The sequence below is a fragment of the Streptomyces sp. NPDC048650 genome (assembly GCF_043199095.1).
Classification (GTDB): domain Bacteria; phylum Actinomycetota; class Actinomycetes; order Streptomycetales; family Streptomycetaceae; genus Streptomyces.
This window is the reverse complement of sequence record NZ_JBICVM010000011.1, coordinates 57,672-140,319: the sequence shown is the minus strand read 5'-3', so window position 1 is coordinate 140,319 and position 82,648 is coordinate 57,672. Positions and strand designations below refer to the sequence as shown.

Below are 82,648 nucleotides of genomic sequence, written 5' to 3'. Positions count from 1 at the left end.
CGCCGGAACCGCCGGAACCGCCGGAACCGCCGGAACCGCCGGAACCGCCGGAACCGCCGGAACCGCCGGAACCGCCGGAACCGCCGGAACCGCCGGAACCGCCGGACCTCGCCTGGCAGGCGGCCTGGCGCGCCGGCTCGCGGCGCCGCTCGGCACCGTCACGGCCCTCGCCGCGGCCTTCGCCGCCGTCGGTGCGGTGGATCCCAACGAGGCCGGCCACTATCCCGTCTGCCCGCTGCTGCACCTCACCGGCATCTACTGCCCGGCCTGCGGCGGGCTGCGCAGCGCCCACGCCGTCGCCCTCGGTGACCTCGGCGCCGCACTCACCGCGAACGCCGTCGCGGTCGCCGCCTACGCGGCCGTCGCCGCCTTCTGTGCGCGCTGGCTCGTCCGCGCGGCCCGCGGGCGCCCCACGGCAGGTCCGCGGCCGCGGCCCGCCCACTGGTGGGCGCTGGGCGGCCTCCTGCTGGTTTTCACGGCCGTCCGGAACCTTCCCTTCGGCGCGGGCCTGGTCCCGTGACCGGCCGGCTGTCCGGGGCCGCCGACCCGGCATATGTCCAGGTGGTGGGATCGGCGTCCACCGGATGCGGGACCTTCGCCCTGTGGCGGATACCATCGGAGTGCCTGATGGGACGGCGCCCTCTACCGAGGGACACCGTCCGCCCCCACCGCTCTAGAAGGAGGCCGCTCGCGTGAGTGTGCTCGACGAGATCATCGACGGAGTCCGCGCCGACCTCGCAGAGCGGCAGGCACGCGTCAGCCTCGACGAGCTCAAGGAGCGGGCCCGCAAGGTGCGGCCGGCCAAGGACGGCGTGGCGGCCCTCAAGGGCGAAAGCGTCACGGTGATCTGCGAGGTCAAGCGCTCCAGCCCCTCCAAGGGCGCGCTCGCCGCGATCGCCGACCCGGCCGGGCTGGCGGCCGACTACGAAGCGGGCGGCGCGGCGGTCATCTCCGTCCTCACCGAGCAGCGCCGGTTCGGCGGCTCGCTGGCCGACCTGGAGGCCGTCCGGGCCAAGGTCGACATCCCCGTGCTGCGCAAGGACTTCATCGTCTCCGCCTACCAGCTGTGGGAGGCCCGCGCCTACGGCGCCGACCTCGTGCTGCTCATCGTCTCCGCGCTGGAGCAGGAGGCGCTGGTCTCGCTCATCGAGCGGGCCGAGTCGATCGGTCTCACGCCGCTGGTCGAGGTGCACAACGAAGAAGAGGTCGCCCGCGCGGTGGACGCCGGCGCCAAGATCATCGGTGTCAACGCCCGTGACCTGAAGACCCTGGAGGTCGACCGCGGCAACTTCGCCCGGGTCGCCCCCGAGATCCCCGACCACATCGTCAAGATCGCCGAGTCCGGTGTGCGCGGCCCCCACGACCTGATCGCCTACGCCAACGAAGGCGCGGACGCGGTCCTGGTCGGCGAGTCCCTGGTCACCGGCAAGGACCCCAGGACCGCGGTCGCCGATCTGGTCGCCGCGGGTTCGCACCCGGCGATCCGCCACGGGCGCGCCTGAGCGGCCCGGACGGAACGACAGACATGACCACCACCGTCGCAGGCATCCGCCGCCCGGCCCGGGGCACGCACCCGGGCCCGGCCGGCGCGCGCGCCGCGGCGGGGGCCGCCCGCACCCCGTACCCGGCGCTCTGCCGCGGCTGTCGCCCGCGCGGCTGCCGGGCGCCCGCGCGACGGGTGCACGGACGGCGCGTCAGGTACCACATCGGCTCGGAGCCGGGACAGATCAACGGCATGCGATGGCGACCGGGGCCCGCGCGCTGACGTGTCGCCCCACCCCGCGGAACGGCTCTGCCGCGTTCCGCGGCGGCAGCGACCTCGGTCGTGCGCGCCGCCCGCCGTGATGTCCCTGTCGCGCAGCCCGCGACACCACCGGATCACCGGGGCCGTCGCCCCGGCCTAGGAGTGCGTCAGATGTCCTCCGAGTTCTTCATTCCCGACCCCGAGGGTCACGTCCCCACCGCCACGGGCTATTTCGGCGCCTTCGGCGGCAAGTTCATCCCCGAGGCGCTGGTCGCCGCCGTCGACGAGGTCGCCGCCGAGTACGAGAAGGCCAAGGCGGACCCCGCCTTCGCGGCCGAGCTCGACGACCTGCTGGTCAACTACACCGGCCGGCCCAGTGCGCTCACCGAGGTGCCGCGGTTCGCCGAACACGCGGGCGGGGCCCGGGTGTTCCTCAAGCGCGAGGACCTCAACCACACCGGCTCTCACAAGATCAACAACGTGCTGGGCCAGGCGCTGCTCACCCGGCGGATGGGCAAGACCCGGGTCATCGCCGAGACCGGCGCCGGTCAGCACGGCGTCGCCACCGCCACCGCCTGTGCGCTCTTCGGCCTGGAGTGCACCATCTACATGGGCGAGGTCGACACCCAGCGGCAGGCCCTCAACGTCGCCCGGATGCGGATGCTCGGCGCCGAGGTCATCGCCGTGAAGTCCGGCAGCCGCACCCTCAAGGACGCCATCAACGAGGCGTTCCGCGACTGGGTGGCCAACGTCGACCGCACCCACTACCTCTTCGGTACGGTCGCCGGCCCGCACCCCTTCCCGGCGCTGGTCCGCGACTTCCACCGCGTCATCGGCGTCGAGGCCCGCCGGCAGATCCTCGAGCGCGCCGGTCGCCTGCCGGATGCGGCCGTGGCCTGCGTCGGCGGCGGCTCCAACGCCATCGGCCTCTTCCACGCCTTCCTCCCCGACGCGGACGTCCGGCTGATCGGCTGTGAGCCGGGCGGCCACGGCGTGGCGAGCGGCGAGCACGCGGCCACCCTCACCGAGGGCACCCCCGGCATCCTGCACGGCTCGCGCAGCTACGTCCTGCAGGACGAGGACGGCCAGATCACCGAGCCGTACTCGATCTCGGCCGGCCTGGACTACCCCGGCATCGGCCCCGAGCACGCCTACCTCAAGGACATCGGCCGCGCCGAGTACCGCGCGGTCACCGACGACGAGGCGATGCGCGCACTGCGGCTGCTGTCGCAGACCGAGGGCATCATCCCGGCCATCGAGAGCGCCCACGCACTGGCCGGCGCCCTGGACGTCGGCCGCGCGCTGGGCCCCGAGGGCCTGCTGCTGATCAACCTCTCCGGCCGCGGGGACAAGGACATGGACACCGCCGCCCGCTACTTCGGGCTGTACGACGACAAGGGCGGGGCCGACGTGAACGGCGCGGTCCAGCCCACGGGCGAGGGGGAGAAGTGATGGCGGGCAACGTGGAACTGCTGAACTCGGTACTGGCGCAGGCCCGCGCCGAGCAGCGCGCGGCGTTGGTCGGCTACCTCCCCGCCGGCTTCCCGACCGTGGACGGCGGCATCCGGGCGATGACCGAGATGCTCGACGGCGGCTGCGACATCGTCGAGGTCGGCCTGCCGCACAGCGACCCGGTCCTGGACGGCCCGGTCATCCAGACCGCCGACGACATCGCGCTGCGCGGCGGCATCAAGATCGTCGACGTCATCCGTACGGTCCGTGAGGTGCACGCCGCCACCGGGGCGCCGGTGCTGTGCATGACGTACTGGAACCCGGTCGACGCCTACGGCCCCGAGCGGTTCGCCGCCGACCTGGCCGCGGCGGGCGGCGCTGGCTGCATCCTGCCGGACCTGCCGGTCGAGGAGTCCGAGGTGTGGCGCAAGGCCGCCGAGCAGCACGGGCTGGCCACCGTCTTCGTGGTCGCGCCGAGCAGCCGGGACGAGCGGCTCGCCAAGATCACCGCGGCCGGCAGCGGCTTCGTCTACGCCGCCTCCCTGATGGGCGTCACCGGCACCCGCCAGTCGGTCGGCCGCGAGGCCCAGGAGCTGGTGGAGCGCACCCGCGCCACCACCGACCTGCCGGTCTGCGTCGGACTCGGCGTCTCCAACGCCGTACAGGCGGCCGAGGTGGCCCAGTTCGCGGACGGAGTGATCGTCGGATCGGCGTTCGTCAAGCGGCTGCTGTCGGCGGACGGTGATCTCGACGCCGGCCTCACCGGGGTCCGGGACCTCGCGGGCGAGCTGGCCGAGGGCGTACGCAAGCGCGGATAGGGCGATCCCGCCCGGGGCCTTGTCCCCCGATAGGGCGAACATCGGTGCGGAGGGGTGCGCGGCACCTCTCCGCTTCGTTGTCCAGGGGCGTGAACCAGAAGAATCATGACGCAACGCGCAGCGCTCGCGAGCGGCTGCAGGCCCAGCGGACGAAGGAAGAGGCCCGCGCCCGGCGCGGCCGCCAGGCGATCGTCGCCGGCTCGGTGGTGGCGGTGCTGGCCATCGCCGGCGGCATCGCCACCTGGGCCTCGACCTCCAGCGGCGGCGGGGCCGGCACCGACAACGAAACGGCCCGTCCCAAGCTGGCCAGCGGCGGCGACAGGCCGGCCGTGCCGGTAGGCGCTCCGGACGCCCCCTCCACGCTCACGGTGTGGGAGGACTTCCGCTGCCCCGCCTGCCAGCAGTTCGAAACCGGCTTCCGCCCGGTGATCCATCAACTCGAGGACTCCGGCCGGCTCAAGGCCGAGTACCACCTCGCGACGATCATCGACGGCAACGCCGGCGGCAAGGGCTCCCTCACCGCGGGCAACGCCGCGCTCTGCGCCCAGGACGCCGGCCGCTTCCGCGAGTACCACGATGTTCTGTACTCCCACCAACCGCCCGAGCCGCAGGACAGGTTCGCCGACAAGAAGTACCTCATCCAGCTCGCCGGCAAGGTCAAGGGACTGCCGTCCGCCGCGTTCACCAAGTGTGTCGACGACGGCCGCTACGACGACTTCGTCCGGAAGTCCAACCAGGCCTTCACCGGCTCCGGTTACGGCGGCACGCCCACCGTCCTGCTCAACGGCAAGGACCTCTCGAAGGAGAAGGGCGGCCGCTTCACCCCGGCGGACTTCAAGAAGATGGTGCTGGACGCCAACAAGGGCAAGCAGCCCGGAAAGCCGCAGAAGAGCGCCTCGCCGTCGTAGCGAGGGCGTCCGGGCGGGCCGGGCACTCGGCGTCGTCGCGTGATACGCCAGGGTCGTTACGGAGCCGTAGCCGGGTGAGGTTGTCGTCGACCCCGCCCGGCGCGGTAGCGTCGACCCTGCCATGGACCTCGCATTCATTCCCAGCCCGTCGACCGGTGTCGTACATCTCGGCCCGATTCCGCTGCGCGGCTACGCATTCTGCATCATCATCGGCGTCTTCGTCGGCGTCTGGCTCGGCAACAAGCGCTGGGTTCAGCGCGGCGGCCGTTCCGGAACCGTCGCGGACATCGCGGTCTGGGCCGTGCCCTTCGGGCTGGTCGGCGGACGCCTCTACCACGTCATCACGACGTACGAGCCGTACTTCGGCGCGGGCGGCCACCCACTGGACGCCTTCAAGGTGTGGCAGGGCGGCCTCGGTATCTGGGGCGCGGTCGCGCTCGGAGCGGTGGGCGCCTGGATCGGCTGCCGCCGCCGCGGCATCCCGCTCCCCGCGTACGCCGACGCGCTCGCACCGGGCCTTGCCATCGGGCAGGCGATCGGCCGCTGGGGCAACTGGTTCAACCAGGAGCTCTACGGCAAGCAGACCGACGTGCCCTGGGCGCTGAAGATCAGCTCCGACCCCGCCATCGGCCGCATCGGCGGCACCTACCACCCGACCTTCCTGTACGAGTGCCTGTGGTGCCTGGGCGTCGCGGCGCTGGTGATCTGGGCCGACAAGCGCTTCCGGCTCGGCCACGGACGGGCCTTCGCCCTGTACGTCGCCGCCTACTGCGCCGGCCGCGCCTGGATCGAGTACATGCGGGTCGACGAGGCGCACCACATCCTGGGCCTGCGCCTGAACGTCTGGACCGCGCTGATCGTCTTCGTCCTGGCCGTCGCCTACCTGGTGGTCTCGGCGAGGCTGCGGCCCGGCCGGGAAGAGGTCGTGGAGCCCGCGGCGCAGCTCGCCGTGGGCGAGAGCGCGGACGGCGCGGGCGCCGAGGACTCCGCCGATGCCGCGGCCGAGGCCGCCGACAAGGGCGACGACGAGGGCAAGGTCCCGGTGGCGAAGAAGCCGGCGGACGGCAAGCCCGCCGACGCCACCGAGCCCGCCGACGCCACCGAGCGCGCCGACGCCACCGAGCGCGCCGAGGCCGAGACGGCCGATGTCGAGGCCGCGGCGGACACCGACACGGACGGGGAGCCCTCCGCGGCCGACCGGGCCGGCGACGCGGCGGAGCCCGCGGCCGACGCCGGTGGGGACGCCGGGACGGGCGGCAAGGACCCGGCCGGGAACGAGGCGTCCGCCGGGGAGACGGACACCAAGCCCGCCGGAAGCGGCAGCGGCAAGAAGTAGGCCCCGAGGCGGCCGGCGGCCGCCACAGCGCCGGGCGGGTCCGTGACACCACGAGTGTCACGGACCCGCCCGGCGCTTTTGCCGTACCGGGACACCTCAGCGGCCGCGCCCGGCCAGCGCCAGCACCCGCCGGGCCCCGGCCACCACCGCCGCGTCCACGAACCGCCCGTCCGGCAGGGCCAGCGCCCCCGCCTCCGTGGCGGCGGCCCCCACCACCTCCTGTGCCGCCTCGATCTCCGCGGCCGAGGGACGGTAGGCCGCCTCGATGACCGGCAGCTGCCGGGGATGGATCGCCGCGCGGCCCAGGAACCCCAGATCCCTGCCCTGTGCGCAGGAACGGGCCAGCCCGTCGGTGTCGCGCACATCGGGATGGACCGACTGCGGGGGCGGCGCCAGCCCGGCCGCGCGGGCGGCGACCACGGTCCGGCTGCGCGGCCAGGCCAGCCCCGCCTCGTCCCGTACCCCCAGTTCGGCGCGGAGATCGGCCTCACCGAGCGCGATGCCGCGCAGCGCGGGGTGGGCGGTGGCGATGGCGAAGGCGTGCTCGATGCCGAGGGCGGATTCGAGCAGCGCGTGCAGGGCGGGGAGCGGCGCGGGCCGGGGGGCCAGGGCGGTGGTGGCGCCGGCGGCGGGGCCGGTTCGCACCGCGACGCGGGGGCGCACGGTCGCCCAGGCGGCGGCGCGGTGCACATCGGCCGCCCGCTGCACTTTGGGCAGCCGCAGCCCGGCCAGGCCCGGCAGCCCGGCCAGGGTGCGGATCTCCCGCTCGGCGAGCGGGCCGTCGAGCGCGTTGACGCGGACGTGGACGGGGGAGGGGCCCGGCGCGGGGTCGGCCAGCAGCTCGGAGGTGGCGCGCAGCGCGTAGTCCTTGCGGTCGGCGGCGACCGCGTCCTCCAGATCGACGAGGAGGACGTCGGCGCCGCAGCGCAGCGCCTTGGCGACCGTCTCCGGCCGGTCGCCGGGCACATACAGCCAGGTCAGGGGTGGGGTGGCGGGCTCCGGCGTCACAGCGCGCCCGCTTCCCGCAGTCCGGCGATCTCGGGTCCGGTCATGCCGAACCCGGCCAGCACGTCGTCGGTGTCGGCGCCGTGCGGACGGCCCGCCCAGCGGATGGCGCCGGGCGTCTCCGAGAGCCGGAAGAGCACGTTCTGCATCCGTACGGTGCCGAGCTCGTCGTCCGGGACCTCGGTGATCGATTCCAGGGCCCGGTACTGCGGGTCCGCCACGACGTCGCGGATGTCGTAGACCGGTGCGACGGCCGCCTCGGCCTCCTCGAAGGCGGCGAGCACCTCGGCCCGGTCGCGCCGGGCGATCCAGCCGCCGACCGCCGCGTCGAGCTCGTCGGCGTGCCGGGCGCGACCCTCGCCGGACGCGAACCAGGGCTCGTCGATCAGCTCCGGGCGGCCGACCAGCCGCAGCACCCGTTCGGCGATCGACTGGGCCGAGGTGGAGACCGCGACCCAGGAGCCGTCGGCGGTGCGGTAGGCGTTGCGGGGCGCGTTGTTGGTGGAGCGGTTGCCGGTGCGCGGCTGCACATGGCCGAGCTGGTCGTACCAGACGGGGTGCGGCCCGATCACGGTCAGCATCGGCTCGATGATCGCCATGTCGACGACCTGGCCCCGGCCGGTGGTGTCCCGGCCGCGCAGTGCCGCCATCACGGCGTAGGCGGTGGTGAGCGCGGCGACGGAGTCGGCGAGCCCGAACGGTGGCAGCGTCGGCGGGCCGTCCGGCTCCCCGGTGAGCGCGGCGAAACCGCTCATCGCCTCGGCCAGGGTGCCGAATCCGGGGCGCCGGGCGTACGGGCCGAACTGGCCGAAGCCGGTGACCCGGGTGAGCACCAGGCGGGGATTGGCGGCGGCGAGCTCCGGCCAGCCCAGGCCCCACTTCTCCAGGGTGCCGGGGCGGAAGTTCTCGATGATGACGTCCGTGTCCGCGGCCATCCGCAGCAGCACGTCGCGGCCGCCCGGCCGGGACAGATCGAGGGTCATCGTCTTCTTGTTCCGGCCGAGCAGCTTCCACCACAGGCCCACGCCGTCCTTGGCCGGCCCGTGGCCGCGCGCGGGATCGGGCCGCCGCGGATGCTCCACCTTGATCACCTCGGCGCCGAAGTCGCCGAGCATGGTGGCGGCGAGCGGCCCCGCGAAGAGTGTGGCGAGGTCCAGGACGCGCAGTCCGGCGAGCGGGCCGGGTGGAGCGGGCCGTGGGGCGGCGTGCGCGTACAGCGGGCTGAGGGACGGGTCGGTCATGGCGCGGGTGCCTCCGGTCGGTGGGGCGCGGGCACGGCCAGCGCGGCGGTGCGCCGGGCGAGGGCGTCGAAGCCGATGCCGTCCAGTCGGCCGATGCTCGTGGCTAGCCGGTTGCGCAGTGGCGCGGTCCAGCGCTCGGGGAGGGCGGCGGGGCGGCCGGCGAGCAGTCCGGCGAGCGAGCCGGCCGTCGCGCCGTTGGAGTCGGTGTCCCAACCGCCGGACACCGCGCGGCAGATGGAGCCGGTGAAGTCGCCGTCGGCATGGGTGAGTGCGGCGGCCAGCAGGGCGGCGTTCGGCACGGCGTGCACCCAGTGGTGGTGTCCGTATCGGTGGTGCAGCCGATCGACGACGACGGAGAATCCGTCCGCCGTCCCGGTCGGCTCCGCCCGGGACGCCGCGATCCCGAAGCGGACGGCCCGCGCGAGCCGGGACCGCCCGGGGATCACGCCGAGCCCGGCCCGCAGCGCGCCGTGCACATCGGTGCCGCCGCCGGCGGCCGCCGCCAGGGCGGCCGCCGCGAACATCGCCCCGTACACCCCGTTCGCGGTGTGGCTGAGGGTGGCGTCCCGCCAGGCTTCCGCCGCCGCGGCCGCCGGGTCGCCCGGGTGGGTCCAGCCGTACACGTCCGCGCGGATCTGGGCGCCGATCCACTCCCGGAACGGATTGCGGTACCGCGCGGTGGCCGGCGGTTCGATGCCGTCCAGGAGATTGCGGTAGGCGATGCGCTCGGCGGTGAAGGTACGGCCGGCGGGCAGTTCGTCCAGCCACAGCCGTGCCACGTCGGAGGTGGTGAAGCCGTGCCCGTGGCGTTCGAGCAGCAGCAGCCCGAGAAGGGGGTAGTTGAGGTCGTCGTCCTCGGGCATCTGGCAGATGTTCTCGGCGAGCGAGGTGGTGCGGCTGCGGTGGTTCCAGGGGTACCGGGCGGCCACCGACGGGTGAAGGCCGGTCGCGGTGAACCACGAGTCCAGCGGCCAGTTCCCGGTGGCGCGGGCGAGCGCCCGGACACCGTCGAGGGGCAGCTTCTCGACGGGCTTGCCGAGCAGGCATCCGGCCGCCCGGCCGAGCCAGGCGGCCTCCAGGCGGGCGGCGAGGGAAGCGAAGTGACGTGGCGTCAAGTCCGGGCGCGGCAGGGGGCTCTGCCGGTCCTGAATCGCCGTCAGGTCGGTGGGCTCGTCCTCCTGCGACGGGCACTCCAGCAGGGCGAGTTCATCGAGCAGGGAGGCGGCGAGCGGGCGCAGCGCAGCATTCGGCGACGCGACGGAGGCCCCCGCCCGGTCGGGTGCCGGCGCGCCGCCCGCCGCCCGCCAGCGCCGTTCGATCCCGGCCGCCGCCCGCCCGTCCTCGGCGGCCTGCCGCAGCTCGTGCCCCACCAGGTCCTCGGGCTGGACCCAGGTCACCCGGAGCGGCGGCGCGGCGGTCGCCGCCGGCGCGCTCATCCTTCGGCGAGGGCCGCGAAGGCCCGCTCGTGCGCACGGCGGCGGATCCGGTCGCGGGCGAAGACCTCGCGGGTGACGGTGGCCAGCGCCGCCGCCGGGGCGTGCAGATCGAGGCGGCTGGCGCGGGCGACCTCCGCGCTCCACTCGGCCGGTACGGCGGCGGTCCCGTGCAGCGCGCCGGCGAGTGCCCCGCTCATCGTGGCGATGGAGTCGCAGTCCCGGCCGTAGTTGACCGAGCCCAGGACCGCTCCGCGGAAGTCACCGCCGCAGGCGAGCAGCATGCCCAGTGCGACGGGGAGTTCCTCGATGGCGTGCAGCCGGGAGGGGCGGCGGGCGCCCAGGGAGGGGTTGCGGTAGTCCGGGCCCACGGTGTCGAAGGGGGTGACGGCCGCGCGCAGCGGCGCCAGCGCCGCCTCGTAGCCGGAGTGCGGTGCGACGGCCTCGCAGGCGGCCTCGATCGCGGCGCGGGTGCCGTCCTTGGCGAGCCGGAGCGCGTGGTCGATGACGGAGGTCACGGTGGCGCCGGGGACGAAGGCCGCGGCCACGGAGGCGGCGAAGACGCCCGCCGCCTCCCTGCCGTAGGAGGACTGATGGGCGCCGGCGATGTCCAGCGCCTCGGCGTAGGCCCGGTCCGGATGCCCGGCGTTGACGACGCCGACCGGCGCCATGTACATCGCCGCACCGCAGTTGACGATGTTGCCGACGCCCGCCTCCCGCGGGTCGACGTGCCCGTAGTGCAGCCGCGCCACGATCCACTTCTCGGCGAGGAAGATGCGCTGCAGCGGCAGTGCCTCGTCCTCCAGCTCGGGGATCCAGCGCGGGGTGCCGATCAGGTCCGGTACGAGGTGGTCGGCGATGTCGTAGGCGTCGAGATGGTCGCGGACCTTTTCGTAGACCCGGACCAGCGCATGGGTCATGAGGGTGTCGTCGGTGACGTGGCCGTCGCCCTTGTGGTACGGCGCGATCGGGCGTGCGGTGCGCCAGTCCTCGTGGAACGGGCCGACGATGCCCTCGACCCGGCCGCCGTGCCGCGCCACGATCTGCTCCGGCGTCCAGCCCTCGACGGGGCCGCCGAGCGCGTCGCCGACGGCCGCGCCGACCAGAGTGCCGGCCGCCCGGTTCTCCAGCGGGGCGGCGTCGCTCCCGGTGGCCGGGAGCGGTTCCGGGACGGTCTGCAGGGTGTGCGTCATGTGCGGGTGAGTCCTTCCACGGTGGGCGCGGCGGGTGGGTGCGGCGGGGCGTGCAGGGTGGTGGTGCGGACGGCTTCGGGGAGGGTGGTCAGTTCCGTACCGGCGAGCAGGCTCGCGAGTTCGACGAGGTCGGTGCCGGCCAGCCGGGGCAGCGCGCAGCCGGAGAGCACCCGGCAGGCGTCGCGCCAGGCGCGGGGCAGTGCGCCGGCGCCGCCGAGCGCGCCGGTCAGCGCCCCGGCGAGGGCGGGCGCGGAGTCGGCGACCCGGGAGAGGCAGGCGGCGGCCGGTACCGCCTCGGCGACCCGCCCGCCGCCCGCGATGGTCAGCGCGAGCGCGACGGGGACGGTTTCGGCGGCGGCGATGCCGTAGCTGTAGACGTGGTCGACGATCTCGTGCTCCAGGACCGGGACCAGGGCGAAGGCGCTGCCGGGGCGGTCGGCCGCCGCGGCGCGGGCGAGGGCGACCGCGTGCAGTGCGTTGCGGCGGATCTCGGTGCCTTCGGGCAGCTGGTCGAGGGCCGCGTCCACGCAGGCGTCCACCGGTGCGCCGCCGAGTGCGGACGCGACCGCGGCGGCCATCGCGCGGGCGCCGTGCACCCCGTCGCCGTCCTGGGTGTAGCGGGCGTCGTACTCGGCCAGTCCGGCCGCCGACGAGGGCGCACCGGGGTGGACGACGGCCAGCACGGTGGCCCTGACACAGGCCGCGTCGTCGAAGTAGTGCGGGTTGTCGTGGCCGGTGGCGGGCGGCCGCAGTCCGGCGGCGAGATTGCCGAGCCCGGCCCGTACCGAGATCCGGGCGCGCAGCGGCAGCACCGCGGACTCCACCTCGGGCGCGCGGTCGGCGGCCGCGGCGATCTCGCCGGCCAGCGCGTTCCAGGCCAGGTCGATGGCGGCCCGCATCCGGTGGTCCCGGCCCAGGTCGCTGAGCAGTGCCCCGGCGGCGGTGAGGACCGACCCGGCGGTGAAGGCCGCCCACTCGGCGTCGTCGGACGGGCCCAGCCGCAGCGGCTCGGGCGGCTGGTTGAGGGCGATGGGCACGGGCAGGGTGGTGGTGGCGTTCTGCTCGGCGAAGGTGTCCAGCTCGCGGGTCAGCCGCCGGGTCCACTCGGGCATCCGGGCGGCCCGGTGCCGGGCGGCGGGCCAACCGGCGGCGTCCCCGGCGGCCAGGCCGAGCAGCAGCCCCTCGATCCGGCTGCGGGAGGCGGGGTCGCTCATACGGCGGCCGCCTCGGCGCCCATGTCCGAGGGTGCCAGCAGATCCGCGATGTCCAGGACGTGGTAGCCGGCCATCGAGGGCAGGCAGCTGCCGCGGGCCGGGCCGATGGCGGCGGCCCAGTGCTCGGGGATCGCGGCCGCGCCGCCCAGGGCCCCGGCCAGTGCGCCGGCCACCGCCGCCGTGGTGTCCGCGTCGCGGCCCATGTTCACCGCGGTCAGCACCGACCCGGTGAAGTCGCCGTGGGCCGCCGCGAACGCCCCGAAGGCCAGCCCGACGGCCTCGGGGGCCAGGTCCGTCCAGGGGTAGCCGCCGACGACGACGGCGGAGCGCACCGCGCGCTCGGTGCCCAGCCGGGTGATACCGGGGTCGTGCCGGGAGCGCTGGGCGGCACCGACCGCGCGGCGCAGCGAGCGTGCGGTCCAGGAGTCCTCCGGGACGACGGAGAGCGCGGCGGCGATCACCGCGTCGGTGACGGAGGTCCCCGCGGGGCGGGAGGCCGCCGAAGGTCCTTGGGGGAGGGCGACCATGGCGGTGGCGACCCCGGCGGCCACCGCACGGCCGCCGTAGATCCCCTCGCCGTCGTGGCTGACCGTGCCGTCGATGGCCACCAGCCGGGCGGCCTCGGCCGGCCGGCCGGCGGCGAACACCCCGAACGGCGCGGCGCGCATCGCCAGTCCGTCGCTCCAGGCGTGCCGGTGCTGGGCCGAGATGGGTGCGGCGAGGCCGCGGCGCAGGTTCTCCAGGGTGCCGCGCTCGCTGAAGCCGGCGCCGCGGAACGGGCCCTCGTCGCGGTCGGCGATCCACTGGTGCCAGGCGGCCTCGACGTGGGCGACGGTCAGTGCCGATCCGTGCGCGGACAGCAGGAGCCCGGAGAAGATCGCGTACTCGGTGTCGTCGGTGCCGGCCGGATCGTCCTCGACGAAGCCCTCGATACGGCCCCAGCGGCGGCGGATCTGCGAGGGCTTCATGTTCTCCGCGGGCGCCCCCAGGGCATCGCCGACCGCCAGCCCGAGCATCGCCCCGCGGGCGCGGTCACGCAGCGCACCGGGCAGGCCGGCCGCCGGGGGCAGGGGATCCGGTGCGCTCATGGCGTGACCTTTCGTCTGCGGGTCGGGGTGTATCCGTCCCACGCGGCGGCCCGCCTCTCCTGCCGCGGGCTGTGAGGTCACCCGGTCGACGGCGCCGCCTGACGGAGCGTCAATAATTGGTTTTCCGTAAAGCCGCAGGTCAGGGCGGTAAGTTCGGCCTTCCTTGCTAGCGGCGAGGAGTGATCCGCGCGTAACTTCGAGGTGTTGCAGGGGGAAGCGCCGCCATCGGCCCACACCTCGTGGAAGGGAGAGGGTCCCTTTATGTCGGTCATGGAGATCATGGACAGCGCGGCGCCGACGCATATCGCGCACCGGGACAATCACACGCACCGTGACGTCAACGGCGGCTGGCTGCGCCCCGCGGTCTTCGGGGCGATGGACGGGCTGGTCTCGAACCTGGCCCTGATGACCGGCGTCGCCGGCGGCTCGGTGTCGCAGCAGACGATCATCATCACGGGCCTCGCGGGGCTGGCCGCCGGCGCCTTCTCGATGGCCGCGGGGGAGTACACCTCGGTCGCCTCGCAGCGCGAGCTGGTGCTGGCCGAGCTGGACATCGAGCGCACCGAGCTGCGCAAGCACCCGAAGGACGAGCTCGACGAGCTGGCCGCGCTGTACGAGTCCCGCGGGGTCGAGCCGGAGCTCGCGCGGCAGGTCGCCGAACAGCTGTCCAGGGATCCCGAGCAGGCGCTGGAAATTCACGCCCGCGAAGAATTGGGAATAGACCCGTCCGACCTTCCGTCGCCCACTGTCGCTGCCGTTTCTTCCTTCGGATCCTTTGCCTTGGGCGCGCTTTTGCCTGTTCTTCCTTATCTTTTGGGGGCTTCGGCTTTGTGGCCCGCCGTGGCGCTGGCGCTGCTCGGGCTGTTCGGCTGCGGAGCGGTCGTGGCGCGTGTGACGGCGCGCTCGTGGTGGTTCAGCGGATTCCGCCAATTGGCCCTGGGGGGCGCCGCCGCAGGTGTGACGTACGTCCTGGGATCGTTGTTCGGAACCGTCGTAGGCTGACGCACCGTGCGGGGCTCCGCATAATGAACGCGTTACTCAGCGGTTTCGATTTGTTGACGACGGGGCATAAGGCCCAGGCGTCGCGGGCAATGTCGCTCGCCGGACGCCGCTCACGGGATGGCGGAGTGTCCGCCCGTGTCCTTGATCCACCGGAACGCACGGTGTCCGTATGTTGGAAGGCACTATCCGCTTTTCGAGAAGCGGGCCATCCTGTAACCTGCACGAAATTTCGCGGAGGGCCAACGTCGTCCCTCGGCAATGCCTATGCCACGACGACGTTGGGAGAGCCGATGCGTTCCGCGTCCACGCACTCCGCGACCACCGGCAGCGCCAGCGCCGCTTGGTCGCCCATGGACGGGCGCCCCGCCCAGCAGGGGATGTACGACCCGCGCAACGAGCACGACGCATGCGGCGTCGGCTTTGTGGCCACCCTCACCGGCGAGGCCAGCCACGCGTTGGTCGAGCAGGCGCTCACCGTCCTGACGAACCTCGAGCACCGCGGTGCCACCGGATCGGAGCCCGACTCCGGTGACGGTGCCGGCATCCTGCTCCAGGTCCCGGACGCGTTCCTCCGTGAGGAAGCCACCTTCGAGCTCCCCGAGGCCGGCGCCTACGCCGTCGGCATCGCCTTCCTGCCCTCCGAGGCCCGCGATGCGGCCGCCGCCGTCTCGCAGATCGAGACGATCGCCGCCGAAGAGGGCCTCACCGTCCTGGGCTGGCGCATCGTTCCGGTCGCCCCCCAGCTGCTCGGCAACGGCGCCCGCGCCACCATGCCGGCCTTCTCCCAGCTCTTCGTCGCCGACGGGGAGAACACCGGCCTGGCGCTGGACCGCAAGGCGTTCGCGCTGCGCAAGCGCGCCGAGCGCGAGGCGGGCGTCTACTTCCCCTCGCTGTCCGCGCGGACGATCGTCTACAAGGGCATGCTGACCACCGGCCAGCTCGAGCCCTTCTTCCCGGACCTCTCCGACCGCCGATTCGCCACCGCCATCGCGCTGGTCCACTCGCGCTTCTCCACCAACACCTTCCCGAGCTGGCCGCTGGCCCACCCGTACCGCTTCGTCGCGCACAACGGCGAGATCAACACGGTCAAGGGCAACCGCAACTGGATGCGGGCCCGCGAGTCCCAGCTCGCCTCCGAGCTCTTCGGCGCCGAGAACGCCGAGAAGCTGGAGCGGCTGTTCCCGGTCTGCACCCCGGACGCCTCCGACTCCGCCTCCTTCGACGAGGTCCTGGAGCTGCTCCACCTCGGCGGCCGCTCGCTGCCGCACTCGGTGCTGATGATGGTCCCCGAGGCGTGGGAGAACTCCCCCGCCATGGACCCGGCCCGGCGCGCCTTCTACCAGTACCACTCCACGATGATGGAGCCCTGGGACGGCCCGGCCTGCGTCACCTTCACCGACGGCAACCAGGTCGGCGCGGTCCTCGACCGCAACGGCCTGCGCCCCGGCCGCTACTGGGTCACCGACGACGGCCTGGTGGTCCTCTCCTCCGAGGTCGGCGTCCTCGACATCGACCCGGCCAAGGTCGTCCGCAAGGGCCGCCTCCAGCCCGGCCGGATGTTCCTCGTCGACACCTCCGAGCACCGCATCATCGAGGACGACGAGATCAAGGCGCAGCTCGCCGCCGAGCACCCGTACCAGGAGTGGCTGGAGTCCGGCCTGATCGACCTGGCGGACCTGCCCGAGCGCGAGCACATCGTGCACACGCACGCCTCGGTCACCCGCCGCCAGCAGACCTTCGGCTACACCGAGGAAGAGCTGCGCGTCATCCTCGCCCCGATGGCCAAGGCCGGCGCCGAGCCGATCGGCTCGATGGGCACCGACTCGCCGATCGCCGCGCTCTCCGAGCGCCCCCGGCTGCTCTTCGACTACTTCACCCAGCTCTTCGCGCAGGTCACCAACCCGCCGCTGGACGCCATCCGCGAGGAACTGGTCACCTCGCTGATCTCCTCGCTCGGCCCCCAGGGCAACCTCCTGGAGCCCACCGCGGCGTCCTGTCGCAGCGTGACCCTGCCGTTCCCGGTGATCGACAACGACGAGCTGGCCAAGCTCGTGCACATCAACGCCGACGGCGACATGCCCGGCATGAAGGCCGTGACCCTCTCCGGCCTCTACCGCGTGAGCGGCGGCGGCGAGTCGCTGGCCGCCCGGATCGAGGAGATCTGCGCCGAGGCGGACGCCGCCATCGACGACGGCGCCCGGCTCATCGTGCTCTCCGACCGGCACTCCGACGCCGAGCACGCGCCGATCCCGTCGCTGCTGCTGACCGCCGCGGTCCACCACCACCTCATCGGCACCAAGGAGCGCACCCAGGTCGGCCTGCTCGTCGAGGCCGGCGACGTGCGCGAGGTGCACCATGTCGCGCTGCTCATCGGCTTCGGTGCCGCGGCCGTCAACCCGTACCTGGCGATGGAGTCCGTCGAGGACCTGGTCCGGGCGGGCACCTTCCTGCCCGGCGTCGAGACCGAGACGGCCCTCAAGAACCTCATCAAGGCGCTCGGCAAGGGCGTCCTGAAGGTGATGTCCAAGATGGGCATCTCCACCGTCGCCTCCTACCGCGGCGCGCAGGTCTTCGAGGCCGTCGGCCTGGACGAGGAGTTCGTCGCCAAGTACTTCCACGGCACCGCCACCAAGATCGGTGGCGCCGGCCTGGACGTCATCGCCAAGGAGGTCGCGGCCCGGCACGCCAAGGCGTACCCGGCCTCCGGCATCGCCGCCACGCACCGCGCGCTGGACATCGGCGGCGAGTACCAGTGGCGCCGCGAGGGCGAGCCGCACCTCTTCGACCCGGACACCGTCTTCCGGCTCCAGCACTCCACCCGCTCGCGCCGCTACGACATCTTCAAGCAGTACACCGAGCGGGTGAACGAGCAGTCCGAGCGGCTGATGACGCTGCGCGGCCTGTTCGGCCTCAAGAGCGGCCGCGAGCCGATCTCGATCGACGAGGTCGAGTCCGCTTCCGAGATCGTCAAGCGCTTCTCCACCGGCGCGATGTCGTACGGCTCCATCTCCCAGGAGGCGCACGAGACCCTCGCCATCGCCATGAACCAGCTGGGCGGCAAGTCCAACACCGGTGAGGGCGGCGAGGACCCGGAGCGCCTGTACGACCCGGCGCGCCGTTCCTCCATCAAGCAGGTGGCCTCCGGCCGCTTCGGTGTGACCAGCGAATACCTGGTCAACTCCGACGACATCCAGATCAAGATGGCGCAGGGCGCCAAGCCCGGCGAGGGCGGCCAGCTGCCCGGCCACAAGGTCTACCCGTGGGTGGCCAAGACCCGGCACTCGACGCCGGGCGTGGGACTCATCTCCCCGCCGCCGCACCACGACATCTACTCCATCGAGGACCTGGCTCAGCTGATCCACGACCTCAAGAACGCCAACCCGGTGGCCCGCATCCACGTGAAGCTGGTCTCCGAGGTCGGCGTCGGCACCGTCGCCGCAGGCGTCTCCAAGGCGCACGCGGACGTGGTCCTCATCTCCGGCCACGACGGCGGAACGGGCGCCTCCCCGCTCACCTCGCTCAAGCACGCGGGCGGTCCCTGGGAGCTGGGCCTGGCCGAGACCCAGCAGACGCTGCTGCTCAACGGCCTGCGCGACCGCATCGTCGTGCAGACCGACGGCCAGCTCAAGACCGGCCGCGACGTGGTCATCGCCGCCCTGCTGGGCGCCGAGGAGTACGGCTTCGCGACCGCCCCGCTGGTCGTCTCCGGCTGCGTCATGATGCGCGTCTGCCACCTGGACACCTGCCCGGTCGGCATCGCCACGCAGAACCCGACGCTGCGCGAGCGCTTCAGCGGCAAGGCCGAGTACATCGTCAACTTCTTCCAGTTCATCGCCGAAGAGGTCCGCGAGATCCTCGCCGAGCTGGGCTTCCGCAGCCTGGAGGAGGCCGTCGGCCACGCCGAGCTGCTGGACACCACCAAGGCCGTGGACCACTGGAAGGCGCAGGGCCTGGACCTGGCCCCGCTGCTGCACGTCCCCGAGCTGGCCGAGGGCGCGGTCCGCCACCAGAGCACCGTCCAGGACCACGGTCTGGAGAAGGCGCTCGACAACGAGCTGATCAAGCTCGCCGCCGACGCGCTGTCCGCGGACACCGCCGAGGCCGCGCAGCCGGTCCGTGCCCAGATCGCCGTACGGAACATCAACCGCACGGTCGGCACCATGCTCGGCCACGAGGTGACCAAGAAGTTCGGTGGCGCGGGCCTGCCCGACGACACCATCGACATCACCTTCACCGGCTCGGCCGGCCAGTCCTTCGGCGCGTTCCTGCCGCGCGGCATCACGCTGCGTCTGGAGGGCGACGCCAACGACTACGTCGGCAAGGGCCTGTCGGGCGGCCGGGTCGTCGTCCGCCCGGACCGCGGCGCCGACCACCTGGCCGAGTACTCCACCATCGCGGGCAACACCCTCGCCTACGGCGCCACCGGCGGCGAGCTGTTCCTGCGCGGCCGGGTCGGCGAGCGGTTCTGCGTCCGCAACTCCGGTGCCACGGTGGTCTCCGAGGGCGTCGGCGACCACGGCTGCGAATACATGACCGGTGGCCATGCCGTCGTCCTGGGCGAGACCGGCCGCAACTTCGCGGCGGGCATGTCCGGTGGCATCGCGTACGTCATCGACCTCGACCCGGACAACGTCAACCGTGAACTGTCCGCCGCGGTCACCACGCTGGACGACACCGACAAGCAGTGGCTGCACGACGCCGTGCGTCGCCACCAGGAGGAGACCGGCTCCACCGTCGCCGCGAAGCTCCTCGCCGACTGGGACGCGGCCGCCGCCCGCTTCAGCAAGGTCGTCCCGGCCACTTTCCAGGCAGTGCTCGCCGCCAAGGACGCCGCCGAGCGAGCCGGACTCTCCGAGTCCGAGACCCACGAGAAGATGATGGAGGCGGCGACCAATGGCTGACCCCAAGGGCTTCCTGACCACCGACCGCGAGGTCGCCGAGACCCGCCCCGTCGAGGAGCGCGTCCAGGACTGGAACGAGGTCTACAAGCCTGGTTCCCTGCTGCCGATCATCAGCAAGCAGGCGTCGCGCTGCATGGACTGCGGCATCCCGTTCTGCCACAACGGCTGTCCGCTGGGGAACCTCATCCCCGAGTGGAACGACTACGCCTACCGCGAGGACTGGACCGAGGCCAGCGAGCGGCTGCACGCGACCAACAACTTCCCGGAGTTCACCGGTCGCCTCTGCCCCGCGCCCTGTGAGGCCGCCTGCGTGCTGGGCATCAACCAGCCGCCGGTGACCATCAAGAACGTCGAGGTCTCCATCATCGACAAGGCGTGGGACAACGGCGATGTCACCCCGCAGCCGCCCGAGCGCCTCTCCGGCAAGACCGTGGCCGTCATCGGCTCGGGCCCGGCCGGTCTGGCCGCCGCCCAGCAGCTGACCCGGGCCGGCCACACCGTCGCCGTCTACGAGCGCGCGGACCGTATCGGTGGTCTCCTGCGCTACGGCATCCCCGAGTTCAAGATGGAAAAGCGCCACATCAACCGCCGCATCGAGCAGATGCGCGCGGAGGGCACCAAGTTCCGTACGGAGGTGGAGATCGGCCGCGACATCGACGCCAAGAAGCTGCGCAAGCGCTACGACGCCGTCGTCATCGCCGCGGGCTCCACCACCTCCCGCGACCTGCCGGTCCCCGGCCGGGAGCTGAACGGCATCCACTTCGCGATGGAGTACCTGCCGCTTGCCAACAAGGTGCAGGAGGGTGACCTGACCGTCGCCCCGATCAGCGCCGAGGGCAAGCACGTCGTCGTCATCGGCGGCGGCGACACCGGCGCCGACTGCGTCGGCACCGCCCACCGCCAGGGTGCGGCCTCCGTGACCCAGCTGGAGATCATGGGCAAGCCCGGCGACGAGCGGAACCCGGGCCAGCCCTGGCCGACGTTCCCCATGCTCTACAAGGTCACCTCCGCGCACGAGGAGGGCGGCGAGCGGCTCTACTCCGTCTCCACCACCCACTTCGAGGGCGACGAGGACGGCAACGTCCAGTGGCTGCACCTGACCGAGGTGGAGTTCAAGGACGGCAAGCCCGAGCCGAAGCCCGGCACCGAGCGCAGGATCCCGGCCCAGCTGGTCACCCTCGCGATGGGCTTCACCGGCACCGACCAGGACAACGGCCTGGTCGGGCAGTTCGGCCTGGAGCTGGACGCCCGCGGCAACATCGCCCGCGACGCCGACTTCGCCACCAACGTCCCCGGCGTGTACGTCGCCGGTGACGCGGGCCGCGGTCAGTCGTTGATCGTCTGGGCCATCGCCGAGGGCCGTTCCGCGGCCAAGGGCGTGGACCACTTCCTTACCGGAGTCAGCGCCCTGCCGGCTCCCATCAAGCCGACGGACCGCGCACTGACCGTGTAACGCCCGTCCCCAGATGTCCCGTACAACGTCGTACGGAACAACGGCGGCGCCTGTCCCCTCCCCCCGACCGGAGGGCAGGCGCCGTCGGCTTTTCTCCGCCGATCGCCGCTACCAGCCGTCCCGTTCGTCGGGGAAGCGCCGGCCCAGCTGCCGTGCCAACTCCCGTGCCGGCGCCGGCACGGCCCGCGGCGACGGGGCGGGAGCGGGGCGGAAGTCGTGCACCGGCGGGCGCCAGGCCGACAGGTCGATCCGCTGGTCGCCCAGCGGCAGCACCCACCGGGGGTCGGCGTGCACCCGCAGCACCTGGGCCTCCATCTGCGTCCAGGCCCCCTCGAGCACGGTCGGTTCACCGACCCGGCGCGCCTCCAGCTGGACCGGGCAGTTCAGCAGCCGCGGCGGGCGGACCAGCTCCGACGGCTCGGTCCAGGGCGCGTCCGGTGAACCCGGGCCGGGGCAGGTCTCCTCCTCGGCCGGGCCCGGGGCCTGGGGGAGGTTGAAGACCACATCCGGGCGCACCGCGAGATTGCGGGCGGTACGGCCGCGCGCGGGCAGCGATACGCACACCACCGGGCCGAGTTCCCATCGGATCCGCAACGTCACCAGCGCAAACGTCCCGTCGTCATTCTCCGTGGACAGCACCGCCGGCGCGCTGGAACTGTTCTTCTCCCACACGCCTTCCATGCCTTGAGGATAGAAGCCGGACGATTCGGTGCTCACCGAAGTGCAACAAGAGATTACTCTCTGCACATGAACCGATGGGATGTCGACCAGGAAAGCACAGTGGAAAGCCCTGACGTTGCGGCCCTGGCGCAACTGCTCGCGGACCGCACCCGTGTTGCCATCTGCATGGCCCTGCTGGACGGCGGCACCTGGACGGCGGGTGAGCTGGCCGAGTACGCCGCCGTGGCGCCCTCCACCGCCACCGAGCACCTCAACCTGCTGGTGGCGGGCGGCCTGTTGGCCGAGGAACGGCAGGGCCGCCGTCGCTACGTCCGGCTCGCCGGACCGGACACCGCCGAAGCGCTGGAGAACCTCGCGGGCCTCGCGCCCTACCGGCGGGTCCCGGTCCGCTCGCTGGTCGAGGCCAACCACCGCAAGGCCCTGCACCACGCCCGGACCTGCTACGACCACATCGCGGGCGGGCTCGGCGTGGCGATCGCCGACGCGATGGCCCGGCGCGGCCTGCTGGCCCGGGACTACGGCCTCGTCCTCACCGCCGCCGGCACCCGCTGGCTGACCGCCCTCGGCGTCCCCGACACCTGCCCCTCCGTGGCCCACCGGGCCCACGTCCGCACCTGCCTCGACTGGACGGTGCGCCGCCAGCACCTCTCCGGTGCGGTCGGCGCCGCCCTCTACCGCCACGCGCTGGACCACGAATGGGTCGTCAAGGCGCCCACCACCCGCATCCTCACCGTCACCGAAGCGGGCCGCGCGGCCTTCCGCGACCACCTCGCCCTGCCCGACGGAGCGCTGACGCCGTCCCTGACGCTCCCGGCGCCCCGCTCCTGACCGCAGCGCCGGCTCGGCGCGGACCGTCAACGGCGGGGCGGGCCGGGCCCGTTGGCGCCGCGCGCCCGGCCCGGCTACGCGTCGTCGGCCGGCCGGGCCGGGAAGCCGCCCGTGGCGACCGGCCCCCACCGCAGCGGGGTGACGCGGATCAGCGACTTGCCCTGCTTGCGCATGGCGGCCCGGTACTCGTCCCAGTCCGGGTGCTCACCGGCGATGTTGCGGTAGTACTCCACCAGCGGTTCGACCGAGTCCGGCGCGTCGATCACCTCGGCCTCGCCGTCGATCTGCACCCACGGGCCGTTCCAGTCGTCCGACAGGACGATCACGCTGACCGACGCCACCCGCCGGGCGTTGCGGACCTTGGCGCGCTCGGGATACGTCGACATCACCAGACGCCCGGAGTCGTCCACGCCGCAGGTCAGCGGCGAGCCCTGCGAGGTGCCGTCGGAGCGGCGGGTCAGCAGGATCGCACGGTGACGGGGGCGGACGAACTCCAGGAGTTCGGGCAGCTCGACACGGGTGTTGCGGGCAACGGAAGGACTCATACCGCGAGCCTAGATGAGCGAGTCCGAAGTCCCGCCTTCCCTCGGGCGGGCGACGGGACTTCGGACTCACTCGTCCGGGCCGTGTCGCGCGCTCCGGGGCCGAGGCCGGCCCCGGGCATCGGGCTCTCACCCGGCCGACAACTGCTTGCCGGTGGCCGCGTCCACCACCTTGCGCCCGTCCAGGGCCTTGTCCAGCGTCAGCTTCACCTTGTCCGTGGCCAGCTGCTCGGTGCACATGCCCTTGGCGCTCTTCTTCTTGCCCCAGCCGGAGACCACCACGATCCCCTTCGCCTCGTGCTTGCGCGCGCCGAAGTGGGCGTCACAGGCGCTGTGCCCGACCGTCACGGTGATCTCCCGTGCCCCGTCGGCCTTGGGGCGCTCCGCCGAGACCAGCGGCAGCACCGCCTCGTGCCGGCCCTTGACCGGCGAGACCTTCGGCCAGTCCCGCACTATCTGGTCCGCCCGCTTCTCGAAGGCGTCCGCCTTCTTCGCCGGCGGATCGGCCGCCACCCGCTGGGTGTCCTTGGCGCAACCGGTCAGCGCGACGGTACCGGCCGTCGCCATCGCGAGCACGGTGGCGAGCGTACGGTGGGGGGTGAGCGTTCCTCGCATGACATGCCTCCTCGGGTCACGGATGTGACGTGGCGGCGGGCGGCCGGGTTCCCCCCTTCTGAGCGAGCGGTCCGCCGTACGTCCCCGGGCACGGCGGCGGCCTCCCGTGTACGGCCGTCCGCCGTCGGCGCAATCCCGGCCCGGTGCATCGGGCGACGGCTAGCGTCCGGGGCATGGAACCACGCGACGCACTCGTCGAGATCGCCCCGGGCGCCTGGCAACTCCCGTTCGCCGTGGGACACGTGTATGTCGTCGCCCTCCCCGAGGACGGCTACGCACTGGTCGACACCGGTGTCCCCGGGTCCGCCCCCGCCGTCCTCGACGCCCTGGCCCGTCTCGGCGGCCGACCGCAGGCGCTGCGGCAGATCCTGCTGACCCACTCCCACCTGGACCACATCGGCTCGGCGGCCGACCTGGTCGCCGCCACCGGCGCCCGCGTCCTGGCCGGCGCCCTGGACGCCCCGGTCATCCGCGGCACCGCCGCCGAGCCCCCGCCCCGGCTGACCGAGCGGGAACGTCCGCTGCACGAGGGGATCATGGCGGAGTTCGCCGCCGCCCGGGTCCCGCCCGCGGCGCCGGTCGGGGTGGACACCGAGCTCCACGACGGCGACACCCTGCCCGGCTGGCCGGAGCCGGTCCGGGTGCTCCACGTCCCCGGCCACACCCCCGGTGGCATCGCCCTGCACCTCCCCGAGAGCCGCCTGCTCTTCCCCGGGGACGTCATCGGCGCCGACCCCGACGGCCGGCAGGCGGTTCTCGGCCCGTTCAACGTCGACCGGGAGGCGGCCGTCGCGTCGTTCCGTCGGCTGGCGGCCCTGCCGGACGTCGACACGGTGTGCGTCCCGCACGGCGGACCGATCCGCGACGACGCGCGAGCGGTGCTGGCGGCGGCGGTGCCGGAGCGGGACTGGCGCTGAGGTACGGCGTCAGCCCGACTCGCGGGCCTCGAGGTGGAAGGTGCCCAGCCGGTGGACCGCGGGCGCGGTGCCCGGCTCGCGGATCAGTCGGCCGACCAGCCCGGCGACCCTTTCCGGCGGGATGATCTCCGCGCGGACCGTGGTCAGCCGGGGCCGCAGCAGCCGCCCCAGCAGCAGGTCGTCGGCCCCCACCACGGCGATGTCCCCGGGTCCGCCGCCGATGGTGTGGCCCGCGTCCTGGAGGGCGCGCACCAGCAGCATGGCGTACTCGTCGTTGTACGCGAACACCGCGTCCAACCCCAGACCGGGCCATCTCCCGGCGAGCCGGGAGGCGGACTCCTCGGTGAGGGCCAGGTCGAGGGGGCGCACCTCGGCGCCGGGGCAGTCCCGGGCCGCGGTGCGTACGCCCGCCAGACGGGGTTCGGCGAAGGGCGCGAGGCCGGGTTCGGCGGGGCGGACCACGCCGATCCGGCGGCGGCCGCGGCCGAGCAGGTGGCCGCCGGCCCGCACCCCCGCCTCGTGCTGGTCGAGCAGGAGGGTGTGGGCGCCGGGGGTGCCGGGCGGGCCGTGGGTGAGGACGGCGGCGGTACCGGAGCGGCGCAGGAGCGCTACGGCGTCGGCGTCCAGGGGCGGTCCGTGCAGGGTCATCACGGCGGCCGGGCGCAGTTCGGCCCAGGCGCGGACGGCCTCCAGCGGTCGGGCGGCGGGCGCGCCGTGCAGGACGCCGGTGTAGCCGAGCGCGTGCAGCGCACTCTGGAAGCCGGCCAGGAACGAGCTGAAGAGGGGGCCGAAGGCGGGGACCGCGTCGGCGGGGGCGGCCAGGAGGACGATGCTGCCCCGTCCGGCCCGCAGGCTGCGGGCCGCGGCGTGCGGGACGTACCCCAGTTCCTCCGCGGCGGCCCGGACCTTGGCCTGGGTCCGGGCGCCGACACGCCCGGCGGCCTGGCCGTTGAGGACGTAGGAGACCGTCGCGCGCGACACCCCGGCGCGGCGCGCAACGGCCGCGCTGGTCGGGGGTGTTGGGAGGGCCTGCGGCCCGGCTGCGTCAGTCATGCTGCCGGGCATCCTCGCACAGGGGTTTGTGCGCCGCGCGGTGGGCCCGGGGCACCGTCGCGACACGGTTGACACGTGTAACCTCGGCGCATGCAGTTGCATACCCATGAGTGGGGCACCGGGGGCCGGATCGCGTTGCTGGTCCACGGGATCATGTCGGACCACCGCACCTGGCACCGGGTCGGCCCGGCCCTCGCCGACCGGGGGTACCGCGTCATCGGCGTCGATCTGCGCGGCCACGGCCGCAGTCCGCGCGGGGAATACGGCGTCGAGATGTACGCCGAGGACCTGGTGGACACGCTCCCGGCCGACGCGGAACTGGCCCTGGGGCATTCGCTGGGCGGTCTCGCGCTGTCCCTCGCCGTGGCGCGACTGCGGCCGCGGCGCGCGGTCTACAGCGACCCGGCGTGGGCGCTCGGCGGCTCGGGCCAGGTGGTGGACCCGGCCGTCTTCCTGTCGTTCAAGAGGGCCGGGCGCGAGATGATCCGGGGCTTCAACCCCCGCTGGGACGAGGCCGATATCGACCTCGAACTGGCCACCGTCGCCGACTGGGACACCGGCACCGCCCTCGCCCTCTCCGGCGCGCACCTGGTGGACCGTACGCCGGAGCGGCCCCTCGTCCCGTCCCTGGTGCAGATCGCGGGGGAGGGGTTCCTCTTCACCCGGGAGGCGGCCAAGGAGCTGCGCACCCGCGGCTTCGAGGTGCGCACGGTGGCGGGCGCGGGCCACACCATTCACCGCGACGACTTCGAGGGGTTCATGACGGGGCTGGAGGGCTGGGTCTGACCGGTGCCCGGCGGCGCCGGCCGGTCACCCCACCCCGGGCTCCGGCCCCGCCGGTGCCTCAGGTGTCGCAGTCCAACACCGTCCGGCACAGCCCGCAGCGCGCCCGGAGCCGGCCGCGGACGGGCACGCGGATCCGCTGGTGGCAGACCGGGCAGGGGAAGGACACCCGCAGCGGTGCGGAGCCCTCGAAGCGGTAGCCGTCGGCGGAGGTGCGGGAGGGGCCGGTGCGGTCGGCGCTCCGGGCCAGGCGGCGGTCCTTGGCATAGCGCAGGCGGGCGGCCCAGCCGGCCGCGGCCAGCGGCGGGCGGCGGGCGTCCTCGCGGGCCCGTGCCGCGCCCTTCGTGTACGCGTCGTACGCCTGCGGGCTGGTGAACCACGGTGCGGGGTCCTCACCGAAGAACTCCGCGCGCCGGGCGAGGACATAGCCGAACTCCTCCGGCGTGAGATAGCCCAGCTTCTGGGAGAACGGGCCGTGCTCGCGGTAGGCGTCCAGCAGCAGCCAGCCCGCGCCGAGGTAGGTGGCGGCGGTGTCGGTGAGGATCTCGTTGTCGCGGGTGCCGGGGAACTCCAGGTCCAGACGGTGCAGACAGACGTGTGTCACCTCGTGGGCGAGCGCGGCGCCGATGTCCTTGCGGTGGGTGACGAAGCGCTCGTTGAGTTCGATGAAGTACTCGGGTCCCGCGGTCAGTTCGACGTTCGCGGCGTGTTCCATCTCGCGGAAGGAGACGATGACGCGGGCGTCCGGCAGATGGAGGTGGCGCACCATGGTGTGGGCCACCCGCTGGGCTCCCAGGTGGATGTCCTCGGTGTCGTCGAAGGCGACGTCGACGGGCAGCACGCTGGTGTCGAAGGTGCTCACCGTGTCGTACGACAGCCGTGTGAAGAGCGCCGTGAGGGCCGAACGCACCGTGTCGAGATGCGGAAAACCGTGCGCGATCGCCCTGTCGTCCGTTGCCACCCGGCCACTGTACGGGCGGTGGGGTTCGTCCGGTATGGGCTGTACGTGGTGTGAGTGGCGCAAGGGGCAAGGCAGTTGGCCGGATGCGCACTCTTGTTCTCTGAACGCTCGCTCCACATAATCACAGGGCGCTTTACGGACTCATCCCCCACTGGGTTCGGACGCCTCGCGGCGTGCTGCCTTCTTCCGCGTCATCTCTGCGGCGGCCACGTCCGGCTCCGGTGTTGGCATGGGCTCGTCATCAACGTGCAACCCCCCACGAAAGGAAGCCCGTTGCGCCCCCACCTGAAGCACCTCAAGAGAGCCACCGCCGTCGGCGCCGTCGCCCTCGCCGCCTTCAGCCTCCAGGCCGTCTCCGCCTCCGCCCACCCCGCACCGGACAACGGTGGCAGCCACACCAAGGTCGTCGGCGGCACCAAGGCCGACCAGGGGGAATTCCCCTTCATGGTGCGCCTGTCGATGGGCTGCGGCGGCGCGCTCTACGCCAAGAACATCGTGCTCACCGCCGCTCACTGCGTCGACGGCAGCGGCCCGAACACCTCCATCACCGCCACCGCCGGCGTGGTCGACCTGGAGGACTCGAAGGCCGTCACCGCCAAGTCGACCGAGGTCCTCCAGGCGCCCGGCTACAACGGCAAGGGCAAGGACTGGGCCCTGATCAAGCTCGACAAGGCGATAGACCTGCCCACCCTGAAGATCGCCGAGGACGACAAGCTGAACAGCGGCGACTTCACCATCGCCGGCTGGGGGGCCGACAAGGAAGGCGGCGACCAGCAGCGCTACCTCCTCAAGGCCACCGTCCCGTTCGTCGACGACGCCGCCTGCCAGAAGGCGTACGGCGACCAGCTGACGCCGGGCGACGAGATCTGCGCCGGCAAGCTGGACACCGGCGGCATCGACACCTGCCAGGGTGACTCCGGCGGCCCGATGTTCCGCAAGGACGACGCCGGGGCCTGGCTCCAGGTCGGCATCGTCTCCTGGGGCGAGGGCTGCGCACGGCCCGGCAAGCCCGGTGTCTACAGCGAGGTGAGCACCTTCGCCAAGGACATCAAGGCGGGCGCCGACAAGCTGGGCGGCTGACCGCGACCACCTGTGCGGGGTCCGGGGCGCGCGCCCCGGACCCCGCGCCGTCGCGCCGTGGGACCGTCAGCTCGCGGGGACCTGCCCGGGCTCGGTGGGTACGGACGGCCCGGTGTCCTGGGCCGGAGTGCGGCGGGGCCGGGTTGTGCCGCGTCCCTCGGTGCCGGCGTCGGGCCTCGGGGCGACCGCTCGCGGCCGGCGTGCCTTCCGCGGCGGCGTGGAGAGTACGACGAGAGCGCCGACGACGAGGGCGATGCCGGCCCATCCCGGCAGCGGCAGACGTTCGCCGACAACCAGCACGGCCAGCACGGCGGCGACGGCGGGTTCCAGCAGGGAGAGCGTGGTCGCGGTGCTCGCCGGGACGTGCACCAGGCCCCGGCCGAACAGGACGTAGCCGATGAACATGGGCACCAGGGCCAGGTAGGCGCCGACGGCCGCGTTCGACCAGGAGCTGAGGAGCGGGGCGCCGGTGGCCAGCAGCACGGGCACGAGCAGTACCCCGCCCAGCCCGAAGACGCTGCCCATCGCCGCGCCGGAGGAGACACCGCGGCCGATCAGCCGGTGTGCCGCCCAGGAGTACAGGGCATAGGTCAGCCCGGCCACCAGGCCCAGCCCCACGCCGAGCACGGCCGACCGCGCGGAAGCCGCCCCGGCGGAGTGCGACGTGGCCGCTTCGGCCGCGCACAGCAGCACCGTCCCGGACAGGCCCAGGGCGGCGCCGAGCATCCAGCGGCGCGTCAGGCGGCGCCCGTCCACGGCGCGTTCGATCAGCGCCGAGGCGAGTGGGGCCGAGCCGATCGAGACCACCGTCCCGGCGGCGACCCCGGCCAGGTGCATCGAGCCGTAGAACGCCGCCGGGTAGACCGCCACCGCCACCGAGCCGAGCAGCACCACGCCGCGCTGCGCACGCAGCCCGGACGCTTCCCGGGCGATACGGGGGGCGGCGATCAGGGCCTGCAGCAGTCCGCCCAGGCCCATGGCGACGGCGCCGATCGCGAGGGGCCCCACCGCCGGGGCGAAGGTCGCCGCGGTGCCTGTGGTGCCCCACAGCACCGACGCCACGAGCACGTACAGCGACCCCACGGCCGCCGGGCCGACCGCCCGTCCGGGGGGCCGCATCACAGTCGGTCCATCAGATCCGCCGCCATCGTCCGCGCATGCTCCAGACGGGTACCCGCGCCCTCCAGCCCGGCGCGTGCCACCGCGCCCTCCAGCAGGAACGCCAGATGCTCCGCCACCGCGCGCGCGTCCTCGGGCCGTCCGGGCAGCACGTCCTCGAGGTGCCCGGCGAGCAGGGACTCGACGTCCTCCTTGTGCCGGCGCACCACGGCCCGCCCCTCGTCGCCGGCGGGCAGCTCGGCAGCCGCGTTCAGCAGACCGCACCCACGGAAGCCGTGCTCATAGGCGAAGGCCGCGTGATCGGCGTACGCGTCGAAGACGGCGAGCACCCCGCCGCGCCCGTCCTCGACCCCCTCCAGTCGCCGCCGGTACAGGCCCAGCCACTCCTCGTGCCGCGCGTCGAGGTAGGCCATCACCAGATCGGCCTTGGAGGAGAAGTTGTTGTACAGGCTCATCTTCGCCACGCCCGCCTCGGCGGTGATCGTGTCGATCCCCGTCGCCGCCACGCCGTCCGCATAGAAGCGGCGCGCCGCGGCGACGAGCAGCCGCTCGCGTGCGCTCCCGCGCCGCCTCCTGGGTGGTGTGGCCGCAGCACCGGTATCGCTCATCACGCTCCCTTTCCGATATTAGGTAGGTCAGTCTACCTAATATCCGGTCGTCCGCACTCCGGGCGGAGCTTCGGCCCGACGGCGAGCGCGTCTGCCGAGCGACCGGAGAGCTAGGGGCCGTACGACCGGGACCGGGGCTCGACGGGCCGGGTCGGTGAGTCGGGTGGGGTTTCGCGGATCCCGGTCGGGTCCAGGACCCCTGCGCGGGGTGTGACCTCCGGTGAACTCCGCCGGTCGGATCCACGGGTACACCGGGCGCGATGCCTCTTGTGCGGCATCGGACCGGCGACCGGAGGTCGGGGCCGGGCGCGCCCGCCGCCCGTTAGTCCAAGTCCTGTCCCTCCTTTGTCCATAGGCGCCCGCCCGGCCCGCACCGCACGCTGTCCGGCGACAGGCAGTGCAGGTGCGAAGGAGGACAGTGCGCGTGAACGAACAGTCAGGGCCCAGCCGCAGAAAGGTCGTCGCCGCCACCGCGCTCGCCGGGGCCGCCACGGCGCTCCCGCTCGGCGCGCACCCCGCCGCTGCCGCGCCCCGCGCCGCCGAGGCCGTGCTGCGCTCCGACGCACTGGAGGTCCGGGTCGACACGGCCTTCCCGCGCATCGTCTCCTACACCGACCGCGGCACCGGCCACGTCCTGCACGGTCAGGAGACCGCCGTCACCCAGGTCCTCATCGACGGCACCGCCCGCACCCCGAAGGTCACCCACCGGGCCCGCGCCGACCGCGCCGCCTACACCCTCGCCTTCGACGGCGGCACCCGGATCACCGTCGAGATAGCCGTCGAGGACCGGCAGGTCACCTGGCGGGTCACCGGTATCGCGGACACCGCCGCGCTGCGGGTCGGCACCCTCCAGATTCCCGACCTCGCGCTGCTGAGCGTCCGCAGCGACCAGCCCGGCGCCACGCTGCTGGCCGCCCGGATCGACCTGGACCGGGCCAAGAGCGGCGACACCCTGATCGAGGTCACCGACGACACACCCGTCGAGGCCGCGCCCACCGGATGCGCCTACGCCGTCGTCGCCACCGGAGCGCTGGCCGCCGGCCTCGAGACCAACACCGTCTACGACAAGCCCGCCGGAGCCACGACCTGGGAGAACGGGCGACTGTGGCGCCAGACCGTCCGCGGCGACGGCTTCGTCAAGGCACAGCTGTCCTGCGGTCAGTGGACCCACCGGGCGGCCGGCCAGCCCCTGGACGCGACCGACCCGCTGCCGTACGCGACCGTCGTCGTCACCCGGGACCGCAACGGCGACGGCACGGCCGACTGGCAGGACGGCGCCATCGCGCTGCGCGACGTCATGGTCGTGCCGCTGGGCGCCGACGAGCAGCATCTGCGGGTCGTCCCGCACATCCCGTACAACTTCGCCAGCCAGGCCACCACCCCCTTCCTGGCCGCGCTCGACAACGTCAAGCGGATCGCCCTGGCCACCGACGGCCTGCGGCAGTTCACGCTGGTCAAGGGCTACCAGTCCGAAGGGCACGACTCCGCGCACCCGGACTACGGCGGCAACTACAACAAGCGGGCCGGCGGCCTCGCCGACCTCAACGCCCTGGTCCGGGCGGGAAAGAAGTGGAACAGCGACTTCGCCGTCCACGTCAACGCCACCGAGTCCTACCCGGTGGCGCATGCCTTCTCCGACACGCTGGTCGACAAGGACGACGAGCAGTGGGACTGGCTCGACCAGTCCTACCGCATCGACGCCCGCCGCGACCTGGTCTCCGGCGACATCGCCCGCCGCTTCGCGCAGCTGCGCAAGGAGACCGACCCGGCGCTGAACACCGTCTACCTCGACGTCTTCCGCGAATCCGGCTGGAACTCCGACCGTCTCCAGCGGCATCTGCGCGACCAGGGATGGCAGGTCGCCAGCGAATGGGGACACGGCCTGGAGCGCTCCTCGCTGTGGTCGCACTGGGCCAACGAGACCGACTACGGCCCGGACACCTCCCGCGGCATCAACTCCCGGCTGATCCGCTTCCTGCGCAACCACCACAAGGACGTCTTCGCCGACAAGTGGCCCACGCTGCTGGGCTGCGGGCGGATGGGCAACTTCGAGGGCTGGGTCGGCAAGACCGACTGGCACGCCTTCCACAAGATCATCTGGACCGATGCGCTGCCCGCCAAATACCTCCAGGCGTACCCGATCAGCACCTGGGGCGCGCACGAGATCACCTTCGAGGGCCCCACCAGGACCTCCGTGACCGACGCGGACGGCACCCGGAAGATCACCACGGACGGGCGCCTCGTCTACGACGACGGCGCCTACCTCCTGCCCTGGGAACCCCGGCGGGCCACCGACCCGGACAAGCTCTACCACTACAACCCCCGTGGCGGGAAGACGAGTTGGCAGCTCCCGCGCGACTGGTCCGGCGGCGGCGCGGTGTACGCCTACCGGCTCACCGACCAGGGCCGCACCCAGGAGACCCGGATCCCGGTCAGCGGCGGACGGATCACCCTGACCGCCGAGGCCGGCACCGCGTACGTCGTCCACCGCACCAAGGCCCCCGCACAGGGCGGCCCCGGCTGGGGCGAGGGCACACCCGTGACCGACCCCGGCTTCCACGCGGCCGCCCTCGACGGCTGGCAGGTGACCGGGCCGGCCTCGGTCGAACTCAGCGGTCCGGGCGACTACGAACTGGTCGTCCCGGCGGGCGCCGCGGCCACCGTCGCCCAGCGACTCGCCCGGCTCGCCCCCGGCGGCTACGCCGCCTCCGTACAGGTCGAGGTCGGGGCCGAGGCGGGGGAGCGGCGGCGCGCCGGACTGGAGGTGACGACCGCCGACGGCGTCCGGGCCGCCAACTGGACCGAGACCTCCACCGCCGTCAACTACGTCGCCGCCGACCGCAAGTCCACGACCCGCTTCCAGCGTCTGTTCACCTTCTTCACCGTCCCCGAGGGCGGCGGCCCGGTCACCCTCGCCCTGACGGCGGCGGCGGGCAAGGCGCGTGTGCGGTTCGACAACGTACGGGTCGTCCCCGCCGTGCGCAGCGTCCGTGAGGGCACCGTGTGCTACGAGGACTTCGCGCAGGTGCCGCAGGGCTGGGGCGCGTTCGTCAAGGGCGATGCGGGCGACGTCAACGACCCCCGCACCCATATCGCCCAGCGGCACGCGCCGTTCACCCAGCGCGGCTGGAACGGCAAGGCGATCGACGACGTCATCGAGGGCACCGAATCGCTCAAGTCGCGCGGCGAGAACAGCGGTCTGGTCTACCGCACGGTCGCCCACACCGTCCGCTTCGCCGCGGGCCGCCGCTACCGCGTCACCCTCCGCTACGAGAACGAGAAGGCCGGCCAGTACGCCTGGGTCACCGCCGTCGACGAGCCCGGGGCCCGCGAGCTGAGCCGCACCCCGCTGCCCGTCGCCACCCGGCCGGCCGGCCACACCTACGACTTCACCGCACCGGCGGGCGGCGAGGCATGGGTGGGACTGCGCAAGGTCGGGGACGACGGGAAGGCGGAGTTCGTGCTGGACTCCTTCGAGGTGCGGGAGCTCTAGGGGGTGTCCGTGATCCCTGGGCGCGGCCTCACCCCTGCGGGTGCGGCGGTGCGCAGGGATACAGTCCGGGCGTCCCCTCCGCCGTCCCCACCAGGGGCGGGGCGCCCTCCAGTTCCCAGACCAGGAGGTCGTTGTCACCCTCGCGCAGCACCGGGCCCGGCACGAACAGGGTGCGTTGCGGGCCCACGTCCCAGTAGCGGCCCAGGCAGAAGCCGTTGACCCAGGCGAAGCCGCGGGTCCAGCCCGGGAGCGCGAGCTCGGCGTCGCCGGGGCGGGCCCCGAGGGGCAGGGTGCCGCGGTAGAGGCCCGGCCGCCCGTCCCCGTCCACCGGCCCGAAGGGCACCTCGGCCGTCGCCACGTCGGCCAGCCGCAGCCCGCGTGCCCGGACCCCGTGCAGATACTGCCGCTCGTGCAGCAGGCCCCCGGTGACGCCCTTGGGCTCGCCCAGCCGCGGACCGTAGTTGACCCGGCCCAGCGACTCCACCCACAGTTCCACCGAAGCGGGCCCGCACACCTCCCCGACCAGGGCGTCCTCGGTGTCCAGGGCGGCCACCCGCACCCCGTCGACATACGCCACCGCCCGGTCCCGCAGCCCGCGCACCCGCAGCGGGTACGGGCCGCGCGGGCCGGGTACCTCGACGCGGTAGCGGACCACGCCCCGGTCCACGCCCAGCTCCTCGAACGTCGCCGGGCCGCCCGCCGTGACCTCCGGCCCGCCCAGTGCGTCCATCACCTCGGCGGCCGGCGCCCATTCCCCGACCACCGCGCGCACCGGCGCGGCCAGTACCGGCGGCGGCTGCGGGACCGCCGGCAGCGGGCCGTCCGCGTACGGGGCCAGCACCTCCCGGAACCGCCAGAACTTCTCCGTCGGGCGGCCCCGCTCGTCGATCGGCGCCTCGTAGTCGTAGGAGGTGGCCGTGGGCAGCAGCGCCCCGTCGTGCAGGTCACCCGCGCGGTTCGCACCCGCCCAGCCGCCGAAACTGGTGCCGCCGTGGGCCATGTAGAGGTTGACCGAGCCGCCGCCCTCCAGGATCTCGCGCAGCGCCGCCGCGGCGTCCTGCGGCGCACGCGGCTCGGCCCGCCGCCCCCAGTGCGCGAACCAGCCGCACCAGAACTCCATGCACATCAACGGTCCCTGCGGCCGGTGCCGGCGCAGCGTGGCGAACGCCTCCCGGGCCCCGGAGCCGAAGTTGACGGTGGCCAGCACGCCGGGGATCGAGCCGCCGGTGAGCATGTGGTCCTCGGGCCCGTCCGAGGTGAACAGCGGGACCCGGACGCCCAGCGACCGCAACCGGTCGGCGAGGTGCGCCAGATACACGTGGTCGCTGCCGTACGACCCGTACTCGTTCTCCGCCTGCACCATGATCACCGGGCCGCCGCCCGGTCCGCCGGGCCCCGAGGTCTCGGTGCACTGCCGCGCCACGACCTGCGGCAGCAGCCGCGCGAACCAGGCGTCCACGGCCCGGAGATACGCCGGGTCCCGGGTCCGCACCCGCCGCCCCAGCGACCCCGTCAGCCACTGAGGCAGCCCGCCGTTCTCCCACTCCGCGCAGATGTACGGCCCCGGGCGGACGATCGCCCACAGCCCCGCCGCCTGCGCCGCGTCCAGGAAGCGCCCCAGCGCCTCGGGGTCGTGGAAGCGGCCGGGCCGCGGCTCGTGCAGATTCCACGGCACATACGTCTCGACGCAGTTCAGGCCCATCGCCCGCAGCATCGCCAGCCGGTGGCCCCACTGCGCCTCGTGCACCCGGAAGTAGTGCAGTGCTCCGGACAGCAGCCGCACCGGCCGCCCGTCCCGCACGAAGTCCCGCTCGCCCACCTCGAACTGCGCCACGTCTCCCCGCCCTCGCCGCCACCCCTGGTGTGTCCGGTCACCGGTCACCCTCGCCCTCTGGCGGCGCGGCGGTCCATGGACAAAGATCGGCGTTGATTGGACGGAGCGGCGGCGGCAGCACGCAGGCGACGGGAGGCACGGCGTGTACCACACCTGGATGCGGTACTTCACCCCGAGCCCGGTCCACCACCGGCTGGGACTGGTGTGCCTGGGCGTCGGGCTCCAGCACGGCACCCTGCCGACGGTCGGGCCCCGCACCCTCGACCACCACGTCGCCATCGTGATCAGTGCCGGCCGCGGCTGGTTCACCGGCCCGGACGGCCGCCGCCGGACGGTGACCGCGCCCGCACTGCTGTGGATCATCCCGGGCGTGCCGCACCACTACGGCGCCGATCCGGAAACCGGCTGGGACGAGAGTTTCGTCGACTTCGCCGGGGCCGCCGCCACCACCTACACCGAGCTCGGCTACATCGAGCCGGACCGCCCGCTGGTACCGCTCGCCGACACCGCCCAGGCCCGCGCCGCGGTCGGCCGGATCGCGCGGGCGGCCCGGCGCGGCAATCCCCTGCTGGAGGTCGAGACCTCCGCCGCCGTCCACGAACTCCTCGTGGTGCTGCGCCGCGCGCGGGCCGATACGGACGCCGACGGCGATCCGGTCCTGCAGGCCCTGGCCCGCGACGCCTTCCTGCCGCTGTCGGTCGCCGAACACGCCGCCCGGCACGGCATGACCCCGGCCGAACTGCGCACCGCGGTGCGCCGGGGCGCCGGCTGCAGCCCCAAGGACTACCTCCTGGGCATCCGGCTCGGTCGGGCCAAGGAGCTCCTGGTCGCCACCGAACTGCCGGTCGCCGCGGTGGCCCGCCGGGTCGGCTATGACGATCCCGCCTATTTCAGCCGCCTGTTCGCCCGCCGGGTGGGCACGGCGCCGGTGCGCTTCCGCGACCGGCAGTCCCGCAGCGTCCCGGGCGGCTGGTCCACGCAGATCCCCGACCCGGACAACCCGCCGCTGGTCGGCGGGTGAGGGACGCCGGGGCGGGTGCGCGCGCCGGCGGACCTCAGGGCGAGACCTCCTCCAGCGTCCGTCCCGCCGTCTCCTCGCAGAACCCGGCGGCCACCAGCGCCCCCAGCAGCGCGACCCCGCCGAGCATCGCGAAGACGCCCGGCAGCCCGGCGGCGGTGGCGTGGACCGCACCGACCACGATCGGCCCGAGGATCACGCCGACCCGGTTGAGGGCGCCGCCGACACTGCAGCCCAGGGCTCGGATCCGCGTCGGGTACAGCTCCGGTGTGTAGAGGTAGAGACAGATGTTGGAGCCGAAGAAGCACACCGCGGCCAGCGAGGTCCACACCAGCACCTGGAGGGGGGTTCGGGCCCCGAGCGCGGCGAGGACGAGGAGGACCGCGGCCGCGCCGCCCAGGAAGAGGGCGAAGACGCGGCGCCGGCCGATCCGGTCGACGGTGAGCGCGGCCAGCAGACAGCCCAGCAGTCCGGCGACCGAGGTGACGGTCGAACACAGCAGCGCGTTCGGCAGCGAGAGGCCGAAGCGGGTGCCGTAGATCGTCGGGAGCCAGGACGTGATGCCGTAGTTCACGAAGTAGCCGGTGAACCACAAGGTGCCCACGACGAGGGTGCGGCGGCGACAGCGGCCGGTGAACAGTGCGCGCAGGCCGGAGGCGGCGGTCGGGGAGGGCGGGGGAGGGGCAGCCGCCGCGGGGGCCGGCGCGGGTGGCAGCGGCCGCCCCGTCGCGGCCGCCACCTTCGCCTCGATCAGGTCCATCGTCGCCGCCGCCTCCGCCGTCCGTCCGCGATCGGCCAGCCAGCGCGGCGACTCCGGCACCGTCCGCCGCACCAGGAAGCACAGCGCTCCGGGCGCCGCGGCCAGCGCGTACATCCAGCGCCAGCCGAGCAGGGGCACGACCCACGCGGCGCACAGCGCGCCGACGGTGAGCCCGGCGGGGAAGACCAGTTCGTAGAGGAGCACGAAGCGGCCGCGCCCGTGGCTGCGGGTGATCTCGCTGATGAAGGTGGCCGCCACCGGCACCTCGCCGCCGATGGCCAGTCCCTGCACGAACCGCAGCAGCATGAAGGTGCCGGGCGCGGGGCTGGCGGCCAGGGCGAGCGAGGCCACGCCGGAGGCGCCGATGCACAGGGCGATGACCTTGACCCGGCCGATGCGGTCCGCCGCCCGCCCGGAGAACAGCGCGCCGATCAGCATGCCGGCCGAGCCGATGGTCAGGACCAGGGTGGACTCCGCCGTCGACAGGCTCCATTCCTGGCGCAGCTGGGGCATCGCGTAGGCGATCAGTAGTTGGTCGAAGGCTTCGAAGAAGGTCACCACGCCGATGACGACGCGGACGGTGACGTGCCAGCGCGACAGCGGGAGGCGTTCGAAGCGGGCCGCGATGGCGGCGCGGGTGGCGCCGGCGTCGCGGTCCGGGGAGGTGTCGAGGCTCATCCGGGATTCCTCCAGACCCGCGCGAGCGGCGGGTGAGGGACGGGGGGAGGGGCGCGGGGGGTGCGGGGCCAGGCCGTCGGAAGTTCGCTCGGTGTCCCGTCCATAAGCGCAAAGTTTCTAAGGGCTTAAGTTCTACCGACCCGAGGGGTGTGGTCGTCAAGGGTTTGACCAACCGAACTTTTTCCGTGTCCGGCTCTTGTCAGAAAATAATTAAGTGCTTAGATTCTTGGCGCTGAAGCAATTAGGGCGGCTTCCGGCACCGGCGGGCACCGCCGCCCGGCCCGTGTGCCCACTCGCCCCGCCCGATCGACCCACCGTCAGGAGGCCGCCGATGACCGTCGAGCAGCCGGTGCAGGCTCCGGTGCCCGCACCGGAATCCACCCCGGACCGGATACTCGTCGCGGGGGAATGGCGGCGCGGCGGCGGCGATCCGTTCGAGACCACCGACCCCGCCACCGGCCGCACCCTCGCCGTCCTGACCGCCGCGGACACCGCCGACGTCGACGAGGCCGCCCGCCGCGCCGCCCGGGCGGCCGCCGACCCCGCCTGGCGCGCACTGCCCGCCCACCACCGCGCCCGGCTCCTGCACCGCATCGCCGACGCGATCGACGCCCGGGCCGCGGACCTCGCGGCCCTCCAGACCGCGGACACCGGCAAGGCGCTCACCGAGACCCGCGCCCTCGTCGCCAGCGCCGCCGGCACCTTCCGCTACACCGCCGCCGCGCTGGAGACCGCCGAGGAGGCGCTCACGCCCTCGCGCGGCCCCTACGTGACGATGAGCGTGTACGAGCCGATCGGCGTCGTCGGCGCGATCAACCCGTGGAACTCACCGCTCGCCGGCGACGCCCAGAAGCTCGCCCCGGCCCTCGCGGGCGGCAACGCCGTCCTGCTCAAGCCCGCCGAGTGGACCCCCCTCGTCTCCCTCGCGCTCGGCCGCCTCGTCACCACCGCGCTGACCGAACTCGGCCTGCCCACCGCCCTGTTGTCGGTCCTGCCCGGCCGCGGAAGCCTGATCGGCGACGCGATCGTGCGCGACCCGCGCGTCGGCAAGGTCACCTTCACCGGCGGCACGGCGACCGGCCGGACCCTGGCGCACGCCGCCGCCGAGAAGCTCATGCCCCTCTCGCTCGAACTCGGCGGCAAGTCGCCGACGGTCGTGCTCGCGGACGCCGACGTCGAACAGGCCCTGGCCGGGGTGATGTTCGGGGTGTTCTCCTCCAGCGGGCAGTCCTGCATCGCGGGGTCACGGCTGTTCGTGGCCCGCGCGCTGTACGACGAGTTCCTGGCGGAGCTCGTCGCACGCGTCAAGGCGTTGCGGGTCGGCCCGGGCACCGCCTCCGACACACAGGTCGCCCCGCTCGTCCACCACGAGCACCGGGACTCGGTCGCCGCGTACGTCGACCTGGCGCGCGAGGAGGGCGCGCGGGTGCTGTGCGGCGGCGCCGCGCCCCAGGGCCCCGAGTACGCGGCCGGCGCGTACTACCTGCCCACCGTCCTCGACGGCCTGCCCAACTCCGCACGCACCTGCCAGGAGGAGATCTTCGGCCCGGTCCTGGTCGCCCTGCCCTTCGACGACGAGGACGACCTCGTACGCCAGGCCAACGCCTCGGTCTACGGCCTGGCCTGCGGCATCTGGACCCGTGACCACCGGGCCGCGTGGCGGATCGCGCGCCGCGTCGACGCGGGCACCGTCTGGATCAACACGTACAAGCAGTTCAGCATCTCCACGCCCTTCGGCGGCATGAAGGACAGCGGCCTGGGCCGGGAGAAGGGCCCGGTCGGCTTCCGCTCCTACCAGCGCCAGAAGTCCCTGTACTGGGGCACCTCCCACGCCCCGCTGCCCTGGGCCCACTGACACCCCCGGAGAACCCGATGCACCGTCCCCCGATCGCCCGGCTGCGCGCCCTGCGCTCCGTCGAGCTGCTCACCCCCTCCTTCGCCCGGGCCACCGACTTCTACGCGGACGCCTGGGGCCTGGAGGTCGTCGAGTCCGAGCACGGCGCGAGCTGGCTGCGCGGCACCGGCCCCGAGCACCACGCCCTCCACCTCACCCGCTCCGACCGGACCGGCCTCGGCCGGCTCTCGTTCGCCGTCGCCACCCCGGCGGAGGTCGACGAGGCCGCCCGGCGCCTCGAAGCCCGCGGCATCGCCCCGGTCACCGGACCGGGGCCGCTCGACCAGGTCGGCGGCGGCTACGGCCTCCGCTTCACCGACCACGAGGGCCGGCTCATCGAACTGTCCGCGCACACCTGGGCGGTCGAGCCCCGTGGCCGCGACGGCGCCGTCCCCGTGGGCGTCACGCACGCCGTCCTCAACACCACCGACATCGACGCGTCGGTCGCCTTCTACCGCGACGTGCTCGGCCTGCGCGTCTCCGACTGGTCCGAGCACCAGATGGCGTTCCTGCGCTGCAACGCCGACCACCACTGCATCGCCTTCCACCAGGCCGCGTGGGTCTCCCTCAACCACGTCGCGTACGAGATGAGTTCGGTCGACCACTTCATGCGCGGCCTCGGGCGCCTTCGCCACCACGGGGTCGTCCCGCAGTGGGGCCCGGGGCGGCACGGCCCCGGCAACAACACCTTCTCCTACTTCACCGACCCGACCGGCCTCGTCTGCGAGTACACCTCCGAGGTCGCGCAGGTCGAGGAGGACCGGTGGATCGCCAGGGTGTGGCGGCGGGTCCCGGAGCTGTCCGACCTGTGGGGCACCGCGGGCGCGCCGTCACCTCTCATCCGCCGCCACATGGCGGGCACCGCGGACGGCAGTCCGGTGCAGGCCCCCGCCGACGCCGAAGGAGTCCCCGCATGAGCACGCTGAAGGTGGGACTCGTCGGCTGGGGCGCCATCGGCCGGGTCGTCGGCACCGCGCTGAGCGAACGGAACGTCCCCGGCGCCGAACTGACGTGCATCGTCGACAACCGGCCGCTCGGCGAGGCCGCCCCCGCACCGCAGGTCCCCTTCGAGGACGCCCTCGACCGCTGCGACCTGATCGTGGAGGCCGCGGGGCAGGGCGTCGTACGGGAATGGGGCGAGCGCGTCCTCACCTCCGGGACCGATCTGCTGATCGCCTCGACCGGTGCACTGACCGACCCGGAGCTGGCCGAGCGGCTCCTTTCGGCCGGCCCCGGCCGGGTGTACTTCACGGGCGGCGCGGTCGGCGGCCTCGACCTGCTCCAGGCCGTACGGTCCCTGGGCCCCCTGGACGACGTACGCCTGACCACCACCAAACTGCCCGGCACGCTCGAACAACCCTGGATGGACCAGGAGTTGCTGACACGGCTGCGGGCGGCGCGCGGCCCCGTCGAGGTCATGGCCGGCACCGCGCGCGACGTGCCCGCGAAGTTCCCCAGGTCGACCAATGTCGCGGCCTCGGTCGCGCTCGCCGTCGGCGACCTGGACGCCGTGCGGGTGCGGGTCGTCGCCGATCCGGGCGCCGGGCACACCCGGCACGTCGTCGAGGCGTCCGGCGCGCACGGCTCGTACCGCTTCGAGGTCGCGCATCTGCCCGACCCGGACAACCCGGCGACCAGCCAGGTCGTGCCGTACGCGGTGCTGCGCTCGCTGCACGCGCTGGCCGGGCGGACGGGGCAGATCCTGTGACCGCGTCCGTGAACGCCCCCGGCGGCGCCCTGCATGTGGCGGAGGCGGGCGAGAGCGGCCCCCTGCTGCTGTGCCTGCACGGCATCGGCTCGTCGTCGGCCGCCTTCGCCCCGCAGCTCGCCGGACTCCGCGCACAGCTGAGGGTGGTGGCCTGGGACGCGCCCGGCTACGGCAGATCCCCCGACCCGCAGGGCCCGTTGGACCTCGACGGCTATGCGGACGCCGCCGCCGAGGTGATCCGCGCGTACGGTGCGTCGGCGCATGTCCTCGGCGTCTCCTGGGGCGGCGTCATCGCGCTGCGGCTCGCCACCCGCCACCCGGATCTCGTCGACTCGCTCGTCGTGGCCGATGCCAGCCCGGGCTCCGGGACGGATCCGGCGAAGGCGTCGGGGATGCGGGCGCGCGCCGCCGAGCTCGCCCGGCTCGGGCCGCGCGCGTTCGCCGGGCGGCGCGGCCCGCGGCTGGTGTCCGAGCGGGCTCCCGCCGAGCTGGTGGAGCGCGTCGTCGACACCATGGCCGCCGCCGTCCGCCTGCCCGGCTACGGGTACGCCGCCGAGTCCATGGCATCGGCCGACCTGCGCGCCGAACTGCCCGCCGTCACCGCACCCGTCCTCGTTCTGTGCGGCGAACAGGACCGCGTCACCGGCACCGACGCCGCCCAGGCCCTCGCCGGGGCCCTGCACAAGACCGCCTACGTGATCGTCAAGGACGCCGGTCACCTGGCCAACCAGGAACAGCCCGAGCGCTTCAACGCCTGGGTCCTGTCCCATCTCGACATCGTCACCACACAGCCGAACCGAGCAGACGAAGGACCGACACCATGCCTGTGACCACCACCGAGTACGACAACGGCGGCGACCTCGCCCGCTACACCGACTCCCTCATCGCCACCAAGGACTCGCGCGTCGCCGACTTCGACACCCTCTCCTTCCAGGAGAAGGCCGGCCCGCAGTACCGCCGCGGCCAGATCCGCTACGTCGGCTCCGGCGCCACCGGAAACCACGAGAACGACAACCGCATCCTCCCCTCCGGCGGCTTCACCTTCTCCAACATGCTGCTGCCGCCCGGCGCCGAGGGCCCCGAACACACCCACCACGACGTCGAGGAGGCGTTCTTCGTCCTGGAGGGACGCGTCCGGGTCGGCATCCACCGGGGCCCCGATGAGGCCGAGTACCGCACACTCGGCTACCGCGACATGATCGTCGTCCCGGCCGGCGTGGCCCGCTCGCTGAAGAACGAGGGCGACACCGACGCCCTGTTCTGCGTCGTCATCGGCACGCAGAAGCCGCAGGTGCCGACGTACCCGGAGCACTCGCCGATGCACGGCGTCACCCGTGACTGACCCGCGCACGGTCGTGATCACGGGGGCGGGCCGCGGCCTGGGACTCGCCATGGCCCGCCGCGCCGGCCGGGACGGCTTCCGGGTCGTCGTCGCCGAGCTGGAGAGCGAACGCGGCGCGCGGGCCGCCGAGGAACTGCGGGCCCAGGGCGCCGACGCCCACCACGTGCGGTGCGACGTGGCCGACCCCGCGTCGGTGGACGCACTCGCCGACGCCGTACGCGACCTCGGCCCCCTGCACGGACTCGTCAACAACGCGGCCCTCGCCAACGGCGTCGGCGGCAAGGAGTTCTGGGACATCGACATCGAGGCGTGGGACCGCCTGATGACGGTCAACGCCCGAGGTCCCTGGCTGGTGGCCAAGGCCCTGTACCCGCTGTTCGGCCCGACCGGCCGGATCGTCAACATCGCCTCGGACGCGGCGCTCTACGGCTCCCCACGCCTGGCCCACTACATCGCGTCCAAGGGCGCGGTCATCGCCCTGACCCGGGCCATGGCCCGCGAACTGGGCGACCGGGGCATCACCGTCAACGCCCTCGCGCCCGGCCTCACCGAGTGCGAGGCCACCGAGACCGTGCCGACCGAACGCCACGACCTCTACCGCACCGGCCGCGCCGTCTCCCGGCCGCAGGAACCCGAGGACCTCACCGGGCTCCTCTCCTTCCTGCTGGACGAGGAGTCCCGCTACCTCACCGGACAGGTGATCGCCGTCAACGGCGGCTTCACCATGAACTGACGTACAGGAGCACCACATCATGGATCTGGGCCTCGCCGACCGGACCGTCCTGGTCACCGGCGGCAGCTCGGGCGTCGGCCTGGCCACGGTCCGCGCCCTCATCGAGGAGGGCGCGCGGGTCGCGACCTGCGGACGGGACGCCGGCCGGCTCGCCGAGGCGGTGGCCGACCTCCGCAGCGACCGCCTCCTCACCGGGGCGTGCGACGTACGCGACGCCGACGCCGTACGGGACTTCACCCGGGCGGCCGTCCGGCACTTCGGCGGCCTCGACGGACTCGTGAACAACGCGGGGCAGTCCCGCATGAAGGGCCTCGACGACTCCACCGCCGAGGACTGGCGCGACGAACTCGAGCTGAAGTTCGCCGGCGTGCTGCACCCGCTGGCCGCCGCCCGGCCGCATCTGAGGGACTCGGACGCGGCGTCCGTCGTGAACGTCAACGCCGTCCTCGCCAAGCAGCCCGAGCCGCGCCTCATCACCACGAGCGCCGCCCGCGCGGGCATCCTCAACCTCTCCAAGTCCCTCGCCGCACAACTGGCCCCGGAGGGCATCCGGGTCAACTCCGTCTGCCTCGGCCTGATCGACACCGGCCAGTGGACCCGCCGGCACGCCGCCGCCGACCCCGGCCGGCCGTACGAGGACTGGCAGGCGGAGCTCGCCGCCGACCGGGGCGTCGCCCTGGGGCGCCTGGGCCGGGCCGAGGAGGTCGCGTACGCCGTCGTCACGCTGCTCTCGCCCCGCGCCTCCTACATCACCGGAAGCAGCATCGACGTCTGCGGCGGAGTCGGCCGCGGCATTCTCTGACCACCGAGGAGACCCACACATGCGTTACGACACCGGGGGCGATCTCCTCGTCGCCGTCCTGCGGGAGCTGGGCATCGACACCGTCTTCGGCATCGTCAGCGTGCACAACCTGCCGCTGGTCGAGGCCGTCGACCGGGAACTGCGCTTCGTCCCCGTACGCCACGAGGCGTCCGCCGTGAACGCCGCCGACGCCTACGGGCGGGCCCGCGGCACCATCGGCTGCGCCCTGACCTCGACCGGCACCGGCGCGGGCAACGCGGCCGGCTCGCTGATCGAATCCCTCTCCGCCGGCACGGCCGTCCTGCACATCACCGGGCAGGTGGAGTCCGCCCACCTCGGCAGCGGACGCGGCTTCATCCACGAGACCAAGGACCAGCTGGGCATGCTGACCGCGGTCTCCGCACACGCCGCGACCGTGCCGTCCGCCGAAGCGGCGGGCCGCGTACTGCGCATCGCGGCCCGCGCGGCACTCACCGACCCCGGCGGCCCGGCGAGCGTGGAGTGGCCGATCGACCTCCAGTACGCCCGGCAGACCGACACCGCGGGCCACGACACCGCCCCGGCCGCCCCGGCCCCCGCGGACGCCGAACTCGCCGCCGCCGGCGCCCTGCTCGCCTCCGCCCGGCGCCCCCTGATCTGGGCGGGCGGCGGCGCCGCCCGGGCGGGTACCCAGCTCGCCGGGCTGCTCACGGCGACCGGTGCCGGACTGCTCACCTCCAACTCCGGCCGCGGCGCCGTACCCGAGGACCACCCGCAGGTCGTCGGCAACTTCGCCACCACTCCCACCGGCCGCGCCCTGCTCGCCGACGCGGACCTGCTGCTGACCGTCGGCACCCACTTCCGCTCCAACGAGACCGCCGACTACACGCTCCCGCTCCCCGACGCCCACATCCAGATCGACCTCGACGCCGCCGCCCTCGGCCGCGTCCACCCGGCCCGCCACGCCCTGCACGGCGACGCGGCCGACACCCTCGCGGCCCTGCTCCCGCACGCCCGGCCCGCCGACCCGGACTGGACACCGCGCATCGCCGCCGACCGCGCCACGGTCCGGGCCGCGCTGCACGACGCCATCGGCCCGCAGGCCGCGATCTGCGACGCGCTCCACGCCGCCCTGCCCCGGCGGGCGGTGATCGCCCGCGACGTCACCATCGCGTCCAGCAGCTGGGGCAACCGGCTGCTGGAGATCCACGACCCCCGCGACAACGTCTTCCCGCGCGGCGGCGGCATCGGCCAGGGCCTGGGCATGGGCATCGGCGCCGCCCTGGCCCGCCCCCACGAACCCACCGTCGTCCTGGCCGGCGACGGCGGCCTCGCCGTCCACCTCGGCGAACTCCTCACCCTCGCCCAGGAGAAGCCCCGCCTCACCCTGATCGTCTTCAACGACGGCGGCTACGGCGTCCTGCGCAACATGCAGGACGCCCACCGTGAGAGGCGCTCCGGAGTCGACCTCGCCACCCCCGACTTCGGCCTCCTCGCGCGCGCCTGCGGACTGCCCCACGCCCGGATCGCCGCCGCCCAAGAGGCCGCCCCGGTCATCGCCGAAGCCGTCGCCGCCGACGGGCCCACGCTCGTCGAGGTGGACCTGGCGGCCCTCGGCCCCATGAAGACCCCCTTCACCCCACCCGTGAAGATCCCCACCCCGTAGGGAGGCGACTGCCATGAGCACCCAAGAGCCCCGGCTCGACCTGCTCGTCCACCGTATGACCTGGGAGGCCGACGGCGTCCTCTCCCTGGAGCTGACCCACCCCGACGGCGCCCCCCTCCCCGACTGGACCCCCGGCGCCCACCTCGACGTCGACGCCGGCGGACGGCTGCGCCAGTACAGCCTGTGCGGCGACCCCCGGGCGACCTCCGCCTACCGCATCGGCGTCCTCGACGCACCCGACTCACGCGGCGGCTCCCGCCACCTGCACACCCGGATCCGGCCCGGCGGGCGGCTCACCGTCTCCCGGCCGCGCAACCACTTCACCCTGGAGGACGCCCCGTCCTACGTCTTCCTCGCCGGCGGCATCGGCATCACCCCCCTCCTCGCCATGGCCCGCGAGGCCGCACGGCGCGGCGCCGCCTGGCGGATGGTCTACGGCGGGCGCACCCGCGCCTCGATGGCTTTCACCGACGAACTGGCCGCCCTCGACGGCGACGTGACGCTCGTCCCGCAGGACGAACACGGCCACCTCGACCTCGACGCCGCCCTCGACGGACCGACGGAGGACACCCTCGTCTACTGCTGCGGCCCCGAGCCCCTCCTGGCCGCCGTCGAGGAACGCTGCCCCGCCGGGCAACTGCGCCTGGAACGCTTCACCGCCCCCACCTCCCGGCCCGCCGGCGACGACACCGCCTTCGAGGTCGAGTGCCGCCGCTCCGGCCGCACCCTCACCGTCGGCCCCGGCACCTCCGTCCTCGAGGCCGCCGAGGACGCCGGCCTGACCGTCGACAGCTCCTGCCGCGACGGCATCTGCGGCTCCTGCGAGACCCGCGTCCTCGACGGCACCCCCGACCACCGCGACTCCCTGCTCAGCGAGGCCGAACACACCGCGAACGCCACGATGATGATCTGCGTCTCGCGCTGCGCCACCGGCCGCCTCGTCCTCGACCTGTAACCCGGAGGCCCCCATGACGCCCGACGCCTGGCCGTACCTGGACATCCACCAGTCCCGCACACACCGACCCACCCCCTACGAACGCCGGCTGGCCGCCACCCTCGAAGAGATCTTCACTCACGACGGCCACCAACTCGCCGACATCGTCGGCGGATTGAACACCCGCCAGGTCCACGCCCCCGACGGCGCCCCCTGGACCGAGGACACCTTCCGCGCCGAGATGCACCGCCTGGGAGCCTGAGATGACCCTGTCCACCCACGACACCGCCGCACACATCTACGCCACCGGCCTGCGCAACCAGTGGCACCCCGTCGTGCCCTCCCGCTTCGTCGCCCCCGGCGCGCTGCGCAAGGTCACCGCGCTCGGCGAGCAGTGGCTCCTCTTCCGCCGCGCCGACAACACCCTCGCCATGCTCGCCGACCGCTGCCCGCACCGCGGCGCACCCCTCTCCCTCGGCAGGCACCTCGGCGACCGCGTCGCCTGCTGGTACCACGGCGTCGAAGTCGAAACCGACGGCACCGTCTCCGCCGTCCCCGGCCTGCCCGGCTGCAACCTGGAGGGCAAGAAGCTCGTCACCTCCCTGCCCGTACGGGAGGCCGGCGGCGCGATCCTGGCGTACTTCGGCGACGAGGAGCACCCCGACCCGACCGAACTCACGCTCCCCGAACCGCTCACCGACCCCGCCACCGACGCGATCCTGTGCTACGCCGAGTGGAACGTGCCCTGGCGCTACGCGGTCGAGAACCTCCTCGACCCCATGCACGGCGCCTTCCTCCACCACGAGTCGCACACCATGTACGACGGCGACACCACCGCCAAGTTCCGCATCCGCGAGACCGACCGCGGCTACTTCTTCGAGAAGACCGACCAGCGGGGCGTGAACTTCGACTGGGTCGAACTGTGCCGCACCGGCGTCGACTGGGTGGACCTGGAGATCCCCTACCCCCCGTCGGCCGGCCCCGGCGGCCCCTTCGGCATCGTCGGCATGGTCCGCCCCGTCGACGAGAACCGCTGCGGCGTCTTCTTCTGGCGCTACCGCCGCGTCACGGGCTGGCAGCGCGACACCTGGCGCTTCCTCTACCGCACGCTCATCGAACAGCGCCACTGGCAGGTGCTGGAACAGGACCGGGTGATGCTGGAGGCCATGCCGGCCGACGCCGACCAGCGCGAGAACCTCTACCAGCACGACCTGGGCGTCGTCCGCCTCCGCCGCCTGTACCGGGCCGGCGCCGAACAGCAGGCCGCCGGTGACTGACCGGCCCCGGCCGAGTCAGTCCCCGGCCTCCGCCTCCAGGATGGACCGCTCCAGCTTCGACAGCAGCCGCGCCAGCTGACGGCACTCGGCGGGGGAGAGGCCGGCCAACATCCGCCGCTCGTTCTCCAGATGCTCCGCGAACAGCGCGTCGATCTTCGCCAGCCCCTCCTCCGTCAGCCGCGACCGCACCACCCGCCGGTCCTCGGCATCGCGCTCCCGCACGATCAGCCCGTCCTTCTCCAGCCGATCGATGCGCAGCGTGACCCCCGCCGACGAGATCAGCCCCGAATCCGCGAGCTGCCCCGCCGTACGCCGGAACGGACGACCCGCCCTGCGCAACGCCGTCAGCACATCGAACCCGGCCACCGACAGCCCGTGCGCCTCCACCGACGATGTCAGCCGCGCGCTGTAGCGCAGAAACGTCCGGTGCAGCCGCGCGAGCACCTCCAGCGGCGACGTGTCCAGCTCCGGCCGCTCCCGCCGCCAGTCCTCGATGATCGACGCCACCGCGTCCGGCCGCGCCGCCGACTTCCTGGCCATCGTGCCGTCCTCCCCAAGCTGCACCGCCGGACCCCGGCCCGGCTCCCGGTCACCACCAATAGTTTAGTGCTGAGAAGCCATGTGCCTAACCTTCCCGGGCTTCCCCGACCCCCGTGCACCGCCCGCCCGCCGTACGGCAGCATGACCCCATGCCCGCACTGCAGCGCGACGAGGCGCAGACCCGAGCCCGGCTCATCGACGTCCACCGCTACGAGATCGCCCTCGACCTCACCCAGGACGAGGACCACTTCGGATCCCGTACGGTCATCCACTTCACCGCCCGCGACAGCGGCGACACCTTCCTCGAGATCAAACCCGCCGCGCTGCACACCGTCACCCTCGACGGCCACCCGATCGACCCCGCCGCCCTCGACGACAACCGCCTCCCGCTCACCGGCCTGACCCCCGGCGACCACGAACTCCGCCTCGACGCACGCATGGGCTACTCCCGCACCGGCGAAGGCATGCACCGCTTCACCGACCCCGCCGACGGCGAGAGCTACGTCTACACCCAGCTCTTCCTCGACGACGTCCAACGCGTCTTCGGCGCCTTCGACCAGCCCGACCTCAAGGCCGTCTTCGCCCTCACCCTCAAGGCTCCCGAAGGCTGGACCGTCCTCGCCAACGGCATCACCGAACACCTCGGGGAAGGCACCTGGCAAGCCGCCCCCACCCCCCTCATCTCCACCTACCTCGTCGCCGTCGCCGCCGGCCCCTGGCACTCGGTACGCACCGAACACGCCGGACTGCCCTTCGGCATCCACTGCCGCCGCTCCCTCGCCCCCCACCTCGACGCCGACGCCGACGAAATCCTCGACCTCACCCGCCGCTGCTACCACCGCTACCACCAGATCTTCGACGAGCCCTACCCCTTCGACTCCTACGACCAGGCATTCGTCCCCGAATTCAACGCCGGCGCGATGGAGAACCCCGGCCTCGTCACCTTCCGCGACGAATACGTCTTCCGCTCCGCCGTCACCGAGACCGAACGCCAGACCCGCGGCGTGACCATCGCCCACGAAATGGCCCACATGTGGTTCGGCGACCTCGTCACCCTCCGCTAGTGGGACGACATCTGGCTCAACGAGTCCTTCGCCGAATACATGGGCTACCAGGTCCTGACCGAAGCCACCCCCTTCACCGGCACCTGGACCGACTTCGCCGTCGCCCGCAAGGGCTGGGGCTACGACGCCGACCAGCGCCCCTCCACCCACCCCGTCGCCCCCGCCCCCACAGACGTCCCCGACACCGCCTCCGCCCTCCTCAACTTCGACGGCATCTCCTACGCCAAGGGCGCCTCCGCACTGCGCCAACTCGTCGCCTGGATGGGCGAAAAAGCCTTCCTCACCGGCATCAACGACCACTTCGCCCGGCACCGCTTCGCCAACGCCACCCTCGCCGACTTCATCGACTCCCTCGCCCGCGCCACCGACCGCGACGTCCACACCTGGGCCGAACGTTGGCTGCGCACCACCGGAGCCGACACCCTCACCCCCGTCGTCGGCGACACCGGCGACGGCCACTGGACCCTGCGCATCGACCGGACCGGCAGCCAGGACGGCACCCGCCCCCACCACCTCACCGCCGGCCTCTACGACCAGGACCCCACCACCCCCGGCCGCCTCCTGCCCCGCACACCCCTGTCCTGCGACCTCCCGGGCGACACCACCCGCACCCTCCCCGGCCGCCGCCCCGCCCTGCTCCTCCTCAACGACCAGGACCTCACCTACGCCAAGGTCCGCCTCGACGCCGACTCCTGGGACACCGCCCTACGCGCCCTCTCCGCCCTCCCCGACCCACTGACCCGCGCCGTCGTCTGGAACGCCGCCCGCGACATGGTCCGCGACGGCGAACTCGCCCCCACCGCCTACCTCGACGCCGCCCGCGCCCACCTCCCGCACGAAACCGACCTCGCCGTCGTCCAGGGTGTCCTCGCCTTCGCCCGCACCCAGATCGCCGACCGCTACCTCCCCCCGGACCACCGCCACACCGCCCTGGTCACCCTCACCGCCATCAGCCGCGACCTCCTGCGCCGCACCGAAGGCCCCGCCCACGGCACCCACTCCGGCCTGCGCCTCACCGCCGTCCGCACCTTCATCGACAGCGCCACCACCCCCGAAGCCCTCCAGGACTGGCTCGACGACGGCAGCGTCCCCGGCAGCCCCCACCTCGACGCCGAACTGCGCTGGCGCATCCTCCGCCGGCTCACCGTCCTCGGCGCCGCACCCCTGGACCGCCTCCACGACGCCATCGACGCCGAACTCGCCCGCGACCCCAGCGCCACCGGCCGCCAGGGCGCCGCCCGCTGCCGCGCCGCCCTCCCCGACCCCGCCGCCAAAGCGGCCGCCTGGCAGGCCCTGTTCACCACCGACGACCGGGCCGCCCTCTCCAACCACCTCTTCACCGCCACCGCCACCGGCTTCTGGGCCCCCGAACAGCACGACCTGCTCACCCCCTACGTCGCCCGCTACTTCACCGACGCCCCCGCCCTCGCCGCCCACCGCGGCCCCGCCCTCGCCGCCGCCGCCGGCCGCGACGCCTTCCCCACCACCCACACCGACCCCGAGACCCTCCGCCTCGGCGAAGCCTGCCTCGCCGACGGAGCACCCACCCCCGCCCTGCGCCGCAAACTCGTCGACCAACTCGACGACCTGCGCCGGGCGTTGCACGTCCGCACCACCACCGGCCACCGCTGACCGGCCCGGCGCCCGGGTGCCGCCCCGCCGGCCGGCCACCGCCGGCGGCACCCGAACAACTGCGGCAGGCCCGTAACACAAAAGGGTGGCACCACCGCCCGTACGAGTGGTGGTGCGGCGACCGGCGCCTACGCACCGTGCAGGGAAAGTAACTTAGGGCGGCCTTGGTCCCGAACGGACCACCACCCGAACTCCCCCTGAAGAAGAGCGCATTGATCTCCGTGCCCCCTGCCGGTACCGCCCTCGCAGGCGGCACCAACGGCCCCCGCGCACTCCGCCCCCTCCTCGACACCGTCCTCGACGCCCTCACCACCGGCGCCGAGCACCGCGCCGGCCCCCTCCCACCGGGCGGACCCGACGCCGTCGCCCACGCCGTCCGCGCCGCCTGCGCACCCCTGCTCCCCACCGACGGCACCGGCGCCCACCAGGCCCTGCGCACCCTCGTCCACACCCTCGCGGCCGGCGCCGCCGACCCCGCCGACCCCCACTGCGCCGCCCACCTGCACTGCCCGCCGCTCGCCCTCGCCACCGCCGCCGACCTCGCCGCCGGCGCCCTCAACCCCTCCATGGACTCCTGGGACCAGGCCCCCGCCGCCTCCGCCCTCGAAGCCCTCACCTGCCGCGAACTCGGCGCCCTCGTCTACCCCCAGGCCACCGACCCCGACGCCCTCGTCACCACCGGCGGCACCGAGTCCAACCAACTCGCCGTCCTCCTGGCCCGCGAGGCCGCCCCGTACGGCTCGGCCACCGAACCCCACCGGCCCGCCACCCCCCTCCGGATCGTCTGCGGCGCCAACGCCCACCACAGCATCCACCGCGCCGCCTGGCTCCTCGGCCTCCCCGAACCCCTCACCCTCCCCACCCCCGACGGCGTCCTCACCCCCGACACCGTCCACACCTGCCTGGCCGCACTCACCGGACGGACCGGCCCCCTCCTGCTGACCGCCACCGCCGGCACCACCGACTCCGGCGCCATCGACCCCCTCCACGACCTCGCCGACGTCGCCGAACAACACGGCGCCCGCTTCCACATCGACGCCTCCTACGCCGGCCCGCTCCTCTTCAGCGACACCCACCACACCGCCCTGCGCGGCCTCGCCCGCGCCCACACCGTCACCCTCGACCTGCACAAACTCGGCTGGCAGCCGGTCGCCGCCGGCCTCCTCGCCGTCCCCGGACCCGCCACCCTCACCCCGCTCGCCCACCAGGCCGACTACCTCAACGCCGGCGACGACACCGAAGCCGGCCTGCCCGACCTCCTCGGCCGCTCACTACGCACCACCCGCCGCCCCGACATCCTCAAAATCGCCGTCACCCTCAAAGCCCTCGGCCGCACGGGCCTCGGCGACCTCGTCGACCGCACCCTCGGCGCCGCCCGCACCCTCGCCGACCTCATCGACGCCCACCCCCGCTACGAACTCCACTCCCGCCCCACCCTCTCCACCGTCCTCTTCCGCCCCACCGGCGCCGACCACGCCACCCTCGCCACCATCCGCCGCACCCTCCTCACCGACGGACTCGCCGTCCTCGGCCGCGCCACCACCCCCACCGGCCTCTGGCTCAAAGCCACCCTCCTCAACCCCCACACCCAACCCGGAGACCTCGCCACCCTCCTCGAACTCGTGGAAGGCCACACCCCCCGATGACCCCTCCCGACACCACCGGCCCCGACACCCCCCTCGACCTCGCCGGCATCGGCATCGGCCCCTTCAACCTCTCCCTCGCCGCCCTCGCCCACCCCCTCACCCACCTGCGCACCGCCTTCTACGACCAGCGCCCCGCCTTCCACTGGCACCCCGGCCTCCTCATCGAAGGCGCCACCCTCCAAGTCCCCTTCCTCGCCGACCTCGTCACCCTCACCGACCCCACCAGCCCCTGGACCTTCCTCAACTACCTCAAAACCCGCGAACGCCTCTACCCCTTCTACTTCGCCGAGCGTTTCCACATCCACCGCACCGAATACGACGCCTACTGCCGCTGGGTCAGCGAGAACCTCACCGGCCTCCACTTCCGCCACCAGATCGACGCCCTGCGCTGGAACCCCGAACGCCGCTCCTTCGAAGTCGACTTCACCCAACTCGACACCGACGGCGAAGCCGAAGCGCTCGGCCGCACCTACGCCCGCAACCTCGTCCTCGGCATCGGCACCGCCCCCCACATCCCCGAACCCCTGCGCCCCCTCGCCGACGCCCCCACCGTCCCCGTCCTCCACTCCGCCGACTACCTCGACCACCGCGAACGCCTCCTGGCCGCCGACCACATCACCGTCATCGGCGCCGGCCAGTCGGGCGCCGAGATCTTCCTCGACCTGCTCCGCGCCCGCCCCACCGGCCACGAAGGCCTCCACTGGCTCGCCCGCACCCCCGCCTTCGCCCCGATGGAATACAGCAAACTCGGCCTCGAACACTTCACCCCCGACTACACCCGCTACTTCCACGCCCTGACCGAACCCGTCCGCGACGCACTCGTCCCCGGCCAATGGCAGCTCCACAAGGGCATCGACCACGACACCCTCACCGCCATCCACGACGAGCTCTACCGCCGCACCCTCCACGGCAGCTGGCCCGACGCCACCCTCACCCCAGGCGTCCGCGTCCGCACCGCCGGCCGGGTCGGCACCACCAAGATCGAACTCCACCTCGACCACGCCGAACAGGGCACCCGCTCCCGCCTCAGCACCGAAGCCGTCATCCTCGCCACCGGCTACCGCGAACGCCGCCTCGACACCCTCCTCGGCCCCCTCGCCACCCACGTCCGCCGCGACCACTCCGGCCGCCCCCGCGTCGACGAACACCACCGCCTGGTCCTCGACCCCGCCATCACCGGCGCGATCTACGTCCAGAACGCCGAGACCCACACCCACGGAGTGGGCGCCCCCGACCTCGGCCTCGCCGCCTGGCGCAGCGCCACCATCCTCAACAACCTCACCGACACCCCCGCCTACCCCCTCCCCACCCGCACCGCCTTCACCACCTTCGGCCTCACCCCACCCCCCACCCGCCCCACCGGAACCGTCCCGCGCCAGGGCTCCACCCTCGTACCCCGCCGCTGACCACTCGCCCCACCGCCCCCGTCCGGCCGCCAGGACCCACGGGGCACGGACGGGAACGGCCCCCGCCCGCACCCCACAAGCCCCCAGGTCGCGAAAGAAGCCCGCCGGCCTCGGAAGCCGGCCGACCTCAGAACACCGGCACCCCGTCCCGCGTCAGCCTCCACCCCACCGACGCGAACACCGCCGGATCGATCCCCCCGCTCTCCTGCACCCACCCAATGATCAGATTCCGGATCTCGTCCGACGTCGACCACACCTGCCGCGCCGCCGCCACATGCGGGAAACCCCCACCCCCATTGGCCCGGTAATTGTTCACCGCCAACACGAACTCCGCCGTATCGGTCACCGGCTTCCCCTCGAACTCCAGCTTCCCGATCCGCTCACCCACCGGCCTCGCGACATCGATCTCGTACGACACCCCGCTCACCACGTCATAGTTGTAATCCGGCGTACCACCCGCATTCGTGAGCTTCGACGGATCCACCGGACCACCACCGGCCGTCTGCACGTAATACCGCGCCGAAAACTCCAGATACTCCCGCAACTGAACACCCGTCAGCACCCGTGCCTCCAGCGTGTTGTCGAACGGATACAGCGCCGCCATCGACCGGATGGTGACATCCCCCTCCGGAACCTCCGCAGTACGCGAAAAACACGACGCCTGCGACAGCACCGGCAACGCCGCCTCCGACGAACCCGCCAACGCCTTGCGCACCACCGCCGCCTGCACAAACGCGATGAAATCCAGAATCGGCGTGTCCTTCACCGGCGCCTCGGCTGCCGTCATCGCCACCTTCGACCGGCCGATCACCCGGTTCACATAGGCCACGACCCTCCGGTGCTCCGCCCGCAGCAACCCGGTGATCCGAACGTCCTGCGCCACCGCATTCGCGTTCAGGACCCGCGAGGCGACCGACCCCACCTCCCACCGGCCCCGCCGCCACTCCACCACCACATCGAACAGCGTCAGCCGCTGCCCCCACTTCAACGGCTCCGACAGCACCACCTCGCGACCCGACTCCCGGTTCACCACCCGCCGCTCGGGCACCTCCACATGCGCATGGCCCACCAGCACCGCATCGATCCCCGGCACCTGCTCCGCCACCAACACCGCCGCGTTCTCCACATACGGCAACTGATCCCCGTACGACGACGTACCGCTCATCCCCGAATGCGCCGCCACCAGCACCACATCCGCACCCATCGAACGCAGCCTCGGCACCCACTTCGCCGCCTGCTCCACCAGCCCCGGAAACGCCAGCCTGCCCTGCACATGCGCCTTGTCCCACAGCGCGATCCCCGGATTCGTCAACCCCAGCACCGCCACCGTCACCACCCGCCCACCGGGCGAACGCAACTGCTTCATCACATACGGCGGGAACGCCGGCCGCAACGACTTCGCATCCACCGCATTCGCACCCAGCAGCGGAAAATCACAGCTCTCCTCGAATTTCCGCAGCACCTCGATCCCGTAATTGAACTCGTGATTCCCCAGCGCCGCCGCGTCATAGCCGATCGCATTCATCGCCCGCGCCATCGGATGCACCGGGCCGTGCGGATCCGTGATCGGATCCACCTTCGCGTAGTAATACGCCAGCTGCGTGCCCTGAATCGTGTCCCCGGCATCGATCAGCAACGTGTTGTGCCGGCCCTTCTCCCGCCGCACATCCGCCACCAGCGTCGAAATCTTCGCCAGCCCCACATCATTGTGATCCGCATCATCGAACTCGGCGTCCGTGGCGTAGTCCCAGTTGAAGACATTGCCGTGCAGATCCGTCGTCCCCATCACCGTGAACGCATACCGCTCACCCCGCCCGGAGCCGCGGCCACCGTGCCGCTCCGCCTCCATGGCCGCCGCCGCCGGCGCACCCGCGGCCCCTGCCAGCACCGCCCCGGCTCCCGTCACCACAGAACTCCCCAGGAACTTCCTACGGTCCAACCCCATGCCGACTCCCTCGTACACACCCGGATGAACACGGACGCACACCGCCCCGGACACCGGGCGACGCGCGTAGATGACGCGCCGAGATTCTGACGCAACGACCCCCCACGCAACACCCCTCCACGCCCACCGCCGACAACACCCGCCCCTGATACGCCCCGATGTGCGATTCTCACCACCACATCCGAACGCCCGCGTCCCCCATCGAACGCCGACCACCCCACGCCGACCCCCGGCACTCCACCCCCGGCACCCCACCCCCGACCACCCCACACCGGAGCCGCCCCGCCATGACCGCCCCCCTCCACCACCGCACCACCCCCGACGACACCACCCCAGGACCCACCCCCCTCCCGTACGGCACACCCGACACCCCCCGCCTCGCCGTACGCGGCGAAGCCCGCCTCGAGGTCGACCCCGAGATCGCCCGCCTCTTCGTCACCGTCACCGCCCGCGGCACCGACCGCACCGCCGCCCTCGCCGACCTCACCCACCGCAACGACGAAGCCCTCGCCCTCATCAAGAGCTACGGCTCAGCCGTCGAACGACTCGAAACCGGCGCCTTCAGCGTCACCCCCCAGCTCACCGACAGAGGCCGCAACGAACGCATCCGCGCCTACCACGGCAGCGTCACCCTCACCGCCACCCTCAACGACTTCACCGCCCTCGGCGAACTCACCACCCGCCTCGCCGACCTCGACCTCACCCACGTCGCCGGCCCCTGGTGGAACCTCCGCCCCGACTCACCCGCCCACCGCGCCGCCCGCACCCAGGCTGTCCGCGAAGCCGTCCAACGCGCCCGCGAATACGCCGAGGCCCTCGGCGCCCGCCTCGACGCCATCGTCGAACTCGCCGACCTCGGCGCCGAAAACGCCCTCCCGCCCACCCCGCCCGCCATGTACGGCTACGGCGGCGCCCCACAGAACCCGGGCGGCGCACCCAGCACCCCCGCCCTCGACCTCCAGCCGCAACGCCAGACCGTCCACGCTCACGTCAACGCACGCTTCACCATGACCCGTCCCGCACTGTGAGACCAACCCGCACCGGACCGAAATTCCGCTCATCGGAGCACCTCGGCGCGCATTCCAATACTTGTCAACAGCCTTTCATCAAAAGGCCGTTGGGCAGTCACTTCTTCACAGTTCCCTACCGCCCGGTAAGTCATAGAGTCGAAACATGCGCCGAGCAAAGATCGTCTGCACACTTGGACCCGCCACCGACTCATACGAGCAGATCAAAGCCCTCGTGGACGCCGGAATGGACATCGCCCGCTTCAACCTCAGCCACGGCACCTACGCCGACCACGAAGCGCGCTACGAGCGGGTCCGCAAAGCATCCGAAGAAACCCACCGCAGCGTCGGCGTCCTCGCCGACCTTCAAGGTCCGAAGATCCGCCTCGGCCGATTCCGCGAAGGACCCGTACTTCTCGAACGCGACGACGAGTTCACGATCACCGTGGAACCCTCCGTCGAAGGCGACCGCCAACTCTGCGGCACCACCTACGACGGCCTCGCCGACGACGTCACCACCGGCGAACGCATCCTCGTCGACGACGGCAAGGTCACCCTCGAAGTCACCGGCGTTGACGGACCCCGCGTCCACACCAGGGTCATCGAAGGCGGCATGGTCTCCGACCACAAGGGCCTCAACCTCCCCGGCGTCGCCGTATCCGTCCCCGCCCTCTCCGAAAAAGACCGGAACGACCTCCGCTGGGCCCTGCGCACCGGCGCCGACATCATCGCCCTCTCCTTCGTCCGCAGCGGCCGCGACATCGAAGACGTCCACCGCATCATGCGCGAAGAAGACCGCATGCTCCCCGTGATCGCCAAGGTCGAAAAGCCACAGGCCGTCGACAACATCGACGACATCGTCGCCGCATTCGACGGCATCATGGTCGCCCGCGGCGACCTCGGCGTCGAGATGCCCCTGGAAACCGTCCCCATCGTCCAAAAGCGCGCAATCAAGCTCGCCCGACGCAACGCCAAGCCGGTCATCGTCGCGACCCAGATGCTCGACTCGATGATCGACAACTCCCGGCCCACCCGCGCCGAAGCCTCCGACGTCGCCAACGCCGTCATCGACGGCACCGACGCCGTCATGCTCTCCGGCGAAACCAGCGTCGGCAAATACCCCACCGAAACCGTCAAGACGATGAGCCGTATCGTCGAGGCCGCCGAAGAGGACCTCCTCGCCAAGGGCCTGCCGCCCCTCACCGTCAAGAGCAAGCCCCGCACCCAGGGCGGCGCCGTCGCCCGCGCGGCCGCCGACATGGGCGACTTCCTCGGAGCCAAGTTCCTCGTCGCCTTCACGCAGTCCGGCGACACCGTCCGCCGCCTCTCCCGCTACCGCTCCCCGATCCCCCTCCTGGCCTTCACCCCCGACCCGGCCACCCGCTCCCAGCTCAACGTCAGCTGGGGCGTCGAGACCTTCCTCGGCCCCACCGTCGACTCCACCGACGAAATGGTCGCCCAGGTCGACGAGCAACTCCTCAAACTCGGCCGCTGCCAGAAGGGCGACGTCGTCATCATCACCGCCGGCTCCCCGCCCGGCATCCCCGGCTCCACCAACCTCGTCCGCGTCCACCACATCGGCGAGGACGATTCCCCGAAGTAACCCGTAGGTGCGCCCCGTATGCGCTGGGCCGAGGTATCTGACTGCCGTCCCTGTCAGTACTTCGGCCCGATGTGTCGGTCCATGAGCGCCACGGAGCCCTTGCTGGCCACGGAGATGTTCTGGGCCTTTCGCGCCTGGTGTGTGGCCCTCCACGCGACCCCGACCTTGTCGAGGGTGTCCGTGAAGAGGCGGATGATGTCGGTAGACGTATTCGTGAAGAAGTACCGCGGGTATGCGTAGCGCTTGAGCTCCCCGCCCACGATCCGCGTTGTCCAGTTGGTCATCCGGCAGCCGTCGGAGTGGATGAGTCCACGTAGAAGCTCCCAGGGATGCTCGGCCACGATCCGCTGTTGCCAGGCTTCGAGGGCGATCGGCCGCTCGTGTTTCTTGCCGGGGCCGTGCTGGGGGAAGAGGCAGGGCCAGTGGCGGCTGTAGCTCGTCACCATGACGCAGCCTTGATTCTGGACGATGCACACGCTGTTCGCCGGACGCACCGCCTTGATGGCCTCACGGCACGCCGTGATCAACCCCGGCCATGCGTCCGCACCCGCGACGCGGAGCGCGTACCCGCGCCGTCCGGGCTGTCTGCTGATACAGCCGTCGCCGAGATAGAGGCCGAGTAAGTACGCGTACGCCATGGCCGCGTCAGGTGGTCGCGGTACCGGCTCACACCTCGGGCATTCGGCTTTGCGGGAGACCGGCGCGATCCTGGTCTGCCAGGAGCGGATTGCATAACGGGAGATCCCGGTCTGCCTGCTGACGGAGTTGAGGCTGCGGCCTTGGCCGACGAGAGCGAGGGCCTGTTCGCGCTTGTGGTGATCGCACATACATACGAGGATCACGCGGGATGCGCGTCAGGGGCACCCATTCGGGCTTATGTTCGCCTCATTGGGCGAACCTTCGCTCTTCGCGAGTGACCTTGGAAACGAAGGCAAAAGTGCCCCGGGTCGGACTCGAACCGACACTGTATGGGTTTTGAATCCATTGCCTGCTGCCAATTGGGCTACCGGGGCCAACGGAATCCAAGGTTAATACCTACCTGCTGTGGGACCACCCTACAGGAGATAGGTAGGCTCATGGGGCACCACCTTCCTGGAACGAGGAGTCCCGTGAGCGCCGCCGAGCCCGAGCAGCCTGTCGCCGACGACGATCAGTCGCACGTCCCGCCGCTGACCACCCGCGTGGTGATCGCCGAAGACGAGGCCCTCATCCGTCTCGACCTCAAAGAGATGCTGGAGGAAGAGGGCTACACCGTCGTCGGTGAGGCCGGGGACGGTCAGAAGGCCGTCGAGCTGGCTCGGGAGCACCGGCCGGATCTGGTGATCCTGGATGTGAAGATGCCGGTCCTGGACGGGATCTCGGCGGCCGAGCAGATCGCCGAGGAGAGCATCGCCCCGGTGTTGATGCTCACCGCGTTCTCGCAGCGTGAGCTGGTGGAGCGGGCGCGGGACGCGGGCGCGATGGCGTACCTCGTGAAGCCGTTCTCCAAGAGCGACGTGGTGCCGGCGATCGAGATGGCCGTGAGCCGCTTCACCGAGCTGAAGACGCTGGAGAAGGAGGTCGCCGACCTCAGCCAGCGGCTGGAGACGCGCAAGCTGGTGGACCGGGCGAAGAGCATTCTGCAGACGCAGTACGGGCTGACCGAGCCCGCCGCGTTCCGGTGGATCCAGAAGACGTCGATGGACCGGCGGCTGTCCATGCAGCAGGTCGCGGAGGCGGTCATCGAGGACGCCGAGGAGAAGAAGCAGAAGGACCAGAAGGACCAGAAGGACCAGAAGGACCAGTAGTGCTCGGTGGAGCGTGTGAGCGGCCCCGTACCGGTGATCGATCCGGTGCGGGGCCGCTCGCGTGGTGCGGGGTGTGGGTGGTTCAGTCCTCGCCCAGGTAGGCCTTGCGGACGGATTCGTCGTGCAGGAGGTGTTCGCCGGTTCCGGAGAGCACGATGCGGCCGATTTCCATGACATGTCCTTGGTCGGCGAGGGAGAGCGCGGCTTGGGCGTTCTGCTCGACGAGGAGGATCGTGGTGCCTTGGGAGCGGAGTTCGCGGATGGTCTCCATGATCTTCTGCATCATGATCGGTGAGAGGCCCATGGAGGGCTCGTCGAGCATGAGGAGTTTGGGGCGGGACATCAGCGCGCGGCCCATGGCGAGCATTTGCTGTTCGCCGCCGGAGAGGGTGCCGGAGGCTTGTTTGCGGCGTTCTCCGAGGATGGGGAAGAGGTCGTAGACGCGCTGGATGTCCTTTTCTATGCCGCCGGTGTCCTTGCGGAGGAAGGCTCCCAGCTGGAGGTTCTCCGCGATGGTGAGGCGGGGGAAGAGACGGCGGCCCTCGGGGGAGTGGGCGAGGCCGCGTTCGACGATTTTGTGGGCGGGGACGCCGTTGAGTGGTTCTCCGTCGAAGGTGATTTTTCCGGCGAGGGGTTTGAGGAGTCCGGAGAGGGTGCGCAGGGTGGTGGTTTTTCCTGCGCCGTTGGTGCCGATGAGGGTGACTGCCTGGCCGGCTTCGACGGAGAAGGAGATGCCCTTGACGGCTTCGATCTTGCCGTAGGCGACGCGGAGGTCCTCGACTTCGAGTAGTGCGGTCATGGGGTGTCTCCGGTGTGTGCGTCGGTGGGCCGGTCCGCCGCGTCGGTCGTGTCCGCTGTTTTCGTGGGGGGCGTCGTTTCTGTGGGGGGCACCGTTTTCGTGGGGGCCTCGGTTTTCGTGGTGCCCGCCGGGGGTGGCGTTTCGGAGGGTCCCGTTGTGTCGTCGAGGGGTGTTCCGAGGTAGGCGGCGACGACGCGTTCGTCGGCTTGGACGACGTCGGCGGTGCCTTCGGTGAGTTTTTGGCCCTGGACGAGGACGGCGACGCGGTCGCAGAGGTTGAAGATGAAGCGCATGTCGTGCTCGATGACGAGGACTGCGGTGCCCTGGTCGCGGATGGCGAGGACGAGGTTCTGGGTGGCGCGGGTTTCCTGGGGGTTCATGCCCGCGGTGGGTTCGTCCAGGAGGAGGAGTCCGGGGTCGCTGGCGAGGGCGCGTGCGATTTCGAGCTTGCGTTGTTCGCCGTAGGGGAGGTTGCGGGCGAGGTGGTCGCGTTTGTGGGCGAGGCCGGTGAACTCCAGGAGTTCCATGGCGCGTTGTTCCGAGGTGCGTTCGGCCTTCTTGAAGCCGGGCCCGCGGAGCAGGGCTGACCAGAGGCCCTCTTTGGTGCGGGTGTGGCGGCCTACGAGGACGTTTTCCAGGACGGTCATGTTGGCGAAGAGGCGGATGTTCTGGAAGGTGCGGGCGACGCCGGCCTGGGTGACGAGGTGTGGTTTGCGGGAGAGCCGGGTGCCTCGGTAGCTGACGGTTCCTTCGGTGGGGACGTAGAGGCCGGTGAGGCAGTTGAAGAAGGTGGTTTTCCCGGCGCCGTTGGGGCCGATGAGGCCGACGATTTCGCCGGCGCCGACGGTGAGGTCGACGCCGCGTACGGCGGTGAGTCCTCCGAAGCGCATGGTGACGCCGACGGCTTCGAGGACGGTGGCGGTGGCGGTGGTGGGTGTGGTCATGGTGTCGTCACGCCTTTGCCTGGGTGGCGCCGAGGGTGGTGTCGGTGTCGGGGAGGCGCTGGTCGGGGACGTCGAGCTGGCCGGTTTCGTGGAACTCGAGTTGCTTGCGGCGGTCGGGGATGAGTCCTTCGGGCCGGAAGCGCATCAGCAGGACGAGGGCGATGCCGAACAGGAGCAGTTGGTAGTCCTGGAGGAAGTCGAGTTTGGCGGGGATGAGGAAGAGCAGGGCCGCGCCGACCAGGGGGCCGCTGAGGGTTCCCATGCCGCCGAGGATGACGGCGGCGAGGAGGAAGGCGGAGTTGGGGGGTTGGGGGCCGGCGAACTGGAATTGTTCGGGGGTGGCGGTGGTTACTACGTGTGCATGGACGGTTCCGGCGAGTCCTGCGAGTGAGGCGCCCAGGGCGAAGGCGAGCAGGCGCAGGCGGAAGGAGTTGATGCCCATGGCGATGGCGGCGGTTTCGTCTTCGCGGATGGCGATCCAGGCGCGGCCGATGCGGGAGGCGGCGGCGCGGCGGAAGACGAGGACGACGAAGGCGGTGACCAGGATCATCAGCAGGTAGTAGTTGCCGTAGGTGGCGACGGGGATGCCGAGGATGTGGTGGGGCTCGCCGAAGTTGAAGCCGAGGATTTCGAGGTTGGGGATGTTGGGGATGCCCATGGCGCCGTTGGTGATGTCGGGGCCGGTGGTGCCGTTGAGGTTGAGCATGGCGATGCGGAAGATTTCGCCGAAGCCGAGCGTGACGATCGCGAGGTAGTCGCCGCGCAGTCGGAGGGTGGGGGCGCCGATGAGGACGCCGAAGACGAGGGAGGCGGCGGCGCCGGTGAGGAGGGCCGCCCAGAAGGGGAAGTGGAAGCCGAGGGCGGATTCGGGGGAGCCGGAGACCAGGGCGGCCGCGTAGGCGCCGACGCCGAGGAAGGCGACGTAGCCGAGGTCGAGCAGGCCGGCGAGGCCGACGACGACGTTGAGGCCCAGGGCGACGGTGGCGAAGATCAGGATGTTGGCCCCGATGATCGTGTATTGGTCGGTGTCCTGGGTGAAGGGGAAGAGGGCGGCGGCGATGAAGGCCGCGCCGAGGGCGACGCCGCGATGGGAGTGGGTGAGCGCGGTGAGGCGTGCGATGAGGCCGGCCCGGTGGAGGGCGGGGAGGGCGAGGACGACGAAGAGGAGGTAGCCGACGAAGGGTGCGCCGTCGTCGGTGTCGATGCCGTAGGTGAAGGCGAGGAGCCCGGTGGCGAAGGCGGCCGTGATGATCAGGATCTCGGCCCAGGCGGGGAGTTCGCGGGTGCGGCGCCGTACGGGTGTGGCGGCGAGGGCACCGGTGAAGCGTTGCCAGGGGGTGGCGGGGGTTGTGGTGTCCGGGGTGTCGGGGGGTAGGGCGAGGGCGCCGAGGAGGGTGACGAGTGCGGTGGCGCCGGCGACGAAGCCGCCGGCTTCGAGGTTGATGAGGCCGCCGAGCTGGATCGCGATGGCTCCGAGGGTGAACCAGGTGGCGGCGAAGGTGGCGAGGGCGGCCAGGAGGACGGGGGCGTTGCGTCCTGCGGGGGTGAGCCATTGCAGGCCGCGGGTGCCGAGTCCGGCGGTGGCCAGCAGGAGGGTGAGGACGCCGCCGACGAGGGTGACGACCTGGAGTCCGGCGGGCGATGCGTAGTAGGTGAGGTCGCCGGGGAAGTCGCTGCTCCAGGTCCAGGCGAGGCCGGTGGAGGCGGCGGTGGCGAGGGCGCCGGCGGCGGTGGTCAGCCGTGCGGTGCGTTCGGGTAGCGGGAGGAGGCCCGGGGCGGTGGTGTGGGTGGTGTCGGTGGTCATCGCTATCACGCCCGATCCGCGACGCGTTCGCCCAGCAGCCCTTGTGGCCGTAGGAGGAGTACGAGGATGAGGAGGACGAAGGCCCAGACGTCCTTCCAGGCTCCGCCGCCGAATTGCTGCATGCCGGGGATCTCTTCGATGTAGGCGGTGGCGAGGGCTTCGGCGATGCCGAGGACGACGCCGCCGAGCATGGCGCCGTAGATGTTGCCGATGCCGCCGAGGACGGCGGCGGTGAATGCCTTGAGGCCCATGATGAAGCCCATGCGGAACTGCACTTCGCCGGTGCGCAGGCCGTAGGCGACGGCGGCGACGCCGGCGAAGGCGGCGCCGATGGCGAAGGCGAGGACGATGATGCGGTCGGTGTTGATGCCCATGAGCTTGGCCGTGTCGGGGTCCTGGGCGGTGGCCTGCATGGCGCGGCCGCTGCGGGTCTTGGCGACGAAGAGGCCGAGGGCGATCATGCAGGCGGGGGCGGCGACGAGGACGAAGAGGTCGCCGCGTTGGACGGTGGCGCCCAGGATGTCGAAGGAGTGGCCTTTGAACTGGGGGAAGACGCGGGCCTGTTTGCCGTCGGGGTACCACTTCCAGATGGCCTGTTGGAGGGCGATGGACAGGCCGATGGCGGTGATGAGCGGTGCGAGGCGGGGTGCGCCGCGTAGCGGCCGGTAGGCGAAGCGTTCTGCGGCGACGCCGACGAGGACGGACACGGCGATGCCGCCGATGAGCATGATCGGCAGGGCGAGGGCGAGCGAGGTGCCGGTGGGGAGGGCGAGGTGGACGCTGAGTGCCCCGAAGCCGCCGACCATGAAGATCTCGCCGTGGGCGAAGTTGATGAGCTGGACGATTCCGTAGACCATCGTGTAGCCGATCGCGATGAGTCCGTACATCGCGCCGAGGATGAGTCCGTTGGCCAGCTGTTGCGGCAGTTCGGTCACCGCAGGGCCTCCGTTGGGTGTGAGGGTTCCGGTACCGCTGGAAGTTGACGGGGTGGCGGTGTGCCGTGGCCGCGCCAGGGGTGGTTGCGCCCTGGCGCGGCACGGTGGTGGGCCGTGCGAGCGGTCAGCTCTTGTCGAACTTCTTGAATTCGGCGCTGAAGCGGGCGGTCCAGTTGCCCTTGTCGACCTGGTAGGCGGTGATCATGGTGTTGGTGGTGTCGCCGTACTTGTCGAAGGCGACCTTGCCGGTGACGCCGTCGAAGGTGACCTTGTTCATGGCCTCGACGACCTTGCCGCGGGCGTCGTCGGGGAGTGTGCCGTCGTTGTCGGCGACGGTCTTCTTGACGGCCTGGATGATCGACCAGGTGGCGTCGTAGGTGGAGCCGCCGTAGGCCTCGTAGGCCTCCTTGAAGCCGGCTGCTTTGTAGTCGGCGATGAACTTCTTGGCGGAGGCGAGTTGTTCGACGGGCTTGCCGACGGAGGAGGCGTAGTCGCCCTGTGCCTTTTTGTTGAGCTTGATGTAGTCGCCGCTGTACATGCCGTCGCCGCCCATGAGGGGGACGGTGACGCCGCCGTCCTTGAGCTGCTGGCTGAGTGGGCCGGAGGCGGGGTATTCGCCGCCGTAGAAGACCAGGTCGGGCTTGGCGGACTTGACCTTGGAGACGACGGCCTTGAAGTCGCGGTCGTCGGGGCTGATGTGCTCGGTGCCGGCGATCTTGCCGCCGAGCTTGCTGAACTGGTCCTTGAAGGAGGAGGCGAGGCCGACGCCGTAGGTCTTCTGGTCGTCGATGACGTAGACCTTCTTGACCTTCATCTTCTCCCAGGCGTACTGGCCGTCGAAGGCGCCCTGGACCTCGTCGGTGGTCGCGGTGCGGAAGTAGGTGGGGAACTGCCGGGCGCGCTTGTTCTGCCGCCAGTCCTTGCCCTGTGTCAGGTCGGGCGTGGTGTTCGCCGGGGATATGAGTGTGACGTTGTTCTGCTTGGAGACCTGCTGCATGGACTGGGCGACGCCGGAGTTGAGCGGGCCGACGATGCCGAGGACGTCCTTGTCGCCGGCGAGTTTGGTGGCGTTCTGCTGGCCGACGTTGGGGAGCGCTTTGTCGTCGAGGGCTTCGAGTTTGAAGGTGATGCCCTTGACCTCGCCCGCCTTGTTGGCGGTGTCGACGGCGAGCTGGGCGGAGTTGCGGATGCCCAGGCCGAGGGCCGAGAGCTCGCCGGTGGTCGGGGCGTCGAGGCCGATGACGACGGTGGTCTTCGAGCCGTCGCCGCTCTTGTCGTCGCCTCGGGAGCCGCACGCGGAGAGCGTGAGGGCGCCGGTGGCGACCGCGGTGGTGAGAATGATCAAGGAACGGTGACGCACGATCAGTCCTTTCCCTGGCGCGGCCACGGCTGTCGCATGGCCGTTTCGCGCGGGCTGTACGGAGGGGTACAGCGGCCGTGCTCGCAGCGCGCCCCTCGGCGCGGTGACTGGCGGTGAACTCTAGAGCGCAGTTCGGCGCCCCGGCAGAGGCGCTGTGCAGGATGTGACGCTCTTGTTATGACCTGCGATGAGCGTTATGCCCTCATGCTCCTTACACGCTGGGGCGAACGCGGTGCGGAAGGCGAACTTGCACTTCCCCGCGGGAAACTGGTCCGGGCGGTCGGTGCGCCGTCCGGAAAGCGGACGTGGTGGGCGAGGGGGTGGCAACGCCGTTGCGGGGCCGGGGAGATGGCGCCGGTGCGGGATGAACGGCGTGTTACGCAGTGTGACGAAAATGCGTGCGGCCCCGCTCCCGGTCGACGGGTGCGGGGCCGCGGTGTCGCGGTGCGAGTGGCTCAGACGCGGTAGGCGTCGGCGTCGACCTCGCGCAGCATGCAGGTCAGTCGGGCGGTGCACACCCGCTTGTCCTGCTCGTCGGTGATGGCGATCTCGTAGGTGGCGGTCGAGCGGCCGCGGTGCACGGGGGTGGCGACGCCGGTGACCAGGCCGGAGCGGGCGCCTCGGTGGTGGGTGCAGTTGAGGTCGACGCCGACGGCGAGCTTGGTGGGGCCGCCGTGCAGCATGGAGCCGACCGAGCCGAGGGTCTCGGCGAGTACCGCGGAGGCGCCGCCGTGCAGGAGTCCGTAGGGCTGGGTGTTGCCCTCGACCGGCATGGTGCCGACGACCCGCTCCGGGGCGGCCTCCAGGACCCGTACGCTCATCCGCTCGCCGAGGTGCCCGGCGGAGAACAGGGCGGGCAGGTCGAGGCCGAGACCGGCCCACTGATCGAGGATCTCCTGCGGAAACTTGGTCGTGCTCTGCTCACCCATGGCCCTACGGCTCCGTTCGCTCGCCCGTGATCGTCGTCGATCCGTGCCTGTTCCTATCAGTCCCCTGAGCGGGCGCTCAGCGCGGGGTGTCCGGCCCGGTGCTCTCCAGCCGGATCACCACGGACTTGGCCGCCGGGGTGTTGCTGGTGTCGGCGGTGTGATCGAGCGGGATGAGGACGTTGGTCTCGGGGTAGTAGGCGGCCGCGCAGCCGCGGGCGGTGTTGTAGTGCACGACCCGGAAGCCGGGTGCGCGCCGCTCGCTGCCGTCCGTCCATTCGCTGACCAGGTCCGCGTACGCGCCGTCGGCCAGGCCCAGGGCCTTGGCGTCGGCGGGGTGGACGAGCACCACCCGCCGGCCGTTCTTGATGCCGCGGTAGCGGTCGTCGAGGCCGTAGACGGTGGTGTTGTACTGGTCGTGCGAGCGCAGCGTCTGCAGCAGCAGCCGTCCCTCGGGGACGGCGGGGTACTCGACCGGGGCGGCGGTGAAGTTGGCCTTGCCGGTGGCGGTGGGGAAGCGCCGGTCGTCGCGGGGGGCGTGCGGCAGGGCGAATCCGCCGGGGTGGGCGACCTTGGTGTTGAAGTCCTCGAAGCCCGGGATGACGTGGGCGATGCGGTCGCGGACCGTCGCGTAGTCCTTCGCGAACTCCTCCCAGGGGGTGCGGCTGGCTGCGCCCAGGACCCGCCGGGCCAGGCGGGCGACGATCGCCGGTTCCGACAGCAACTGGGGGCTCGCGGGTTCCAGTCGGCCGCGTGAGGCGTGCACCATGCCCATGGAGTCCTCGACGGTCACGAACTGTTCGCCGGCGTCCTGCCGGTCGCGCTCGGTGCGGCCCAGGGTGGGCAGGATCAGGGCCCGGGCGCCGGTGATCACGTGTGAGCGGTTGAGCTTGGTGGAGACGTGCACGGTGAGGCGGGCGCGGCGCATGGCCGCCTCGGTGACGTCGGTGTCGGGGGTGGCGGAGACGAAGTTGCCGCCCATCGCGAAGAACACCTTGGCCTGCCCGTCGCGCAGCGCGCGGATGGCCCGTACGACGTCGAGGCCGTGCTCGCGGGGCGGCGCGAAGCCGAACTCCTTCTCCAGGGCGTCCAGGAAGGCGGGCGCGGGACGTTCGAAGATGCCCATGGTGCGGTCGCCCTGGACGTTGCTGTGGCCGCGCACGGGGCACACGCCTGCGCCGGGGCGGCCGATGTTGCCGCGCAGCAGCAGGAAGTTGACCACTTCCTGGATGGTGGGGACGGAGTGCTTGTGCTGGGTCAGGCCCATCGCCCAGCACACGATCGTGCGCCGCGACGCGAGGATCATGGCCAGCGCGCGGTCGATTTCCTCGCGGGTCAGACCGGTGGCGCGCAGCGTCTCGTCCCAGTCGTCGCCGGCGCGGGCGGTGCGCGCGAACTCTTCGTAGCCGTGGGTGTGTGCACGGACGAACTCCTCGTCGACGGCTGAGTCGGTGTCGAGGATCAAACGGTTGAGGGCGCGGAAGAGTGCCTGGTCGCCGCCGAGGCGCACCTGGAGGAAGAGGTCGGTCAGGGCGGTGCCGCCACCGGCCAGGCCGCGGGGGGTCTGCGGGTTCTTGAAGCGCTCCAGGCCGGCCTCGGGCAGCGGGTTGATCGAGATGATCTTCGTGCCCCCGGCCTTGGCCTTTTCCAGGGCGGTGAGCATCCGCGGATGGTTGGTCCCCGGGTTCTGCCCGGCGACGATGATCAGGTCCGACTTGTAGAGGTCCTCCAGCAGGACGCTGCCCTTGCCCACGCCGAGGGTCTCCGTGAGGGCCGAGCCGGACGACTCGTGGCACATGTTGGAGCAGTCCGGCAGGTTGTTCGTGCCGAACTCGCGGGCGAAGAGCTGGTAGAGGAAGGCGGCTTCGTTGCTGGTGCGGCCGGAGGTGTAGAAGACCGCCTCGTCGGGGGAGTCGAGGGCGGTCAGCTCCTCGCCGATGATGTCGAAGGCCCGCTCCCAGGGGACGGGGACGTAGCGGTCGGCGCCCTCGGCGAGGTACATGGGGTGGGTCAGGCGGCCCTGTTGGCCGAGCCAGTAGCCGCTGCGGGAGGCGAGGTCGGCGACGGGGTGCGCGGCGAAGAAGTCCGGGGTGACGCGGCGCAGGGTGGCCTCCTCCGCGACGGCCTTGGCGCCGTTCTCGCAGAACTCGGCCGCATGCCGCTTGTCGCCCTCGGGCCAGGCGCAGCCGGGGCAGTCGAAGCCGTCCTTCTGGTTGACCCGGAGAAGGGTCAGGGCGGTGCGCTTGACGCCCATCTGCTGCTGGGAGATGCGCAGCGCGTGGGTGATGGCCGGCAGGCCGACGGCGGAGCGCTGGGGCTCGCTGACCTGGGGCGCGTCCTGGACGGGGTCCGACGCGGGCGGCTTGCCTGCCATGGCGCTCTCCCTTGAGCCGTGAGCTGTGCCGGGTCCGCCGGGCCGGGCGGATCGTTGCCGTGCACATCGGATCCTGTCACGGACGGCGGGGGAGGGGCAGGGGGGATCCGCGGGTGGTGCGGGCGGGGGCGGGGCGTCCGCGGCGGGGATTGTCAGTGGGGCGTGGCAGGATCGGGGGCGTGGCAGCAAAGGCAGCGAAGAAGAGCGAAGCGACCGGCACCGAGGCGGCGGCGGGCGGTCGTCCCCGCCTGCTCCTGATGGACGGGCATTCCATGGCATACCGGGCGTTCTTCGCCCTGCCCGTGGAGAATTTCACCACCGCCACGGGGCAACCGACCAACGCGATCTACGGCTTCGCGTCGATGCTCGCGAACACCCTGCGTGATGAGGCGCCCACGCATTTCGCGGTGGCCTTCGACGTCTCGCGCAAGACCTGGCGCTCCGAGGAGTTCCCCGACTACAAGGCGAACCGCTCCAAGACGCCCGACGAGTTCAAGGGCCAGGTCGAGCTGATCGGCGAGCTCCTCGACGCGATGCACGTCAAGCGGTTCGCGGTCGAGGGCTTCGAGGCGGACGACGTCATCGCCACGCTCACCCACCAGGCCACCGCCGAGGGCTTCGAGGTCTCCATCGTCACCGGCGACCGCGACTCCTTCCAGCTGGTCTCCGACGACGTCACCGTCCTCTACCCCACCAAGGGCGTCTCCGAGCTGACCCGCTTCACCCCCGAGAAGGTCTTCGAGAAGTACGGCCTGACCCCCGCCCAGTACCCGGACTTCGCCGCGCTGCGCGGCGACCCGTCGGACAACCTCCCCGGCATCCCCGGCGTCGGCGAGAAGACCGCCACGAAGTGGATCAACCAGTTCGGCTCCTTCGCCGAGCTGATGGAGCGGGCCGAGGAGGTCAAGGGCAAGGCGGGCGCCAACCTCCGCGAGCACCTGGAGGCGGTCAAGCTCAACCGCCGTCTGACGGAGATGATCCGCGACGTCCAGCTGCCCTGCGGCCCCGGCGAACTGACCCGCCAGGCGTACGACCGCGAGGCCCTCAAGGTGTTCCTCAACGCCCTGGAGATCCGCAACCAGGGCCTGCGCGACCGGCTGCACGCCGTCGACCCGGGCACCGCCGAGGAGGCCGCCGAGGAGACGGCACCTGCCGGCGGCGTCGAGGTGGACGGCACGGTCCTGGCCGCCGGCGCACTCGCTCCGTGGCTGGAGGCACACGGCACCGGCCCGCTGGGCGTCGCCACCGTCGACGTCTGGACCCTGGGCAGCGGCAGCGTCGCCGAGGTGGCCCTGGCCACCCCCGGGGGCCCGGCCGCCTGGTTCGACCCCGCCCAGCTGGACGAGGCCGACGAGCGGGCCTTCGCCGCCTGGAGCGGGGACCCGGCCCGGCCCAAGGTGATGCACAACGCCAAGGGCCTGATGCGCGTCTTCGGCGAGCACGGCTGGCTCATCGAGGGCGTCACCATGGACACCGCCCTCGCCGCCTACCTGGTCAAGCCCGGTCGCCGCTCCTTCGCCCTGGACGCCCTGTCCATCGAGTACCTGGGCCGCGATCTGGCCCCGGCCGCCGCCGGCGACGGCCAACTGGCCTTCGGCGCCGAGGAGGAGGCCCAGGCGGACGCCCTGATGGGGCAGGCGCGCACGGTCCTCGACCTGGGAGACGCGTTCGGGACCAGGCTCGCCGAGGTCGGCGCCGCCGAGCTGCTGCGCGACGTGGAACTGCCCACCAGCGCCCTGCTGGCCCGGATGGAGCGGGCCGGTATCGCCGCCGACCGCGGCTGGCTGGAGCGGATGGAGCAGCAGTTCGCGGGCGCGGTCCAGCAGGCCGTGCAGGAGGCCCACGCCGCCGCGGGCCATGAGTTCAACCTCGGCTCGCCCAAGCAGCTCCAGGAGGTCCTCTTCGGTGAACTGGGCCTGCCCAAGACCAAGAAGACCAAGACCGGTTACACCACCGACGCCGACGCGCTCGCCTGGCTGGCCGCCCAGACCGAGAACGAACTCCCGGTGATCATGCTGCGTCACCGCGAGCAGGCCAAGCTGCGCACCACGGTCGAGGGCCTGATCAAGACCATCGCGACGGACGGCCGCATCCACACCACCTTCAACCAGACCGTCGCCGCCACCGGCCGGCTGTCCTCCACCGACCCCAACCTCCAGAACATCCCGGTGCGCACGGACGAGGGCCGGGCGATCCGCCGCGGCTTCGTCGTCGGCGAGGGCTTCGAGTCGCTGCTGACCGCCGACTACAGCCAGATCGAGCTGCGGGTGATGGCTCATCTCTCCGAGGACGAGGGCCTGCTCGAGGCGTTCACCTCCGGTGAGGACCTGCACACCACCGTCGCCTCCCATGTCTTCTCGGTCGCCAAGGACCAGGTCGATCCGGAGATGCGCCGCAAGATCAAGGCGATGTCCTACGGCCTGGCCTACGGCCTGTCCGCCTTCGGCCTCTCCCAGCAGCTGGGCATCCAGCCCGACGAGGCCCGCAAGCTGATGGACAACTTCTTCGAGCGCTTCGGCGGGGTGCGCGACTACCTCCAGCGCGTCGTCGCGGAGGCCCGCGCCACCGGCTACACCCAGACGATCCTCGGCCGTCGCCGCTACCTCCCCGACCTCAACAGCGACAACCGCCAGCGCCGCGAGATGGCCGAGCGGATGGCTCTGAACGCCCCCATCCAGGGCACCGCCGCCGACATCGTCAAGATCGCCATGCTCAAGGTCGACGCGGCCCTGCGCGAGGCGCGGCTCCAGTCGCGGATGCTGCTCCAGGTCCACGACGAAATCGTGGTCGAGATCGCCCCCGGCGAACGCACGAAGGTCGAGGAACTGGTCCGCCGTGAAATGGCCGCCGCGGTCGAACTGAGCGCCCCCCTGGACGTCTCGGTCGGCTCCGGAAAGGACTGGGAGTCCGCGGCGCACTGAGCGCCGCGGAGCGGGGCGGCCCCGGTCAGCCGCCGGCGGCCGGCCCCGCCGCCCGACCCGCCGAGCCCGGGCCTCCGTCGGCACCGCGCCGGCGGCGCGCACGGCGGTGCAGCAGCCGGGCGGCCACCGCGGCCACGGGCAGCCCGGCCGCAAGACCGGCGCCCGCGCCGAAGAGCGCGGACGGGAGGTAGTCGAACCACGTGGCCCGGGTGCCGTAGACGGCATACGCCCGCAGCGTGCGGCCGGCCGCACCTGCGACGACGCACAGCGCGAGCGGCCCGGCCAGCAGCAGCCGCTGCCGTACGGTCAGGGCGGGTACGGCGGCCGAGGGCGCCTCGCCCCGTCCGCCCCGCAGCGCCGTCCACACGAACCAGCCGATGGCCGCCAGTGCGAGCGCCGAGGTGGCGGACTGCACGTAAGCGGCGACCGGCCTGCCCCAGGCCCAGGTGTTGAGCACGGGAACCAGCCGGGTGCCCCAGCGGCCCGGGTGGGTGAAGGCATCCCAGACGACATGGGAGGCGCAGCCGAGCACCGCGGAGACGACGAACCAGGCCGCCACCGCGGCCAGTTGGCGCGGACCCCGCCCCCGCCAGGGGCGGCCGTGGGCGAACCGGTACACCCGCCCCTGCCAGGCCCGCGGCAGCATCGCCACCATCGGCTCGCGCACCAGCAGCCAGCCCGCGACCAGCGCCGCGGTCAGGGCGACATCCACGGTCAGCACGCCCGGCAGGCTGTGTGTCACCGCACCGAACGCCATTCCACCGGGCACCACCGAGTCCGCGTAGTACGGCAGATCCGGCGCGAACGAGCCCGCCACAAGAGCAGAGGCGACCAGCCGGCCCCGCCCCTCGCCCGTGCGGCGGATCCCCGGAAGCACCGCGGCCGCATGACTGAGCGTGAACGGCATGGCCCTCTCCTTGATCGATTCGGATCATTATGTCGGTCGATGGGAGTGGTGGCTGCTCGGCCCGAGTTGTCGTAATGTCACCTGAGTTGGAGCGCCGGGGGGCGCGATACCGCGCGGCTCGCGCGGTGGGTCAACGGGGAGGGGACGGCACGCATGGCAGCCACATTCGGGCGACGGCTCCGGAGGAAAGCGGCGTCCACGGCCGTGGCGGCGCTCGCGCTGGCCGCGCTGACCGCCTCCTCGGCCCCGCCCGCCACGGAGAGCGCGGCCGCCCGCGAACCGGACCCCACCCCGCCCCCCATCGACGGCGGCTCGGGCTACTACGCCGACCTCCCGCCCCTCAACAGGCCCGCCCCGCACAGCCCTTCCCCGCACCCGGGCACCGGTCCCGCCGCCACCGGCCCCGCCGAGGCGGGCATCCCGGCCACCGTCCTGGCCGCGTACAAAAAGGCCGAGGCGCGCATCGACGCCGCCGACCCCGGCTGCCGACTGCGCTGGCAACTGCTCGCCGGAATCGGCAAGGTCGAGTCCGGCCAGGCACGCGGCGGTGCCGTCGACGCCACCGGCGCCACCCTGGCGCCGATCCTCGGCCCGCAGCTCAACGGCCACGGCTTCGCCCTCATCAGGGACACCGACGGCGGCCTCCTGGACGGCGACCGCACCCACGACCGCGCCGTCGGCCCGATGCAGTTCATCCCCTCCACCTGGTCCGACGGCGGCCTCCAGGGGGCCGGTTGGGGCGCCGACGGCAACGGCGACGGCAAGAAGGACCCCCACAACGTCTTCGACGCGGCGCTCGCCGCCGGCCGCTATCTGTGCGCCGGCGGCCGCGATCTGTCCGCACGGGCCGACCTCGACCGCGCGATCCTCGGCTACAACGACTCCGCGGCCTACCTGCGCACGGTCCTGACCTGGTACGCGTTCTACCGCAACGGCACCCACGAGGTCCCCGACGGCAAGGGCGTGCTCCCCGCACGACGGGGCGGCCCCACCGCCACCGGCGGCGCCGCCGACGGGCGGAGCGCCACCGGCCACCGGCCCACCGCGGGCGGCACGAAGGGCAAGGGCGCGAGCCCCCACCGCACTCCCCGCAAGCCGACACCGGCCCGCCCCGGCGGCGCCACCGGAACCCCCGACGCCCCCGGCAGGCCGACCACGCCCCCGGCCCCCGGGCCCAGGCCGAGCCCCACCCCACCCCGGCCCGCCGACCCCGCACCTCTTGCCACCCTCGACCGGACCGGCGACGCACACCTGACCGCCACCGCCGGCGCCGACTTCCCGACACCGCCCCAGGTCCGCGCCCGCGATGCGCACGGCAGGCCGGTCGCCGGCGCCGCCGTCCGCTTCACCCTCCCCGCCACCACCGACACCCGCTTCCCCCGCGACGCGACCACCGTCACCGTCACCACCGGCAAGGACGGCCTGGCCACCGCACCCACACTCCACGCGGGCGAGCGCACCGGCGCCTTCACCCTCCGCGCCCGCGCCGTCGGCCGCGCCGTGCCCGCCGTCGACCTCGCCGCACGGGTCACGGCCCGACCGGCGCCCCGGGCCGACGCCCTCACCCGCACCGCGGACGCACCGCCGACGGCGACCGCAGGCCAGGCGTTCGCGGACGACGCGGTGCAGCTCAGGGCCACGTACCAGGGCAAGGCGGTGGCCGGCGTGGACATCACCGCGACCATGATCACCGATGACCCGGAGAAGCCCGCCGAGAACGACAAGGGCCCCTACTTCACCGACCCCCACGCCACCGGCGCCGACAAGGACAAGCCGGTACGCATCCTCACCCACCTGACCACGGACGCCGACGGCCTGCTGACGCTCCCGGAGATCCGCACCGACACCCACACCGGGACGTTCCTGCTCCGGCTGACCACCGCCGACGGTGCCCGGCTCACCGTCGAACTGAAGGTCACCCCGCCCGCCACGGACTGAACCCGGCCGCGGACCGCATCCCGTCACGGACCGACCTCCGTCAGGGACCGGCCCCGCCGCACCCCACCCGCCCGTCGCCGTCCGGCCCGCCGTCCAGGGCCGGACGGCGACGCCCTGTGCAACGTGTTCTCATCTCGACCGCCCGTTGCTACGGTGCCCCCGCCCTGACGCCGTATCAGCTCCGTGGGAGGCCGACCATGCGCGCCCTGACAGCAGCCGCCGTCGGCCTGGCCGCGGCACTCGCCCTCGTCTTCACCATCACGGCGATCGGCGCCCCCAGCGGATCCACCTCACCCAAGCCGCTGCTGACCACCGTCCCCGAACACCCCTAGGGAGGGACGCCGCCGCATGCGCCGCACAGCCAGCCTGATCCTGCTCGCCCTCGCCGTCTTCTTCACCGCCCTGTCCCCCCTCCTGCGGTGGTACGCCTTCCCCCGGCTCGCCAAGATCCCGCCCAGCCAGTACCAGGACATGGTCCTCGAGGCGGCACCCGCCACCCTCGTCGACTACGGGACCATGAAGGCCAAAAAGGTCCCCAAGATCACCATCGTGCAGACCCTCAAAGGCGACGTCGCCGCCTCCGACCGCATCGAACGGACCGCCGGCCGCGACGTCGTCGTCTGGGACACCCTGTCCTACGTGGCCGGACCCGACGGCAAAATGGTCTCCGAGATCCCCGAGCGCTACATCTTCGACGCCCACTCCCAAGAACCCGTCCACGCCACCGGCGAGAGCGTCGACGGCAACCGGGTACGCCGCGAGGGCATCGAGTACAAGTGGCCCTTCCTCACCGAGAAGCGCGACTACACCTACTTCGACGCCCAGACCCGCACCTCCGCCCCCATCCACTACAAGCGCACCACCACCTTCCACGGCCTGGAGGTCTACTACTTCGAGCAGACCATCCCCTGGACCAAGGTCCCGCTGCCCCGCAAGATGCCGGTCAAGGGCATCACCCCCGAAGCCGTCGAAAAAATGGGCACCACCCGCTGGTACACCACCAAGCGGATGTTCTGGGTCGACCCCGTCACCGGAGCACCGGTCAACGGCCAGGAGATCCACAAGGAAGAGCTGCGCGGCGGCCAACTCCTGCCCGGCGGCGGCAAGGTCACCGCGTTCGCCGGCCATGTGAAGATGCGCGACGACTACGTCACCTCCACCGTGGCCCTCGTGAAGTCCCAGCGCACCCTCGTCCTGCTGCTCACCAGCTACCTGCCCTGGGGATTCCTCACCCTCGGCGCCGCCCTGCTGGCCCTGAGCCTCCTCCTCGAGGCGCGCAGTCGCCGCCCCCGCACCGCCCCGCCCCCACAATCCGCCCGGCCCGAACTCAGCCCCGCCTGAACCGTGCCGCCGTATACCGGGTCGGCTCGGCCGCCGACGGATCCTCCGGCCACGGATGCCGCGGATAACGCCCACGCAACTCCGCCCGCACCGCGCGGTACCCGTCCCGCCAGAACGACGCCAGATCCGCCGTGACCGCGGCCGGCCGCCCCGCCGGCGACAGCAGATGCACCAGCACCGGCACCCGGCCACCGGCCACCCGCGGCGAGACCTGCCACCCGAACAACTCCTGCAACTTCACCGCCAGCACCGGCTGGTCACCGGAGTAGTCCACCCGCACCCGCGAACCACTCGGCACCTCGATACGCTCCGGCGCCAGCTCGTCGAACCGCACCGCCTCACCCGTCGCCCACGGCAGCAACCGCGCCAGCGCGTGCCCCGCGTCGACCCGCGCCAGATCCGCCCGCCGCCGCGCCCGCCCCAGCTCCACCCCCAGCCACTCCTCGACCCGCTCCCACAGCGCCGCATCCGACACATCCGGCCACGGCGCACCCACCTCCCGGTGCAGAAAGGCCATCCGCTGCCGCGCCGACTCCGCGGCCGCCGACCACCGCAGCAGCGACAGCCCTTCCCGCCGCAGCCCCGCCACCAACGCCTCCCGCACCAGCGCGGAATCGGGCGCAGCCAGCGGCCGGACCGCCAACTCCACCGCCCCCAGCCGCGTCACACTCCGGGCCACCACGTCCCCGTTCGACCAGCGCACCTCCTCACCCGACACATACAGCGCCCGCGCCGCGGCAACGGCCGTCTCCTCCCCGATCACCGCCGCCAGCCGCACCCGGGCCGACGCCGCCGCCACCGGCCGGTCCGCCACCGCGACCGCCAGCCACGGCGCATCCCGCAGCGCCGAGCCCTCCCCACCGAGCTCGGCCCCCGTCCCGGACGCCATCAGAAAGCTGCCCGCCCCCCGAGCCCGCGCCACCCGCTCCGGAAACGCCAGCGCCGCCACCAGCCCCGCATCGGCATCGTCCCCGGCCCCCGACCCGCCACCGTCGACCGCACCCTCGGCCGCCGCCGTCAGCCGTCCCGCCTCCTGCCGCCACCGCGCCGCGTACCCGTCACCACCCCGGCGCGCCGTACGCCACGCCGCCGCCAGATCGTCCCCATAGGCCCGCGGCGGCTCCTCGCTCAGCAGCGCCACCACCTCCGCGGCCCGCCGCACCCCGACCTCCCGCGCACCGTCCAGCAACGCCCGGCCCAATCGCGGATGCAGTCCCAGCCGCGCCATGCGGGCTCCCCGCCCGGTCGCCCGGCCGTCCGCATCCACCGCGCCGATCGCCGTCAGCACCTCCCGCGCCGCCGCCAGCGCACCCGCCGGCGGCGCGTCCAACAGCGCCAGCCCGGACGCCGTCGGATCACCCCAACACGCCGCCTGCAACGCGAACGCCGTCAGATCGGCCACCTTGATCTCCGGATCCGGGAATCGCGGCAGCCGTCCGTCCTCCCCCTCCGACCAACACCGGTACACCACCCCCGGCTCCAGACGTCCCGCCCGCCCGGCCCGCTGCCGCGCCGCCGCCTGCGACGCCCGCACCGTCGTCAGCGCACTCAGCCCCCGCGCATGATCCATCCGCGGCACCCGCGCCAGCCCGCTGTCCACCACCACCCGCACCCCGGGCACCGTCAGACTCGACTCCGCGACCGACGTCGCCAGCACCACCCGCCGGCCGCCGTCCCCGCCCGCCAGCACCGCGTCCTGCACCTCCGCCGGAGCCCGCCCGTGCACCTGCAGGACCTCGGCGTCCACCCCGGCCAGCCGGCCCGCGACCCGCCCGATCTCCCCGACACCCGGCAGAAAACACAGCACATCGCCGCTCTGCTCACGCAGTGCCCGCCGCACCACCGCCGCCACATGCGCCAGCTGCGCCGGATCCACCCGTATCCCGTGCGGCGGGCGTACCGGCCGCTCCGGCGGCGCCCACACCACCGCCACCGGATGCGCCACACCCGCCGCCTCGACCACCGGCGCGGCCGCACCCGAACTGCCCAGCAGCCGCGCCCACCCTTCGGCATCCGTCGTCGCCGACGCGGCCACCAGCCGCAGCTCCGGCCGCAGCGTCTCCCGTACGTCCAGGAGGAAGGCCGCCGACGTATCGGCGTCCAGATGCCGCTCGTGGCACTCGTCGAGCACCACTACGTCCACCCCGGCCAGCTCCGGATCCCGCTGCAGCCGCTGCAGCAGCACCCCGGTGGTCACCACCTCCACCACGGTCCGGGGCCCCACCCGCCGCTCGCCACGCACCGTGAAACCGATCCGGTCGCCCGCCTTCTCACCCAGCAGCCAGGCCATCCGCCGCGCCGCCGCCCGGGCCGCGATCCGCCGCGGCTCGGCGACCAGCACCCGCCGCGCCGGCCCCGCACCCGTCAGCCCCGCCAGATCCAGCGGTACCAACGTCGTCTTGCCCGTCCCCGGCGGCGCACAGAGCACGGCCGCACCGACCTCTTCCAGCGCCTCCCGCAAGGCGGGCAGCGCCTCCCGGACCGGCAGCCGCTCCAGAGCCTCGCGCCGGATCACGGGGCCTCGCACACGAAGATTGCCGTCCCCGGGATCAGATTCCCGCGCAACGGGGACCAGCCGCCCCACTCCTGAGAGTTCCATTCCGGCCATTCCGGCTCGACCAGATCCACCAGGCGGAACCCGCCGGCCACCACATCCCGCACCCGGTCGCCCACCGTGCGGTGATGCTCCACATACACCGCCCGACCGCTCTCGTCCTGCTCCACATACGGTGTCCGGTCGAAATACGAGGCCCCCACCGACAGCCCCTCGGGCCCCGGCTCGTCCGGAAACGCCCAACGGATCGGATGCGTCACCGAGAACACGAACCGGCCACCGGGCCGCAGCACCCGGCGCACCTCACGCAGCACTCGCACCGGATCCGCGACGAACGGAATCGCGCCGTACGCCGAACACGCCAGGTCGAAGGAGGCATCCCGGAACGGCAGGGCCCCGGCGTCCGCCTCCACCAGCTGCGGCTCGTCCACCGCCCCGTCCGCGATCCGCAGCGCGTGCTGCAGCTGCCGGTGCGACAGGTCGAGCGCCACCGGTCGTGCACCCTGCGCCGCCAGCCAGCGCGAGCACTGCGCAGCACCGGCCCCGATCTCCAGGACCCGCCGCCCCTTCAGCTCCGCCGCCGGGCCCAGCAGTCCCGCTTCCGCCTCGTCCAGCCCCTCCGGCCCCCACACGAACCGGTCGTCCCCCAGGAACGCGCCGTGCTCGCTCTGGTACTCGTCCGCATTGCCGTCCCACCAGCCCCGGCTGGCTCGGTTGCTTTCCGTGTCCGAGGCGTCACGTCGGGTCGCCTCCGGCTCGTGCTCTTGGTTCATCGCGCCCGTCGTCGTAGTCTTCGCTCTGCTTGGAGCTGCAGGGACTGTGAGGCCGTTCGACCTCGCGGAACATCGCGTGTGCCGGTTATGGGGCGTTCCACCCCTGGCGTGCGCGTTCGCGCATTGACCGTGTCCGGCTGCGCCCGTATGCTACAAGTTGCGCTGCGGGCTTGCGCGCCTCAGACGGAGCAGGCCGCGCTCGCATCTGTATGCACCTCTCGGTTTTTGAGGCGCCTTTGGATGTTCCGGTCAAGGTCGGGGCGTCCGGAGAGTGCGCCTCCGACGCTGTCCGGCTTGTGCAGAGGCGATAACGGCTCTCGGCGTAGCAGTACCTACGACTTCAATGTCCGCACCGGAGCCTTTACCCACATGACGAGCAGCACCGAGACCACCGCCACCACCCCGCAGGTTGCGGTCAACGACATCGGTAACGAGGAAGCCTTCCTCGCCGCGATCGACGAGACGATCAAGTACTTCAACGACGGCGACATCGTCGACGGCGTCATCGTGAAGGTCGACCGGGACGAGGTCCTGCTCGACATCGGTTACAAGACCGAAGGCGTCATCCCGAGCCGCGAGCTCTCCATCAAGCACGACGTCGACCCCAACGAGGTCGTCGCCGTCGGTGATGAGATCGAGGCCCTGGTTCTCCAGAAGGAGGACAAGGAAGGCCGCCTCATCCTGTCCAAGAAGCGCGCTCAGTACGAGCGTGCCTGGGGCACGATCGAGAAGATCAAGGAAGAGGACGGGATCGTCACCGGTACCGTCATCGAGGTCGTCAAGGGTGGTCTCATCCTCGACATCGGCCTCCGTGGCTTCCTGCCGGCCTCCCTGGTCGAGATGCGCCGCGTGCGCGACCTCCAGCCCTACGTGGGCAAGGAGCTCGAGGCCAAGATCATCGAGCTGGACAAGAACCGCAACAACGTGGTCCTGTCCCGCCGTGCCTGGCTGGAGCAGACCCAGAGCGAGGTCCGCCAGACCTTCCTCACCACCCTCCAGAAGGGTCAGGTCCGCTCCGGCGTCGTCTCCTCGATCGTCAACTTCGGTGCGTTCGTGGACCTGGGCGGCGTCGACGGTCTCGTGCACGTCTCCGAGCTGTCCTGGAAGCACATCGACCACCCCTCCGAGGTCGTCGAGGTCGGCCAGGAGGTCACGGTCGAGGTCCTGGATGTCGACATGGACCGCGAGCGCGTGTCCCTGTCGCTCAAGGCGACCCAGGAAGACCCGTGGCAGCAGTTCGCCCGGACCCACCAGATCGGTCAGGTCGTCCCGGGTAAGGTCACCAAGCTCGTTCCCTTCGGTGCGTTCGTGCGCGTCGACGAGGGCATCGAGGGCCTGGTCCACATCTCCGAGCTGGCCGAGCGCCACGTCGAGATCCCGGAGCAGGTCGTCCAGGTCAACGACGAGATCTTCGTCAAGGTCATCGACATCGACCTCGAGCGCCGCCGCATCAGCCTCTCGCTGAAGCAGGCCAACGAGTCCTTCGGTGCCGACCCGTCGGTGGTCGAGTTCGACCCGACCCTGTACGGCATGGCCGCGTCCTACGACGACCAGGGCAACTACATCTACCCCGAGGGCTTCGACCCCGAGACCAACGACTGGCTCGAGGGCTACGAGACCCAGCGCGAGGCCTGGGAGAACCAGTACGCCGAGGCGCAGCAGCGCTTCGAGCAGCACCAGGCTCAGGTCATCAAGTCCCGCGAGGCCGACGAGCAGGCGGCGGCCGAGGGTGCTGCGGCTCCCGCGGCGACCGGCGGCGCCAGCAGCACCGGTGGCGGCGGCAACGTCTCCGGCGGCTCGTACTCCTCGGAGTCGGCGGACAACTCCGGCGCCCTGGCGTCGGACGAGGCCCTGGCCGCGCTCCGCGAGAAGCTGGCCGGCGGCCAGAGCTGAGCTCTTGCCACTAGGCACTAGCCGATAGGCGAAGGCCCGTTCCCCTCCCCGGGGAACGGGCCTTCGTCGTGTCCGGGGAGGGGACCGGGGTCCCGGGACGGTGCGGGTCCGGGACTCTGCCGTCTCGGGCTTGGCGGGTCGGGGCTCTGCGGCGTCCCCCGGATCCGGACGATGGCGAGGCCCCGGGCACGGCGTTCGAGGCGCCGTCCGAGTGCAGCCCGTAGCCGAACCGCCCGCCGTGAGCACGGCCTTCGACGAACCGGTGAGAGCGATCCGGGAGGCCACGCCACCCGCGCCACCCGCGGTGGAGGCATCGAGCGCGAGGGCGGTGGCGAAGGCAAGGGCGGAGGGGTAGGGCAACGCGGCGTGGAGGTTGCCGAGTTGAGGTCTTCCGCCCTTGCCCTGTCCCTCTTCCTGCCCCTTGCTTTGGCTCTGTGGACTCATGCATGTGGACAT

The 82,648-nt window shown here is 72.4% G+C and carries 65 protein-coding genes, 1 tRNA gene and 1 pseudogene; 38 read left to right on the top strand and 29 right to left on the bottom strand.

Features of this window, described 5'->3' with window-relative positions:
• Nucleotides 1–112: 112 nt before the first annotated feature.
• From ACGFML_RS27870 to lgt, 7 genes are all read left to right on the top strand, one after another.
• Nucleotides 113–520, top strand: a complete 408-nt coding sequence (locus tag ACGFML_RS27870) for a DUF2752 domain-containing protein (RefSeq protein ID WP_393548433.1) — start codon at nt 113–115, stop codon at nt 518–520.
• Between the two features lie 172 nt (nt 521–692).
• Nucleotides 693–1,502 carry an indole-3-glycerol phosphate synthase TrpC gene (gene trpC, locus ACGFML_RS27865; protein WP_393548211.1) on the top strand — a complete coding sequence of 270 codons (810 nt, stop codon included), beginning with the start codon at nt 693–695 and terminating at the stop codon, nt 1,500–1,502.
• A gap of 23 nt (nt 1,503–1,525) precedes the next feature.
• The gene (gene trpM, locus ACGFML_RS27860; RefSeq protein ID WP_393548209.1) at nt 1,526–1,765 is read left to right on the top strand and encodes a tryptophan biosynthesis modulator TrpM; all 240 of its coding nucleotides are present in this window, start codon (nt 1,526–1,528) and stop codon (nt 1,763–1,765) included.
• A 150-nt stretch (nt 1,766–1,915) separates the two neighbouring features.
• The gene (gene trpB / locus ACGFML_RS27855) at nt 1,916–3,196 is read left to right on the top strand and encodes a tryptophan synthase subunit beta (RefSeq protein WP_393548207.1); all 1,281 of its coding nucleotides are present in this window, start codon (nt 1,916–1,918) and stop codon (nt 3,194–3,196) included.
• Nucleotides 3,196–4,014 carry a tryptophan synthase subunit alpha gene (trpA, locus tag ACGFML_RS27850; RefSeq protein ID WP_393548205.1) on the top strand — a complete coding sequence of 273 codons (819 nt, stop codon included), beginning with the start codon at nt 3,196–3,198 and terminating at the stop codon, nt 4,012–4,014. The genes trpB and trpA overlap by 1 nt, the downstream gene beginning before the upstream one ends.
• Before the next feature lie 89 nt (nt 4,015–4,103).
• Nucleotides 4,104–4,922 (top strand): DsbA family protein, encoded by an 819-nt coding sequence (locus tag ACGFML_RS27845; RefSeq protein WP_393548203.1) that lies wholly within the window; start codon nt 4,104–4,106, stop codon nt 4,920–4,922.
• A gap of 121 nt (nt 4,923–5,043) precedes the next feature.
• Entirely contained in the window at nt 5,044–6,258 is a 1,215-nt protein-coding gene (lgt, locus tag ACGFML_RS27840) for a prolipoprotein diacylglyceryl transferase (RefSeq protein ID WP_393548201.1), read from the top strand.
• 96 nt (nt 6,259–6,354) lie between these two features.
• Here the strand turns inward: lgt and ACGFML_RS27835 are convergent, their stop codons facing one another.
• Genes ACGFML_RS27835 through ACGFML_RS27810 form a run of 6 tightly spaced genes read right to left on the bottom strand, consistent with a single transcriptional unit; the run spans nt 6,355 to nt 13,432 of the window.
• A complete protein-coding gene (locus tag ACGFML_RS27835) occupies nt 6,355–7,266 on the bottom strand; it encodes an HpcH/HpaI aldolase/citrate lyase family protein (RefSeq protein ID WP_393548199.1) in 912 nt (303 codons plus the stop codon).
• The gene (locus tag ACGFML_RS27830) at nt 7,263–8,504 is read right to left on the bottom strand and encodes a CaiB/BaiF CoA transferase family protein (protein ID WP_393548197.1); all 1,242 of its coding nucleotides are present in this window, start codon (nt 8,502–8,504) and stop codon (nt 7,263–7,265) included. The genes ACGFML_RS27835 and ACGFML_RS27830 overlap by 4 nt, the downstream gene beginning before the upstream one ends.
• Nucleotides 8,501–9,940 carry an ADP-ribosylglycohydrolase family protein gene (locus tag ACGFML_RS27825; RefSeq protein WP_393548195.1) on the bottom strand — a complete coding sequence of 480 codons (1,440 nt, stop codon included), beginning with the start codon at nt 9,938–9,940 and terminating at the stop codon, nt 8,501–8,503. The genes ACGFML_RS27830 and ACGFML_RS27825 overlap by 4 nt, the downstream gene beginning before the upstream one ends.
• Nucleotides 9,937–11,130 carry an ADP-ribosylglycohydrolase family protein gene (locus tag ACGFML_RS27820; RefSeq protein ID WP_393548193.1) on the bottom strand — a complete coding sequence of 398 codons (1,194 nt, stop codon included), beginning with the start codon at nt 11,128–11,130 and terminating at the stop codon, nt 9,937–9,939. Before ACGFML_RS27820 ends, ACGFML_RS27825 begins: the two co-directional genes overlap by 4 nt.
• On the bottom strand, nt 11,127–12,344 hold the full coding sequence (locus ACGFML_RS27815; RefSeq protein WP_393548191.1) for an ADP-ribosylglycohydrolase family protein: 1,218 nt from the start codon (nt 12,342–12,344) through the stop codon (nt 11,127–11,129). The genes ACGFML_RS27820 and ACGFML_RS27815 overlap by 4 nt, the downstream gene beginning before the upstream one ends.
• Nucleotides 12,341–13,432, bottom strand: a complete 1,092-nt coding sequence (locus tag ACGFML_RS27810) for an ADP-ribosylglycohydrolase family protein (RefSeq protein WP_393548189.1) — start codon at nt 13,430–13,432, stop codon at nt 12,341–12,343. The genes ACGFML_RS27815 and ACGFML_RS27810 overlap by 4 nt, the downstream gene beginning before the upstream one ends.
• A 270-nt stretch (nt 13,433–13,702) precedes the next feature.
• Between ACGFML_RS27810 and ACGFML_RS27805 the strand changes: the two genes are divergently transcribed.
• The 3 genes from ACGFML_RS27805 to ACGFML_RS27795 all read left to right on the top strand — a co-directional run bounded on the left by ACGFML_RS27805 (nt 13,703) and on the right by ACGFML_RS27795 (nt 20,788).
• A complete protein-coding gene (locus ACGFML_RS27805) occupies nt 13,703–14,434 on the top strand; it encodes a VIT1/CCC1 transporter family protein (protein ID WP_393548187.1) in 732 nt (243 codons plus the stop codon).
• A gap of 290 nt (nt 14,435–14,724) precedes the next feature.
• A complete protein-coding gene (gltB, locus tag ACGFML_RS27800) occupies nt 14,725–19,335 on the top strand; it encodes a glutamate synthase large subunit (protein WP_393548185.1) in 4,611 nt (1,536 codons plus the stop codon).
• Nucleotides 19,328–20,788 (top strand): glutamate synthase subunit beta, encoded by a 1,461-nt coding sequence (locus ACGFML_RS27795; RefSeq protein ID WP_393548183.1) that lies wholly within the window; start codon nt 19,328–19,330, stop codon nt 20,786–20,788. Before gltB ends, ACGFML_RS27795 begins: the two co-directional genes overlap by 8 nt.
• A gap of 108 nt (nt 20,789–20,896) precedes the next feature.
• Here ACGFML_RS27795 and ACGFML_RS27790 read toward each other — a convergent pair whose 3' ends face one another.
• Nucleotides 20,897–21,469, bottom strand: coding sequence for a hypothetical protein (locus ACGFML_RS27790; RefSeq protein ID WP_393548182.1), 573 nt, complete (start codon nt 21,467–21,469; stop codon nt 20,897–20,899).
• Nucleotides 21,470–21,535: 66 nt separating this feature from the next.
• On the opposite strand from ACGFML_RS27790, the gene ACGFML_RS27785 reads away from it, so the two are divergent.
• Nucleotides 21,536–22,297, top strand: a complete 762-nt coding sequence (locus tag ACGFML_RS27785; protein ID WP_393548180.1) for an ArsR/SmtB family transcription factor — start codon at nt 21,536–21,538, stop codon at nt 22,295–22,297.
• A gap of 74 nt (nt 22,298–22,371) precedes the next feature.
• Here the strand turns inward: ACGFML_RS27785 and ACGFML_RS27780 are convergent, their stop codons facing one another.
• The gene (locus ACGFML_RS27780; RefSeq protein WP_393548178.1) at nt 22,372–22,842 is read right to left on the bottom strand and encodes a PPOX class F420-dependent oxidoreductase; all 471 of its coding nucleotides are present in this window, start codon (nt 22,840–22,842) and stop codon (nt 22,372–22,374) included.
• 126 nt (nt 22,843–22,968) lie between these two features.
• Complete coding sequence (locus ACGFML_RS27775; RefSeq protein WP_393548176.1) at nt 22,969–23,454, bottom strand: hypothetical protein; 486 nt, start codon at nt 23,452–23,454, stop codon at nt 22,969–22,971.
• A 173-nt stretch (nt 23,455–23,627) separates the two neighbouring features.
• Here ACGFML_RS27775 and ACGFML_RS27770 point away from each other — a divergent pair, with 173 nt between their 5' ends.
• Complete coding sequence (locus tag ACGFML_RS27770; protein ID WP_393548174.1) at nt 23,628–24,371, top strand: MBL fold metallo-hydrolase; 744 nt, start codon at nt 23,628–23,630, stop codon at nt 24,369–24,371.
• 9 nt (nt 24,372–24,380) lie between these two features.
• Here the strand turns inward: ACGFML_RS27770 and ACGFML_RS27765 are convergent, their stop codons facing one another.
• Nucleotides 24,381–25,424: a LacI family DNA-binding transcriptional regulator gene (locus ACGFML_RS27765; RefSeq protein WP_393548172.1), complete on the bottom strand. Its 1,044-nt coding sequence runs from the start codon at nt 25,422–25,424 to the stop codon at nt 24,381–24,383.
• 90 nt (nt 25,425–25,514) lie between these two features.
• Between ACGFML_RS27765 and ACGFML_RS27760 the strand changes: the two genes are divergently transcribed.
• A complete protein-coding gene (locus tag ACGFML_RS27760; protein WP_393548170.1) occupies nt 25,515–26,210 on the top strand; it encodes an alpha/beta fold hydrolase in 696 nt (231 codons plus the stop codon).
• A gap of 58 nt (nt 26,211–26,268) precedes the next feature.
• Here the strand turns inward: ACGFML_RS27760 and ACGFML_RS27755 are convergent, their stop codons facing one another.
• Entirely contained in the window at nt 26,269–27,168 is a 900-nt protein-coding gene (locus tag ACGFML_RS27755) for a hypothetical protein (RefSeq protein WP_393548168.1), read from the bottom strand.
• A gap of 273 nt (nt 27,169–27,441) precedes the next feature.
• On the opposite strand from ACGFML_RS27755, the gene ACGFML_RS27750 reads away from it, so the two are divergent.
• Nucleotides 27,442–28,248, top strand: coding sequence for a S1 family peptidase (locus tag ACGFML_RS27750; protein ID WP_393548166.1), 807 nt, complete (start codon nt 27,442–27,444; stop codon nt 28,246–28,248).
• 66 nt (nt 28,249–28,314) lie between these two features.
• Here ACGFML_RS27750 and ACGFML_RS27745 read toward each other — a convergent pair whose 3' ends face one another.
• Together ACGFML_RS27745 and ACGFML_RS27740 are read right to left on the bottom strand one after the other, a co-directional pair.
• The gene (locus ACGFML_RS27745) at nt 28,315–29,367 is read right to left on the bottom strand and encodes a DMT family transporter (protein WP_393548164.1); all 1,053 of its coding nucleotides are present in this window, start codon (nt 29,365–29,367) and stop codon (nt 28,315–28,317) included.
• Nucleotides 29,367–29,975, bottom strand: coding sequence for a TetR/AcrR family transcriptional regulator (locus ACGFML_RS27740; RefSeq protein ID WP_393548162.1), 609 nt, complete (start codon nt 29,973–29,975; stop codon nt 29,367–29,369). The genes ACGFML_RS27745 and ACGFML_RS27740 overlap by 1 nt, the downstream gene beginning before the upstream one ends.
• 424 nt (nt 29,976–30,399) lie before the next feature.
• On the opposite strand from ACGFML_RS27740, the gene ACGFML_RS27735 reads away from it, so the two are divergent.
• Nucleotides 30,400–33,468 (top strand): endo-alpha-N-acetylgalactosaminidase family protein, encoded by a 3,069-nt coding sequence (locus tag ACGFML_RS27735; protein ID WP_393548161.1) that lies wholly within the window; start codon nt 30,400–30,402, stop codon nt 33,466–33,468.
• Between the two features lie 28 nt (nt 33,469–33,496).
• Here the strand turns inward: ACGFML_RS27735 and ACGFML_RS27730 are convergent, their stop codons facing one another.
• Nucleotides 33,497–35,302 (bottom strand): beta-galactosidase family protein, encoded by a 1,806-nt coding sequence (locus tag ACGFML_RS27730; RefSeq protein WP_393548159.1) that lies wholly within the window; start codon nt 35,300–35,302, stop codon nt 33,497–33,499.
• A gap of 142 nt (nt 35,303–35,444) precedes the next feature.
• Between ACGFML_RS27730 and ACGFML_RS27725 the strand changes: the two genes are divergently transcribed.
• Nucleotides 35,445–36,323, top strand: a complete 879-nt coding sequence (locus tag ACGFML_RS27725) for a helix-turn-helix domain-containing protein (RefSeq protein WP_393548157.1) — start codon at nt 35,445–35,447, stop codon at nt 36,321–36,323.
• 34 nt (nt 36,324–36,357) lie between these two features.
• Here the strand turns inward: ACGFML_RS27725 and ACGFML_RS27720 are convergent, their stop codons facing one another.
• Entirely contained in the window at nt 36,358–37,758 is a 1,401-nt protein-coding gene (locus tag ACGFML_RS27720) for an MFS transporter (protein WP_393548155.1), read from the bottom strand.
• A gap of 331 nt (nt 37,759–38,089) precedes the next feature.
• On the opposite strand from ACGFML_RS27720, the gene ACGFML_RS27715 reads away from it, so the two are divergent.
• Genes ACGFML_RS27715 through ACGFML_RS27665 form a run of 11 tightly spaced genes read left to right on the top strand, consistent with a single transcriptional unit; the run spans nt 38,090 to nt 48,093 of the window.
• The gene (locus ACGFML_RS27715; RefSeq protein WP_393548153.1) at nt 38,090–39,613 is read left to right on the top strand and encodes an aldehyde dehydrogenase family protein; all 1,524 of its coding nucleotides are present in this window, start codon (nt 38,090–38,092) and stop codon (nt 39,611–39,613) included.
• Between the two features lie 17 nt (nt 39,614–39,630).
• Nucleotides 39,631–40,569 (top strand): VOC family protein, encoded by a 939-nt coding sequence (locus ACGFML_RS27710; RefSeq protein ID WP_393548151.1) that lies wholly within the window; start codon nt 39,631–39,633, stop codon nt 40,567–40,569.
• Nucleotides 40,566–41,360 (top strand): aspartate dehydrogenase domain-containing protein, encoded by a 795-nt coding sequence (locus tag ACGFML_RS27705; RefSeq protein ID WP_393548149.1) that lies wholly within the window; start codon nt 40,566–40,568, stop codon nt 41,358–41,360. Before ACGFML_RS27710 ends, ACGFML_RS27705 begins: the two co-directional genes overlap by 4 nt.
• 8 nt (nt 41,361–41,368) lie before the next feature.
• Nucleotides 41,369–42,190 carry an alpha/beta fold hydrolase gene (locus ACGFML_RS27700; RefSeq protein ID WP_393548431.1) on the top strand — a complete coding sequence of 274 codons (822 nt, stop codon included), beginning with the start codon at nt 41,369–41,371 and terminating at the stop codon, nt 42,188–42,190.
• On the top strand, nt 42,181–42,702 hold the full coding sequence (locus ACGFML_RS27695) for a cupin domain-containing protein (RefSeq protein ID WP_393548147.1): 522 nt from the start codon (nt 42,181–42,183) through the stop codon (nt 42,700–42,702). Before ACGFML_RS27700 ends, ACGFML_RS27695 begins: the two co-directional genes overlap by 10 nt.
• Nucleotides 42,695–43,435: an SDR family oxidoreductase gene (locus tag ACGFML_RS27690; RefSeq protein ID WP_393548145.1), complete on the top strand. Its 741-nt coding sequence runs from the start codon at nt 42,695–42,697 to the stop codon at nt 43,433–43,435. The genes ACGFML_RS27695 and ACGFML_RS27690 overlap by 8 nt, the downstream gene beginning before the upstream one ends.
• Nucleotides 43,436–43,454: 19 nt before the next feature.
• A complete protein-coding gene (locus ACGFML_RS27685) occupies nt 43,455–44,237 on the top strand; it encodes an SDR family oxidoreductase (protein ID WP_393548143.1) in 783 nt (260 codons plus the stop codon).
• Between the two features lie 19 nt (nt 44,238–44,256).
• A complete protein-coding gene (locus ACGFML_RS27680; RefSeq protein ID WP_393548141.1) occupies nt 44,257–45,882 on the top strand; it encodes a thiamine pyrophosphate-binding protein in 1,626 nt (541 codons plus the stop codon).
• A gap of 13 nt (nt 45,883–45,895) precedes the next feature.
• Nucleotides 45,896–46,837, top strand: coding sequence for a PDR/VanB family oxidoreductase (locus ACGFML_RS27675; protein ID WP_393548139.1), 942 nt, complete (start codon nt 45,896–45,898; stop codon nt 46,835–46,837).
• 13 nt (nt 46,838–46,850) lie between these two features.
• Nucleotides 46,851–47,078 carry a recombinase-like helix-turn-helix domain-containing protein gene (locus tag ACGFML_RS27670; RefSeq protein WP_393548137.1) on the top strand — a complete coding sequence of 76 codons (228 nt, stop codon included), beginning with the start codon at nt 46,851–46,853 and terminating at the stop codon, nt 47,076–47,078.
• A gap of 1 nt (nt 47,079) precedes the next feature.
• Nucleotides 47,080–48,093: a Rieske 2Fe-2S domain-containing protein gene (locus ACGFML_RS27665; RefSeq protein WP_393548135.1), complete on the top strand. Its 1,014-nt coding sequence runs from the start codon at nt 47,080–47,082 to the stop codon at nt 48,091–48,093.
• Between the two features lie 15 nt (nt 48,094–48,108).
• Here the strand turns inward: ACGFML_RS27665 and ACGFML_RS27660 are convergent, their stop codons facing one another.
• Nucleotides 48,109–48,633, bottom strand: a complete 525-nt coding sequence (locus tag ACGFML_RS27660) for a MarR family winged helix-turn-helix transcriptional regulator (RefSeq protein ID WP_393548133.1) — start codon at nt 48,631–48,633, stop codon at nt 48,109–48,111.
• A gap of 149 nt (nt 48,634–48,782) precedes the next feature.
• Here ACGFML_RS27660 and pepN point away from each other — a divergent pair.
• From pepN to ACGFML_RS27645, 3 genes and pseudogenes are all read left to right on the top strand, one after another.
• Nucleotides 48,783–51,329, top strand: a pseudogene (gene pepN, locus ACGFML_RS27655) (aminopeptidase N).
• Between the two features lie 215 nt (nt 51,330–51,544).
• A complete protein-coding gene (locus tag ACGFML_RS27650) occupies nt 51,545–52,975 on the top strand; it encodes a pyridoxal phosphate-dependent decarboxylase family protein (RefSeq protein ID WP_393548429.1) in 1,431 nt (476 codons plus the stop codon).
• Entirely contained in the window at nt 52,972–54,381 is a 1,410-nt protein-coding gene (locus tag ACGFML_RS27645) for a lysine N(6)-hydroxylase/L-ornithine N(5)-oxygenase family protein (protein WP_393548131.1), read from the top strand. Before ACGFML_RS27650 ends, ACGFML_RS27645 begins: the two co-directional genes overlap by 4 nt.
• Nucleotides 54,382–54,508: 127 nt before the next feature.
• Here ACGFML_RS27645 and ACGFML_RS27640 read toward each other — a convergent pair whose 3' ends face one another.
• Nucleotides 54,509–56,326 (bottom strand): bifunctional metallophosphatase/5'-nucleotidase, encoded by a 1,818-nt coding sequence (locus ACGFML_RS27640; RefSeq protein ID WP_393548129.1) that lies wholly within the window; start codon nt 56,324–56,326, stop codon nt 54,509–54,511.
• 287 nt (nt 56,327–56,613) lie between these two features.
• Between ACGFML_RS27640 and ACGFML_RS27635 the strand changes: the two genes are divergently transcribed.
• Both ACGFML_RS27635 and pyk read left to right on the top strand, forming a co-directional pair.
• Nucleotides 56,614–57,354, top strand: a complete 741-nt coding sequence (locus ACGFML_RS27635; protein ID WP_393548127.1) for an SIMPL domain-containing protein — start codon at nt 56,614–56,616, stop codon at nt 57,352–57,354.
• A 145-nt stretch (nt 57,355–57,499) separates the two neighbouring features.
• Entirely contained in the window at nt 57,500–58,936 is a 1,437-nt protein-coding gene (gene pyk, locus ACGFML_RS27630; RefSeq protein ID WP_393548125.1) for a pyruvate kinase, read from the top strand.
• Nucleotides 58,937–58,989: 53 nt separating this feature from the next.
• Here pyk and ACGFML_RS27625 read toward each other — a convergent pair whose 3' ends face one another.
• A complete protein-coding gene (locus tag ACGFML_RS27625; RefSeq protein ID WP_393548123.1) occupies nt 58,990–59,763 on the bottom strand; it encodes a transcriptional regulator in 774 nt (257 codons plus the stop codon).
• A gap of 111 nt (nt 59,764–59,874) precedes the next feature.
• Nucleotides 59,875–59,949, bottom strand: a tRNA-Leu gene (locus tag ACGFML_RS27620).
• Nucleotides 59,950–60,045: 96 nt separating this feature from the next.
• On the opposite strand from ACGFML_RS27620, the gene ACGFML_RS27615 reads away from it, so the two are divergent.
• On the top strand, nt 60,046–60,723 hold the full coding sequence (locus ACGFML_RS27615; protein ID WP_393548121.1) for an ANTAR domain-containing response regulator: 678 nt from the start codon (nt 60,046–60,048) through the stop codon (nt 60,721–60,723).
• Between the two features lie 82 nt (nt 60,724–60,805).
• Here ACGFML_RS27615 and ACGFML_RS27610 read toward each other — a convergent pair whose 3' ends face one another.
• From ACGFML_RS27610 to ACGFML_RS27580, 7 genes are all read right to left on the bottom strand, one after another.
• Nucleotides 60,806–61,522, bottom strand: a complete 717-nt coding sequence (locus ACGFML_RS27610; RefSeq protein ID WP_393548119.1) for an ABC transporter ATP-binding protein — start codon at nt 61,520–61,522, stop codon at nt 60,806–60,808.
• Nucleotides 61,519–62,466 carry an ABC transporter ATP-binding protein gene (locus ACGFML_RS27605; RefSeq protein ID WP_393548117.1) on the bottom strand — a complete coding sequence of 316 codons (948 nt, stop codon included), beginning with the start codon at nt 62,464–62,466 and terminating at the stop codon, nt 61,519–61,521. The genes ACGFML_RS27610 and ACGFML_RS27605 overlap by 4 nt, the downstream gene beginning before the upstream one ends.
• Nucleotides 62,467–62,473: 7 nt before the next feature.
• Nucleotides 62,474–64,270: a branched-chain amino acid ABC transporter permease gene (locus tag ACGFML_RS27600; protein ID WP_393548115.1), complete on the bottom strand. Its 1,797-nt coding sequence runs from the start codon at nt 64,268–64,270 to the stop codon at nt 62,474–62,476.
• A gap of 5 nt (nt 64,271–64,275) precedes the next feature.
• A complete protein-coding gene (locus ACGFML_RS27595) occupies nt 64,276–65,205 on the bottom strand; it encodes a branched-chain amino acid ABC transporter permease (RefSeq protein ID WP_393548113.1) in 930 nt (309 codons plus the stop codon).
• A 124-nt stretch (nt 65,206–65,329) separates the two neighbouring features.
• Nucleotides 65,330–66,550 carry a branched-chain amino acid ABC transporter substrate-binding protein gene (locus tag ACGFML_RS27590; RefSeq protein WP_393548427.1) on the bottom strand — a complete coding sequence of 407 codons (1,221 nt, stop codon included), beginning with the start codon at nt 66,548–66,550 and terminating at the stop codon, nt 65,330–65,332.
• 470 nt (nt 66,551–67,020) lie between these two features.
• Nucleotides 67,021–67,494 (bottom strand): PaaI family thioesterase, encoded by a 474-nt coding sequence (locus ACGFML_RS27585; protein WP_393548112.1) that lies wholly within the window; start codon nt 67,492–67,494, stop codon nt 67,021–67,023.
• Between the two features lie 76 nt (nt 67,495–67,570).
• The gene (locus ACGFML_RS27580; RefSeq protein ID WP_393548110.1) at nt 67,571–69,865 is read right to left on the bottom strand and encodes an FdhF/YdeP family oxidoreductase; all 2,295 of its coding nucleotides are present in this window, start codon (nt 69,863–69,865) and stop codon (nt 67,571–67,573) included.
• A gap of 179 nt (nt 69,866–70,044) precedes the next feature.
• Here ACGFML_RS27580 and polA point away from each other — a divergent pair, with 179 nt between their 5' ends.
• On the top strand, nt 70,045–72,786 hold the full coding sequence (gene polA / locus ACGFML_RS27575; RefSeq protein WP_393548108.1) for a DNA polymerase I: 2,742 nt from the start codon (nt 70,045–70,047) through the stop codon (nt 72,784–72,786).
• Nucleotides 72,787–72,811: 25 nt separating this feature from the next.
• Here the strand turns inward: polA and ACGFML_RS27570 are convergent, their stop codons facing one another.
• Nucleotides 72,812–73,693, bottom strand: a complete 882-nt coding sequence (locus tag ACGFML_RS27570; protein WP_393548106.1) for a DUF4184 family protein — start codon at nt 73,691–73,693, stop codon at nt 72,812–72,814.
• Between the two features lie 153 nt (nt 73,694–73,846).
• On the opposite strand from ACGFML_RS27570, the gene ACGFML_RS27565 reads away from it, so the two are divergent.
• The 3 genes from ACGFML_RS27565 (at nt 73,847) to ACGFML_RS27555 (ending at nt 76,972) form a co-directional block, all read left to right on the top strand.
• Complete coding sequence (locus ACGFML_RS27565; RefSeq protein WP_393548104.1) at nt 73,847–75,631, top strand: lytic transglycosylase; 1,785 nt, start codon at nt 73,847–73,849, stop codon at nt 75,629–75,631.
• A 197-nt stretch (nt 75,632–75,828) separates the two neighbouring features.
• The gene (locus tag ACGFML_RS27560; protein ID WP_393548102.1) at nt 75,829–75,963 is read left to right on the top strand and encodes an SPW_0924 family protein; all 135 of its coding nucleotides are present in this window, start codon (nt 75,829–75,831) and stop codon (nt 75,961–75,963) included.
• A 16-nt stretch (nt 75,964–75,979) separates the two neighbouring features.
• Nucleotides 75,980–76,972: a DUF3068 domain-containing protein gene (locus tag ACGFML_RS27555; RefSeq protein ID WP_393548100.1), complete on the top strand. Its 993-nt coding sequence runs from the start codon at nt 75,980–75,982 to the stop codon at nt 76,970–76,972.
• Here ACGFML_RS27555 and hrpB read toward each other — a convergent pair.
• Nucleotides 76,959–79,487, bottom strand: a complete 2,529-nt coding sequence (gene hrpB, locus ACGFML_RS27550; protein ID WP_393548425.1) for an ATP-dependent helicase HrpB — start codon at nt 79,485–79,487, stop codon at nt 76,959–76,961. The two genes, ACGFML_RS27555 and hrpB, sit on opposite strands and share 14 nt — an antisense overlap.
• Nucleotides 79,484–80,299: a class I SAM-dependent methyltransferase gene (locus ACGFML_RS27545; protein WP_393548098.1), complete on the bottom strand. Its 816-nt coding sequence runs from the start codon at nt 80,297–80,299 to the stop codon at nt 79,484–79,486. Before ACGFML_RS27545 ends, hrpB begins: the two co-directional genes overlap by 4 nt.
• Before the next feature lie 369 nt (nt 80,300–80,668).
• Between ACGFML_RS27545 and rpsA the strand changes: the two genes are divergently transcribed.
• Nucleotides 80,669–82,192 (top strand): 30S ribosomal protein S1, encoded by a 1,524-nt coding sequence (rpsA, locus tag ACGFML_RS27540; RefSeq protein ID WP_393548096.1) that lies wholly within the window; start codon nt 80,669–80,671, stop codon nt 82,190–82,192.
• The last annotated feature ends 456 nt before the right edge of the window (nt 82,193–82,648 follow it).

Excerpts from the sequence above, each read along its gene's own strand:
- ACGFML_RS27565 (WP_393548104.1), top strand. The coding sequence starts at position 73,847 with ATGGCAGCCACATTCGGGCGACGGCTCCGGAGGAAAGCGGCGTCCACG.
- ACGFML_RS27640 (WP_393548129.1), bottom strand. The coding sequence starts at position 56,326 with ATGGGGTTGGACCGTAGGAAGTTCCTGGGGAGTTCTGTGGTGACGGGA.
- ACGFML_RS27780 (WP_393548178.1), bottom strand. The coding sequence starts at position 22,842 with ATGAGTCCTTCCGTTGCCCGCAACACCCGTGTCGAGCTGCCCGAACTC.
- ACGFML_RS27765 (WP_393548172.1), bottom strand. The coding sequence starts at position 25,424 with ATGACTGACGCAGCCGGGCCGCAGGCCCTCCCAACACCCCCGACCAGC.
- lgt (WP_393548201.1), top strand. The coding sequence starts at position 5,044 with ATGGACCTCGCATTCATTCCCAGCCCGTCGACCGGTGTCGTACATCTC.
- ACGFML_RS27585 (WP_393548112.1), bottom strand. The coding sequence starts at position 67,494 with ATGGGTGAGCAGAGCACGACCAAGTTTCCGCAGGAGATCCTCGATCAG.
- ACGFML_RS27785 (WP_393548180.1), top strand. The coding sequence starts at position 21,536 with ATGAACCGATGGGATGTCGACCAGGAAAGCACAGTGGAAAGCCCTGAC.
- ACGFML_RS27805 (WP_393548187.1), top strand. The coding sequence starts at position 13,703 with ATGGAGATCATGGACAGCGCGGCGCCGACGCATATCGCGCACCGGGAC.
- ACGFML_RS27760 (WP_393548170.1), top strand. The coding sequence starts at position 25,515 with ATGCAGTTGCATACCCATGAGTGGGGCACCGGGGGCCGGATCGCGTTG.
- ACGFML_RS27830 (WP_393548197.1), bottom strand. The coding sequence starts at position 8,504 with ATGACCGACCCGTCCCTCAGCCCGCTGTACGCGCACGCCGCCCCACGG.
- ACGFML_RS27775 (WP_393548176.1), bottom strand. The coding sequence starts at position 23,454 with ATGCGAGGAACGCTCACCCCCCACCGTACGCTCGCCACCGTGCTCGCG.
- ACGFML_RS27820 (WP_393548193.1), bottom strand. The coding sequence starts at position 11,130 with ATGACGCACACCCTGCAGACCGTCCCGGAACCGCTCCCGGCCACCGGG.
- ACGFML_RS27675 (WP_393548139.1), top strand. The coding sequence starts at position 45,896 with ATGAGCACCCAAGAGCCCCGGCTCGACCTGCTCGTCCACCGTATGACC.
- ACGFML_RS27825 (WP_393548195.1), bottom strand. The coding sequence starts at position 9,940 with ATGAGCGCGCCGGCGGCGACCGCCGCGCCGCCGCTCCGGGTGACCTGG.
- ACGFML_RS27600 (WP_393548115.1), bottom strand. The coding sequence starts at position 64,270 with ATGACCACCGACACCACCCACACCACCGCCCCGGGCCTCCTCCCGCTA.
- ACGFML_RS27555 (WP_393548100.1), top strand. The coding sequence starts at position 75,980 with ATGCGCCGCACAGCCAGCCTGATCCTGCTCGCCCTCGCCGTCTTCTTC.
- gltB (WP_393548185.1), top strand. The coding sequence starts at position 14,725 with ATGCGTTCCGCGTCCACGCACTCCGCGACCACCGGCAGCGCCAGCGCC.
- ACGFML_RS27570 (WP_393548106.1), bottom strand. The coding sequence starts at position 73,693 with ATGCCGTTCACGCTCAGTCATGCGGCCGCGGTGCTTCCGGGGATCCGC.
- ACGFML_RS27680 (WP_393548141.1), top strand. The coding sequence starts at position 44,257 with ATGCGTTACGACACCGGGGGCGATCTCCTCGTCGCCGTCCTGCGGGAG.
- ACGFML_RS27665 (WP_393548135.1), top strand. The coding sequence starts at position 47,080 with ATGACCCTGTCCACCCACGACACCGCCGCACACATCTACGCCACCGGC.
- ACGFML_RS27685 (WP_393548143.1), top strand. The coding sequence starts at position 43,455 with ATGGATCTGGGCCTCGCCGACCGGACCGTCCTGGTCACCGGCGGCAGC.
- ACGFML_RS27745 (WP_393548164.1), bottom strand. The coding sequence starts at position 29,367 with ATGCGGCCCCCCGGACGGGCGGTCGGCCCGGCGGCCGTGGGGTCGCTG.
- ACGFML_RS27670 (WP_393548137.1), top strand. The coding sequence starts at position 46,851 with ATGACGCCCGACGCCTGGCCGTACCTGGACATCCACCAGTCCCGCACA.
- ACGFML_RS27610 (WP_393548119.1), bottom strand. The coding sequence starts at position 61,522 with ATGACCGCACTACTCGAAGTCGAGGACCTCCGCGTCGCCTACGGCAAG.
- ACGFML_RS27770 (WP_393548174.1), top strand. The coding sequence starts at position 23,628 with ATGGAACCACGCGACGCACTCGTCGAGATCGCCCCGGGCGCCTGGCAA.
- ACGFML_RS27815 (WP_393548191.1), bottom strand. The coding sequence starts at position 12,344 with ATGAGCGACCCCGCCTCCCGCAGCCGGATCGAGGGGCTGCTGCTCGGC.
- pyk (WP_393548125.1), top strand. The coding sequence starts at position 57,500 with ATGCGCCGAGCAAAGATCGTCTGCACACTTGGACCCGCCACCGACTCA.
- ACGFML_RS27605 (WP_393548117.1), bottom strand. The coding sequence starts at position 62,466 with ATGACCACACCCACCACCGCCACCGCCACCGTCCTCGAAGCCGTCGGC.
- ACGFML_RS27660 (WP_393548133.1), bottom strand. The coding sequence starts at position 48,633 with ATGGCCAGGAAGTCGGCGGCGCGGCCGGACGCGGTGGCGTCGATCATC.
- rpsA (WP_393548096.1), top strand. The coding sequence starts at position 80,669 with ATGACGAGCAGCACCGAGACCACCGCCACCACCCCGCAGGTTGCGGTC.
- ACGFML_RS27645 (WP_393548131.1), top strand. The coding sequence starts at position 52,972 with ATGACCCCTCCCGACACCACCGGCCCCGACACCCCCCTCGACCTCGCC.
- ACGFML_RS27695 (WP_393548147.1), top strand. The coding sequence starts at position 42,181 with ATGCCTGTGACCACCACCGAGTACGACAACGGCGGCGACCTCGCCCGC.
- ACGFML_RS27720 (WP_393548155.1), bottom strand. The coding sequence starts at position 37,758 with ATGAGCCTCGACACCTCCCCGGACCGCGACGCCGGCGCCACCCGCGCC.
- ACGFML_RS27795 (WP_393548183.1), top strand. The coding sequence starts at position 19,328 with ATGGCTGACCCCAAGGGCTTCCTGACCACCGACCGCGAGGTCGCCGAG.
- trpA (WP_393548205.1), top strand. The coding sequence starts at position 3,196 with ATGGCGGGCAACGTGGAACTGCTGAACTCGGTACTGGCGCAGGCCCGC.
- ACGFML_RS27790 (WP_393548182.1), bottom strand. The coding sequence starts at position 21,469 with ATGGAAGGCGTGTGGGAGAAGAACAGTTCCAGCGCGCCGGCGGTGCTG.
- ACGFML_RS27705 (WP_393548149.1), top strand. The coding sequence starts at position 40,566 with ATGAGCACGCTGAAGGTGGGACTCGTCGGCTGGGGCGCCATCGGCCGG.
- ACGFML_RS27740 (WP_393548162.1), bottom strand. The coding sequence starts at position 29,975 with ATGAGCGATACCGGTGCTGCGGCCACACCACCCAGGAGGCGGCGCGGG.
- ACGFML_RS27715 (WP_393548153.1), top strand. The coding sequence starts at position 38,090 with ATGACCGTCGAGCAGCCGGTGCAGGCTCCGGTGCCCGCACCGGAATCC.
- ACGFML_RS27625 (WP_393548123.1), bottom strand. The coding sequence starts at position 59,763 with ATGTGCGATCACCACAAGCGCGAACAGGCCCTCGCTCTCGTCGGCCAA.
- ACGFML_RS27810 (WP_393548189.1), bottom strand. The coding sequence starts at position 13,432 with ATGAGCGCACCGGATCCCCTGCCCCCGGCGGCCGGCCTGCCCGGTGCG.
- ACGFML_RS27635 (WP_393548127.1), top strand. The coding sequence starts at position 56,614 with ATGACCGCCCCCCTCCACCACCGCACCACCCCCGACGACACCACCCCA.
- ACGFML_RS27710 (WP_393548151.1), top strand. The coding sequence starts at position 39,631 with ATGCACCGTCCCCCGATCGCCCGGCTGCGCGCCCTGCGCTCCGTCGAG.
- trpB (WP_393548207.1), top strand. The coding sequence starts at position 1,916 with ATGTCCTCCGAGTTCTTCATTCCCGACCCCGAGGGTCACGTCCCCACC.
- ACGFML_RS27560 (WP_393548102.1), top strand. The coding sequence starts at position 75,829 with ATGCGCGCCCTGACAGCAGCCGCCGTCGGCCTGGCCGCGGCACTCGCC.
- ACGFML_RS27545 (WP_393548098.1), bottom strand. The coding sequence starts at position 80,299 with ATGAACCAAGAGCACGAGCCGGAGGCGACCCGACGTGACGCCTCGGAC.
- ACGFML_RS27580 (WP_393548110.1), bottom strand. The coding sequence starts at position 69,865 with ATGGCAGGCAAGCCGCCCGCGTCGGACCCCGTCCAGGACGCGCCCCAG.
- trpM (WP_393548209.1), top strand. The coding sequence starts at position 1,526 with ATGACCACCACCGTCGCAGGCATCCGCCGCCCGGCCCGGGGCACGCAC.